Source organism: Psychrobacter sp. NPDC064578 (assembly GCF_044901245.1).
GTDB classification, from domain to species: Bacteria; Pseudomonadota; Gammaproteobacteria; order Pseudomonadales; family Moraxellaceae; genus Psychrobacter; species Psychrobacter cibarius_C.
The window spans coordinates 1-115,343 of the sequence record NZ_JBJDPI010000006.1 but is presented as its reverse complement, the minus strand read 5'-3'; the positions used below and the strand labels follow the sequence as shown (position 1 = coordinate 115,343).

The following is a 115,343-nucleotide window of genomic DNA, read 5'->3' as shown; positions in this document are numbered from 1 at the left end:
ATTGCCATTCATCGTATCGGTGCATTAGAGATTGGTGATGTCGCTATTTGGGTTGGCGTGGTTTCCGCCCATCGCTATCCTGCCTTTGATGCTTGTCGCTGGATATTGGATACGATTAAAGCCGACATTCCAGTTTGGAAGCAAGAATATTACCAAGATGATTCATCTAAATGGCTTAGTAATAATGGGTAATAATGGCTACTCAAAGCGATAGCTAACCTTTAGTAATAATAGTGAGCGACACTGGCGAGCAATAATAAGAAGGTTTTATAATAATGATTAAATTAATAACCATATCATCAGCTTGCTTAGTGTTAACGCTAACCGCTTGTAGCAAAGAGCAAACCACTCAGCCAGTCCAATCAGATGTCGATAACACCACTGAGCAGAGTCAAACACTGCGCATCGCAGCGGCTGCCAACTTATCAGATGTATTGCCTGAGATTATTGCGGGCTATCAAATGGATAAAAACTTGCCTGCGCAAGAAATTGAGGTCAGCTATGCTTCTTCAGGTAAACTATATGCACAGATTGCCTCTGGCGCACCTTATGATTTATTTTTGTCCGCCAATCAAGAATTTCCTGCCAAGCTGGTCAAAGATAAATTAGATGACGCCAACTCTGCTGACAAAACAACCCACGAGCCGTTTACTTATACTCAAGGTCAACTGGCACTATATAGTGTTAATAAATCCCTTAAAGAACTCAATCCTACTACCTTAAACGTATTATTGATGTCTGAGTCTGATAGCAAAATCACCATTGCCAATCCAGAACTCGCCCCTTATGGCAAGTCGGCACAAGCCTATCTACAAACACAAAATATCTTTGACACTCTCACTGAGCAAAATCGCATTATTCAAGCTGAAAATATCGGGCAAGCGTTTCAATATGCGCACACTGGTAATGTCGATTATGGCTTTGTCGCTCAATCACAACTGACAGCGATTAAAGCCACGCCTGAGCAGTTCTATACGTTAGCGCCAGACGCTTATCCTCCTATTTTGCAAGACGGGTTGGTGATTAGTGACACTACTGCCGCGACCGATTTTTCAAAATATCTGAGCTCGCCTGCTGGACAACAGTATTTTTCTGACGCAGGATATCTCGCTATAGATTAAGATAACTTTGATAAAAAATGCGCTCTAGCGGTTCTCATCGGAGCGTTTGATACTGTCTGGACTGGCATCATAAATAGCCTCTAATTCTTCTGTTGTCAGATAGCGCTCAACGATAGGAAACAATTCTCGTTCTTCAAAACGAATATGATCGTATAGCAAGGTGGCGAGTTCTTTGACTTGTCCAACGGTGACGTGATTGCTTTGAGAGTGCGGCAAATCTTGAACCTCTGCCATGAGTGCATGCAGGGACTTGTGCTGCGCATCAAGTGTATTCAGTACCGATGACACCTCAGGTTTGGAGCTGCTATGAGGCTGTAAGGCATGAGCCATTAGATTGTCTTCAATCTGAAAATGCTGTTGCATCTCGTTAATATAAGACGTGATATTTAGCCAATGCTCGGCAATTGCGTTAGGTTCATCAGCACATTCTTTAGCATGGCGAGATAGATTCAGACCTAGATGATGTTGACGAGATAATGGTTGTAATTGTGCGGCGCGTTTCATGATTAAGTACCTCAGTTAATCGACATAAAGCCCTATGTCAGTGGCATTTAAGGATTGTTATCTATGCTTAACTATATACTCATACTACACTTGTTAGGCGCTACTGTCTGGACAGGTGGTCATCTGATTTTGACCTTGGTGGTCTTACCAAAAGCGCTATCATCCCGAAATATTGATGGTCTGATGCAATTTGAGCAGCTGTTTGAAAGGGTTGGGATGCCGGCTTTGGTGCTGCAAATAATCACTGGCCTTTGGATGGCCTACCAGCTATTACCCAACATTGCTGCATGGTTTAAACTTGATAATGATTTTAGTATTCTTATTAGTCTCAAATTACTATTATTGCTAATGACTGTTCTGGTTGCCTTGCACGCTCGTTTTTATCGAATACCCAGATTGTCTATTCACACCCTGAAAGGATTTTCAATCAATATCATATTGGTCACTTTATTTTCTGTCGCCTTTGTTGTCGTTGGCACGCTCTTTCGCACAGGTTTAAATTAGGATGTGTCATCGTTTAGGTTATTAGGGTCTGTTGAACATTCGACCACGGCACTGACAGTGACTATTTTTTAGTCGATTTTAGATTAAAAATATCTAGTTTAGTCGTTCTAAGCGGATGTTTTTAATGACGAAGCGGCAAAAAAGAGTCCTGTCTCTTTGAGCTGATGTTAAAATCGCTTCATACTGTGTTGCAAGTCTAGCTAAGGCACGAGCATTATCTTCAATTTGCGCCTTGTCTGAAACGATTTGATCAATCAGCAGTGCCTATTTGTGAATGTTCAACAGACCCTGATATGTCCTAATATCTCATTGAATTCAACTACCTTAACATCTTCTTAACAGCGTACTTGTTACTGTAAGGCATTACACTCCTTACCATCCTGTTGAGAAGTACTTGTATGTCAATATCTCAAGCCGCCAAAATCGATGCGCCCAAAGCCAATAAAAAAAGCCGCTCACTGAGCAAGCTATATGATCGTGAGATCAATCTCAATCATCTGATCATAGTCGTTGCTCTGTACTTAGTAGCGACGGCGAATATTGGCTTTTTTGAGCAGGTACTCAGTGTTTATCCATTGAGCACAAACACGGGCTTTATTTTTTCCATCATAGGCTTATTATTTGGGCTGATGTGGTTGGTGTTGTCACTGCTGTGTTATCGCTCAACGGCAAAAGTAGTGCTTATCATAATGGTGCTGATTGCAGCTATCTGTGGTTACTTTACCGACGCCTACGGGACGATATTTAATCGTGATATGCTCATTAACGGCTTACAAACTGATCAAGCAGAAGCCATGGGATTAATGGCGCCCAGTCTATTTATTCGCCTGTTTTTATTAGGTATAGTGCCTGCTTTCATGATTGGTAACATTCGTCTAAAGCGATTGTCTTGGCAACAAGCAACCCTTCAAAAATCAGTCACCCTATTATTATCTATCGTATTGATAGCGGTGTGTCTGATGCCATTTGGTGATCAATACGCCAGCTTTTTTCGCCAGCACAAAATAGTCCGTAGTTATGTCAATCCTATTACCCCTGTTTACTCTGTTATCAAACTGGGTACTGATTATATCGCTGAGCGCCGTCGTCCCGATACGCTAATTCCTCATGGCACAGATGCAAAACGCAGCATTTCTTTTAACACTAGCAACAGCGCTGTAAAACCTAAGTTGATGGTATTTGTAGTAGGAGAAACCGTTCGCGCTGACCATATTGGCTTAAACGGTTATGCGCGCAACACCACGCCTTTGCTTTCAAAACAATCAGACATCTACAGCTTTAAAGACGCCTCGTCATGCGGCACATCCACCGCCTATTCAGTACCCTGCATGTTTAGCTACGCCAATAGAAAAACTTATGACCCTGATAGCGCTAGCTATAATGAAAACGTGCTCGATACGCTACACAAGCAAGGCGTCAATGTCGTTTGGCGAGACAATAATTCTAGCGCCAAAGGGGTGGCTGACCGCGTAACTTTTGAGGATTATAAAACAGCCGCGCTCAATCCAGATTGTGATATTGAGTGTCGAGACATAGGCATGCTTGATGGTTTTGATAAACTGGTTAAGTCGGGCAGCTCACAGAAAGAGACACCTAAAAACACACTTATTTTGCTGCATCAAATGGGCAATCATGGACCCGCCTATTTTAAGCGTTACCCTAAAGATTTTGCAGAATATCAGCCCGTCTGTATGACCAATGAGCTATCGAAATGCGACAGCCAATCGGTTATCAATGGTTATGACAATGCCATTCGTTATACAGATTATTTTTTAAATAGCGTGATCGACACTTTAAAACCCTATGAGCAAGATTATGAGGTGGTGATGGTATATATTAGTGATCATGGAGAAAGTTTGGGCGAAAACAATATTTACTTGCATGGTCTGCCATACGCTATTGCGCCAAATGCACAAAAGCATGTGCCAGTGATTATTTGGTCACCGACTGGCAATGGCATTGATAGCAGCACTATTGCTAAAAGTAGCTTAGCTAACATGATTGATCAGCCTGTATCACATGATTTTATTACGCCAACCTTGCTTCAGTTTTTTGGTATCACCACTGACGAAACCAAAGCAGCACCCACCTTTTTTAAAGTGGATAATTGAATTCTTTATCATCGCTCCGCCTTTTTAGGTAATAATACTCATGTACAAGATACTCATCATTGAAGACAATCCCGATATCGTCGCCAATATTTATGCTTTTTTTGAGCCGAAAGGCTTTGAGCTAGACAATGCCCATAATGGCATTAGTGGCTTAACGCTCGCATCGAATAATCGATATGACGTCATCTTGTTAGATGTCATGCTGCCGGGTATGGATGGCACTAAACTGTGCAAAAAGCTCAGGGAAGAGCTGCATGACAAAACGCCAGTATTGATGCTGACCGCTCGCGATACGATTTTAGATAAAGTGGCAGGATTCGATAGTGGCGCTGACGATTATCTGGTTAAGCCTTTCTCATTGGTGGAATTAGAATCTCGTATTAAGGCTCTCATACGCCGACATAAAGATGATCATTTTGAGCATGGTTTAACTGTTGGCACATTGTCTTTAAATCATAGTGAGCATACGATTACACGTGAAGGTAAGTCGCTAAAACTCACACCCACAGGCTTCAAAATACTACATACCTTAATGAGCGCCGCGCCGCGCGTGGTTAGCAAAACCGAGCTGGAAGAAAAGGTATGGGGCGAAGACATACCAAGCAGTGATGCACTGCGCACTCACATGCATGGGGTCCGTGCGCAGGTAGATAAGCCGTTCGATAAAATCATGATAGTCACGTTGCCCGGTGTCGGCTACCAGATTATTGATCCAGATAAAGCCTAAAAAACCATCGTCTGATGTCCTTATTTGACTCTCAACGTCTTTCATATCGTCTTTCACAACGAAGTAAATACCATGTTTAATATCGACTCCATCGCCAATAAGTTTCGACTCTCCTACTTGTTATTTGCCCTATTGCTGTGTGCCACTTTCGTCAGTATTTTCATGTATGCCGAAGTCAGAATGGAGCAACAGCTGGTCAAAGCTCGCTTATTGCAACAGTTAGAGCTTAGCCAAGAAAAAGAAGGCGATCAGCCTATTTATAGCGCTGAACCGGGTATTAAAATTTATCGCTTCGATAACGCACCGAGCAATCTGCAAAAACTGGCAACCCAAACCGTACAAGAGATGCCCGTCACTATCACCACTAAAAATGGTCAATCAATGACAGAGTTACATTTTTTTAACTATAAAAAAGACAAAGAAAACTACATTTTAACCTACTTAGAAAATACTGAAATGGTGATGGGGAATTACCCTGTTTTAGCCATATTTGAGCATTTAGAAGACATATTTGCCAACGCCCTAAAAGTAGCAGTCATTTTGAGCTTATTGATTGCAGCGATATTTTCATCGCTGTCCTCCAAGCAAATTATCAAGCCTTTATTAGACTTAAAGCAAGCCGTAGAAACAGATCATCGCAACTTGACGGAATTGACGCATCTGCCCTCCGAGGTTGGCGTGTTAGCACGCGCAATCGATGAAAAAAACCACAAACTTGAGCAGTACCTCAAACGCGAGCAGCTATTTACTGGTGATGTCAGTCACGAGCTGCGCACGCCTTTGACGATTATCATGGGGGCATCAGAAGTATTGTCCTCACAACTAGAAAACGACCCTCACTTGAGCGCATTTGCCACTCGTATCAGTACGACCGCCAAAGAAACCTCGGAGATTATCAGCGCCTTATTATTGCTGTCTCGTGCTCCTGAAAAACTGGATGCACCGCCAACGTCTATCAATGACATCGCGTTAAATGAAGTACATCGCTTAAATTACTTGCTTCGCCATAAGTCAGTCACTTGTAAAATAGTCGCAGAACAGCTGTATGTCGCACACGTACGACCTGAACTGCTAAAAATGGCACTGGGTAATTTGATAAAAAATGCGTTTCAGTACACCGATGAGGGTGAGGTCATCATCACTATCGATGCTGAAAAAATCACCGTCACTGATACTGGTCTAGGTATTCCTGAGGTGATGATGCCGCTGCTATATGAGAGATTTGAGCGTCTAGAGCAGCATTATAAAGACATCTCATTGGATACAGAATCGTCATCGGCAGCTGACGCCCATTATCCAGCAGAAGGCACAGGCTTGGGACTCAGTATCGTACAGCGCATCATGACACATATGGGCTGGCAGCTTACCCATCAAGTCAATCCGTTAGGTGGAAGTACCTTTATCATCAATTATCATTAGAGCAGATCTCTATTTTAAAAAAGCTTAACGTTTTCTTAATGCCTACCCGCTTATACTTAGGGCATATTGAACATTCGACCATGGTTAAATGATTAATATTTATCGCATACCTTGATATTAATAGACTGTGAAGCATTTGATATGAATAAAGCAAATCCTATTAATCTTGAAAACCAGTCGACGAGTCGTGGGGGTTTAAGCCCAATAGCAGGCAAAAAACAACTGCTACCTCATAGCTATGCCAGTGAGGCCAAGGGTAAAACAGGATTTTACCGTATTATAAAAGCCGCTGGTTACTCTCTGGACGGCTTTAAAGCAGCTTACAAATTTGAGGCGGCTTTTCGACAAGTATTTTGGCTCAATCTCATATTATTCACGGCTATTATATTGTGCCCTTTCACTATCAGCGTCAAAATGCTGCTGGTCATCGCTTCTTTCTTATCATTAATCGTCGAACTCATTAACACTGGAATCGAAGCCAGTGTCGATCACACATCGACCGCCAAGCATCCACTGGCAAAGATCGCCAAAGATGTTGGCTCTGCGGCGCAATTTTTGGCATTAATGCTGCTATTTATCTTGTGGATGATGGCATTATTGAGTGTTGTATTTTGAAAACATATTCAGCCAATGGAGTCTGGCTTAAACTCCTATGCTTGACCATCATAGCCACACTGTTGTTTGAGCACAGCCAATTAGACATTCATATTAGTGAGCTTTTTTACACTAATGGACACTGGCTACTAGAAAAAGGCACACAACCTTTTGCCTTTATTTTTTATGACTTACCTAAATTGCTACTCATCTTGCTTGGCATTTATCTCATAGCCGTTCTAATTCTGAGACATAAACAGGATTCAGATATCAATCTGGCAATAGAAAATGCTAAGTACGATAAACTGCTCACGCCTTTATCCACGCGTGAAATAAGTTATCTACTGCTTGTTTTAATTGCCGTTCCCAGTATGATTGCGCTACTCAAAGGTGTGACTCATGTCAGTTGCCCCAATCATTTAATACTGTTTGGTGGCGACTTGCCTTATCTAAATATTTGGCAAAATATAGCCGCTAACACGCCTGCCAAGTGCTTCCCAGCGGCTCATGCCAGTGCCGGATTTTCTCTATATGGCTTGGCATTTTTACCCACTCTACATCAGTATCGCTATAGAATATTTGAAATAGTCACGGTCGTAGGATGGACGATGGGACTGTATAAAATGCTGTTTGGTGATCATTTTTTTAGTCATACATTAGTATCGATGCTTCTGTCATTGACCATAACCTGCGCACTTGCAACTCTATTTTTTAAATACCCAGTAGCGAATAAAGCCAACAGTATCAATGCTAATGGCAAAAAATCTGATACGGCAAGCTTTCAAAAATCGTCGAAAACCCAATCTTAGCTGTTAAATAATAGCCAAATTAATAATGATATTCTTATAAAAATAAAGTTACTAAGTATTTGATAAGTAATGTATAAATAGTTATTTCTGACTGACTTAACATTGAGTAACAGCATGGATTGCGCTCGTCGACGACGTTCTTTATTTATCAATAGCCCGCAAAGGAATGTAGCTATGAGCATCCTATCTTTTATTCTAAAAAAATCACATCTCTACCCTTTACTGACACTGACACTGACATTGACATTGACACTGCCATTATTATTAATAAGCGCTGCACATAGCAGCCATGCCGCCAGTTATACCATCAATCCTGCTGGCACCCATGTGCGCTTTGCCATTGAACGCTTCCAATCCCCTGCCACTGCGGGCGGCTTTTATAATGTCCAAGGTCAACTGCAATATGACTCAAGTTTAAAAACTGGCAATATCTCCTTGGTCATTCCGATCAGCTCTCTAAATACGGGAAATAAAGCATTTAACCAGACTTTGACAGGCCCTATATTCTTTGATATGCAACGCTTTCCGTTGGCACGCTTTGATTCTAACAAATGGTATTTTAGCCAAGACAAATCACGCCCAATGGTCACAAAAGTAGACGGTCATCTAACGCTGCATGGCGAAACCCATCCTATTAGCTTAACAGCGACTAAGTTTGACTGTTATCTACACCCTACGCTCAAAAAAGATATTTGTGGTGGGGATTTTACGGCGATGATTGATCGCACCAAATGGAATATCGATAAATATGCGTGGTTTGGCGTCACTAAAAACCTTCACTTAAACATTCAGGTCGAGGCAACCAAACAGTAGCAGTCCTTATCAGCATTAATTTTATGACATTAATTTTTATAGCACTGCTTTTTTAGAGCCTATCCTCATTTTAAAAATGGGCTAAAAATAGCTAAACGTGCTGAGGCGGTACGGAATACGTGCCAACTACGTGAGCCACCATGTCGCGAGAGCCTTCAGAATAAAGCGCAACCTCGCCAACGATTAGTGTGCGCCCAACTTTCATCAACGTACACTCAGCGATAATACGTGCTTCTGCTGAGGGTTTGCGCAGGAAGTTAATGGTCAAACTCGTCGTCACCGTTAATGGCACAATACCTATTTTACCAAGTATCGCCACATAGAGAGCCACATCAGCGATGCTCATCAATACTGGTCCAGAGACCGTACCACCGGGACGCAATTCATTGATACCAATATCGTGTGATAAGGTCGAGCGATTGTCACCGACTGCCTCGATGACACATTTGGTTTGTGGAAATTCCAACGCCATAAAGGCGACAATTTCTTCTTTGGTTGCAGACATATCCCTTCCTTGGATTTTATTATCCTTAATCAATGCACCACTGGCGTACCTTCTGTACTAAATGCAAAGCCTTTATTGCTAAAATTACCGATCATCACCGCCTCAATGACAGGCTTGACCGTCTCATCTATCCCTTCGACTTCGATGATAAAGTTGGCGCCCGATCCGCCTTTATCCTCTTCTTTTTCGACGATATAATTGAGCGTGGCCATTGCTGGAAGCTCAATCGGTTTGGTTAAATAGGATTTTATAAAGGTTCCATCAGTGCCATAGTAGTCAATTTTATTGATATACAGTGATTTTTTTAGCGTGGTATTGCGTACACTCAAAGTCGCTGATAGCAATACTTTACGATTGTCTCTATCGGTGTAGATGTCAGAATAAATGGGCACATAAAAGGTTTGTTTATAGGCAAACTGGCTACGATCAACCGCTGTTGTCATCTCCAGCTCTTGAATAGGGTCTTGATGTTTTTCTGAATACAACACGTTCGGGTCTTGTGGCGTCTGATCACAGCCTGACAACAATGCCATCGTCGCAAGCAACAAGACGGATATAGTGCACTTACTCATAAGTTTCCCCTTTGCCTTTTCATGTCACGGCTGTTGCAAATGTTTATTTGATTTTTACACCGACACTACGCAGAAACTCGTTGATATGCTTGTTAGCACCGTAGATGACCAATACGTCTTTATCTTGCAATACTTGCTCAGGCGCCGCCAAACCTTTAATACTAGGCTTACTTTGCGTACGACCAAAGCTGTCTTCATAATACTCATAGCGCAGGGTACTAAGCAATCGAATATTGAACTTTTGCTCCAATTGCAAGTCATCAACAGTCTGACCAATCAACGACTTGGGAATGCTAATCTCTACCATACTGAAATGATCACTCAGCTCAAACGAGTCGACGAAATAACGTAGCGACAGCCGTTTGGCCCAGCGATTGGCCGCCTCTTTTTCAGGGTGGATAAGGTCGTCCACACCGATAGCTTGCAACACTTTTTCGTGCAGCGGATTGATACTACGACTGATCAAACGTTTTGCTTTTAGGGTTTTAAATAATGCCGTCGCCATGACGTTTGCGCCTTGGTCTTCACCTATTGCGACAATAACGATATCGGTGTCGACAATCGGTAAGCCATTGACGGTATATTCATCCGTGGCATCCATACAGATGGTATGAGAGATGACTTCCTTATACGCCTCAACCTTTTGCATGCTACTGTCAATAGCAATCACTTCGTGCCCCTGACGGGTCAACGCCATGCCTAGCGATGAGCCAAAGTTCCCTAGCCCTACGATGATATATTTCATAACCTTATTAACCTTTTTCAGTATTTTTTAATGATGAAATGGCTTATTTACGACCATTTAATTGATCGTGATTTCTTCAGTTGGATAGCGATAATTGCGCTGGCGTCTATTTTTAAGTAGGGCAATAAAGATGGTCAACATGCTGACGCGCCCAACAAACATAATGACAGATACCACCATTTTGCTAAAATCTGATAACTCTGTCGTCAAATTCAGACTTAATCCCACCGTGCTGTAAGCTGAAAAACACTCAAAAACCACCTTGATTAAATCAAGCTCTGGTTGATCATAGCTGATGAGCGTCACCCCCATACCGATGACCAATAAAGACAGCCACATAATAGAAAATGCACGGCGAATTGAGATGTCAGCAATCTGCCGCTTAAAGACCTCAACATTGGTCTGACCACGTGCCAAACTCAAAGTATTTAACAGTGCAATCGCAAACGTACTGGTTTTGATACCACCGCCCGTCGAGTTTGGCGAGGCACCAATCCACATCAAAAATATCGTCAACATAATCGTGGGAAACGCGAGTTCACCCATGTCGATGGTATTAAATCCTGCGGTTCGCGGCGTGGCAGCAGTAAACAGCCCTGTGACAAGCTTACCGAAAAAACTGCGATGGTCTGCCAGCACATTATTATATTCAAATATCATCACACCGATGAGACCTACCAGCAATAAAGCGCCCGTCGTAATCAAGGTTATGCGGCTATTAATATTGAGCAACCATGGTCGATAAATATAACGCTGATCATGGCGATATATCAGGCGCTCGGCACGATCACGCAAATAACGCAGCACATTGACCACAATGACAAAACCCATGCCACCAAAGATAAAGGTCGTAGCGATAATCAGTTGTAATGGATAATTAAAACGTAGCGCGTCATCATACATGCCAGCGCTAAATGTAGAAAATCCAGCATTACAGAACGCAGAAATCGCATGGAAAACAGAGAAGAATAACTGCTCAGACCAATCCATATCTGGTATGTCATAAATACTGATATAAATGAGTGCCGCAGCCACTGCCTCAACGGCAAATGTCACATATAGGATGGATTTGAGGGTCGATACCACATCACCCATGCCGCGCATGTAAGACATCTCACTGATGCTCGCTTGCGTCTCATAACTGACACCGCCCTTAAAGAAATAACTAAAATACGTCACAAAAGTCAAAATACCCAAGCCGCCGATCTGTATCAGCCCCATGATAATGACTTGCCCAAAAGTTGTGAAATAAGTCGCCGTATCTACCACGATGAGACCAGTCACACAGACAGCACTGGTCGCGGTAAAGAGCGCATCCATGAAAGACAGCGGCTGCGTCGTTGCATTGGGCATCATCAGTAGCAATGCCCCGACCAATACTAATGACAGGAAGCTTAAGATAAAAAACTGTGCAGGGTTTAGAAAGGTACGATTGAGATTAAAATCGTGGTCAGATATTTCACGAATAAAGGTCACAAAGACGGCAATTTTGATGGCAACAAAGCCATCAACAGCGACCGACATCCCAGAGCGCACCAAATCAGTGAAATGCGCTACCAGTAAAATGACAATCGCGATACTGGTCAGTAAGTCAAAGACCGCGACTTTATTTAGAGTCAGCGGCTTTTTGCTATAGAGGTAACGCCCTGCCGTCACAACAAAGCCTAAAAAGATAATCGCCAGATAAAAAATATGGAAAACCTGTTGTAACCACATCGGCAGCGTGAAACCACTGTCTAATAAAGCAATGGCTACGCCGATAATACTAATAACAATCGTGACATTATTTAACAATCGATAACGCTTGGCTGCATGCATCGCCCTAATCCATGATAGGAATAACCACGATATTTATACTCCTTTTTTGTGTTACTCACAAAAACTGATTTGAGATAATCGTAACCAATTATGATGCCCTATTGAACACTCATACCTAGCCATGCTGATTGCTAAAATGGCTGTAGATAAATTATAGATTGGCAGTAACGGTAATATTTACGTTTTAACGAGGTTTTGTGAGGTTGGATTAGATAAAAAATGATCACTGTGAGGGTCGCATAGTGGCATTTCTATATAGTGACATTTTTCCATGGCTACATTTTTGGATAGTTGCAGTGCAAACATATGCCCTAGTAAGTTCATTAGTTTATAGGTTGGCGTATTTATGAGCGCTATATCCTAATAATCATCTTTACGTAGTTTCTGTCGATGTGGTCGCCATTTTCACCCCGCCCCATGTCACCAAACCAACGCCCAGTGCGATCAATGAAGCACCCAAAAACAGCCCTTCTGGCGGCATCTCACCCTGCAAAAAAATAGCCACTGGCACACCGACAACTGCGCCGACCGAGCCTAATAAACTTAATAAAACAGGACCGCCGGTTTTTTGTAATAAAAACAACAATAAGAATTGACCCGCAAATACGGCGGCTTGTATGCCAATCAAACCTAGCGGCAACCAGTCTAGCGGCATTTTGACTGAAAAATTAGGCAACACACTAAATGACAGCAGCAACAGCGACGCCGCGATTAGCATACCTGGCGCGAGTGCACTAGGCGACGCTTTATCAGGCCAGCGTAAGGTGCGATATATATTACCAATAGCCAATAATACTGGCCCGCAAAGCGCGATCAAAATCCAAAAAGTACTGGCGTCTGGCGTCGAAAACTTACGCGCTGCCAATACTCCTGCGCCAAGAAGCGCCGCGGCCACACCCAAAGCGCGGACGATATTAAATCGCTCCATCCTCAGTGCCAATGCGCCAAGATAAGTCAGCAATGGTGGAAGCGAGATAATGAGCGCGACGAAACCTGCCCCCACATGTGGAATAGCCGAAAACAGTAGTAAATTAGAACCTGCAACACTGATGAGCGCCGCCACAAAATAGTATTCAAAGCTACGCGCATTTAAGGGAGGTAATTCATGGCGTATTAATGCAACGATCAATAAAATAGCAGCAGCGCCCGTGATGGACCAAAAGAGAAATGCCAGTGGTGTAACACCTATCTCACCAGCATATTTTGCCAAATTGGTAGAAAGACCAATCAGACCTCCTCCGCCTAACAAGCAAGCAAAAGGGATGAGCCATGTGCTGGTGTTGCGAGAAGCTTGCTGTTCTAAAGACTCACTCATCAACTATCCCATTGGATGGTGACGCTGATGACGATAGCTCATCAGACAAACCTAAATCTAAACCCTGTACCGCCTTATGTGCTGCGTCGATAGCACCAGCAATATAACCAGGAAACGCCTCTGACCATTCGCTTGCGCTACCCGTTAGGCAGTTTTGCCATGCACCTGTATTCGGCTTAGCAGTAGGTGCGCCAGCATGTTGACCTGCGCCACTGGCATCAGCAAGCGTTGCGGTCAATGAATCTTGCGCCCAGTCTTTCAGATACTCAGCCGTTGGCGTCTCTGCCTGTGCACCAAATAAACGTACCAACTGCGCTCGGCAATGGGCTTTTAGCTCCATTTCTGAGACGCTTTGACGGACGTGAGCAGGAACCCCAAAGAAGCCAAACAATGCACCTTCGCCCTCTACCAAGGACGCATCATGAATCTCAGTAAGTGGCCCTATTGCACTTCGCGCTGAACCCGATAGTCCTTGATTCCGCCAAAAGGGCGACTCATAAACCGCCACATATTTGGCATGTGGCGCCATCCATGTCGCGGTCTCTTGCCATTCTGTTATCAACGCCTGTGGTAAAGCAGGTTCAAACTTGATGTTACTCGCCGCCAAACGAGGCGGTAGCGCAAGGAGCACATGCTGCGCGTGATAAGTAGTTATTTGACCAGCTGTCATCTGTTCAGAGCTGCATTCGCTTTCTATGCTGATACAGCGCTCAGTCTTGATTACACGCTTTACGATTTGCCCCGTGATAATGCGCGTAGGATTTAAGCGCGCATACAGAGCATCAGTCAAGGATGCCATACCACCGACGAGACGCATAGACGGTGGCGAGCTTTGATAGCCTTGGGTGCGGATAGGTAACTTATCGGCGGCACGTTCCACCATCATGTCACCGTCCTCGAACTGCGCAAAACGTGGTAAATCTAATGCCTCGATAAGACTGCTCAACTGCGGCTGATACTCTGGCCAAAACCACGATGGCCCTAAATCAAAGCCATCGTTTGATTTTTCATGATCGACACTTTGACTACTAGCATTCTGATCTACTGATGATTTCGCAACAGCGATGCGCCCACCCAATCTATCACGCGCCTCAAGCAATATATAATCGATGCCTCGTTGCTCTAACAAAAACGCTGCATATAAGCCACTCAAACCACCACCGATAATTGCAATAGGTAGGTTTTGCATAACAAATCATTCCTGCTTAGTTGAAGATTTTTCAGTACTCAGTATCGAAGTTATTCAGCCAACAACTTGGTAAGCAGCTCGTCTATCTCAACCTTAAACTCTTTATCTTCAATCTTATTAGCCGTAATTTTGGCATTCTGTAGATTTAGGATAGCCGCATCCTTTTCACCCATTTCGATCTGTAGAACCGCCATAGAAAAAGCAATCGATGACATGTGGTCTTTTGAATTGATCGCAGTCGCTTTGGCTAAGGCCTTGTCATAAATAACTAAGGCTTCGTCTAAATCTTCGGTAAAGTCAGCCAATGTTTCCCACTGTTCTGGATGGTCTTTATCGGTATTTTCATTATCATTACAAATGGCTTCTAATTCGGCATAAAACCCATCAAATGCTGCTTGATTGCCTATACGATCAGCTTCCAATAACTCTTCAGCTAAGGTATAAATTGCTTTATAAATTTTGGTATTAATCATTGCTCATAACCTTTTATGAATTAGGATCTATGGTACTTGTTTTTCAGCCAAGAGTACTTGGCGAATATTACTTGGTAAACAGTGCTTAGCTGGGATTATAACGCAATTCCACTAGCCAAAATGACTGACACAAAAAAAGGATGCGATAGTCGATATCGCACCCTTTTTATTCATCAAACTACTAATCATTTTTTATCTGCTTAAAAGCTCATTATCTTGGTGGTTTGATCGACCATTAGCGCCCCGATATCAGCAGGATCAGCAGCACTCACGCCTTCAATCAGAGCCGATTGGTCAATACCCTTACCCGGTAGATAAAGTGCACAAACCTCAACCTTGGTGTTGGTATTTTTCATAACCATTTGCATCAAACCCTGTGGGCTCATATTTTTAGGTGGTTGTGCTGTGGTCACACTTTTGGGTGCGTCACGGAGTGCCATATCACCGGCTGGACCGCAGAGCAATACTCGAGTATTGGCACCTTGCTGCGCGGATTGCATAGTTAGCACCATCGACATGAGCTGCACTTGAGCATACTCTGATGTCACATTTATCAACACCGATGCCGTCGGTTTTTTATTCTCTGGAATGACGTCACTCTTTTGTGACATAGCGTTGGTCGCTGTACAGCCAACCATCAGTGAGGCGGCGCTTATAGCAAGTGCAGTAGCAACTATCCGTTTCATCATCTTCTCCATTTATCAACAATCATTAAAATCATCATTATTAAATTATACACTAAAATATATTAATAAAAGGTATAATATTATTTATGATAAGAAAGTTATGATAAGAAATACAATCTGTGGCGTGTCCTCATTTTGAGAAGAAAACAATAAAGCACTGAGATCAACTCAGTTCGCGCCAGTGCAACCACAACCGCGTATCAAGCTCAAACTGATGATACTCAGGCTCCATATGACAGCATAATTGATAAAACGCCTTGTTATGCTCATGCTCTTTAAAATGCGCCAACTCATGCACGACAATCATGCGCAAAAACTCAGGCGGCGCTTCTTGAAACAAGCTCGCCACGGTGATGCTGTTATGAGATTTTAGCTTACTACCCTGTATGCGAGACTGGGTGGTATGAATACCTAACGCATGTTTGAGGACCGTTAATTTACTGCTATAGCTGACATTCGATAACTGTCCCACTTTGCGCATATATTGGTTTTTTATCTCATTGATATACTGATAAAGCGCCTTATCACTTTTTATTTGGTGCTGAGTGGGATACTTTTTTTCTAGATATGCGCCCAATTTACCATCGCTAATCAGCAATGCCGCTTGGGTCTGAACTTGCTCAGAATAATGAGCGATGTACTTTAATGTGGTCACAAACTTATCCTTTGCTAATATTTCGAAACTGATAATCCGAAACGTATCTTTATATATTTTACCCTATATCTACTTATTTTATTTTTCATAAAACAACCCCATAAGCTGCATTCAACTTATGGGGTTGTTTGTTACGATATTTTTACTTAAGTGTTTTTACTTAAATATTCAGGACGTGTTGATAAATCAATTAACGCTCTAGATGTAGATACTGCAAATGGCGCTCGTACTGATTTAAGATATCGACCAACACTTGCTCTTTGGAGTAACCAACCAAGTCATACTCTTGTGAGCCTTCACTTAAGAACACTTCCGCACGATAATAGTACTCTGCATTCTTAGTTGAGGTGCTCAATGTAAAGTTAGGACGCTCAGCTTTAATCAAATTCACTTCATAAATAAAGTCGTCTTCATCGCCATGTCCAACTCGCAATTTTAGACCATCTATTTGACCGCTACTCTCATCCATGCCTTCATCTATATCTTGTCCGATATGTTCAGGGTTACGGATGTCCAAAGAGGTTTTTAGACCGCCTGCCGCAAATTCTTTTTCAACTTCCGTCATGGCAGGTCTAACCACATTTTGTAAAAAGCGTTCAACTTGTGCATGTCTAGGGAAACTGACAATGCGTTGCAAGCGTGCTTTCCAGCTCTTACCACTATCCAGCACATTAGCCGTACCAATCGTACTGGCCTTACGTTTATTACCTTCCTCTTTTAGCGACTTCCACATTGACATCATATAAAGTACAAGGATAAGCGAGAATGGCAAACCAGCAATCACAGACACTGACTGCAATGACGCAAAGCCACCTGCAAATAATAATCCTAAAGTGATAAGACCCGTTGCTGCTGCCCAAAATAGACGCAACCAAACAGGAGCATCAGTGTCATTGGTCATGCCGCGCGAGCTCAAATTCGCTAATACTAACGCACCTGAGTCAGCTGAAGTCACAAAGAATACTAAACCAATGACCACACCAGCGAATGATAAAACGTCACTGTAAGGAAAATACTCAAACAAGGCAAACATACCCATGGCAGCATCATTGACAGCGATTTCACCAAGTTCGGTCGCCCCATTGGCAACCAAGTCTATAGCCGAATTACCAAAGATAGAGAACCATGCAAAAATGAAACCAAGCGGAATAAACATCACGCCAAAGACAAACTCACGCAAGGTACGACCACGGCTAATACGTGCGATAAATAGACCAACAAACGGTGCCCAAGCGACCCACCATGCCCAGAAAAAGATTGTCCAGCCTGATTTCCAGTCGGCACCAGCAGTACCGTCATAGGCATATACATCAAAAGTTTTAAAGAGAATGGTTTGGAAATATTGACCGATATTTTGGGTAAAGGTATTCAGCAAATACACCGTATTACCCATCACCAATATGGCGATTAATAGTAATATCGACGATAGCATATTAAATTCAGATAAGCGGCGGACGCCCTTTTCCACACCTGTCATCGCCGAAATAGCTGCAGCAGCAACGACACCTACAATAATAAGCGTCTGGACTGTTTTGCTAGATTCAATACCAAAAACATGGGTCAATCCAGCATTGGCCTGCAATACCCCAATGCCTAAACTGGTCGCAATACCCATTAAGGTGCAAACAACACCAAAGGTATCAATGCCATCGCCAAGCCAGCCCTTGATTAAACGCTCGCCAAAGATAGGCGTCAGTGGTGAACGCAGCGCCAATGGCATATTTTTACGATACGCAAAGTACGCCAATGCCATACCGATTAAGGCATAAATACCCCAACCGTGTAGACCCCAATGTAAAAAGGTTTGCGCAAGTGCTTCACGCATGGCTTCTGCACTGGCAGGCTCCAGCCCCGTATGCGGCGTTAAATAATGCATCAATGGCTCAGAGGCACCAAAAAACAGTAAATCAATACCGATACCCGCAGAGAACAGCATCGCGGCCCATGCTAGGAAAGGAAACTGGGCTTTTTCGTGGTCTTGCCCAAGCTTGATGTCGCCGTATTTAGAAAAACCAACAAATAGTGCAAATATACTATAAGCGGCAACCACCAGCATGTAATACCAGCCAAAACTCTCTGATACCCATGCCATGCTTGAGCTTAACAATGTCTCACTATAATCTGGAAACGCAATCGTCCAGATAATTAATAAAATAGAAATAATAGCTGAACCTAAAAAAACCGTCTTGTTTAGAGTCAGGGGTTTCGTCGCATCTTTTGATGGCGAGCTGTACATAAAAGACCTCAATAGGTAAATTAAACAGGGTCTGATATTGATTTGTCCGTCATAACTTGAGGACTGTATGACGCACAAAGCAGTACCAATAAATGAAAACTGCAATGTAAATAAAAAATTAAATGACAATCAAAGGCAGCCACAACAGTATTAAAAATACTTAATACATTAGTGCTGATGAAAAAGACCTTTGCGTGGAAAGGTCTTCTTATTGAAATTGCTTATATATTTCATTGCCTAATAGCTCATATAGCTCTTTATACAGTAGAGCGGTAAGCGCGCATCGGCTCAGTTCTAAGCGGTGCACCATTGGCAACGTAATAATCTACGGTCGAGCGTGGTAGCTGCTTGCCGCGCATCTTATCGACGATTTTTTCTGCCAACATAATGGTGGTCGCGTTTAGATTACCACTGATGATATTTGGCATAATCGACGCATCAACGACGCGCAAGCCATCGATGCCATGTACGAGTCCTTCGCCATTGACGACCGAATCATTACCTTCACCCATCGCACAAGTACAAGACGGATGATAAGCCGTTTCACTATGATTACGAACATATTCGTCTAGCTGCGCATCGGTCACCAAGTCATCGGTTGGCGCAATCGAGCGACCACGATAAGGGTCGAGCGCTGGCTGATGCATAATTTCACGGGTGATGCGCATTGCCGCACGGAACTCGTGCCAGTCTTGGTCGTGAGACATATAGTTAAACAAGATGCTCGGATGCGCGCTTGGGTCTTTTGAGGTCAGCTTGACGCGACCCCGACTTGGCGAGCGCAATGAGCCCACATGCGCTTGGAAACTGTGTGACTTCACTGCACTACGACCATCGTAGCGCACTGCTAATGGCAAGAAGTGGTACTGGATATTAGGATGGGTAAACTTCTCATCGGTACGAATAAAACCGCCACCTTCGAACTGATTTGACGCGCCAAGTCCTGTGCCATTGAACAACCACTCGGCACCGATGGCAGGCTTATTCCACCATTTATTGGCAGGCGCAATCGAGACCGGCAACTTACATTCGTACTGCATATACAGCTCTAAATGATCTTGTAGATTATTACCAACACCCGGTAAATCTAAAATCTCATTGACACCCAAATCTTTGAGCCATTGACCAGGACCAATACCAGAGCGCTGCAATAATTGCGGCGAGGCAATCGCACCTGATGAAACAATCACTTCACGAGACGCATGGAAGTTCTTGGTCTGACCTTGATGCTCTACTTTGACACCGACAGCACGTTTGCCATCAAATAAGATCACGTCAGTCAATGCACCCGTTAAAATGGTGATATTGCTACGCGGTTTGGCGCGGTCAAGATAGCCACGAGCCGTTGAGGCACGGCGACCATTGGGCGTCACAAAGCGATCCATCGGCCCAAAGCCTTCTTGTTGATAGCCGTTTAAATCATCCGTGCTTGGATAGCCTGCTTGCACGCCTGCTTCGATCATCGCTTGGAACAGCGGATTGACTCCTGGCTTTGAAGTGGTCATCTCGACGGGACCACCGACGCCATGATAGTCATTTTCACCAGCATCGCGATTTTCTAATTTTTTGAAATACGGCAGGCAGTCCAAATACGTCCAGTCTTCTAAGCCTTTGATTTTCGCCCAATCGTCAAAATCCAAGGCATTACCACGGATATAACACATCCCATTAATCAGAGACGAGCCACCTAACCCTTTACCGCGACCACAATCCATGACGCGGTTATTCATATAGGGCTCAGGATCGGTTTTATAACCCCAGTTATAAGTAGTACCTTGCAACGGCATAGCGAGCGCTGCTGGCATCTGCGTGCGAAAGTCTAAGCGATGGTCTGGACGACCCGCCTCTAACAGCAACACCTTAATGTTGGCATCTTCGGTCAAACGGGTGGCCAGCACATTGCCTGCTGAGCCTGCACCGACGATGATGTAGTCATATTCAGGTGTGGTTGATGTCATAAAACGCTCCATAATATTAAAAAATCCATCATTTCATATCAGTAAGGCGGTGCCAAAAGGACAAATTAGTCCTAATAATTCAGCCTTACCGTTTTAAAAATTTCACAGCACAAGTGATTAAAATACCGATTCAAACTTACCAAGCTCTACTTGGATAGATTTGGTCTGCGTATAATGCTCAAGGGCTTCAATGCCGTTTTCGCGGCCGATACCTGAGTGCTTATAACCGCCCACTGGCATTTGTGCAGCCGACTCGCCCCACGTATTTAACCAGCAGATACCCGCTTCAATTTGAGCGATGACTCGATGCGCTCGGGTCAAGTCAGCAGTCACGACCCCAGCTGCCAATCCATACTCGGTATCATTGGCACGGCGAATCACTTCTTCTTCAGTCTCATAAGTCAATATCGACATCACTGGACCAAAGATTTCTTCGCGTACGATAGTCATATCGTCGCTACAATCGGTAAATACAGTTGGTGCGACAAAGGCGCCATTTGCAAGCCCTTCAGTCGTAACACGGTCGCCGCCTGTTAGCAGACGAGCACCACTCGCTTTTCCTTGCTCGATATAGCCAAGTACTCTTTCCATATGTGGGAAGCTGACCAATGGACCCATATTAATATTTTCGTCCATCGGATCGCCCAATTTAATACGCTCGACACGCAATAATATGGCTTCTTCAAACTTAGCTTGCAGTGCTTTAGGGATAAACACGCGCGTGCCATTGGTACAGACTTGACCACTGCTATAGAAGTTCGCCATCATCGCAATATCAGCGGCGGTATCGATATCCGCATCATCAAATATAATCAAGGGCGACTTACCGCCAAGCTCTAATGTCACATCTTTAAGCGACGAAGATGCGGCACTTTCCATCACTTTTTTACCCGTTGGTACGCCGCCCGTAAACGAGACTTTGGCGATATCAGGATGCTGTGTTAACGCTTCGCCGACTTTATAATCGCCTTGCACAACGTTAAAGACGCCATCTGGCAGACCCGCTTCTGTCAATATTTCTGCCAGTTTTAGCGCCGTTAAAGGCGTGACTTCAGATGGCTTGAAAATCATCGCATTCCCAGCAGCTAGTGCTGGTGCTGCTTTCCACATCGCGATTTGAATCGGATAGTTCCACGCGCCGATACCTGCGACGACGCCAAGTGGCTCGCGGCGAGTATAAACAAAGCTAGTATCACGCAATGGAATCTGACGACCTTCAATCATCGACGCAAGCCCTGCATAATACTCAACCACATCAGCACCAGTCACGATATCGACATATTTGGTTTCAGAGAGTGCTTTGCCCGTGTCTTTGGTTTCAAGCAATGCAAGTACATCGTTGCGCTCACGTAATATCGCAACCGCCTTTAGCAAAATACGACTGCGCTCAACCGCCGTCATTGCCGCCCAAACCTTTTGACCTTTTTGTGCCGCTTTTACGGCTTCATTAATCTGTTCACTGGTCGTTTGCTGAACGGTAGTTAACACTTCACCCGTGGCTGGATTGATGTCTTCAAAAGTAGCAAGCGATTCGTCGATTGCTAAGTAACGACCATTAATATAAGCAGTTTGTATTTGTTTTAAATCAATGATGTCTGTTAAGTTGTTTAGGTCTGTTTTTGAATCTGTCATGCGGTGCTCCTATTAACGACTGGCAAAAGCCTTATAAACAAGCTAATGCTAAATGATGTCTTCATGGGTTAAATGTTTAAAATAAATTTATATAGCCTATTGCTACAAGCCTGTCTTTCAATGCTTTTTTAATAAAAAAGCTTATTTGATCAATCATTTAAGAACAATATTTTATTCATTATCAGGTTGCGTCATTTTTATCAAACGCTTATGAATAGAGGTTTTATCTGAGATACTAATCCCCGAAAAATCAGAGAGCCAAATACCATCAGCCACCAGACGCACCATACATAAGGTTTCGGTATTGTCGGTTGCTTGATGTTTCTTTAATTGCGCATTTGCCCACTTGGCCCACAACTCACGTAACTCGCTATCGCCTAGCATCAATACATATAAGGTTGCTTGACTATCGAGCTCTTCCTGCCCCTTTTCGCCTAAGCTAATCGTGGCATTGATATAAGCACGAGTAAAAGAGCCGTAACGCACAGGGTCTTCTGCCATGGCTTGATTAACTTCTGCCTCAAACCTAGCCATCGCATCATGAAACACTTCAAGAATGAGTGCATTTTTAGTGGTGAAATGATGCATCACCCCGCCTTTGGTCACCCCGACCGCATCAGCAACCGCCTGAAAGGTCACTTTTGATAAGCCCTGCTCTAACGTGATTCGCGCTGCCTGATCTAGTAGCGCACGACGGACAACTTCGGGCTGTTTTTTACGTTTGTAAGCGTTTTCCATTTCCATATCAGTGCACCACAGAATTAGAGAATAAGTTCATCACCACGACACCACCCACAATCATAGCGATACCAACCACAGCTGCTGTATCAAGACTTTGCTTAAAAAACATCAAGCCAACGAGCGATGTCAGCACAATTCCCAACCCGCCCCATAGTGCATAAGCAATACCAAGCGGTATGGTTTTGATGGTTTGTGTCAATAAGTAAAATGAGATGGCATAAAGCACACCCATAATCAGGGTCGGCACCAAACGCGTAAACTGCTCTGACTTGACTAAAAAGGTTGTGCCAACCACTTCGCAAATGATGGCGATGGCTAGATAACCGTAGGCAATAGTGGTGGGACTCATAATTAGGTTACCTGTTTCAGGTTGATCACATATTAATAATGTATATACATTAAAGAAACCATACGGTCGGTATTCTATAGAAATATTCTAGCAATGTGAAGGGCTGTTTATGAATTTTTTGTTTCGAGGGAGGTACAGATTGCTTTACTATTCAAAAAGATAGTCGACTTGTCTAATCAAATTAGCGCTAGATTTTATATCCAACTTACATAAATAAGGGTTTTGACCACTTTTAGCCATTTTTAGCCCATTTAGAGATTTATCGATTGAATTGAAGACACGCCCTAGTCAAAAAATAATATTTTAGCGGTCAAAATTTGCCAAAACAGCCCGCTTTATAAGGGATTACTGGTTATTTTTCACAGTTAACAACAATATTTATAATTAATGGCATAATAAGGTTGACAGCCTATAACAACTTGGCTAAAATGTGCCCCACATAACGCAAACAAGACAAGCAATAGCGCTTATCTAACTTATCGTTATACCAACTTATTCTCCAATAGCTCAGTTGGTAGAGCAACGGACTGTTAATCCGTGTGTCCCTGGTTCGAGCCCAGGTTGGAGAGCCATATACTAAAAACCTTCATCATTATTTGATGAAGGTTTTTTTATGGTTGCCGTTTTCAATTAAGAAGATAGTCGCAATCTTAGGGCGTGTCCTCATTTTAAAAATGGTGAAAAAAATGAGATAAATTGCCGTCAAACAAGGACAGTAACGCAAATAATATCGAGAGATTAATAAACTATTTGACGATGTTTGGCAAAATTTAGCCATTTTTAGCCCATTTAGAGGTTAATCGATTGAATTGAGGACACGCCCTAGTACGATTGGCATGGCTACGGTGTTCTTTTAGGCGTTTTTGTTGTATGGTAAGGATAGTTTTGATTGGGTTAGTTTTTGTCTGAGTGCTTTACTCCTACTCACTAAAAATAATGGTTTATTATGATACCTGTACGTGTGAAAAATAAGTTTTCTGATCATCCGCAAAAAATCATGCGCCCGATCAGTATTCGTTTGTCTGAAGAGATGATTTCGCTATTAGAAGCCACTTCAAAAGAGTTGGGGTTTAAACGCATCCAAGGGCTTATTCGTTTATATATTCGTCAAGGGCTTGACCGCGATCATCAAGACTACACCCTAGCCCATGACGAGGTGTTCATCGAAAGCCTGCGTAAACGCGGGGTCAGCCAGCGTATTATTGATGAGGCCATTGTTGTGACCCACAATAATAATATTACTCACTCATTATCTGAGCTGCAAGAAAATGACCAAGCTCATGACTAACTATTCAAACAGTCGTTAGCTGTTACAGCTGTTAATAAAAAAGACTGAGTTTGCTTAACGGCACTCAGTCTTTTTTTGTGGGCGTAATAAAAATATCTATTGTGAATAAAAATACCGATCATGATTGCTTGTCAAAACTTATTATAAATAGTACGTCTCCTGCCCCTTTTTTCTGTCATATAACAAAAATATGCCTATTTTGCTTGCGATACAGCATTTAGCGATAATTAAACACAACCTTTCATCAAACGAGGTATATTAAGAAAACGCTCATTATTTTGTTGTCATTCTTTATTATCCATAAAGATTTTTAAGGAGGTGTACGATGGCGAGTTTACATCAACGCTTAAATAAAGCTTTGTTATTGACGATTGCCTTAGCGATACTACCAATCGTTTCTGGTTGCTCACAGCCAACCGCTGATCCAACCAAAAAAACCATACCGACCAACTCTGACCAGTGGCAGAAAAAACTCGGCACGACTTTTGAGCAGTTACCTCAATCTGAGCAGCAGTTACTCAGCCGCTACATGTTGCGAATGAAACTCAGCGGTGCCTATGAGTCGGGGGCGATGCCGCGTACTACTATCAAGCAAGCCCTTGTGCAGCAGCGTGAATACGAACGACTACATCCAAACAATCCAACAGGTAAAAAAAGCCCCATCGTCAGCAGCCAGCCAGCTTATAGTGCCAATGCGCAGAACTACCCTGTCGCTCTACTACCAGTCAAAACCAGCGATAGTGACAGCTTAAATCAAGTAAAACTGCAATTTATGCTCTCTAATCACGGCAAGGTCGCCATTCAAAGCTTTAAGGGCACACTGACCATGCAAGATGCTAACTTGGCGCAGGGCAAAAGCTTTAACGTACCACTAACACAGTTTGACCCGCCTATTAAACCAGAGCAGTCTGGCAAGATCATCATCGAGAGCAGTATTGAAGACATCAACGTTATGCGTGCCATTAAAAACACCAAAGACTTGACCATCATGATCAGTAAAGGCACATTGATATTGGAGAATGGGCAGGAAATTAAGTTTGATGAGTCGCTAATGAAATAAAAAAGTGCTGCAGAGTATTTATAAAATTATAGGATAAATATCCAGCATAAAAAAAGCCCCAATCATCACTGATTGGGGCTTTTTTCGAATTTGGAGGAGACGGAGAGATTCGAACTCTCGAAGGGCTACAAACCCTTGTCGGTTTTCAAGACCGGTGCATTCAACCACTCTGCCACGTCTCCATTTGTGCGTTATTATAGCGATATAACATAAGAATGCAAGCAATTAATTGAACGAATTTAAATTATTTTGATGCTATCGTTGATTCAGTTTAAAAGAGAGTCAAGGCAACTGCATGCAGAGGTATATGTAATACTTCAAGCAAGGTTAACACGGTCACTCTTTTATAGAGGATTGACGATAGGTTTTTTATGAGAAGCCAGATGTAGACACATATCTAGTAGTCTATTGGCATAACCCCATTCGTTGTCATACCATGCAAAAACCTTGTATTGGCTACCCACTTGCATGAGTTGCTGACCATCAATGATCAAAGACTCAGTCTGATGGATAAAATCACTAGATACCAACGGCTCATCCGTATAAGCCATGATGTCACGCAAATGTGCCTGACTGGCAGATTTGAGTGCCTCGCGGACTGCCTCGACAGACACATCGGGCGTATCAAAAACAAAAGTTACATCAATAGCGGCTACATCAATGGTAGGCACTCGTATCGAATGGCCATTTATCTTGCCTACCATAGCAGGTAGGACACGCTCTGTCGCCGCGATACTGCTAGACGTCGTCGGGATAATGTTATAGCCAGACGCGCGCGCGCGTCTTGGGTCACGGTGCGCTTGATCAAGCACTGTCTGATCAGCAGTAACCGCATGAATCTCCGTCATCATCGCTGACTTTACCCCAAATGCGGTATCAAGCGTCGCAATCAAGGGAACCAAGGCCTGCGTGGTACAAGAAACGCTCGATATAATCGGCAGCTCACGTGTTAGCTCATCAGTATTAACGCCCATAACGATACAAGCATCGACATCATCGAATGGTGCCGCACCGATAATCACCTGCTGCGCGCCAGCCACTATGTGCAGTTGTGCTTGCTCATAAGAGCGAAAATGTCCGGTACACTCTAGTACCACATCGACACCCAGCGCCTGCCAAGGCAACTGCGCAGGGTTAGGTTCTGAGAATAAATTGATACAGTAGGTATAATTGTTTTTTGTCAGACAAAGCTGTGTGGCGCTGTCATTGTTACCGTCATCGCTCGCTTCATCGTTGCTACTCGCCACAATATCAGCACTGACCCCAAGGCGACTTAGGCGACCATGCGTGCTGTCAAACTTTAATAAATGCAACAAAATATCCGCTGGTGCTAAATCATTGATTGCCACCACATGGATCGCACGGCCTAATACCTCAAAGCGCTCTAACAATGCCCGCAACACATTGCGCCCTATACGTCCAAAACCATTGATAGCAACCCTCAGTGGCTGTGTGTGCTCACTAGATGCATGAAACGCCGCTGCTGCTACTGGGTCAGATGTTAATTGATAAGTGGCGCTCGAAAAATCAGGCATAAAAGGATATCGCTATAAAAGGATAAAAAATTGAGCGCTATAAAGTCAGCGCTACAATGAAATAAAACCAACAAGTTGTCAATCGGCTCTAAGGATTGTTATATAACAGCTAAATGGCTTTGGTGAATGCTTGAACCCTGAATTGTCATACTTAGTATCAAGACGCCATTCAGTATTAGGGCGTTATAAAAATCAGTGCCAAACGAATGGCATTGTAATCAATACTTTGCTTAAGATGATCGAATATTGGACGCAATTTAATACTGCCATCATCATTGAAATCATTTGGATTATTGGCGACTTTAATCGCGACGTAGGCATTACCAACCGCCGTCATCACCTCATCCTCTGGCCGCAAATGATCACAAGCGAGGCTTGGATCTTGAGATTTTAGGTCAGCAATATGACGCATAATCGTTGATTGTGATAGCTGACGCGCTTGTGAGATTTCTGCAATCGACAAGCTTTCCTCTAATAATAATCGCGTCGCAAGCAAGGTACTGTCTGATTTGTCAGAAACTTGATTGCCCAGCTTCTGTTTTTTGTCTATTTGCGCTTGTTGTTGCTCACGGCGCTTTTTTTGCAAAGTGGCATAAGCATCAATCACTGATTTACTCAGCGTACCGCCCGATTTTAAAATAAATTTCTCATGCGCCTGCGTCATGCTCTCTTCATCAAGCATCGCATAATTGGCATCAGCTTCTTCTGACAGTACCAAAAACCGTTTGTCCGCGCCGCGTGCTAGCGGATCAAGCTGCAAACTCATGTCATTCATACCGAGCAACTGCAAACCTGCCAGCGACTTTAACCGTGACAATGCCACATAGCCCTGCCCAAGCTCAAAGGTGCGTGATAAATCAATCTCAGCAGCATCAAGCGTCATGCCTTGTGACTTATGAATGGTAATCGCCCATGCTAGACAAAGTGGTACTTGCTCATAGCTTGCCAGCACATCTCCTGTCTCATCTTCGATGATCCATTCTTCAGGCTCAGCGACAACTTCACGCCCTGAATTAAGCCGAACCACGGGCATTTTTTGAGTCGTTGGCTTTTTGGCTTTGGGTTTCTCTTTTATGGCTTTTTTACCTTTGCCTTTTACAGTCTTATTCGTCTCACTTTCAGTATTTTCATCATCATCTTCGATTAAATCATCACTGCTGTCTTTGCTATCATCGATTTTAACAGCGGCAAAACCAATCAATTCACCCATCGTACCGTTGGACACGCCAAGTTCAGTATTGTTTTTGATAAACATTACCTTGGCACCGACTTTTAACACCAAATCATCTTGGGTACGTACCGTTTTTTTAAGCGTCTCAACCAATTTACTGTCGCCCGTAGACGTGGCGGTAAAGCGCATCATCTCGCTATCTAATGCGGCAAGCTCTTTATCATTGATGCTATTAACGTTGAGATTGTGGGTATAAAGACGGGTACGTTTGATATCGACATTCTGATCAAAAGTCGCCTCCAGCGCGGCAATCGATTCAAAAGTGACTTCCTGACGACGAATTTGGTTGAGAATATCGTCCAAATCAAGTCCGCCATTAGCCGCCTCACTTACTTGACGATGTTGCTCGGATAAATAGCAAATGTGAAACTTGGCATCAAGCCACGCTTCAGACATAAAGGCAAATTTTTCACGATTGGTTTCACCCTTACTACCAATCGGTGGCAGCTGAAAAAAGTCTCCTGCGACCACTACCTGAATACCACCAAAGGCTTTGTCATTTTTGCGGATATGCTTGAGTACTTGGCTGACCAAATTGAGCTGCTTAGCATGCAACATCGATATCTCATCAATGACCAATACCGCGGTATCTTTTAGTCGGTCTGCCAAAAACTGCTTGCGTGATAAAGTGGTCAAGTCGCGGTCGCTTAACTCATCTTTGATACCGATGCCGGACCAGCTATGAATCGTTGTGCCATTCATGTGTGTGGCAGCAATACCGGTACTCGCAGTGACGGCGACAGGCACACGGCGCGCACGCAGATAGTCGATATATTGATTGAGAGTATAAGTCTTACCTGAACCTGCTGAGCCAGTCAAAAAGACATTTTGACCCGTTTTTAAGATATCAAGAGCAGAAGATTGACGCATATATCTAAACCAATTAAGTTAATAGTAATAAGAAAAACAGCTTAAGAGCAAATAATAAGAGAAAAAGCTGCCAACAATTATAGCAGCTACATCCGTTTCGCGGACGACTTTCACCCTGATAAACCACATAACTTAAAGTTATACGATACGAAATATATCATTATAAAAAGTCATTATCGCTCATCGCTAAAGCTCAGTACGATAGGGTCATAGCTTGGTCAGGATGGCCAAATATTTATGCTTAAGTCGTTTGTTCTTAAATAGCCATAATACACAACAAGGAGTCGTTAATGTTATACGCCTATCCCAATACTGAAAATAGTCCTGTTCAATTCCGCAAAAAATATGACAACTTCATCAATGGTGAGTGGGTCGCGCCACTCGATGGTGAATACTTTGACAACTCAAGTCCAATCGATGGTAAAACCTTCTGTCAAATTGCGCGCTCTAAAGCTGCCGATGTCGAAGCGGCGCTAGATGCAGCTCATGCAGCAAAAGACGCATGGGGCAAAACCAGTGTCACTGATCGCTCTAATATGTTGCTCAAACTTGCTGACGGTATCGAAGCCAATTTAGAGGCAATCGCTATCGCTGAAAGCTATGAAAACGGTAAACCAGTTCGCGAAACCCTTGCCGCTGATATCCCAATCGCCATCGACCATTTGCGTTATTTTGCGGGCGTTATCCGCGCGCAAGAAGGCGGCATTAGCCAAATTGATGAAGATACAGTTGCCTATCATTTTCATGAGCCTCTAGGCGTCGTTGGTCAAATCATTCCTTGGAACTTCCCTATTCTAATGGCGATTTGGAAAATTGCCCCAGCCCTTGCTGCGGGTAACTGTATCGTCCTCAAGCCTGCAGAGCAAACCCCTGCGTCTGTTTTGTATATGCTTGACGTCATAGGCGCGGCGGATATTTTACCTAAAGGCGTACTAAACGTCATTAACGGCTTTGGTGTAGAAGCCGGTAAGCCAATCGCTTCCAACCCGCGTATCGATAAAGTGTCCTTTACTGGTGAGACCACCACTGGTCGCTTAATTATGCAATACGCCAGTGAAAATATCATTCCAGTCACGCTAGAGCTGGGCGGTAAAAGCCCAAATATCTTCTTTGCTGACATTATGGATGAAGACGATGACTTCTTAGATAAAGCGGTTGAAGGCTTGGTCATGTTTGCGCTAAACCAAGGTGAAGTTTGTACTTGCCCATCACGCGCCCTCGTACACGAAAGCATCTATGATGAATTCATGAAACGCTGTATCGCTCGCGTGAAAGCGATAAAAATGGGCAACCCGCTCGATACTGATACTATGATTGGCGCGCAAGCCAGCTCAGATCAGTTAGAAAAAATCCTATCTTATCTTGATATTGGTAAAAAAGAAGGTGCAAAAGTCTTGGTCGGTGGTGAACTTGCCAAGCATGATGGCGATATGGCAAACGGTTATTATGTGCAGCCGACTATCTTTGAAGGCACGAATGATATGCGCGTGTTCCAAGAAGAAATCTTTGGCCCTGTACTCGCTGTCACCACTTTTAAAGACGATGAAGAAGCGATGGCGCTAGCCAATGACACTTTATATGGTCTTGGTGCTGGTGTCTGGACGCGTAATGGTACTCGTGCTTATCGTTTCGGTCGTGGCATCAAAGCTGGTCGAGTATGGACGAATTGCTATCACCTCTACCCTGCACACTCAGCATTTGGTGGCTACAAGCAATCAGGCATCGGCCGCGAAAACCATTTAATGATGCTAGACCATTATCAACAAACTAAGAACATGCTGGTCTCTTATAGTCCTAAAGCGATGGGCTTCTTTTAATTCTGTTTTTCAAAGCACTTTATGGCAAAAGCGTAAAGTGCGACCTCGATGCTCGCCGAGCATCTTAATGTAAAGAACGATGACAAGGAGTTACAACGTGAGTAATAAAATGAAAGCGGCCGTGCTGCATGAATTCGGACAACCTTTAGAAATTGAAGAAGTAGATATTCCAACCGCAGGTGCTGGTCAAATCGTCGTAAAAATGCAGGCATCAGGTGTCTGTCATACCGATTTGCATGCCATTGAGGGCGATTGGCCAGTCAAACCTAGCCCACCATTTATCCCAGGCCACGAAGGCGTAGGTCTTATCACCGCCGTTGGTGACAATGTGCATCATGTCAAAGAAGGCGACCGAGTCGGTATCCCTTGGCTCTACTCTGCTTGTGGCCACTGTACCCATTGCTTAGGCGGTTGGGAAACCTTATGCGAAAGCCAACAAAACTCTGGTTACTCTGTAAACGGCAGCTTTGCAGAATATGTGCTAGCAGATGCCAACTATGTCGGTATCATTCCTGAAAGCGTTGACTCTATTGAAATTGCACCAGTGTTATGTGCAGGTGTCACGGTTTACAAAGGCCTTAAAATGACCGATACTAAGCCAGGCGATTGGGTTGTCATTTCAGGTATCGGCGGTTTGGGGCATATGGCCGTTCAGTATGCCAGTGCGATGGGATTGAACGTTGCTGCTGTGGATATTGATGACGAAAAACTGGCATTCGCTAAAAAACTGGGCGCCAAAGTCACTGTCAATGCGAAAAATACTGACCCTGCTGAATATCTACAAAAGGAAATCGGCGGTGCTCACGGTGCGCTCGTGACAGCAGTATCTTCAAAAGCCTTTGATCAAGCACTAGGCATGTTACGACGCGGTGGTACTTTGGTCTGTAATGGTCTACCAACGGGCGAATTCCCAGTATCCATTTTTGATACTGTTTTAAACGGTATTACCATTCGTGGCTCAATCGTTGGTACGCGTCTCGACTTGCAAGAGTCGCTAGACATGGCAGCAGCAGGCAAAGTAAAAGCCACCGTTGCCGCTGAGCCACTAGAAAATATCAATGATATCTTTGATCGTATGCGTGATGGCAAAATCGAAGGTCGCATTGTCATTGACTATAGTCTGTAGCAACCATTATGTAGCCACATGCTTTATGATATTTTGAGATTCATAACATCGTCTCAATGACTGGCTAGAGTAATCATCAGTAAAGGGTCGTATCGTTTTCAACCACATATGATAAATCATGTGAGTGAATATGATGCGACCCTTTATTTTCTATTCAGTATGATTATGAAAGATATTCGTTCGGGTCTAACGATAAGGAAATTATTATGAACGTCACAGCGACAGAGTCTTGCAAAGCATTAATCGACTTACTAAAATCTAAGCACGGCGAGCTGATGTTTCATCAATCAGGCGGCTGCTGCGATGGCAGTTCACCCATGTGTTATCCATTAGGCGAATTTAAAGTAGGTGGACAAGACGTACTCATCGGCGAGCTGGTTGGCTGTCCATTTTATATGGGTAAAGCTCAGTATAAGCTCTGGCAACATACCGATCTAACGATAGATGTGGTCGATGGACGCGGAGCCAGTTTTTCGCTTGAAATACCAGAAGGTAAGCGCTTTATCGTACGTTCAGAGATATGTGCTATATAAGTTTAAATAGCATACACCAGCGGTTTAATGTCCTAGTATTGTTTTGCCATGCCATATGTTGATCGACAAACACCCCTTAGTCATTTTTATTTTATTATTCCAGCAAAATAATAGATACTGTAATGCGTACCCTATTTCAATAAACGCGTTTTAACGAGCACGTTTTACTCAGCATGGATGCTAGAAGGAATGTAAAATGGAATTTGATAAAAAATTTGATTACGTCATCGTTGGTGGTGGTTCAGCTGGCTGCGTACTTGCTAGCCGATTAACAGAAAACCCAGACATTAGTGTCTGCTTATTAGAATATGGCGGTGAAGGCAAAGACCTTGCTGTCCGTGTCCCTGCCGGACTGATTTTGATGGTGCCAGGCAAGCCGCTGAAACTGAATAATTGGTGCTTTCACACCACGCCGCAGATACACTTGAATGACCGCCGCGGCTTCCAACCACGCGGGCAATGCTTAGGCGGTTCATCCGCTATCAATGCCATGATTTATACGCGTGGTAGTGCGCTCGATTATGAACGTTGGGTTGAGCAAGGCTGCGAAGGCTGGGGATTTGATGATGTACTGCCCTACTTTATCAAAGCAGAAAATAATATTCATGGTAGCGGCGAGCTGCATGGTGATAGCGGACCGCTGCATGTCAGCGACTTACTGAGTCCGCGTGATATCTCCAAAGCATTCGTAGAAGCCGCCATCATCAATGGTTTAGATCATAATCAAGATTTTAATGGCGAAAAGCAAGACGGTACAGGGCTATATCAAGTCACCCATTTTCATGGCGAAAAACAAGGTCAACGCTGCTCTGCGGCGGCCGCTTATCTACATCCAGTACAAAACCGATCAAATCTGACCGTCATCACCCACGCCCAAGCCAACCGCGTCATCTTTGAAGACAAACAAGCCGTTGGTGTCGCTTATGAAAAAGATGGCGTCGAGCATGCGGTGATGGCGCGTCATGAAGTGATATTATCTGGGGGCACTTTTGGCTCACCCAAAGTCCTGATGTTGTCAGGCATTGGACCTGCTGAGCATCTACAATCGCATGGCATCGACGTCGTGGTAGATGCGCCCGATGTTGGTGGTAATCTACAAGATCATTTGGACGTCGTTTTTGATTACGAGGTCAATACCACTGACGTCATCGGTATTGGTATGGCGACGATTTCGACATTGACCAAAAGTATTCGGCAGTGGAGAAAGGATGGTACAGGCCTCTTGTCTACCAACTATGCTGAAGCGGGCGCGTTCTTTAGTGTCGGTGATGATCCAAAAGAGTGGCCAAATACCCAACTGCACTTTGTCATATCCCGCGTGATTGAGCACGGTCGTGATCTTAGACGTGGCTTTGCGGTCTCTTGTCACAGTTGCTACCTACGCCCTGAAAGCCGCGGTACGGTCAGACTGGACTCCGCCGACCCCTCAGACGCGGTATTGATTGATCCAAACTACCTCTCGCACCCAAAAGATGTGAAATATATGATTGCAGGCGCGGAGCGTACGCGCGCCATCATGCAAGAATCACCCATCGCCAAATATATTACTGAAGACTACCCTGCCCCCTATATCGAAAAAGACGGTATGCTCGGCTATATTCGCAACAAGTCAGATACCATTTATCATCCTGTCGGCACTTGCCGTATGGGTTCAGATGACCAGTCCGTGGTTGATTTGCAATTAAAAGTACGCGGTGTAAATGGATTAAGGGTCATCGATGCCTCAATCATGCCGACTTTAATCAGCGGTAATACCAATGCGCCAACGATTATGATTGCTGAAAAACTCGCAGACCTTATCAAAGCAAATCACAGTCATATTTAACGAATCACGCCATAAAACATGAGAAGATATGCCTCTTATAATTAATATTTTTATTTAAGAAGCTTATTTACTAAAACTTTATATTCAATAAAATGAAAATAAGCGAATTATATAAAATTTTAACCCTAGTTTTTTCGTGGTTATTTTTATCAGCATTTCTAAAATAAGGAGAAACTCTAACAAATTCAGCAATAAAGATATTAAAACAGAACGTTTTCTATCAAATTAGCTTACGGATGTCTTGCATTACCACTATTGAACAGAGTATATTTAAACCACTTATTTATATCGGTATTTTTTGCAAATCTGAATAATGGTTAATACAACCTGAAATATTTTTTATTTTGCATATCAAAAACACCATATAAACAATTGCTTTAAAGGGAATTAAAAGCACGCTCATTATATTTATAGGTCAAAAACGATCTTATAAATATATTGGCGACTATTTATCATTACATAGGATGTAATAATGCAAAAATCACTCTTCAAACTGACGATGTTGGCGACAGTTATTCTAGGCATCAGTGCCTGTAGCGGCGACAACAAAACCACCGATGAATCTGCTGCCAGCTCAGATGCTAAAGCAGCCAAAACCTTACTTTATTGCTCAGAAGGTAGTCCGGCTGGATTCGATCCAGCACAGTACACTGCAGGTACCGATTTTGATGCGAGCGCCTTTCCCATCTACAACGGCTTAGTAGAGTTCAAAAGAGATGGTACTGAGATTCAGCCAGCCTTAGCCGAAAGCTGGGATATTAGTGAAGACGGCAAGACTTATACCTTTAACCTACGTAAAGGGGTTAAATATGGTAAGACTGATTACTTTACCCCAACCCGTGATTTCAACGCAGATGACATTGTCTTTACCCTAGAGCGTATCACCAATCCAGAGTTTGAATTTAATAAAGCCTATCCTGCTGAGTTCCCTTATTCGGTCGGTATGGGGCTACCTGATATTATCTCCAATATCGAAAAAGTTGATGACTCTACCGTCAAAATCACGCTCAGCGAGACCAACGCGCCGTTTTTACAGAACCTAGCGATGCCGTTTGCTTACATCGATTCTGCTGAGTATGCAGAAAAGTTAATGGCTTCTGGTAATGCTGCTGATATCAACACCAAACCCGTTGGTACAGGACCTTTCGTCTTTACTTCTTATCAAAAAGACGCACAAATTCGTTATACCAAAAATCCAGACTACTGGAACAAAGATGATATTCATATCGATAATCTCGTGTTTGTCATCACCAAAGATTCGGCGGTTCGTGCGCAAAAAGTGCAAGCAGGCGAATGTCATGTGTCCGCTTATCCAAAACCTGCCGAAATTGACTCTGTCAAAAAATCTGGTAAGGCCACCGTTCTCGATCAACCCGGCTTTAACGTCGGTTATGTCGGCTATAACGTTGAAAAACCGAAGCTTAGCGACCTTAAAGTTCGCCAAGCATTAGACATGGCCATCAATAAAGACGCTATTATTAACGCCGTTTATCAAAGCGAAGGATTAAAAGCCACCAATCCAATGCCGCCCACACAATGGGGCTACGACAAATCTATCAAAGATGCGCCTTATGATGTGGAAAAGGCCAAGTCCCTTATCAAAGAAGCAGGCGCGGACAAACTTGCCATTAATCTATGGTATATGCCCGTGCAACGCCCATACAATCCTAATGCCAAACTCATGGCTGAAATGCTACAAGCAGATTGGGCGAAAATTGGTGTCGATACCAAGCTTGTGACGTATGAATGGGGCGAGTATCTAAACCGCGCTGCTAAAGGTGAGCCTGATGTCATTCTAGCGGGCTGGACTGGTGATAATGGGGATCCTGATAACTGGCTTGGTACGTTACTATCTTGCGATGCTGTCGGTGGCAATAACTACTCACGCTGGTGTAATAAAGATTTTGACACTTTGGTGACTAACGCCCGTCAGATTACCAATCAAGATGAGCGCGTCAACAACTATGTACAAGCTCAGCAGATATTCAAAGAGCAGCTGCCTTGGACGACAATGGCGCATTCGGTGGTCACGGTATTCACCGCACCAAACGTCGTCGATTATAAAATTAGTCCGCTTGGCTCAATACGCTTCGATGGTGTAAAGGTTGAATAACCTGAGCTGATGACGTCCGGTAAGACATGCATGATTGTTTAATTTATATTCGGCTGGGTCAGACACTCTGCTCCAGCCTTATTTATATGAGTTAAGCGCCTTATTACGCACTTTTTAAGCATTTTGTCACCGACTCTCTCATCTCTGCCAACATTCTACTCATCGATCTAAAATGATTGAACCACAACTATTGAATTGAGCAGCCCATGCTACTTTATATTTTGCGTCGCATTGCCATTCTAATTCCTGTCTATCTTGGCTTAACGCTATCGACATTCACCCTAATTCGGCTCGTCCCTGGAGATGCCGTTGAGATTATGATGGGTGAGCGTATGGTCGATCCGGAGCTACATGCTCGAGCGTTAGAAAGACTTGGCTTAGACAAACCCCTCATTGTCCAATACTGGGATTACTTAACCGGAATATTGACCGGTGATTTTGGTCAATCCTTTCGTACTCGTACTCCGGTATTACAAGATTTCTTTGCTCATTTTGTACCAACCTTAGAGCTGGCTTTGTGTGCCATTGTCATTGCCAGTGTTGTCGGTGTGAGCTTAGGTATCTTTGCCGCGCTACGACGTGGTACATGGATTGACTACACTCTAATGTCAGGGGCGCTGGCTGGCTACTCTATGCCCATCTATTTATTGGGGCCTATCCTCACGGGTATATTCGCCCATTATCTCGGCCTGTTGCCCGTCGCTGGTGTCATATCTGTCGCGCAGTTTTTAGACGTCAAACCTTTATATGGATCATGGCTACTTGGCTCTTTAACATCAGGAGAACCTGGCGCATTTTGGGATGTGGTCAAACACTTTATCCTACCGTCTATTGCCTTATCGACCATACCACTCGCAATGATTGCACGCATGACACGCTCGGCGATGCTAGAGGTGTTAGATGAGGACTACGTGCGTACAGCGCGCGCCAAAGGCCTATCGCCGCGCCGTGTGATATTGGTACACGTCATGCGTAATGCCTTAATCACTGTGGTGACGGTGATTGGTTTACAGATGGCGACCTTGCTCGCGGGGGCTATTATCACTGAGACTATCTTTAGTTGGCCAGGTGTTGGTAATTGGCTGCTCGATGGGTTTTTCACTCGTGATTATCCTATCGTGCAAAACGGTATTTTATTGGTCGCCACCGCCCTGATTTTGGTTAGTTTATTTATTGATATTTTGTATGGTCTTATCAATCCGCGTATTCGACATACTTCTTAATTTAACATTGATAAATACTCATATTATAAATAGTGGTTATTGGTGTTTGTATGGTCTTGAGTGAGTTTTAGCACATTTTAAATGCTTGCTAGAAATGGAACTCTACATACTTGTAACGCGCTAGCCACTATAGGAACTGCTCATGAAGCCTTCTGTTCTTCCCTCTGATGTCAATCTTATGGCCGCCACACCGCCGTCATCTTGGCAGCTATTTTTATCGACGTTTTGCCGAAATAAAGGCGCGGTGCTTGGTTTTATTGTGCTGGCATTGATGGTCATTATTGCCATCCTTGCGCCTGCCATTGCGCCCCATGACCCTTACGAGTTATTTACTGGTCAAGAGCAGTTGCCGCCTGCCTTTCTGGATGGCGGCAATACCATGTTTTGGCTGGGCACGGATGATGCTGGACGAGACACCTTGTCTCGGGTGATGTATGGCGCGCGTTATTCTCTATTTATCGGTCTGAGCGCGACGACTCTTGCCATGTTAGTCGGTGTTTCATTAGGACTTAGTGCTGCATTTTGGCCCAAGGTTTGGGGCAAAGCGGTCATGCTGGTCAATGATATTTTGATGTCTTATCCGAGCTTACTATTGGCGATCATTATCGCCGCTATCTTGGGGCCTTCTATGACCAATACGATCATTACCATCGCACTGGTCTGTACGCCACCTTTTATTCGGCTGACTCGTGCTACCGCGATGGTAGAGCTACAACGTGAGTATTTTATCGCTTCGCAAGTGATGGGTGCTGGCGTGCTTAGATTGTTATTTATCACCATTTTGCCCAACTGCATGGCACCACTTATCGTACAAGCAACGATGATTTTCTCTTCTGCTATTTTAGAAGCAGGTGCAATTGGTTTCTTAGGCTTTGGTGTACAGCCACCCGATGCTGAATGGGGTGCAATGCTTGGTACGGCGCGTCAATATATTCAAAGTAATGTTTGGCTAGCGATTTGGCCCGGTGTCGCTATTTTCTTAGCCGCATTGTCGATTAACTTGACTGGTGATGGCCTACGCGATGCGCTAGATCCTAAACTGAAGCAGGTGACCTAAGATGACTGAACCATTAATTAAAACGCCTACCACTCACACTTCTATGAATGACGCATCAAAAAAAGAATCACCATTATTGTTAGATATTGAAAATCTTTCGGTTACTTTCGGGCAAGGGGTGCGCGCTTTTCGTGCAGTCGATGATGTGTCATTAAAGATTACACAAGGCGAAGTCATCGCAGTCGTGGGTGAATCTGGCTCGGGTAAGTCGGTCACTATGATGGCACTGATGGGGCTACTGCCACCCTCTGCGACCGTGCGTTCCAAGCGCGTTATGTTCGATGATAAAGACATGCTCAGTATGTCAGCAAAAGAAAAACGCGGCATCATTGGCAAAGACATCTCAATGATCTTTCAAAATGCCATGTCTTGCTTAAATCCAAGCTTCACGGTTGAGATGCAACTGGGTGAAGTCTTACGCAAGCATCTTGGTCTGCGTGGTTCAGCCGTACAGACACGTATCTTAGAGCTGTTAGAGCTGGTCGAAATGCCCGATGCCAAAAATCGGCTCAAGGTTTATCCACATCAACTCTCAGGCGGTATGAGTCAGCGGGTCATGATTGCGATGGCAATTGCTTGTGAGCCAAAGCTTCTGATCGCAGATGAGCCAACCACTGCACTGGATGTCACGGTACAAGCGCAAATCATGGACTTGCTAAGCCGATTGCAACGCGAAAAACAAATGGCGATGATACTGATTACCCACGACTTGGGTTTGGTCGCGCAAAACTCGCGTGATGTCGCGGTCATGTATGCCGGACAAGTGGTCGAAACCAGTACCGTGCCGGAGATTTTTCAAAAGCCTGCTCACCCTTATACTGAGGCGTTGCTACAAGCCATTCCAGAGCTGGCTATCGGTCAAGACCGTCTGAACAGCTTACCCGGTGTCGTACCCAGCCAATACGATCGCCCGAGTGGTTGCTTATTGTCTCCTCGCTGCCCGTACAAAGAGCCTGCCTGTGAAGTGCCGCCGCCCATATTAGATACGCCCAATGGCAAAGTGCGCTGTATTCATCCAGAACTACCCAGCTTGCCTTCTCACCTATCTACCTCTCACGCTGCTACCTTGGAGTCACAAGTATGAGTAATAAAGTGGTCCTAAAAGCAGACAATCTACACAAGCATTACCCTGTATCTCAAGGTTTGGGTAAAGCAAAAGCATATGTTAAGGCTTTAAATGGTGTGTCGTTCGAGCTACAAGCTGGCAAGACGCTGGCCGTCGTGGGTGAGTCAGGCTGTGGTAAATCCACCCTTGCCCGCCAGCTAACGCTCATCGAAGAGCCTACTCATGGTGAGCTATTTATTAACGATGAAGGCACCACTGGCTATAGTAGAAAAGCGCTAAAAGAGCTGCGTACTGAAATCCAAATGGTGTTTCAAAACCCCTATGGCAGCCTCAATCCGCGTCATACTATCGGCTATCAATTGACTGAACCATTGGATATTCATACCAAACTGTCCAAAGATGACAAGCGTGACAAAATAAATGAGATGATGCGAAATGTTGGTCTGCGTCCCGAGCATGCTGGCCGCTATCCACATATGTTTTCTGGAGGTCAGCGCCAACGTATTGCCCTCGCCCGTGCCATGATGCTCAATCCTAAAATTGTCGTCGCTGATGAGCCAACTTCCGCGCTCGATGTATCGATTCAAGCGCAAGTCTTAAATTTATTTATGGATTTGCAGGATGAGTATCGTACCGCTTACGTCTTTATCTCGCACAATCTATCCGTCGTGCGTCATGTCGCTGATGATGTGATGGTCATGTATTTAGGTCAGGCCGTCGAGCACGGCCCTAAAGAAGCGATTTATAATGCGCCAAAACATCCCTATACCATCGCCCTATTGGCGGCGGCACCGACTGTAAATGGTCATAAGAACGATTTAACGCTACAAGGTGAGCTACCAAGCCCGCTCAATCCACCAAGTGGCTGCGCTCTACATAAACGCTGCCCATATGCCAAGCAGCAATGCAGCGAGATAGAGCCGCAACTGCGCGAATGGGACGGTCGATTGGTGGCTTGTTTACGATTGGAAGAAATATATGGATAAGCGCCATCTGATGTTTAGCGGTAAATTAGCTTACACTGTGCTGCTAGCAATGACTGCTGCCCAAGCAAACGACTCTACTGGCTACATAGGTACAGGCGGTGTTGAATATCTTAAAAATAAAAATATCAGCATGCACAGTGAAGACTTATATATCTCCAAAGATAAAATCCGCGTCAATTATGAGTTTAAAAACTTAAGCAATAAGGATATTACCGAAACCGTTTTATTTCCTATGCCAGCTGTCCCCAGCTCTACAGACTCAGATTTTGCTGATATTAATGCCACTTATGACAACTTTGAAGTTTGGATAAATGGTAAGCCTATCATTCCTAATCAGCATGTCCGTATTTTTATGCGGCCAATTGTCGTCAAAGATGGCGATAGAACCTATGCAGACACCTCTATTGATACGACTGAAATATTTAAATCCTGTGGTCTTAACGAGGCTGATATGATGGGACCTTGGACGTATCAAGTTGACACTGAATATGTCAATCAACAGCTTTTAGATTGTAATAATAAGGCACTAGATAGATTCATCTATGATAGAGAAAGTCTTTATATACCTTGGGATTCGCAGGTTATCTATAGTTGGGAGCAAAAATTCAAAGCCAATGCGACGACCAAAATCAAGCATTCATATACACCGCTTGTGGGTGGCTCAGTTCATCTAGGTGAAGAACAATTCCCAGATTTTTGCGTAGACAGTTCAACTCAGAGAGGATTTCACAAGGGTGGTGGTCGTCCTTATCATGCCTTAAGCTATATATTGACTACGGGGGCTAACTGGGCAAAACCGATTAGCAATTTCAAACTTACCGTAGAACGCGATCCTAATGAATTGGTGTCGTTTTGCTGGAAAGGAAAGGGTAAAGTCAAAAAGGTAAGCGCAACGACGTTTGAGATTAAAGAGACTAACTTTGTGCCAACGCACGATTTTGATGTGGCTTTTATTATGAAGTAAAGTTTAGTTTGTAGAGTGTACCCAGCGCATCGATAAAACTTGTTTCGACGGTCATCTTGTCGCTGGGTTTTCGTGAAAAAAACCAAGCAAAAAAACAAAAATATTAGCCTCAGCATCTGATGCTTTAAAAGTGGGGAAATATGCGAAGCATGGGTCGGTGTTCTTTAAAGGCTAAGCAATATTTACTACACCTCGGCACTTTGGAAGCTGCGCGCAGCCATAAAAGAATTGTCCTTGGCGTTCGCCTTTTTTTGCAGTGCGTTTAACCATCTCTCCATTACATTTCGGGCAAGTTGGCGCTTGAACGAGATTAGCAGTAGGGTTTGTCGCCTAAAATATTGCAGGTGCTTCCACCTGTGGCTCAGGCTCTACAATCTCAAACGGTGTAAGGAACGCTTTATTGTCCATATCATATGGTGTATTTGTCTGCTGAATATTCAGACTCTCAGTTAGTAACTCGCTAGATTCAATCTCAGTCTGACCCGACCATCGCAGCACTTCTCGGCTTTTCAGCGTGGCTCCTTTAGCGGTTTCTTTTATTACCGGATCGAGTGTAGGCTTACTGGCAGTTTTAGCAATTGTTTTATCAGTGGAGTTACTGCTAGGCTGTTTGTTTGAGAGGCTATGCTTGTCTTTCAGATAGGCTTTATGCTCTCTATTGGTGCGCCAAGATTTGCTAAATCTGTTGCTATTAATCTGCTCAACGATAGACTTGACCTCGTTTTCAGTCAGTATCTCATCTTGTTTCTTCTTCACATAAGAGACCATCCCACCTGTCAATACGTGTTCGGGCAACTCATCACGGGTTTTCAGCTCACATTCACCGATGAAAGCAATCATCGAATGAAAGTAGCTCAGCTCCAATCCTAATAAATCTGCGAGCGTCTTAATGTGCAGATAATTTTGGCGTAATGGGTTTTGGAATTTATACTTACTTCCATTTGGGAAAGCTTGCGTCCACTGCCTTTGCTTTTCGCTACCATATATCCAACCTTTATAGTTTTTGGTTTCGATGACAAAAATGCCGTATACAGAGACGATGACATGATCGATTTGGGTACTACCACCGTTGGCTCTTGGCAAGGTAATACCGTTTAATCGGTGATAGACATCTTTTTCAAGTTTTAGCCACATGGCGACATTGATAACGGTCTCGCCTAGAAAGCCTTTGAAAGTGGATTTGAGGGACATGGTTTTTTTCTTGAAAGTGGTTATGAAAAAATGAATAACGTTCAATATCAATATACTAATTACTTTTGGTTAAAATTACCGATCTACAATTGCTGTTCTGACGATAGTTAAACCAATGACGCCAAGCAATGCCCCTGTAACTTTATCGATGTAATAAGCAACTTGGGTAAATTTAGCGCGTACTTTGCGAGTCGACAATAGAAATATGACAGCAGTGTCCCACGCGAATACCACAACAGTCATCCAAATACCTAAGCCCAATTTGAACACAAAACTTATTTCTGGTGTCAATACTACAGTGAATAAACTGAGATAAAAGAGTAGATTTTTAGGATTAAATATTCCAGACAAAAATCCTGCAGTAAATTCTTTTAAAAAAGTTGTCTTAGGTATATTTGAATGGGCTGATTGGGCTACCTGAAATTGGTCATACGCATCTTTTCGTGCGCGTAACGCCTGTATCCCAAGGTACATTAAAAACAACCCACCAATGATTTTTAGCGTAATCATAATAGGTGCAGAGGCGGCTAAAATTGAGCCCACACCAATTAGACATAGACCAATGTACACTGCATTAGCAAAGGTGATACCGAGCGCAACCCCTATTGCGTCTTTACTGTCGTTCTTAATCGCACTCTTTACGATTAATACAAAATCTGGTCCAGGACTCAATAATGCAAGAAAATGCGCCAAGCCGACCGTGATAAAAATACTCAACAAATCCCAGTTTATAATTATTCCGTACTCTGTTTTTTTTAATTATGGACTAAATACCACTATGAATACACTGATTATTTAGCCAATAAAAAAGCCACCAGATTTCTCTAGCAGCTTTTTTATTTATAACTTTTTTAACGGATTACACCAAACTATTTACTGCTTCAATCACCGCGTCAGTTGTAATACCAAACTCTTTGTATAACTGATCTGCAGGAGCAGATTCGCCATAAGTGGTCATGCCGATGACTTTGCCATCTAGACCAACGAACTTATACCAGTAATCTACATGCGCCGCTTCTACTGCTACGCGGGCACGGATATTGGCAGGCAATACGGCTTCACGATAGCTGGCATCTTGCTCTACAAAGATTTCTGCACATGGCATAGATACCACACGGACGTCAACACCATTTGCGCTCAACGCTTCGTACGCTTCCATTGCTATGCCAACTTCTGAACCAGTTGCGATGATGATGGCTTGTAACTCGCCTTGCTCTTTCGCCAATACATAACCACCTTTGGTAATGTTGGCTACTTGCTCGCTATCACGTGCTTGATGTGGCAAGCTTTGACGACTAAAAATCAATGCTGATGGATTATGTTCAGACTTAATGGCCTCAACCCAAGCACTGGCAGATTCGGTCGCATCACAAGGACGCCATGTGCGTAGATTTGGCGTAGTGCGTAGGCTAGTCAATTGCTCAACTGGCTGATGCGTTGGGCCATCTTCACCTAGACCGATAGAGTCATGCGTATAGACATGGATGACGCGCTGCTTCATCAATGCGCCCATGCGTACTGCGTTACGTGCGTATTCCATAAACATTAGGAAGGTTGCTACGTAAGGGATAAAGCCGCCATGCAATGCGATGCCATTAGCAATCGCAGTCATACCGAACTCACGTACGCCATAATAGATATAGTTGCCTTCAGCATCTTTTTCGATGCCTTTAGCGCCTTTGAATAGCGTTAGGTTTGAGCCAGCTAGATCTGCTGAACCACCTAGCAATTCTGGTAATAATGGCTGCAAAGTATTGATGGCATTTTGACTGGCTTTACGACTGGCAACATTACCGCCCGCTTCTTGCGTTTTCTGAATATAGGCTTGTGCTTGGCTATCAAAGTCAGCAGGCAAATCACCATTTAAACGACGTAGTAATTCAGCTGCCAATTCTGGATAAGCCTTTTTATACGCTTCAAAGTCGGCATCCCAGTTCTTTTGTTGTACATCGCCTTTGGCTTTAGCATCCCACGCTTCATAGATTTCATCAGCTAATTCGAATGGGGCATGCTTCCAAGACAATGCATCACGAGTCAAGGCGATTTCGTCATCACCTAACGGTGCGCCATGACTGGCTGCTAGACCCTGCTTGTTCGGGCTACCAGCACCGATCGTAGTTTTGCAAATCAGCAGACTTGGTTTGGTAGTCTCTTTAAGCGCTTGTTCAGTTGCTTGAGTGATCGCATCCGCATCATGACCATCGACTTTGATAACTTGCCAGCCATAAGACTCAAAACGCGCTTGCGTATCATCAGTAAACCAGCCTTCGACATTACCATCGATAGAGATACCATTGTCATCATAAAAGAAGACCAGCTTGCCAAGACCTAGCGTGCCAGCCAATGAGCACACTTCATGACTGATACCTTCCATCAGACAACCATCGCCTAAGAATGCATAGGTGTTATGGTCGACAATGTTGTGGCCGTCACGATTGAACTGTGCCGCTAGGGTTTTTTCAGCGATAGCAAAACCAACGGCATTGGCAATACCCTGTCCTAATGGACCGGTAGTCGTTTCAACACCTGGTGTGTAGCCAAGCTCAGGATGACCTGGGGTTTTTGAATGCAACTGACGGAAGCCTTTCAGGTCATCAACGCTGACGTCATAACCAGATAAATGTAGCAATGAGTAAATAAGCATTGAGCCATGACCGTTCGATAAGACAAAGCGATCACGGTTGTGCCATTGTGGATCGGTTGGGTTGTGCTTCAGAAACTTGCGCCACAAAACTTCGGCAATATCAGCCATACCCATTGGCGCGCCTGGATGTCCAGAGTTGGCTTTTTGAACCGCATCAAACGACAGTACACGGATGGCATTGGCTAATTTACGTTCGCTAATTGGAGCTGGCATAGAGTGTCCTAGTATTGGGCTAAGAGGAGAGTTTACTCAAAGGAGTATAAGCATAAGGACGCCAAATGCGCCCCCAAGTTATAGACTATAAAATCAAAGTGCAATATTAACATATTTGCTATAGGGCTAGCTAAGAAATGGTATGACAGAATCGTTTGTGTTTAATAATTATTCATATCAGTTTTATCAAACTACCCTATATTAAAAAGCTGTGAGTCATCTTAGTAACTCACAGCTAGTACAAGCAATATAGATATTAAACTGAAATAGTCTCAGCACCGCCCATAAACGGACGCAATACTTCTGGAATGGTGATACTACCATCAGCATTTTGATGATTTTCCATCACTGCCAATAGTGTACGACCAACTGCCAAGCCTGAACCATTCAAAGTATGAGCCAAGCTGGTTTGCTTGCCATCTTTGACACGCGTACCCATACGGCGCGCTTGGAAATCACCACAGTTAGAGCAGCTTGAGATTTCACGATAGGTATCTTGGCTCGGTAACCATACTTCGATATCATAAGTCTTTTGCGCCGCAAAGCCCATATCACCTGTACATAGCTGCACAGTGCGGTATGGTAGGTTCAACTGCTGCAAGATATATTCGGCCTGCCCAGTCATTGCTTCTAATAAATCATCAGACTGTTCAGCCGTGGCAATATTGACCATCTCAACTTTTTCAAACTGATGCTGACGGATTAGACCACGAGTATCACGACCATGAGAGCCCGCTTCACTACGGAAACAAGGCGTATGCGCGGTAAACTTAAGCGGTAATTCACTGATGTCCAAACGCTCGCCACGTACCAAATTGGTCATTGGCACTTCAGCAGTAGGAATGAGATAAAAGTCCATGTCTTCATTGTTTGTGTGATTTTTCAGCTTAAACAAATCATCTTCGAACTTAGGCAACTGCCCCGTACCTTTTAGGCTGTCTGAATTCACAATATAAGGCACGTACGTTTCAAGATAGCCGTACTTCATGGTATGGGTATTGAGCATAAACTGAATCAACGCGCGATGCATTTGCGCCAACTGTCCTTTTAGTACATTAAAGCGGCTGCCAGTCAGCTTGGTCGCTGCTTCAAAGTCGAGCATACCAAGGGTCTCGCCAATATAAGTGTGATCTTGAATTTCAAAATCAAACGTACGAGGCGTGCCCCACTTGCGCACTTCTACGTTATCATCTTCTGACGTACCCACTGGCACATCGGCTGCTGGAATATTTGGAATTTGCATAGCAGCTTTGTTGATACGTTCTTGTAGAGTGCGCAGCTCGTCTTCGGCTGTTTTAATCTCACCGCTGACATTCTGCATCTCAGCCAATAGCTCACTGGCATCTTCGCCTGACTTTTTCAAAGCACCCACTTGCTTAGCACCCGCATTACGGCTCGACTGCAACTCTTCGGTTTTGATCTGCAAAGATTTACGTTCTGACTCAACCGTTTGCCAAAAATCTATGTCAAGTGCATAACCACGAGTGGCCAGTTGCTGTTGTAAATCGCTTAAATCGCCGCGTAAGAGTTTTGGATCAATCATAATAGTTGCCTGTAACGCTAGAAGTGAGGAAGAGGTTCGAAAATGTTATTTTTAAAGATACTGTTTTTAAAGGTGCTGATTTTATCAAAATAAGTGATAGCCGCTATAATACCAAGACACAGCAGATTTGACCATGTTTTGACCTCTGCTGATTGAATTTTCATTTATTACTTTCATTATCCGTAGCCAGTTATATTTGCTTTAAATACATCTCTCAAAGTTCAGCTTGCCTCAATAAGCCTCGCCCATCTTTATTAAAACCATTAATATCACTTCTATCAACGAACAGAGCGGCTTATATGTTTCATTTAGGGGTACTTTTCGGTAAGATAAGCGCATACCTTTTATTCGACTTCTAGCCAAGTACGACGTAGCTGCTACGTTTTGTCGATTTAAACCCAACACTTTCAATACAAGTATTTGAGAAACCTTTATGGCCTTGTACCCCTATACGCTACAACCTGTCGCCTTAAACCTAACTGAGGCAGAATTTCACCAAGCACAATACGAGCTATTTGCCAGTGCTAGCCCTTCTTTCGGTCTAAAAAGTATCAAAATGAAAGAATGGATCATTATGGCGGTAACCGTGGTACTAGCGATCGCAGGGTTGGTTTTTGTGACCGGCTACTCAACCATTATCTTTTGGCTGATGTTAGTTTCAGTCGTCATTTATTTACTGGTTCGTACCCTTGGCTTTAAATGGTATGTGAAAAGAGAGTTTGACAAGCAGGTGGCTGACCAAGAAATGCCAGACGAGATGCGTCAGATGAAATTGGGCGTACAAAAGCATGGCCTCGTCATGGCGATGCCAGTGAACCAGCCTGACACATTTAATAACAACCAAATGCGCGGCATGCAAATGCGAGCAGGCACGACCCAGCAAGCCGTCATTCCATGGTCAGCTGTCAAAAGCTGGGATGAGACGGACGACTATATCTTTATGATGTTTGAGATGAAAGGTCAACAAGGCAGCCAAATTGTGCCAAAGCGCTTAGAAGCACAGAAGTTTCCGATCGATACGGTACGTCAGCATTTGCAAGAAGTTATCCCCGTTAAAGGTTTAAACCCTGAAAACTTACAACCGCCAGCATAAAATAGTAGAAGACTTCTTTATCGCTTACTATATGAGCGATAAAGAAATGATCAACAAAAGACACTTTTTATAAAATCAATCATAATTATAAATTTATTGAAATTAACTTATCGATGGTGCTCTGCTATTATAATAGCTATCAGAAGAAAGGTGATAATTGCTCTAAATTACATGAATGTATAGTTATGATTTTAGCTTAAGCTGACGCCATTCTATATGGCAGTTTTATCATACTATTTTCTAAGATTGTTACTTTTTAAGGCTGAAAAGCGTTAATATATTAAAGAGCATAGTAATGCAGCACACGAGTTGCTACACTTCTCATCTTCTTCATTTAATGTTTTATATCAACACTCAAACTATAAGGATAATATTATGAGTAACGCTACTAATCAAATCGGTCTAGAAAAAGCTGACATGAGCGAAGTCATTGCACAACTAAACAATTTATTGTCAACTTATCACGTATTTTATTTAAACGTCCGTGGCTATCACTGGAATGTAAAAGGTGAGCATTTTTTCACCTTGCATCCAAAGTTTGAAGAACTGTATACCGCGCTACAGTTACAAATTGATGAAATCGCTGAGCGTATCTTAACTTTGGGCGGCACACCGCTGCATGCTTATAGCGATTTTACTCAGCATACTAGCATTCAAGAAGATAAAAACGTCAAAGATGGCAATGCTTGTGTGAAAGGTGTGGTAACTGGTTTACAAGCTTTGATTACAGAGCAGCGTAAAGTATCTGCTCTAGCAGCAGACAGCGAAGATCAAGGAACAGCTGACCTCGTAGATGCCTATGTACAAGAGCAAGAAAAGCTCATCTGGATGTATAACGCCTTTTTGGGTTAATCATTGCTAAAAAAACAGTACATAACTAAAATCTAAATCATAAAAAAGCACCTACTTTAGGTGCTTTTTTTGTGCTTGCTGTTGCTAATGAAACCTTATTTTTGCATCCATTGACGCATTTTTTCGCGCTCAGCAGGCGTGGCTTGTAACCAAATTTGCATAAATTGATCTAAGGTATTAGCAGATGAATTAACGCTAGTGATTTGCTTAGTGGTCGCTACCGTACCCGTATTCACATTCGGTTGATCTAATGCGGCAATCGCACGCTGATTCTGTAGCTCTGCATCATCTGCTCCGCCAAACACACCGCCGAACGCCTTGCCTAAACCTGACAACAATCCACCTTGATTACCAGCGATACCTTGCTGACTTGCAACCACAGTATTGTTTTTCTCTACTGCCAGTATCGGACGTTTGGCATATTCTTTAGCTGCTGCATACTCTTCTGGCTGATTCGGCATGGTCAGACGATAGGTTTGATTGTCCGCCAATTCTGCCGTCACGCTCACATTACCCGAACGTAAATAGTCATGCTCATCACGGCGCAAGTCATATAAGCGGTCATACTTCGCAGTAATCGCATGTTGACCCGGCTGAAGCGTAAACTTTTTAGTCAATGGTTGAAAAGCGCTCTGCTGCACTTCTTGCCCATTAATAGCCGTGACTTTGATATGGTCATCAACCAGTAGCGTTACTTCAGCATGCGACAGCATAGAGACAGAGCCTGCACCAATAAGCAACGTGCTGATGGTCAGTTTTTTTAGCAAAGAAGCATTGGATTTCATAAGTGATTCCATTAATAGTGAAAACGTTTTGGCAATAGTAAAAGCGTTTTGGATAAAAGACTTTAGTTGTTAATGCTAAAAATCGAGTGGCATCGTATGTTGATCTTGTTCCGCTGAATCGTTATCTACTTGTGTCTCTTGCGCAATATCAGCAAGCTCTGCTGCTAGTGTCTGCTCATCAATGGTACGCAATGCGTCAGTGATGACTGCTTTGGATATATTGCTACGCCCAAGGTTCGAAAACATCGGCTGAATATAATTGAGTACTTCCATCATCGCACCGATGCGATGTGGTCCCTCAGTAAGCAAATAATCAATAATTCGATCATCAAACTGCCAACCACGTCGACGCAAGATAGATTGTAATAACGCCTGACGGTCGGCTAAGTCATGACCATTGGGTACTTTAAACGTAGGTGCTTGTGCCAAACGAGTCAGCAAATCCCTCAATTGAAAGGGCAAATCACCAGCAGGCTTATTGGCTGCAAACAACAATTGACGCTGACCTTCACGACTGCGGTTAATCAAATGAAATAAGGCTTCTTGCCATTGACTGCTTTGCTCCAGCACCTCTAAATCATCGATCGCGATTAGATCGAAGTTTTCTAGAGAGGAGAGGACGTGCACATCGGTATGAATCAACTCATTGAGTGACAAACAAATCGCTGACTTGTCCATCTCAATAAATGACTCACAGATAGCAGATAATAAGTGCGACTTGCCCGTAGCAGGACTGCCAAATAGGTACAGCTGACCGATCAGGCCGACATGTAGTTGCCGCACTGCATCAATAATCGACATCCAACCAGGACCGGCGAAGTCACTTAGACTTGCATCATGCTTAATGTCCAGATTGAGACTTAGCTGTGCTTCTGCCATGAATCATCAACTCGTTTTGCGTAATGCAATAAATAAAAGGATAAATTATTAATAACTGTCTTTGAGGTACTCTTATACTACCTGATATAAACTTGCTGCGTTAGCATCTCGTTGTTTTAATCGAGAGTATATCTGAGAATTACCTAATCAAAAGTCATCTTGTTAACGACCAACTGGATAACGGCTGATACTGTCAATACTGCGCCTATATATAACATATTTGCAAAATGACTGACAAGTCTTTTACCTATTAAGCCTTATCCATCACTATTTACTTCTCACACCATTTACTATTAATTCCCCATGACTCTATCAATTTAACGATAAAATACTTATCTCTTCTCGAATAAAGCCAATTGCTTACGACCTTTATAAAAATCTGTCGAACGATAGTAGATGTATAAATGGCGAAACAGTACATTAAGCACGGCAGAGACAGGCAAAGCAATTAGCATACCAACGAAACCCAATAAGCTTGCGCCTGCCAATACGGCAAAAATCACCCACAGCGGCGATAGACCTATCTTATCACCCAATAGTAACGGCTGTAGGATATAACCTTCGGCGGCTTGCCCAACTAAAAACGCTCCGACGATCAGCGACAAATACGTCCAATTTAGCCCAAACTGGAACAGGCATGCGATAATGGCAGCGATAAAACCAATGCCAAAACCCAAATAAGGAACAAAGCTGGCAATACCGGCAACCATACCAATAATAAGCCCAAGCTCAAGCCCAATAAGCTGTAATTGCACCGCATAAATAGCGCCCAATAAGACCATCACCAATAGCTGACCTTTGATAAATGCCATCAATGCAAGGTCACACTCTCGAGCAATCTGAATGACTTTTTCGCTATACGCAGCGGGAATCGCCAGCTTCCATGTCTGCAGACGCTGATCCCAATTGAACAAAAAATAAAAGGTTAAAATCGGTACTAGCACAATGAGTCCAGCATTATTGATGAAGTTCATGCTCGACACCAATATTTGGTTCATCATGGTACTGGCATCTTCAAACTTATAATTGGTCTGCATGTATTCAACCAATGTCTCAGAAAACCCTTTAGACTCCAACTCTGGCAGATTGATACGACTGTTGTTAACGAACCATTCACGTACGACTTCATTATACCAAGTTAAGACCTTAGGCAGATACTCCCACGCCGCTTGCAACTGATGCCACAAAGTCGGTATTAACCACCAAAGCAGTAGCACCATTCCTAAAGTGATGGTGGAATAGACAATGATAATCGCCACCCAGCGTTTGATATACTTCGATAAGCGTTTGACCAGCGGATTGAACAAATAAGCCAGTACGAAAGCAAAGACAAACGGTATAATGACTGGCATCATCAAATACAGTAACAATATACCCACCACCATCGCAACGACAATAAATAAGCGCCGAAAAAAAGGATCTATTGGTTGGTTCATCATGACAAGGAATCCTATGATAGGCTGATTTAAGATGGAAGTATAATTGAAAGAAATGATACGTCTTATCGTACAACAACGGTGTAATAGCGAACTGTTATCGACAATAAATTTAGCGTTCCATTATCGCAGAGTACAGCAAAAAATCCGTCATTTTTTGTTTCTTAACTTTTTATTTACCACTTAAAGTCAGTCTTCGTGAAATATCCGCCAAATATCCGCAAGTTGCTTTGCGAGTAAGGGTTATTTTTGGGTATAATGCGCGCACTATATTCAGAATTAACACGACCAACTCGATTTTCTACTGACAGACCTTCATTCCCTATAAAATTTGTGAGATGACCATGAGTAACAAGCCTTCTTTAAGCTACAAAGATGCTGGTGTTGATATTGATGCTGGCGATGCGTTGGTACAACGTATTAAATCAGTGGCAAAAGCCACCTCTCGTCCTGAGGTTGTGGGCGGACTTGGCGGCTTTGGAGCGCTTTGTCGTATACCAACTGGTTACACCTCTCCTCTACTCGTGTCGGGCACTGACGGCGTCGGTACTAAGCTCAAGTTGGCATTACAGCTGAATCGTCATGACACTATCGGCATTGATTTAGTCGCCATGTGCGTCAACGATTTATTGGTTTGCGGTGCTGAGCCATTATTTTTCTTAGACTATTATGCAACTGGTAAGCTTGATATTGATGTAGCAGCGACTGTGGTCACAGGTATTGGTGAAGGCTGTAAGCTATCAAACTGTGCTCTGATCGGCGGCGAAACCGCTGAGATGCCAGGTATGTATCAAGACGACGATTATGACTTGGCTGGATTTTGTGTCGGTGTGGTCGAAGAAGCGGAAGTCATCACTGGCGAAAACGTCGCAGAAGGCGATGTATTGATCGCTCTTGCCTCAAGTGGCGCACACTCAAACGGTTATTCATTGGTGCGTAAAGTCATCGAAGTCAGCGGCATTGATGTGACTACTAGCGATGAGCAACTAGATGGTCAACCTATCCAAGACGCGTTAATGGCTCCTACTCGCATCTATGTTAAAGCGATTAAAGCGCTACAAGATACTCTTGGTAGCTCAGCGCTGCATGCAATGTCACATATCACTGGTGGCGGCTTAACCGATAATTTACCGCGTGTATTACCAGAGAATTTAGCTGCTAGCATTGATACGACTAGCTGGCAGTTCTCAGAGCTATTCACTTGGTTACAAACTCAAGGAAATATTGAACAAAGCGAGATGTACCGCACTTTCAACTGCGGCGTTGGTTTCGTCATTGTTGTACCTAAAGATAAAGCAGATGCGGCTATTCAAACTTTGAACGATGCTGGTGGAAAAGCTTGGCAATTAGGCGAAATGGTGAAGCGTGAAGCGGACGCCGTGGTGTACCGTTAATGTTAGATAGTCAAAAAAAAATTGATAATAACCCTTTACGGATTGCTGTACTGGTATCTGGTAGTGGTAGCAACTTGCAAGTACTGATAGATGCGATGCAAGCTGGCGCACTGCCAATTGAGATTGTTGGCGTCATTAGTAACCGTGAGGATGCTTATGCCGTCACCCGTGCAAAAGACGCTGACATTCCTGTGGCAGTATTGTCACATGTTGCTAGCGGCAAACGCATGGGAATCAAGACTTTTGAGACTCATGCCAGCAGCCAACTAGCATCATGGCAACCAGATCTCATTGTGTTAGCTGGTTTTATGCGTGTCTTGAGTGCAGATTTTATCGATACTGCACCAGCGCCGATGATTAATCTGCACCCCTCTTTGCTACCTGTCTATAAAGGCCTTGACACCCATCAGCGTGCGATACAAGCAGGTGAGCGACATCATGGCTGTAGTATTCATGTCGTCACTGCCGAGCTCGACGCGGGTACTGTTTTGACCCAAGCGCTGTTAGAGATACATCAAAAAGACACTGCCAATAGTTTGCAAGCACGCGTGCAAAAGCTTGAGCATCAATTGCTCCCTTGGACGATTTTATTATTGGCCAAAGGCGCACTCTCGCTAGACCGTGCTCAAGCAGCCAATCAACAAAGTATGTCTTTACCAACGTTACCGTTAAAACTATATTTGAACGACTGAGTAAATAGCGACAATCACAAATTATCAGGTACCAACTATCAAACTTAAACTCTTCGCATAAAAAAGCCCAGTCACTCAATGAATGACTGGGCTTTCTAATAGCTACCTTTAAAATCTTCTAAAGCATATTAATCCCGAAGACGTCAGCTATTATTGACTTTTATGAACATGTAGCCCTTTAATATTTACAAATTCTTTGATACCAAAACCGCCATGCTCGCGACCATGACCTGAGTTTTTCACTCCACCAAATGGCAACGCTGGATTTGCAAGACCGTAACCATTGATGTAGACCATGCCCGTATCAAACTCTTCACGCGCTAGGCGAATGGCTTTGTCTTCGTCTTTAGAGAAGATAGCACCGCCCAAACCGTAGCGACTGTCATTGGCAATGCGTAATGCATCATCTTGGTCTTTGGCTCGTATTAATGAGGCGACAGGACCAAATAACTCGTCATCATAGGCAGGTTGGCCTTTTTCGACATTCTCCAAGATAGTGGCTGGATAAAAACTGCCTTTACCTTCTGGCAATTGACCACCAACAGCAATCGTTGCGCCTTTTGCCACACTGTCTTCTACTTGCTCATGCAACTTTTCTTGTAAATCTTTGCGGGCTAATGGACCAAGATCAGAGGCATCATCCATCGGATCGCCAGATTTAGCATCTGCAAATTTTTCGACAATGCGTTTACGGAAATCATCGTATAAGCTATCAACGACGATAAAGCGCTTAGCGGCGACACAAGTTTCACCGTTATTAATGAGACGCGCTTGGGTACAGGTTTCTACTGCTAGTTCTAAATCCGCATCTTCTAAAACAATAAATGCATCGTTAGAACCTAATTCCAATACTACTTTTTTGATAGCTTTCGCTGCTTGCTGACCAACGATACTACCAGCGCCATCACTACCTGTGAGTGTAACACCGCGCACTTTGTCATGACCGATTAACGCTTCTGATTGGTCGTGATCGATTAAGATCGTACGGAACAAATCGTTTGGTAACTCTGACTCATGAAATATTTTTTCAATCAATAACCCTGAGCCAGTCACGTTTGATGCGTGCTTGAGTAAGATACTATTACCCGCCATCAGATTCGCAATGGTATAACGGAACACTTGATAAGCAGGAAAATTCCATGGCTGCATGCCATAGATGACACCGATAGGCTGGTAAGTCACAATACCTTTTTTCAAGCCTTCGATATCACGCTCATCATCAGCAAGTGCAGCCACCCCTTTTTCTACGGTATAGTCACAAATTGCCTTACACAAATCTATTTCTTGTAAACTCTGGCTATAGAGCTTACCACGCTCCTCAGTCATGAGTTTAGACAACTCTTCTTTGTACTTGAGCAATGTCTCACCGATGGAATTGATGACTTTTGCGCGCGCTTTATGGCTGGTTTTACGCCACTCAGTAAATGCTTGGTGCGAGGATTCAACAATCTTGTTCACCTCATCATTACTCATGTAATCGTATTCTTTAATCGCTTCACCCGTTGCTGGGTTTATAGTAGTAATATCTGCCATGATTATTATCCTTATTTATTAAACTATTTTATTGGTTTGAAAATTGATCGCTTTATCATCTGAAAACTTAGAAACACATAAACCAAGAATGGTCATTTTATGAACACATATGATTAAATTGGACAACTTCTTCAACGATTTTATGAAATCCGATACTGTTGTATAACTTAACAATAGGCTATGTATTTATCTTTTTTCTTAAGTGGAATTTATCATAGCAAAATGTACAACGAGTAGTTTTACAAGTTATAAAGAAGTGTTCGTAAGATGTTAAGAATGTGACTGACAGATTTATTAGATCAAAATCTTGGACGAGATTTTTCAGCAAAATTACGACAATAAAAAACCAGCGCTTGGGCTGGTTTAATAAATAAGCAACTGATAACCAAAAATAAATGGCTTAAAACAAATGGCTTAAAACAAATGATTCATCACAGGAATTTCTTGTGGTGGATTCTCTTCTTCGTCAACAATTTGACGAGCCACATGCATGATAAGCTGACGCAACCAACGATGGGCGGGATGATGCTGCAACAAAGGCGACCACGCCATCGTTAGCTCAAATTCAGGGATAAAAAATGGTGGCTCGACCATCATGATACTGTCGTTATTAGCTTGCATTTTTGCCACACGCGTAGGCAAAGTTGCAACCAAATCTTTATTGGCTGCAAGCATGGCTGGCATTTGATAGTGGCGGGTAAAAACACTGATTTGACGTTTTTGACCTAAACGTTGCAGTGCTTGATCAATTGAACCTAGGCCACCAGATTTTTCTGGATTGACACCAAATCCTACACCCATACCAGTTTTAGAGACCCAAACGTGCTGCGCCTTAAGATAATTTTTCAGATTAAAGCGATGAGCATAAGGACTGTCAGAGGACAATAGGCAGCTAAAGGTATCGCGCCAGACCAAAACTTGGTGGAAACTTTGCGGAATTTCATTAAAGCGGTTGATCGCCAAATCCACTCGCCCCTGCTCCATATCACGATATGAGACGTCCGATGGCGTCAAGAAATCCAAGATGACATTTGGTGCCTCTGAGCGCAATGCTTTGACCAATTTTGGTACCAATGTCGCTTCAGCATAGTCTGAGGTCATGATACGAAAAACGCGCGAGGTACTATAAGGGCGAAACTCAGTACGTGGCTCTAATACTTGTGTCAAATCTGCCAGTATTTCACGGATACGAGGCTGTAACTCCAAAGCGCGTTCAGTCGGCGTCATGCCTTCGGATGAGCGTACCAGCAACGGATCATTAAATAGCTTACGCAGCCGGCGCAAAATATTACTCATCGCAGGTTGGGTAATGCCAAGCTGCTCAGCTGCACGAGTGACGTTTTTTTCTCGTAACAACACATCTAGATGTACCAATAAATTTAAATCTACCCGCTGCAAATTCATATATGTCTCTTTACCTTAAAATAAATACCACTACAAACGCGGCGTTTTTTGCCCTGTTATTTAGTATAAATCATCTATAACAGCATGAAATAAGGACAATTTTATATTAATTATTTTGATATACGCTTATTATAACTGAAATTATTCATTATAAGTCATTGTTTTATATATACTATCATAAAATTAAATACCCAAGATAATAATCATAAACTAGATAAATCAAGGCAACCTAGCTATAGTGGCTAGCAAGCACTTAATTAGTCCTTGTTTAATGTTAGGCTGTCGCCGTGCGTTTTGATGGATTGACTACCACAGGTATTTTATCGCATTTTCATGCGGAAATACGGACATAACATTTATTACGCAAACTTAATTTTTTGCTCTCATTTGTTTTTAAGCTTGAATGAGTAGTTGGCACTTTTTAGGGCAATAAGCACTTTAAGAGTTAAAAAGACTTATAAAAAAGCGCATTCAACCTAAAACGAAAGACCTAATAATAAAAGCTGACCAATTCGACAGGTTTTATTTGCTTTTATCATAATTTTCTTATAGTTTAGTAGAGATTGCTAACGCACAAGGTTTATATTTTAGATTTTTACTTCTGCCAGCATCTTTCTACATATATCAAAATTACCTCAATACTTGTAATTTTCTAAGTTACTAATTTTCACCACCCCAAGGAGACATAGATGTCAACTGCATATAAATCAGCGATCGACTTAGTACGTGAATTAAAGCAAAAGCACGGTAACTGGCAGAATATCAGCGAAACCGATGCGGCACGTATGATGTCACAAAACCGTTTTAAAACGGGCTTAGATATCGCCAAATATACTGCAAAAATCATGCGTCAAGACATGGAAGACTATGACAATGATACGTCTCAGTACACGCAGTCTTTAGGTGCATGGCATGGTTTTGTGGCTCAACAAACCATGTACGCTAAGAAAAAATATTTCGGTACTACGTCTAAAACTTACATCTACCTATCAGGTTGGATGGTTGCAGCCCTTCGCTCTGAGTTTGGTCCTCTTCCTGACCAATCTATGCACGAAAAAACCTCTGTACCTAAGCTAATTGAAGAAATCTATACCTTCTTGCGTCAAGCTGATGCTAAAGTATTGAACGACTACTTCCGTGAGCTAAATGCTGCAGAAGAAGCGGGTCAAGATACCTCAGCCATCCTAGAAAAAATCGAAAACTTTGACTCACATGTTGTGCCAATCATTGCTGACATCGATGCAGGTTTCGGTAATGAAGAAGCCACTTACTTGCTAACTAAGCAAATGATCGAAGCTGGTGCTTGTGCTATTCAGGTTGAAAACCAAGTATCTGACGCGAAGCAATGTGGTCACCAAGCAGGTAAAGTCACTGTACCGCATGAAGACTATATCGCAAAAATCAACGCTATTCGTTATGCATTCTTAGAGCTTGGTGTTGAAGACGGCGTTATCGTTGCTCGTACTGACTCTGAAGGCGCGTCACTAACGCAAAAAATCCCAGTATCAAATGAGCCAGGCGACCTTGCTTCTCAGTACATCGATTTTATCGAGATGGAAGAAGTCACGCTAGAAAACGCCAAAGAGAACGACAGCTTGCTTAAGCATAACGGCAAACTAGTACGTCCAGTTCGTCTTCAAAATGGTCTATATCAATTCCGTGAAGAAACGAACATCGACCGTGTCGTACTTGACTGTGTAACGGCTCTAGAAAATGGCGCGGATCTACTATGGATCGAAACACCGACTCCAGACGTCGCACACATCAAAATGATGGTTGATCGTATTAAAGAGCAACAGCCAAAAGCTAAGCTTGTATACAATAACAGCCCATCGTTCAACTGGACACTGAACTTCCGTAAGCAAATCATCGCTCAGTGGGAAGAAGAAGGCAAAGACCTATCTGCCTACAATAAAGATGACTTGATGAGTGCGGATTACGATGGTACTGAACTTGATACAGCAGCTGACGAAGCGGCTAGAAACTTCCAACGTGATGCATCACGTGAAGCAGGTGTATTCCATCACTTAATCACGCTACCTACTTATCACACCACTGCGCTTAGCGTGCATGAGCTTGCTAAAGGCTACTTCGGTGAAGATGGTATGCTTGCTTATGCTGCTGGCGTACAACGTAAAGAAATCCGTGAAGGCATCGCTTGTGTTAAGCATCAAGCAATGGCGGGCTCTGACCTTGGCGATGATCACAAAGAGATCTTCTCTGGTGAAAATGCCCTTAAAGCTGGCGGCGGCAAGAACACGATGAACCAGTTCTAATCACCGACCACTTATAAGTACATCTCGTAAGTACCAGTTATAGAGAAAGCCGTCCTATCTTGTAGGGCGGCTTTTTTATGTCTGCTTATTTTCACTCTATTATTGTAAGATTTTGAGCATTGTGAGCTTGTTAATTCTTAATTTGAGTGATTATTATCCTTACTATCAGCCTCTTTTATATTATTGCTATTATCCTCTTTCTGACTACTCTGTATACCGACTGAATTATGACTTTTTGAATTTTCACCCATCAGCTCACGCTTCATATTTTTTATACGGGGATCATGTTTAAAAAATTTACGATAGATTGCTTTTATCATTCTATAAATTAGATAAAAAATACCGCCAAGTACAAGCAGCCACCACAGTTGTATCAATCCAAGCGCTACTGATCTAAGTATCTCCCAGCCATCTTTAAATGCTTGACCCACTTGACTACTAAAACTTGGTTGCTCAGCATCTAATAGCACATCCAGATTTTGTGTGGTTTCTTTATAACTGATATCTGGCTGCATAAAGGTCAGGTTAATGGTGCTATATTGAACTTTATCAGCGATAGCCAGTTGCTCAAGCTTGGCAAGCTCTTGCTGACGACGTGCCACATAAGTCGCGGTAATAGCATCAACATTGCTACCTTGGTCTTTATCATTTTTACTACTCAGGCGTTCTTGGCTAAGCTCGCTTGCCATATCACTATTTAGCTGGCTCGCTAGCTGTTCACGATAAATATCTAATGTCACATCTTGAGCACTAAACTGCTGCCCATTTAAAAATGCGACTTGCTGTTGTAATTGCGCTAGGAACTTACTGACATTGGCGCGAGGAATACGAACCGTCATGTCAGCTTGACGAGTGTAGGTTGTAATCGTGATATCTTTATTGCCTTGTACAAAGGTTCGACTATCACGTGGATGATTGCTAATATTGCTAAGTGCCACATAACCAGCCTGTTGCCGTGTCAAACTCTCAATAGCATCACTAGTTTTGACGACATCTTCAACTTTAAAATCAGCACTGGCAGTTATCAATAGCGCTTTGCCCGCAATTTTAATGTCTGCTACCTGACTACCAAGGGTCTGTTCACTAGTGCTCGATAGGTTTTCAACCTCTAAATCATTAGCGTTAGAGGCATTATTAGCTGCCACATCGGGCATGATGCCAGCCATCTCACTATCAGCAACCTCCTCCGTTGCAGACTGAACTGACTCCATATCAGCACTACTCTCTGCATATTCAGAAGAGCTATCGCAGCCGCCTATCAATAACACAGACCCAAGCATTATCGGTAGACATAAAACTGATGGAAACGAGGCTTTAGGCAGTAATATCGAATGAGACTGCTGAGTGTCATACTTCTTTTGATTGCATTGCGTCATTATTTTATAATCCGGCATTTTATGAGATATGGTAAACATATTGGATAAAAATATTTTAGCTTCTCTTATAAATCCAATCACCCTTATCCTACTTTTGTTTAATAATTAACGTTAATTATAATGATTACCTACTAAAAGTATATCTCTAATATCGAATCAGATTATTTATAGAAAAAATTTTGCTTGTTATTCGCCGATAGCTTTCATACGATGGTAGTCATTCAAATTTATTAAAATAATCGGGAGCCATCATGCAAGAGATAGAGCTAAAGTTTTTGGTACCAGAGTCGCGACTGAAAGGTTTGATGCGCCAAGCACGAGTCAAATCTTCTGAGGTGACGCAACTGGCTGCCCATTATTATGATACCCCCGACCAACAGCTTGCAGAGGCAGGCATTGGCTTGCGTATCCGTAAAGAAGGCGATGCTTGGGTACAGACCATCAAAGCGGGCGGCGATGGCATTGCAGCACGCCTAGAGCATAATGCGGTACTGGATAATGAACAAGTACAAGCGATGCTCGATAATAATACGCTCATGCCTGATTTAACCATTTATAAAAACACCTCTGTCGCCCCTGCCCTGGCTGAATTTAAGCTAAAAAAACTGGCTAAAAATCTCACACGGTTATATGTGACCGATGTAGAGCGCACCACACGATTGCTAGTGGATGATAGTGGCAGTGATGGTGATGCAAATAACCATGTCGAGATGGCGTACGATTATGGAGAAATTATTCACGGTAATGATGATACTCAGCGTGATGCTATTCAAGAGATTGAGTTTGAGCTGATATCAGGAGATATCGATTTTTTATTTGCAACCGCCAAAACTTGGTGTAAGCGCTACAAGCTTTGTTTGTCTACGGTGACAAAAGCTGAGCGCGGTGGTTTACTCATCACAGAACAGCAGCATAGTCCAGCTGTCCACGCTGTCCTTGACCAGCTAAATATCGATAAAAAAATCAGCATGCCTGCTTTTGTGCGCGCAGCGGTACATAACTGTCTTTTGCAAATACTGCCCAATAGCAGCGCTATCGTCGCTGGCAGCGAAGAGGACGACCATGCATTACAACTATACATTGGTATTACCCGCTTGCAAGCTGCCCTACAAGCATTTGCCAGCTATTCTGACGAAATCAATCCAGACTGGCTGCCAATACTAAAACAAACAGCCACGTTATTGAATGAATATCGAGAGCTTGCCCATCTTGCCTCACATATAGAGCCTAACTTACAGCAGCATGGTGCACCTACTGTCGATTGGGCAACAGATATGGATGCGCTGAAGATTACTCCGAAAGAGGCTGTCAGTGCCAACGATTTTCAGCTGACCTTACTTGAGCTGATCGCCTTTACCATGAGCGACCCAAGCCTTGAACCACAGGCTGATCAACTCGCCATCGATAAACTGGCAAAAACCTTATCCAAACAGCAGGCAAAGCTTGGCAAAGCAGTACAAGAGCTACAGAGTAAAAAAGACGTTGGCTCAGATAACATTAATATAGAAAGCAATGATTTAAAAGATAATGATTTACAAAGTGTTGACTTAGACGATAGTGACTTAGAAAACGTAGATTCAAAAAGTGACGATATAAAAAATATTGATCTAGACAGTAATAATGCAGAGCACGAGCTGCATGAGCAGTTAACCACCTTACTTTATATCAGTGAGTTTGCTACGCTATTATTAGATAAGAAAAAGTCAAAAAAGAAAAAAGCCAAGAAGGAAAGTAAACGCTGGCTAAAATACTTAGCAAAAGCGCAAAAGACTTTGAATAAATATCATAATCATAAAATGTACCAACAGCGCTATCAATTAAAGTCGAAGACAGATAGCAGTGCGTTGTATGGCGCTGGCTGGTTTGCAGCCATGCTAGTGAGAGACCTTAAGCGCACAGAAAAACGCTTGGCTAAAGTGACAGACAGCTCAGTATTTCGGTAAAAATGCTCTTATAGTCATTCCACTATAAAAGCATTACAGCGTTAACCTCGCTTGAAGTATTTAATATACATCTACACTCGGTTGCCTTGTACTACTTTTAAATTGAATCGACTATAGCAGCATGAACCAAGCTTAAAATAAACTAAGCTTAAAATAAAAAAGACAACTCACTTTATATGGGCTGTCTTTTTTTAAGCGTTTTCTTTGAGGTGCTTTTTTTGATCGGATGCTTAAATTCAGCCATTTGAAAAACGTAATACTTCAACTGAGTTAAGCATATTTCAAAAATTACTATCCGCTTTCTACATCTAGCGTGTTTGTAAGCTTAAGTATTTTATAAGCTCAAGTGTTTTATAAACCTAGCACTTTCATACGCTCACTAACTGGCTGATACGTTTTTTCGCCAGCAGGCTCAACAATGTTGCCAAATGGCATTTGTGCCACCAATTCCCAACTATCTGGGATAGCAAAAGCCTTAGCTGCGTCTTCATCCACAAGCGGATTGTAGTGCTGTAGGTTGGCACCAACATTTAGAGTACGTAGCTCTGTCCACATCGCATACTGATGCATGGCTGAGGTTTGCTGAGCCCAAACTGGGAATCTATCTGCATATAACGCAAACTGTTCTTGCAGTGACTCAGTCACGTTTTTATCTTCATAAAACAGCACCGTACCCGCCGCCGCACGGAAGCCATCTAGCTTTTGCTTAGTCCCAGAAAAGTCACCATCGCCGACGGCTGCACGCAGTTTTTCTTCAGCGATGTCCCATAATTTCTGGTGTTCGGCACCAAACAGTACGACCAATCGCGAAGATTGTGAATTAAAAGCAGAAGGCGTATGCAATAAAACACGCTCTGCCATATTGACAATCGCTTGTGGCTCTACTGGTAGCTCGTTGCCCAATGCATATATTGAACGGCGTTCATCAAAAGCTTGTTGTAAAGTAACTAGGCTTTCTTTAGACATCGATATTATCCTTATAGTTATCATAAAATATAGGTCAAACGAGCCAGACTAAGCATGGCAAGTTGATCATTCATAAGCAAGCTATTATAGCAATATGCTAAATAATATCTAGACTCTATAAAGTTTTATTTATCAATTACTCTATAAAGTTATTCTGTTTTACTTAGGACATGTCCTAAGCCTGAACGAAAGTACCTAAATGGACTAAGAATGGTTAATGAGCAACAATTGTCACCGATATGCCCTCTGCAATTTGGTCGAACAATTCAATAATATCCTCATTACGCATACGTATACAGCCGTGCGAGAGTGGCACACCCATCGGCTCACTGTCAGGCGTACCATGAATGTAAATATAACGCTGATAAGTATCACAGCCACCTTGACTGTTACTGCCTTTATTAAAGCCCTCTGCCACACCACTTAGCCAAAGAATACGGCTTAATATCCAATCGCGTTCAGGATGTCGTTTACCAAGCTCAGCACTATATATCTCGCCCGTAGGGAGGCGTCCGATAAACACGGCATTCATGGGTTCATTTGCGCCAATCTTTTTGGCGATAAAGTGTTTGCCAAGAGGTGTGCAGCCGCTATCTTGTTGACTGCCAATGCCATTTTTAGCAGTAGACACCGTATATTGAGCCAATTCTCTATTATGCTGGTAGAGCGTTAATGTTTGCTTAGCAATATTAACCACTAACTGCACATCAGAACTTTCGTTATTTTTCTCGTTATAGCTTTCGTTATTTTTCATAGAATATTTCCAACGGTCATTTACTCAATAGATATCATTATTGACCGCGTGATAAGTAAGTGGATTGATTTTTTCTATTATTAAGGGATTGTATCAAGGCTTTTGGCACCGTAATATAGGGGCACACTTTTTGATGCTAGCAGATTATGACGACTATTTCACCGACACGTGTGTCGATGTATGATTTTCTCTATCAAGATACTAAGCCGATGGTATCTTTATTGGCAGATGCCGCCAAGCTTTCATTACCACAAGCTCGATTGGCAATGGATGCCAGTTTGCAGGCCATTATCAGTGCCTTGCTTGCTTACCAGCAGCATAACGACGGACAAGCTGTGAGCAAAAAGCTATTTAGTCGCGGCGCTGTCAAAGAGCTACGCCAATATAATTCGATGAATTTTTCGACTATCAATGCGACGTTATATCATCGCCATGAAGCGGCGGATGCGATATTTTATGATAATGCTCGCGTGATTAAAGCGAGTGACTATATTGCTCAGCAGATTGACGCAACAACGCAGCAAGTACAGATACTCCTCACGTCCTTATGCGTGATTGTCTTACGTGAACTAGCTATTTTAGCTGACTATAGCCAACTTGATAACGACGAGATGGATAAGTGGTTCGCTTTACAGCCACAGTTTTTATCAGCTGCTCGCTTTGCCATCAATGAGCCAGCGTCTGTCTCTGTTAAATTGAATGAGGTAAATGAAGATAACAGTCTAGTCGCAGCATCAGAGATCAATTTAGACTCGACATTAAAAACAAAATCAGCAGCCGAATCCGAAAAACATCCTAATACAGAACGTGCCTTATTAAGTACAGAGCAGCTCGCTGACACCCCACCAGCGTTCAATCCTTACTGGAATGAATTGACGACATTCAAGCCTGAAAATCAACAGCCTGTGCAAGATATGCAATTGGCAACTGGTAATTATTTAAAAGCCATTGGGCGCTCACCTGATAACTTGCAGCAAGGTCGCCATAACGACATGCTAGTCTTTACAGAAATGCAAGCCATTGCCTTGCCACACCAACGCTGGCTATTACAGCTCGCCAAAATCTCAGATATCTATCTCAGTCGTAATCGCCTACGTATTACCTCCGAACCTGCCAGCGCACCCAAACCGCCTTTGGTAAGCTTGGGTCTAATTGGTGGTAATAACGATAATACACCGACTACCACCAGCGAAAAGCCCATTGAATACGAGGCATCAATACCCCTCTGGAAAAATCCGGTTATCCTGATTATTATTGCTGTGATCGGGGTGCTTGGCGGGCTTGCAGCGCTCAAGTATCAAAGCCAAAAATCTGACGGTGTGTTACTGGCGTCAGAAGAGGTCATAGAACAAGATATTATCGAAGAACGTCAACAGCAGGATGTGGCTATTGTCATGGTTGACGATGATGAGCCTGATGACAAAGAAACAAAAGCGGCTCAATGATAAATAAAAGCTCTGAATACAGGACTTCTTAATTAGCAAAAAATTATCGAACAAACCTTCAAAAAATCCACAAAAAAAGGCGCTATTCATATAGCGCCTTTTCTATTCATATTTTTTATTCATGCTTTATCTAGCACAATCTATTAAGACTGGCTTACTTCGATAAATCACGACCACGGCTGGCTTCAATCGCCAAACGTAGACCATTTAGACGGATGAAACCTTCTGCGTCTTTTTGATCGTAAGCGCCCGCATCATCTTCAAAAGTCGCGATTTTTTCGTCAAACAACGAATCATCTGACTTACGACCAACAACGCTCACAGCACCTTTGTATAACTTCACACGTACGGTGCCATTGACATATTCTTGTGACTTGTCAATCAATGCTTGTAGCATCATACGCTCAGGACTGAACCAATAACCGTTGTAGATAGTTTTAGCGTAGCGTGGCATCAGCTCATCTTTTAAATGCGCCGCTTCACGATCGAGTGTCAATGACTCAATACCGCGATGCGCTTTTAGCATAATGGTACCCGCTGGCGTCTCATAGCATCCGCGTGATTTCATGCCAACATAACGGTTTTCTACGATATCTAGGCGTCCGATACCATGCTGACCGCCAATCTTATTTAACTTAATCATGACTTCGTACGGCTTAAGTGCTTCACCATCGATGGCAACGATGTCACCTTTTTCGTACTCTAATTCTAAGTATTGAGCTTCGTCAGGTGCTTCTTCTGGGCTCACTGACCAGCGCCACATATCATCTTCTGCTTCGGCGTAAGGGTCTTCTAAAATGCCGCCTTCATAAGAGATGTGTAGTAAGTTGGCGTCCATTGAGTACGGAGATTTTTTCTTATTGCCCGCATAATCAATCGCAATGTTATGCTCTTTGGCATATTCCATCAAGCTCTCACGGCTAGACAAGTCCCACTCACGCCATGGGGCAATGGTGACCACGTCAGGCGATAAAGCAACGGCGCCAAGCTCAAAACGGACTTGGTCATTCCCTTTACCAGTCGCGCCATGACTGATCGCATCGGCGTTGTGTTCTTTAGCAATCTCAACTAAGCGCTTGGCAATTAACGGACGCGCGATAGAAGTCCCTAGCAGATACTCGCCTTCATAGATAGCGTTAGCGCGGAACATCGGGAATACATAATCACGGGCGAACTCTTCACGTAAGTCTTCAATATGGATATGTTTGATGCCCATGGCTTCGGCTTTGGCGCGTGCTGGCTCAACTTCTTCACCTTGACCGATATCAGCAGTAAAGGTAATCACTTCTGCATCATAGGTTTCTTGCAGCCATTTAGCGATGATGGAGGTATCAAGACCACCTGAATAGGCCAAGACGATTTTATTAATATTTTTTGGATCAAGTTGAGCCATGAAGAACTCCTATTGTGAGCATTTAGTGTTAGGAAAAGCGCTAATATTCAATCAAAAGATAAATTACTTGCTCAGTGTACATCATATTTACTATAGGCAAAAGTGCAACTGCCCCATGGCATAAGCTTTTGATTTAAATTTTGGGTCGATAGATTTCAATTATTCACATGTAGTTGACAGTTGACTGCCGCAAATTAAAAAACAACCCATGTATTATGTACAGATATTTAGCCGCATATTTAGTCAAGTAGGCAAATCTGTTATAATAGCAGTACAGTATCCCTTCCTTTTATTTCCGTATATGACGATATAGAGCGCGACGACATTATGACTGATTCGATTAGAGAATTGACCATCCTTCAGCCAGACGATTGGCATATCCATTTACGTGATGGCAAAGCATTGAGCACTACTGTATCGCACGCAGCAAACAGCTTTAACCGTGTCATATGTATGCCAAACTTAGTGCCTCCTGTTAAGAACACTGACGATGCGCGTGCCTATCGCGACCGTATCATGGCGCACTTAGTAGCCAGTGAGCTGAGTGCTGAGCGCAAAACTGCATTTGATCCACGTATGACTTTATATCTCACTGACAAAACCACTGCCCAAGATATCGAGATGGCAGCACAATCAGGTATCGTCCAAGCGGTCAAGCTTTATCCTGCTGGCGCGACTACCAATTCGGCTGATGGTGTCACCAATATTAACGCCTGTGTCGATGTTTTTGAAGCATTAGAAAAGTACAACCTACCACTATTGATACATGGCGAAGTGACGCAAGATCATGTGGATATCTTTGACCGTGAAAAGCGCTTTTTAGACGAAGTGTTGGCGCAAATCATTGTCAAATTCCCTACATTAAAGATTGTCGTCGAGCATATTACTACCAGTGATGCCGCTGATTTTGTCTTAGCACAAGGCAATCACATTGCCGCCACTATTACCCCGCAGCATTTAATGTTTAACCGCAATCATCTATTGGTTGGCGGTATCAAGCCACATTTTTATTGCTTGCCTATTTTGAAGCGTGAAAGCCATCAAAGAGTATTATTAGATGTGGCAACCAGTGGCAATCCTAAGTTTTTCTTAGGCACGGATTCAGCCCCGCATGCGACGGATAAAAAAGAAGCCGCTTGTGGCTGTGCTGGCTGCTATAGCGCCGCAACTGCCTTGCCATTGTATGCCACCGCTTTCGATAGCGTGGGAAAAATAGACAAGTTAGAAGGCTTTGCCAGTCGTTTTGGGGCTCAGTTCTATGGATTACCAGTCAATGAAAGCACGATTACGCTTGTCAATACGCCTATGCACGTGCCAGCAGCCTATCCTTATTTTGATGGCTCATCATTGACCCCGCTTATGGCAGGCGAGACACTGCCTTGGTCTATCAAAGCATAAAACTCACTAAGCAAAACCATCTGTATTCTATTTTAACTTGAGAAGTTTAGCCCTATGATAAGAATGACATCTGCTAACCAGCAGTGTGATTTGTATCATAGGTTATTTATTGTTCATTTAATGTCTTAATTCAATATAACAGTACGACTGATAAAAGCGATTTAACCAGATATGACCACTCCAAACGATGCCGCCTTACCTGACGAAAACCCATCAAACCCTGTAGATAATAGCATTAAGAGCCCAGCAAATAGTCACACAGAAGATGCCGCAGCAGACGAGCTAGCACCAATGCGTCTAAAAGACCGATTTCGTAAGTTTCTGCCTGTCGTCGTTGATGTGGAAACTGCCGGCTTTAATGCGCAAACCGATGCTTTACTAGAAATTGCCTGCATTCCTGTACTACTGAATGAGCAAGGTGTGTTTTATCCTGGGGAAGCATTCAATGCTCATATCGAACCCTTTGAAGGCGCGAATCTTGAGCCAAGTGCCCTTGCCTTCACTGGCATTGATCCCAACAATCCAATGCGTAAAGCCATTGCCGAAGATGAGAAAACAGCACTACGCCGTATCTTCAAAGGGTTAAAAGAAGTACGCCGTACTGAAGACTGCCGCCAGTGTGTCTTAATCGGGCACAACGCTCATTTTGACTTAGCATTTTTGAATGCGGCGGTGCTGCGTACCAATAACAAAAGTCACAACCCGTTTCATAACTTTTCAGTTTTTGACACAGTGACTTTATCTGCGCTGGCATTTGGTCAGACAGTACTAGCACGGGCTTGCAAAGCAGCAGGGCTTGATTTCGATGGTAATGATGCACATTCTGCCCTATACGATACACAAAAGACCGCTGAGCTGTTTTGTCATATCCTAAACCATTATCCTATGCTGGCTAATGCGATGCATACTGAAGAAAATAAAGAGGATTCGACTGAGAGTAGTCACAAATAATCCATTTATCACATATCCTATATTGCCAACTACCCATAATAGTGCTATTTGTAATACTTGATGACTTTAACATCTTGGTTTTACAATCAATAGGGATATGATTGATATCACAATAAATCAGCCACTTGTCTAACCGTTGAATATCATATTGTGTAAAACAATTCAAAAACCAGACAAGTTGTTGTAATTACTCACATTAGAACGTCTCGTTATATCCTATAGATGGTTTCAGTTGCCCACATTGTCGCGATAGCCAGTACGATTCATGCTATCGAGGCGTAATAGGAGGGACTCTATTATGGATCCACAGCTTAAGTTATGGGGAACCATCCTCGGTTATATGCTGCTCGCATTGACTATTAGTGCTTGCACTTCACTATGGATTCGCTATCATTTAAAGCGTAATGACTTACATCCTCGCCGTGCAATCAAAAAAAGATACTTAATTTTAAAAAGAAGAAGAAAAAGGCTTGACAGCAAGCGCAGACGCTATTAGAATACGCACCACTTCAGCATAAAGGTGAAAGCAGCTGAGGTGTTGTGTTACTAGTCCCCATCGTCTAGAGGCCTAGGACACCGCCCTTTCACGGCGGTAACGGGGGTTCGAATCCCCCTGGGGACGCCACTATTTGGCGTCACTTATTAGCAAGTTTGCTGCAAAGCATCTGATAAGACTAATAAGCGTACCACCAAAAAGTCCAATCACAATACCATTGTGATTGGGCTTTTTTTATGCCTGTTTTTTATATCATGAGGTTCTTGATATCTTAGCACTCAGTTCGTCATCGCCGATTTACTTGATAAATGAAGCATAATTAATTTTATACATAAGATTCGGTATTAAGTTCGCTCAAGATATTAAGGTATATTTACTAAGCGTCGCTATCTATGGTTTCTATACCTAACTTGATGTTTTGTTTATTTATTGAACTCTTCACCATAAATTTAAGCAAAAAAATCCAGCATTGAATACTGGATTTTTAAATCAAACAATCTATTTTTACAAAAACTACCAAATCTTATCTGATAGCATTAGCCACAACAATGTCATCACAATCATGATACCGAGTACTGTTTGAATCAAGAAGAATGCTTGATGCTGACCAACAACCTTACTTAACGTCACCCCTAACGTGCTGTACTTGATAGGTGGCGTGTCAATATTGCCAGTTCTTGCTTGTTCCTCATAATACCCTTGTAAGATATCTAAAAATTCGCGCCATGCGTTAGAGCCCCAATCATAGGGTTTAAATGGCATGAGTTTTTTCAGCTCAGGCTCTTTGGTCATCCAACGTTCAAGTGTAATGGAGCGTAGAGACCAGTTCGAAAAACGGCGTTCAGTAATTTCTGAAAAATCTAAGATTTTTAATTCTTTATGTCGATCGTCTAATAATAAGCGATTCTTTAGATTGGTTAAATCTTGTTCTGACCCTTCTGCACATTGAAAAAAGTAGCCATTGCCATAGCAAAGAATACCCGTAACATTATCGGCTTGGTTACGCTCAATCGCGACCTCTGAGATGTCGTTAAGCGTGCTGGGGCTTGAAAGACCAGTCGAAGTAATTTGGCTTATATATATAAGCTGGCAGAGATCTGTCGTCACTGGATTTGTCGAATCATTGATTGTTGACAATCAGCTTCTCCCTATTTTTAGGTAAATGTAGCTAAGACAACCATACTAAATTTAGAAAAAACATAGAAACAAGATCTTTGAAAATATCAAATAGGCTTGGTATATTATTGATTTTATAAATGTTTATATTAATTGTATTAAGTTGGTTACATCATAGGCTAGTTTAGTCATCAAAGCAATATATGTTTATCTTATATCATTAATTGAAAAAACCCAACAATAATTCGCAATTATTTATACTGAAAACTTGCAGTATATTTTTTGAGCAGTGATAGGATAAATAGGTAATATGGGAGGGGGAAGTGATGATAAAAATCGTCAACAATGAGCGATAAGACCACCGGCTCATTAATGAGATTGATACAGACTGGTGGCTATTACGAGTGTTTAATTATTTTTAATCTGCTCAGAACTGGGCATTAATAATCGCTGCGAGCAAGATAGCATCATCAGGATAGGTAAGCTTTATGTTCTGGCGACTGCCAGTCACGAGGCGAATGGGTAGGTCTAGACATTCAAATGCACTGGCTTCATCAGTAATGGTGAGCTCGTATTCAGCGACATAAGTTAATACTTTTTGCAGCTGACCTAAGCGAAACACTTGCGGCGTTTGTGCTTGCCACATATGACGGCGATCGATAGTACATTTAGCGTAAGAATGTGGGCTGCTACTCACTGTCAGGTTAACTACAGGCGTCTCACCTACAAGCTCAGATTGAGCGGTAGACTGGGGATAAGATTCCTTTAAAGTATCAGCCACCGGTGTCGCTAAGATAGCACCATAAGGCTCTAGCATCGCCGCTTCGATGACTTGTTCAATATCATGACTGGAAACCGCAGGACGCGCCGCATCATGAATAACAACCAAATCTGAATCGTCAGCTCCCGCCTCAATAATCGCCTTTACCCCTGCCTGTACCGACTGCCAGCGCTCAGCGCCGCCCATGGCATAATGTATAGGTAGCGCAAAATCCAATGTCTGTGCCGTACTGTCATCTGCTGCGACGACTAATAAACATGTCTCAATATAAGCACTACTAGCAAGCCGTGCTACACTATGCTGTAGCAAGGTCTGCCCTTGCAGCATCGTATATTGCTTGGCGATAGAGGCACCAAAACGACTACCGCGACCCGCAGCGACGATCATGGCATGTACATTAGGTGTGATATTCATAAGGCAATGTTCATAAAGTAGTATTCATGGTTAGAACCCATGACAGTATTGCTAGGGAGAAATGAAGAATAAGAGAAGTAACGAATTTCAGGTGAATAAGATTTCTATTATAGACAATAGAAGATCATAATTTTAGACAGTTAAGAGCAATTAATAACGGCTATGCGTCGTGGGCGCCGTAGATACTTGTACAAAGGTCTCGTTCGGCTTAATCAAACCCAAGTCTAAACGAGCGTGCTCTTCCACTGCCTCAAGACCAGTTTTTAAGTCATGTACATCAGTACGCAATAAGTTATTTGCTGCCACTTGGTTTTCGTTTAAGCGTTGTTGTTCTTCGATTTGAGTCAGCAATTTATTATGCTCAAAGCGACCATTTTCGCCCAGCCAATACTGATATTGCAATCCCAAAAGGACGGCAACGGCTAGAGCAAGTAGCATAAATTGGCTAAAGTATTTCATAAGATAATAACGCCGAACAACATAGAGACAATAATAAAAATAAAAAACCAGCTAAGCTTGCTAAGCGATATATCACCATATTAATGATGACATATCGCCTAGCTGTAGCAAGAAATCTGGCTTGTTAACCACGTAGACCGATGAACTCTTCACGACCACGATAGCTTGCACGTACTTGTTGCTCGATACGTAACAGCTGATTGTATTTCGCCACACGGTCTGAACGACATAGTGAGCCAGTTTTAATCTGACCAGCAGCAGTACCAACTGCTAAATCTGCAATGGTGCTGTCTTCAGTTTCACCTGAACGATGTGAGATAATAGTTGCATAGCCATTTTTCTTCGCTAGATAGATCGCATCTAGCGTTTCTGATAAAGTACCGATTTGGTTAAATTTAATCAAAATTGCATTGGCAATATGCTTATCAATACCCTCTTGCAAGATAGCAGGATTGGTCACAAATAAATCATCACCAACCAACTGAACTTTATCACCAATCTGCTCAGTCAAATATTTCCAACCATCCCAATCAGACTCGTCAAGCCCGTCTTCGATAGAGATAATAGGATATTGACGCGCCAAGCCGACTAGATAGTCTGAGAATCCTTGGCTATCAAAGGCTTTGTTGCCTTCGCCTGCCAAGATATATTGACCATTTTTATAAAACTCACTAGCCGCACAATCTAGCGCCAAATGAATGTCTTCGCCCGCTTTATAGCCGACTTGCTCAATCGCTTGCATAATAACGGTGATGGCTTCTTCATTGCTACGCAGGTTTGGCGCAAAACCACCTTCATCACCAACCGCAGTATTTAAACCTTGTGATTTCAACACAGATTTCAAGCTGTGGAAAATTTCTGTACCAGCACGCAATGCTTCTGAGAAGCTGGTGAAACCAACAGGCTCAATCATGAACTCTTGGATATCAACGGTGTTATCCGCATGCTCACCACCGTTCAAGATGTTCATCATCGGTACAGGCATCGTCAGCGACGTCTGATTGCGCAAGTTTGCAATATATTGATGTAATGGCAGATTTTGTGACTTGGCAGCGGCTTTTGCAGTGGCAAGAGACACCGCTAGCATGGCATTAGCACCAAGGCTGTCTTTGTTTTCTGTGCCATCTAGCGCAATCATTGCATCATCAATGCCTTGCTGTTCGGTGACGTCTTTATCCATCAACGCGCTGCGAATTTGGCTATTGACGTTAGCAACGGCTTTCTTAACGCCTTTACCCATATAGCGACTTTGGTCACCATCACGTAGCTCTAATGCTTCACGTGAGCCAGTAGAGGCACCACTTGGCGCAGCAGCACGGCCGATAGTGCCATCAGCTAAGATTACATCAGCTTCGATGGTTGGGTTACCACGCGAGTCTAAAATCTCACGGGCGCGAATGTCTTTAATTGCGGTGACGTTGGTGGTTTCTTCAGCGTACATAATGTCTGTTAATTCCTTTGGTCATGCCAAGTTTGTGGGATAAATAACGGCAACTAGAATACAAAAAAGATAAAGCAAAATATCGTATAGTGCTATGCTCAAACCAGCTTTGCTTATCTATATAGTCAGCAAGTTTTGAGCAGGATTAAAGGTGGTTTTAATACTTTAATCGTCAGCTATAGTGCTTGGCATCATAGCATAAATTTTGCCAAACTTCCCTTATCTTGCACCGACTGGCGCTGATAAAATCACACTTAGATAAACAAATTACCAATTATGGATTTGTCTCAGCACCTATAATATTAAAAGCCATATGACTCTTATACTTTTGTTAGACGTTCTGTTTTAGCGTGGGAGCCAGATACTGTGTTATCCAGCTCAACCTTTGTTTTAAATTGGGTCAAACGTAAGGCATTCATTAATACAGAAATAGAGCTAAGCGCCATCGCAGCGGCGGCAATCATAGGGTTTAAGAAACCAAAAGCAGCCAGCGGAATACCAAGGCAATTATAAATAAAAGCAAAAAACAGATTTTGCTTGATGTTGCGCACTGTTGCATTAGCTATTTTTTGCGCGGCATCAATATGCATCAGTGACTCACCCATCAAGCGTGCAGACGCACTATGCTGGGCGACATCTGTGCCTTCAAACATGGCAAAGCTTGCATCGGCAGTTGCCATCGCTGGTGCATCGTTGACACCATCACCTGCCATTGCAACTTTATGACCAGCCGTTTGCAACAAGGCAATTTGACTGGCCTTATCGCGTGGGCTCATTTTACCATAAGCCTGCTCAATACCCAGCTGCCCTGCCACATGATCGACCACAGACTGCTTATCACCACTCATCAAAATGACATTAATACCTGCGTCTTGCAGCGCAGTAATAGCCTTCGGAGTATCTACTTTTAAGTCGTCAGCTAATGCAAAAGCACCCAAAGCTTCCTCATTAATACTAACGGCAACGGTACTGGCAATTTGCCATACCTTTGGCATCAGCTTAGGCAGTGTTAAATTAGCAAATTCTGCGGTACCGACTTTCACTATACCTAAACCTTCAATATTTGCCTGTATGCCAGCGCCTTTAATGACACTAATATCAGTCACATTCATCAACGGCAAATTTCGCTCAGTAGCCGCGTTAACCAATGCTGTTGCTAGCGGATGACTGGCATGTGCTTCAACGCTTGCGGCAATTTGTAACACATCATCGACTGCGATCGATTTATCCACCATCACATGGTCTACGATAGTCGGCTTACCAATGGTCAAAGTACCTGTTTTATCGAGCACTACTGTATCGATGTTGCCTGCCGCTTCAAGGCTTTGTGCGTCTTTGAACCAGACACCATGACGAGCAGCAACGCCCATACCAGCCATGATAGCGGCTGGCGTTGCCAAACCTAAAGCACAAGGACAAGCAATGACCAACACCGAGACGGCATGCATCAAGGCAGTATCAATCATCCCAGTCAGCCACCACGTCACTCCAAAGGTGATAAGCGCAATGGCAACGACGACTGGTACGAATACTGCCGTCACTCTATCGGCAAGACGGGCTAAATTGGCTTTTGAGCCTTGGGCATCGCTGAGGGCTTGTACCATATCACCAAGCTTTGTATCACTACCTTTAGCACTGACGCGGTATAACAAGCTGCCATTTTCAACCAACGCCCCTGCTAATAATTTATCTCCCACTTCTTTTTTGAGCGGTACCGACTCACCCGTTAAGTGACTCTCGACACACCAGCCAGCACCATCGATAACCACCCCATCGGTTGCAACTCGGCTGCCTTGCTTGGCACGCAAAATATCACCAACTTGCACGTCTTTAAGAGCAACATTATGAAAATCACCATTAGGCTGCTGCTGTTCGACTTCATCGGGCGTTAAAGACAATAATAAATCGATACTATTGAGGCTGTGTTTTTTGGTGCGCTCTTCTAGATACTTACCCGTACGTACAAAAGCAATGACCATGACGCCTGCTTCAAAATACACCGCAGGAATGCCATCCGCACCGTGACCACCAGCATGACCACTTTGCAGCAAACCGTTTAAAGTGCCATCGCCATGGGTCAGCCACAGATAAGTGGAATACGCCCAAATAGTCACGGTACCAATGACGACTAGCACGTCCATATTGGCAAGACCACCTTTGATAGACGCCCAAGCGCTTTTGTAAAATGGCAAGGCAAATCCAAACTGTACAATGGTCGCTAATATAAACTGAATCCAAATCGGCGGCATCCACGCCATACCCTGACCAACGAGCATGCCTGCCATACCAACTAAAAATGGCACCAAACAAACCCATAACCCAATCAAGCGCCATGGGTACTGAGTCGCGGTATCTTCGTCTGTTTTTGCAAACAAACTATCGGCCGCCTGCAAATTGGCAACGAAGCCTGTTTTATTTACCCATTCTGTCACTTGTTCAGGCGTTGTCTGAGTCGGATCATAATCAACATTAGCGGTCTCGCCAGCGAAGTTTACACTCACCTCGTATACCGACGGCTTTTTGTTGAGCACCTTCTCAATTCGTGAGGCGCAGGCTTGACACGTCATCCCCTCAATTGCTAGCTGCAAATGTGCACGCTGCGGCGCGAGCGGCGTATTGGATTGAATATCAGTTTTTACATCGTAGGCGTCATGATTGTCGGTTTGGGTAGTATCATTCATAAATAAAACTCGGTATGGCGTTTATGCGTTATGGCGTTATAAAGTCGTCTGAGCTAGGATAGCAACTCAATGGATGGAATATCTAAGTCAAATAAATAGCACACTTTTAAATTTAATATTGGTATGGTCACACTGAATAATGAGTACGCTACTATCAATAATTTTTAACCATTAAAAAACCAGCCTTGATAGCCGGTTTTTTAATACAAATGAAGCAGGTTAAGCATTAGCAACAGTGGCATCAAAGCCTGCATCGTCGATAGCAGCAGCAATTGTTTCTACACTGGTTTTGCTATCATCAAAAGTAACCGTCGCTTGATTATCTGCCAGCTCAATACTGATATCGTCTAAGCCATCGATATCGGCAGTGGCGTTATGAACACTGGCCACACAGCCACCGCAAGTCATGCCATCAATTTTGATAATACGTGTTTGGTTTGCCATGAGAGGCTCCTTATTTTTGTAACTGAGTTTTTATAGGTAAATACTTTTATTAAAGAACTGCTTTTATAATTGTCTTTTTAAGACGGCTATCTTTTAAGACCTTATAAAAATAGCACTTAACCAGCTTAAGCCCTATCACGGTTAACAACAAGACTCTTTGGTTATCACTTTATTAATAGAAACGTAAATAATGGAACTGTAAATAATGGAACCGTGAATTTATGCCTAAGTGACAGACAATAGCGCTTATTTTAGAATAACGTCTAATCATCATGACGTGGGTTTTGCGGTGCATCAAGAGGAAACGGCTGGGTCACATAATCGACCGTACTGATTGCCGCCGTAAACGCATGGATACTGGTGTCTGTATCTTCATAACGTATGGTGGCAACATTATTATCAGGATTAAGCTCGATGGCCGTCACCCCTGTGATATTTTTCAGCGCTGTCATCACACTCTTTAATCCTTCATCATCATCGATATTTTCGATACTGACTGTTGCTGTTTGCATCGCCATGATCTCAGCCTCTTATTGTCTGTGAATACATTAATGGGTATCTAACACCTCAAAGCCTTTGACCAAGTCATCAATTTGCTTCAGCTGACGCAAAAACGGCTCTAACTGACTCATACGTAGCGCACACGGACCATCGCATTTTGCAGTCTCTGGATTTGGATGCGCTTCTAAAAATAACCCTGCAAGTCCTGTCGCCATCCCTGCTCGTGCCAATGTTGTGATTTGTTCACGGCGTCCGCCCGCACTATCGCTACGGCCGCCTGGCTGCTGTAAGCTATGCGTCACATCAAAAAATACGGGGATATCCATCTGCTTCATGGTATCAAAACCAAGCATATCAACGACCAAATTATTGTAACCAAAGGCACTGCCGCGCTCACAAAGGATCAACTTATCGTTACCCCCTTCAAGGCATTTGTTAACGATATGACGCATCTCATGCGGCGCTAAAAACTGTGCTTTTTTGATGTTGATAATCGCATCTGTCTTCGCCATCGCATGTACCAAATCTGTCTGACGTGATAAGAATGCAGGTAATTGAATGATATCTGCCACTTCAGCAACGGGTGCCGCTTGATAAGGTTCGTGGACATCCGTGATAATAGGCACTTGGAATTTTTCTTTGATTTGCCCCAGCCAATCAATACCCTGCTCTAATCCAGGACCTCGATATGAGTGCAGGCTTGAACGGTTGGCTTTATCAAAACTGGCTTTGAAGACATAGCCAATCCCCAAACGCTGACATATTTCGACATATTGCTCTGCAATCTCGAAGGCCAATTCCTTTGATTCCAAAACATTCATACCACCAAATAACACAAATGGTTGGTCGTTACCGATATTAAGAGTATTGCCATTTGGCGTAGTAAGTTTGATATGTGATTGCGCCGTTGATAAATGTTCCATGAAGTCGTTACCCTCTTTATTGTTATTAATATTTCTATCCCGTATTGTAACCGATAGACTCAGTAAAAAAAGGGGTTAAGCGTAATTGCTGACCAACCATTAGAAAAATTGTCATGTTTATTGCTTAAAAACAATCTCATTCATAACCACAGTCATAAAATGAAACGCAAAAAAAAGACCAATCCGAAGATCAGTCTTTTTTATACATGTAAGTTTTTATACATTAACGATTATTTGTTTTCGTTATAGTTCTTAGCCGCTTTTACAAAGCTGTTGAACAGTGGATGACCACCGCGTGGCGAGCTGGTAAATTCAGGATGGAACTGTACGGCGACAAACCAAGGATGATCAGCAATCTCGACCGATTCTACTAGATGCTGCTTGGCAGAATAACCAGATATGGTCATGCCTGCTTGCTCTAATGGTTCGATATAGCGATTGTTCATCTCATAACGATGGCGATGACGTTCAGTGATATTTTTGGCGCCATAGATTTGGCTAAGCTTGCTACCAGCAACCAATTCGGCTTGCTGCGCGCCTAGACGCATGGTGCCGCCAAGGTCAGAGTCATCGCTACGAATCTGCAATTCGCCGCGCTCATCTAACCACTCAGTGATGAGACCAATGATAGGCTCTGCCGTTTTGCGATCAAACTCAGAAGAATTGGCATCGATTTTGAGTACATTACGCGCGTACTCAATCACTGCTAGCTGCATACCAAGGCAAATACCTAAATATGGCACGTTGTTTTCACGAGCATAAGTGATGGCTTTTATCTTACCATTGGTACCACGTTCACCAAAACCACCCGGTACTAGGATAGCATCAGCGTTGTGTAGCTGCGCCAATAAGCTGTCATCGTCTTCTAGACGCTCAGCATCAACATAGTCAATTTTGACATCGGCTTTATGAGTGATACCAGCATGCAGCAGTGCTTCGTTGATCGACTTATAAGCATCAGGTAACTCAACGTATTTACCAACCATCGCTACCGTAAGGCTCATTTCAGGATTAAGCTGCGCTTCAACCACTTTGTCCCAATCACTCAAATCTGCTTCTGGTACATCTAAACCAAAACGCTCACAGATCAAATCATCAAGATCCTGCTCATGAAGCGTGCGTGGAATCTGATAAATACTTTGCGCATCTTCACACATAATAACCGCACGCTCTTCCACATTGGTGAACAACGCTATTTTGCGACGGTTGTCTTGCGAGATGTGGTGATCAGAGCGGCAAATCAATATGTCAGGCTGCAAACCGATAGAACGCAGCTCTTTTACTGAATGCTGTGTTGGTTTGGTTTTGGTTTCGCCTGCACTAGCAATGTAAGGAACTAGCGTCAAATGCATCAGCATGGCTCTATTGCGACCAAGCTCTACTTGCATTTGGCGGACGGCTTCCATAAATGGTAGCGATTCGATGTCACCAACGGTACCACCAATCTCAATAATAGCGATATCATAACCTTCACCACTGGCTAAAATTTTACTCTTAATTTCATCAGTGATATGCGGAATAACTTGTACTGTACCACCAAGATATTCACCACGGCGCTCTTTATTTAGCACGTTTTGATAGATACGACCACTAGTAAAGTTATTGCTCTTACTCATTTTTGAATGGCGTAAGAAGCGCTCATAGTAACCCAAATCTAAATCAGTCTCTGCACCATCTTCGGTGACGAATACTTCGCCATGCTGGAATGGGCTCATCGTACCTGGATCGACATTGATGTACGGATCCATCTTGGTCATCGTGACGGTCACGCCACGGGCTTCTAAGACCGCTGCAAGAGAGGCTGCGGTGATACCTTTTCCTAGTGAGGACACTACCCCACCGGTCACAAATATAAACTTGGTCATAGTACTCTGTCGGTAATTGGTAAAGAAGGATTTTACTAAAAATACATCAAAAAATATAGGGCAAAAGCATAAACTCTTTGAAACATTCAAGTTTTAGTACTTAGCTATTATAACGCACTACCCACTCAAAAAGGATATAACAAAAAAACTCACCCCGAAGGATGAGTTTTTATAATCAGATTCTAATGCTTAGATTAGAATTTGTATTCTAGACCAGTACCAACTACGAATACTTCAGCATCGCCTTTTACCTTGGCAAGTATGTCTTTATTAGTAATAGGATCTTTAACACCAGTGTTATACATAGTATTAACGTTATCAGCATTGTTCATACCAGCATAGGCATGCATGATGATATTGTCTTTAAAGAAGTACTTACCGCCAACAACGATCTGATCTGATTCAGCGTTATCAATACCAGCTAGATTGTCAGTCTTGTTGTACTGAGTGTAAATAGAAGCTGGACGTGCAAAGTTAGCTAGCGCCATTTGAGCACTCACAACTAGACCTTTTTCTTTTTCAGAACCAGTAAAGTCATAATCTGCAACCTGATACAAAGCACCGAGTGTTATAGGGGCTGCGATGTATTTTCCTAAGTCTACAGTGGCCGTACCACGGATGATATCACCATTGATGTTTTGGTCTTTGTCATAAGCCACACCAGCAGTGAAGCCTGTACCTTGGTCAAACATCATTGCAACACCGAAGCCCGCATCATTGTTGAAATTATCATCATCAGAGCTATACATAGCATACAATTCTAATGGTAGGTTATTGTATTTTGGTGCAGCCCAGATCACTGAGCTATTAATACGACCACTATCAGCCATATTCAACGCTTCAACAACGTCGTCTTCCATTTCATTCGTACCCATGTTATCCCAATAGCCTTCGTTAACAACAACGTTGTTAATTTTGTCTAGGCTAGATTGGTTTTTACCAACACGGAACTCACCGAATTGCTTGTTATTAATACCTAGGTATGTATCACGGTTAGAGAAAGTATCATTATCACCATCGATGCTTGTGCCATACTCTAATTGATAAATAACATCAGTATTAGCAGTCATGGCTTCAGAGCCTTTGAAACCTAAACGTGAAGAATGAGAGTTGATTTCTATTGTATCTTCATCAAAGTCATTTACATTACCAACTGAATTATATTCAGCATTAACGTAGTCGGCAGCTAAGAATGCTTTACCATAAACAGTTGGTGCTGCATTGGCTGCAGATACAGATAGGGCAGCAACTGCTGTAGCTAAAAGTAGTTTTTTCATGGGGTATCTCCACTTTACAATTTTAGTAATAAGCTAGCTATTATTAGCTGGTGCTCATAATGGTATCGTCACAAATCCTCAAAGATATAATGTGTAACTGGCTACCGAGATTAGTCAGAAACAAGTGTGGCGAAGTTCTATTACAGTAAGATGAAAAAAACAATGACTTACATAACTGGGATTAAAAAGTAACTGCCATGTAATCTTAGGTCTTTATCGCTCCGTTGCGTAACATCCGTTACCAAACTCATACTTCGAATACAAGCATAACAACTTTGACATAATTTGCAACATTTTTTTTAGATTTTTAAACCCAGTATTTGTTGAATGCCATATCTACTATAGAATGTAGGTCATTGTAAAAAAATCCCTATCTGCTCAAATAGATAAAGATACTATTGATTAATATAATTACCAAGAACTTGAAACTAGCGTAATGAATACTCTTTCATTAACAAAAATAAAGCCGTACTTGTTCATTAACAAGTACGGCTAATAAAAAATAATAAATGTGGTTTATGACATACTGACAGTCACAATTGAGATCGGAAAATTACTACAAGAACAGTAAAAAAGGTATTTTCACTGCTCTTGTTTCCAGACTATAACCTTAGTCAATGGCTATCACAGACTTCTTATTAAGTATAAAAGCCAATAACAAGCCTCATTTAGTCATGACAGTATCATAATAGAATGTCAAGTATGCCATATTCTAATATTAACCTGCGCAATATTAGCAGCCTGCTTTTAGATCAAGACGTGCCTGATGCAATAATGGCTCAGTATAACCACTCGGCTGCTCACGACCTTTAAACACTAAGTCACAGGCCGCTTTAAAGGCATAAGAGTGGTCAAAGCTATCTGCCATCGTCTGATAGTCGCTATCGCCTGCATTTTGCTCATCCACCACTTTTGCCATACGCTTCATCGTATCCATCACTTGCTGCTCGCTCACGACATCGTGATGCAACCAGTTGGCAATATGTTGACTTGAAATACGTAAAGTCGCACGGTCTTCCATCAGACCCACATCATTGATATCCGGCACTTTAGAACAACCAACGCCTTGATTTACCCAACGCACAACATATCCTAAGATGCCCTGAGCATTATTGTCTAGCTCTTGCTGTTTCTCTTCATCAGTCCAATTGGTATTTTTTGCTAAAGGAATGGTCAAAATGTCGTCTAAGCTGGCACGCTCACGTGATTTTAGGCTGTCTTGAACATCAGAAACACTCACTTGATGATAGTGCATGCTGTGCAAGGTTGCCCCTGTTGGTGACGGTACCCATGCGGTACTGGCTCCAGACTTAGGATGTGCAGCTTTGGTGTCCATCATCTCTTTCATCTCGTCAGGCTTCGCCCACATGCCTTTACCAATTTGAGCAACACCTTGTAAACCAGTCTCTAAACCGATATCAACGTTCCACTGCTCGTAGGCTGGCTGCCATGCTTGTGACTTCATCTCACCCTTAGGTACAAATGGGCCTGCATTCATGCTGGTATGCATCTCATCACCAGTACGATCTAAGAAACCTGTGTTAATAAAAATGACACGCTCTTTCGCTTGGCGAATGGCTTCTTTCAAGTTGACCGTCATACGGCGCTCTTCATCCATGATACCGATTTTGATGGTATTACGCTCTAAGCCTAATAAGTCTTCTACTGCATTGAATAAATCGTTGGCCATTTTGACTTCTTCAGGACCATGCATTTTTGGTTTAACGATATACATTGAACCTTTACGTGAATTTGATAGCGCATTTTTACCTTTAAGGTCATTGAGCGTTAATAGTGGTGTAATCAAGCCATCCATCAAGCCTTCAAATATTTGTTCTTGACCATCACCCAAGTCGACCAATATTGCAGGGTTTTGCATGAGGTGACCGACGTTACGAATCAGCAATAACGAACGACCTGGCAGGATCAGCTTGCCACCATCTGGGGTGGTGTATTCACGATCTGGATTTTGCTGACGTGTGCGGGTTTTGCCACCTTTTTCAAAGGTTTCTTGCAAGTCACCATTCATGAGACCAAGCCAATTGCGATACACTTCCACTTTTTCTTCTGCATCGACGGCAGCGATTGAGTCTTCACAATCTTGAATTGCCGTAATAGCTGACTCTAGCAGCACATCTTTGATATGTGCAGGGTCGTCTTTACCGACTGGATGGTTGGCATCTATTTGAATTTCTGCATGCAAACCGTTGTTTTTTAATAAAATACCCGTTGGGCTTTCTGCATCACCGACGAAACCAACGAATTTTTCGGCATCTTTTAGCTCAGTACTGCTATCACCTTGGACAATTTCAAGCTTACCATCGACCACTTTAAAGCCGGTCGCATCGTTATATGAACCTGACGCCAATGCAAAGTTTTCATCTAGGAATTGTTTGGCATAAGCAACGACAGCAGCACCGCGAGTTGGGTTGTAACCACCTTTTGCTTCTTGACCATTTTCGTCACTGATAACATCAGTACCGTATAAAGCATCATACAAGCTGCCCCAACGAGCGTTGGTTGCGTTCAATGCGTAGCGCGCATTACGTACTGGTACGACCAACTGCGGGCCTGCAATATGAGCAATCTCGTCATCGACATTTTCTGTGCTAACTTTAAAATCATCGCCTTCTGGCAACAGATAGCCAATCTCTTGTAAGAATGCTTTGTAAGCAGGATAATCAATGTTGCCGTCTTTGGCAGGATGTTGCAGGTGCCACTGGTCAATCTGCGCTTGAATCTTGTCACGAGTTGCAAGCAATGCTTTATTGCGCGGCGTAAACTCTTTAATGACCTTTTCAAAACCTGACCAATAACTGTCTGAATCAACACCGACTTTCGGTAGCACTTCGTTTTCAATAAAGTCATACAATTGCTGGTCGATGGCAAGAATGCCTTTTTGAATACGATTGGCGTTAGAAGACTGGCTCATGTTGTTATCCTTATCTGTTCGTGAGGGGTGTGAATACGAAGTTGCTACCGCAATGATTACACATTGTCGGTCTTAGGCATCTATTCCAAATTTAGATGAAATACTAAGCAAACCTACTGATATATCATACAAGCTTGTGGTGATTAGCGAATTAACTATTTATGCTATGCTATTAACCTATATTTTGCCGCTTTAGCCATTAGCATGGTCAAAGCATGTATAACGGATGATGGTATCAACCTTGCTTAATGTGCTCAGTGTACGATTTGAGCTCGGTTGCCTTGCACCTACTGTAAACGGTTTCAACTGCATAACATTGGCAAGCATCACCACTGCGACAACACAATATGGCGACACATCAATAGTAAGACAAAATAGCGCTTAAGCAAAATATCATCCTACTATCAAATAAAGAAATAAACAAGAAAACATCATTCACTAGATAAATACTGGGGTTGTATTATAATGATAATCTATATGAGACAGGCGCTAAGAGGTTTTATTAGTGCTTATCCATCAATACTTGATATCGCATAGACAAACTGTCAGTAATCATTACCTCACGGATTTATGCTTAACTGTTATCTATTTAATATTAGAAAAAGACCTTTTAAACGTTCGATTATGGCAAACACTATGAATAAAGAAGATATAAGAACCAAGAACAGTAACGACAAATTTATGAACGACAGCAATATAGAAGAACCTAGTATAGTAAAAGACGAGATAGATGAGGACGATGTTGATATCACAAAGCTACGCACCCCGATAAAGGTTGACCTATCTGCTGTTTATAATTTTTTGGGTGCGCGCACAACACAAGCTTGGGTTGATGCGGCGATTGCGAATGTACCGCTGATCATTCAAGATCATGCCAATTGCGAAAAAAAGGCCGCTGGCACTGCCATGAATCTCATATTCCGCTATGAGTTTTCTTATGATTTGCAGCGTAAATTGGCACAATTGATACGTGAAGAAATGCTTCATTATGAGCAGGTTTTAGCTATTATGAATGACCGTGGTCAGGCGTGGAAATATCTGAGTGCTGGACGTTATGCCAAAGGCATGCTAAAACACAAACGTACTTATGAGCCAGCAGCGATGGTGGATGTGTTGATAATTGGCGCATTTATCGAAGCACGCTCTTGTGAACGTTTTGCCGCCCTTGCTGAGGTCATCGACGACGAACGCTTGGCAAAGTATTATCGCTACTTACTTAAGTCAGAGAGTCGTCACTTTGAGGATTATTTAGCCTTGGCTCAATCACTATCTGAGGATAATATTGATGAGCGTGTCGCATTTTTCAAAGAAGTAGAAGCAGAGCTGATTTCTAGCCCAGATCACGAGCTACGCTTTCATAGCGGTACACCTGCTTAAATACATAAGATTAGGTATCACTTTAGATTAGATACCCTCTTATACAGTAAAAATTATACAGACAATAAGTGAAGTAACTAGCCAAGTTTAATGCTCTGGTCTGTTACCTCACTTATTAACATTTTATTTGAACTTCGTTATAGCAAAATGAATGGTTATTTATTATCTTTCATTAATGAGCTGTCGTATTGTTTGCTATCCTTCGCAACATGATGAGGATCGTGATCATCGGTTGCCCTTTCTGCTGCTGCTGGATTGACTTTTTGTAGCGCATCGTCAGGTACGATACCATGGTTATCGTTCGCATCTCTTAACTGACGGTCTTCTTGGTTGACAGCCTTGTCATCTGGCGTATTCATCATTACTCCTTATTATTATCATCATAATCATTCTATAAAGATAAAAAATCTGTATTTAATCAATTTTTTATAAAAAGCTATTAATCTTTTTCATCAGGATTTAACACTCGCGTTTGGGCATTATCGATATTTGCATAACGATTCATGTTGTTAATACCTTCGCTTTTGGATGTCTCGCTAACCATCGTATGCTCATTCACGCCATCATCAAAGGCGTTACCTTCTTGGTCTCGGCGATCAGGCTGACGTGCAGGGTTGTCATTATCATTGACATGCTCTGAGTTGACGACGCCTTCTTTAAAAGTATCCGTTCCTTTATTTTCAGTGATTTTCTTTTCAATACCACTATCACTATGCTCATTAGAAGTAGGACTACTAGGTAAGCTATTAGCAGAATCATGGCTATTGATTGAGTCATCATTTTCACTGATGCGTGTCTTGGTGAGTGCTGGATCATTGGTTTGCATGGCTATATCCTTATTATTGTTATTCGTGTTTTGGCAATTGCTTAATGTGCTTAGAGTTTTGATGGCGGTTTAGCAAATGGTGAGCCTGATTTAATACCCAACTCAACCTAGCTAGCAATTCATACTATTCATTGCCTTCTTGGCTTAGGTCATAGGCATTCAAATCTGCGACATTCTTGCCGCCAGCGGGTAAATTCTCTTCTTTACGAGGGTCAACATATATCTCGTCGGTTTCTTGCGACTCTTGTTGTGGACCATCGATATTAGGTTCATGCTTACGACCTTCATAACTGTCTTGTGCATTGTCTGGGTGTAAAGCGGCTGGATCACGAACTGGTACCGCTTCTTCGTGATTTGGATGAGTATTATTTGGCATTGCAGATCCCTCGCATCAATATGTCATTAATAGATAAAATAAGTTAATCCGAATGTTGATATCACAGCTTATTTATCATTTATCCGTACGCAAATCATCTTCAATAAAAGAGGTTTGCTCGTCTTTACTTAATGCTTCAGGCGCATCGACCTCTTTATTGTCTTTGAGATTTCGCGCAATTTTTTGACTGTCTGCTTGCTCAGCAGCTTTTTTGATATCTGATTTGTCGTTATCGGTATTGCTCATAAGGTGTTTCCTATTTTTATAATTCGTTGATTTAGGCAGTCCCTACTCTTTTTCGTAATACGATCAATGATAGTAATACGAGCAATTTTGCACGAATTACTAGAGTGCTAATGGTTTATTAAACCATCAAATCCGTTTAATAATAGCGTGAGGTCTGACCTTGATTATAAGGATGAGATAACGGACTGCACCAGTGTGCTGCCGTATCAATATGTGAATAAATGTGAGGTTACAAGACAGTTTGTAACTTAGACAAATCGTTTATCCAAAAAAAACCAAGCATAGAAAGTACTCTACACTCGGTTTTTTGCTTGATATTTAGTGATCGTAAAGACGTCTTTACCGCTTTGAAGATGTCGTTGAAATATTAAGCTAGCTCGATGCATCAACGCCATTAATCACTTTTAATAAATACTCTTGAGCAGTATGCGGCGTTTCATCTGCGGCTGGTTGCAGCTGCTGCCAAACACCATCACCGCTAAGTATCCACGCTTGGGTATTGTCTTTCAGATAGTTAAGTAAACCGTCTTGATATACTTGTTTAAACAGTTTTTTGTCTTCGATTGGAAATGCCACTTCGACGCGATGGAATAAATTACGATCCATCCAGTCTGCACTACCACAATATAAGCGCTCGTCGCCATTATTATAGAAATAATAAACACGCGTATGCTCTAAAAAACGCCCAATAACAGAGCGTACAGTAATGTTTTCTGACAGACCTTTTACTTGCGGACGCAAACAACACATGGAGCGTAAAATGAGCTCGATTTTGACGCCTGCTTGCGAGGCATCATATAACTTGCTAATCAATCGACGTTCGGTTAAAGCGTTAACCTTAACGATAATATGAGCGCGCTTGCCGGCTTTCGCATGAGCAATTTCATCATCGATAAAACTTATCAACTTATCATGCAAGGTAAAAGGCGCATGCAGCAGCTTTTTGAGATTGGCAGGCTTACCCATTCCCGTCAGCTCTTGAAATATATTATGTACATCCTCTGAGATATCAGGATCTGCGCTAAATAAACCATAATCGGTATAAACTTTGGCATTGGCGGCATGATAGTTGCCCGTCCCTAAATGCACATAGCGGCGGATTCGATCATCCTCACGGCGCACAATAAGCATCAGCTTGGCGTGGGTTTTATAGCCGACAATCCCGTACACGACGACCGCACCCGCTTCTTGCAAATAATTGGCGACGGCGATATTAGAGGCTTCATCGAAACGCGCACGCAGCTCGATGACGGCAGTGACTTCTTTGCCATTGCGAGCAGCAGCAGCCAATGCTTTAACAATTTCTGAATTGGTGCCTGAGCGGTACAATGTCTGCTTAATCGCTAACACTTTAGGATCGCTCGCCGCTTGCCAAAGCAGATTGATAATCGGTGAAAATGCATGAAAAGGATGATGCACCAGCACATCGCTTTTACGCATGGCGGCAAACATACTGGTTGCTTTGTCCAGCTTATCCATCTCACGGCGGAACTCTTTTGGCACTACATGGGTAAAGGGCTGATAGCGCAGCGCTGGAATATTGAAATCAAACAATAAGCGCGTTAAGTTGACAGGACCATTGACGCGGTACAGCTGATTGTCATGCAGCTCAAACTCATTAAGCAAATAATCACTGATAGGCGTTGGACAATCGGTGGTGACTTCTAGCCGCACTTTATCACCGAAGCGGCGGTTTTCTAGCTCGCCCTCCAGAGCCTTAGCAATATCCTCAACATCATCAGCCAAATCTAAATCGGCATTGCGCGTCAGTCTAAACTGATGGCAGCCCGTCACACTCATCCCAGGGAACAGCTCACCGATATGCTCATGAATAATAGCTGAGAGCATGACGTGGTGTTCTTTGCCACCTGTCAGCTCATCAGGCAGGCGAATCACGCGCGGCAAACTGCGCGGTGCTGGCACAATCGCTAGATTGATATCACGACCAAAGGCATCTTTACCTTCTAAAGTAGCGATGAAGTTTAAACTCTTATTGACCAAACGCGGAAACGGATGCGCCGGATCGATGCTAATCGGTGTCAACACTGGCGATACTTGCTCAGTGAAGTAGCGCTTCATCCATGCCGACTGCTCAGCATTTAGCTCATCGCGTTTTAGATAACGAATATCCTCAAGCGCCAGTGCTGGTAAGATATCTTCATTGAGAATACGATACTGCTCAGCGATGGCATCGTGCATTACGGTAGATATCTCATTCAGCACTTCACTGGGACGCATGCCATGAACACTGGTTGAGACATCACCAATATTGAGCTTTTGCATAATGCCTGCGACACGAATCTCAAAAAATTCATCGATATTGGATGAGAAAATAATCAAGAAAAACAAGCGCTCAAGTAGCGGATGACGTGGACTTGCCGCCTGCGCTAAGACACGTAAATGAAACTGTAATAAAGACAAGTCGCGATTGATATAACTGCTGGGTGAATAGCTGCCGTCTTCTGAACGCTGCCATGCAACCTCAGTTAAATTGTCATTGCGACTCTCTGTATGGCTTTTATTATCAACTGCTATCACTGTATTATTGCTATCAGTGTCCTGCTTATTATTCACATCCATCACGTCACTACTCCTTTGCGTTATCGATACGCCATCATCTTCAATACCAATTGTCTTTTATAATCGCTTTTCCACTAAGAAATTTATCAGGGTTCTTTCTTCATCCATTACTACTCGAAACTATCACTTAAAACTGCCATTCAAAACTATCACTTAAAACCGTCACTTAAAACTATCATTCAAAAACACGGCGCTATTTATTAAATGGTCATAGGTACAATCCATTAAGCTGATTGTGGCAACACCGCATTGCTCATGCGCTTTTTGATAATACGTTGTTTATTGCGTAAACGTCTATCACCCTGATTGTCTTCGTAGTATTTTGGATTGGTCAACATAGCGATAAGTAAGGCTGATTCATCACGGTTCAGCTTGGCAGCAGATTTATCAAAGTAATGCTGAGCTGCTGCTTCGATACCATAAATACCATTGCCAAACTCTGCCACATTGAGATAAGCAGTCAAGATACGCTGCTTGTCCCATAATGTCTCAATCATGACAGTGATAATCGCTTCCTCAATTTTACGAACATACGAGCGATGCGAGGTCAAAAATAAGTTTTTTGCTAGCTGCTGGGTAATCGTCGAGCCACCAGCAGACATCTTACCCGTCTCTTCATTTTTCTTACGTGCCGCCTCAATGCCTTTGAAATCAAAACCATTGTGCTGACTAAATGTCGAATCCTCACTCACTATCGCGGCTTGTTTGGCAGATTTTGCGATGGCATCGTATTCAGCCCAAGTTTGGGTGACAGTACCGCCCGTCAAACGATGAGTCAGCATAAACATGCTGTTATTAATCGGCTGCGTTTTCCAAATTAATAGTAGCCCAGCGACTAATACATGGAATGCGACGACCAATAGCATGATTGCCATCAATAATCGTTTGAAAAATTTGCCAAAACTTGCCATGCGCGATATCCAAGTGATTGAAAAGGTAATAAGATAAGATGAGCTGAAGAGCCAGTAATTAAAAACAGCAGGTCATCTTACCTAATCTCACAATCGCTGTCATTATTTACCCCACTTCTTTATCATGCCATAGAGTCTACGTAAACAAGATCAGGCAGTATTTATGCTGGCAATCGAAGTCCTAACAACCGAAACTTTGTGACAAGTATTAAGACAAGAGAATAAATATGTACGATGATAATAATATAAAAGCCTTACGGGAACGTATGGTTGCTGCAAACCCCGATCTTGGTTATGCTGAAAATAATGATAAATGGTGGCTACTTGGAACGTCTGGCTGTCATTTGTGCGACATCGCGAAGCAAGTGCTGACTCAATTTCAAGCCGTACAGCCGATTGCCTATCAACAGGTCGATATCGCTCATTTCGATGAACCATTGATGATGGAATTTGCCACCACTATTCCGGTGATTTTGACACCATCAACACGATTAAACTATCCATTTTCAGTCATGGATTTACAGCAACTTTTCATACAATCATAGCAAGCCAACAATAAAAAAAACGATGTAGTGAGAACATAATGAAAGATTTAAAAAAGGTAACAGAAATTGAAGACCTGCGCCGCGTTGCCGAACGTAAAGTACCGCGTATGTTTTATGATTATGTCGATTCAGGCTCATGGACTGAGACGACTTATCGTAGCAATGAAACCGACTTTGACCGTATCAAGTTACGCCAACGGGTATTGGTAGATATGGACAATCGCAGTCTAGCAACCCAGATGATTGGTGAAGAAGTAAAAATGCCCGTCGCCATCGCGCCCACTGGCTTTACCGGTATGATGTGGGCGGATGGCGAGATTCATGCAGCGCGGGCAGCAGAAAAATTCGGCGTGCCGTTTTCGCTATCGACCATGAGTATCTGCTCTATCGAAGATATCGCCACCCATACTAGCAAGCCGTTTTGGTTTCAGCTATATGTGATGCGTGACCACGAATACGTTGCCAATCTCATTCAACGGGCAAAAGACGCCAATTGTTCGGCGTTGATTCTTACCGCGGATTTACAAGTGCTGGGACAGCGCCATAAGGACATCAAAAATGGCTTGTCTGCACCGCCTAGACCTACACTTGCCAATATCGTCAACTTGATGACCAAGCCGCAGTGGTGTATGAATATGCTGGGCACCAAACGTCATAGCTTTGGCAACATCGTCGGTCATGCAAAAGGCGTCGACGACTTATCTTCTCTCACCGCTTGGACGGAAGAGCAATTTGATCCGCGCTTGAGCTGGGATGATGTGGCACGCATCAAAGATATGTGGGGCGGCAAATTAATTATTAAAGGTATCATGGAACCTGAAGATGCCATTATGGCTGCTCGTAGCGGTGCCGATGCACTGGTCGTCTCAAACCACGGTGGTCGTCAATTAGATGGCGCCCTCTCCTCCATTTCTGCCCTATCCGATATCGTACAAGCGGTGCATGCTGAAAATAGCGATATCGAGGTGTGGTTAGACAGCGGCATTCGCTCGGGTCAGGATGTACTAAAAGCCATTGCGCTTGGCGCGAAAGGCACGATGATTGGTCGCGCTTTTCTTTACGGTTTGGGCGCTTATGGTGAAGATGGCGTGCGCCGTGCACTGGAAATCATCCATAAAGAATGCGATCTATCGATGGCGTTCTGTGGTCACACTGATATCAATAATGTCACCACTGATATATTGGTAAAGGGCACTTATGAGAACCTCAAAGTTGCTAATCGTTAAATTTGTCATTAAATTTGTCATTAAATTTGTCATTAAATTTGTCATTAAATTTGTCATTAAATTTGTCATTAAATTTGTCATTAAATTTGTCATTAAAACGGTCGTTAAAACGATCCACTATTAAGGGCACTAATCTTTTAAGAGTACTACTCATCAAATCATAATGTCATGCAGATGTATGACATTATTTGACCATACCCTTTATACTTTATTTATAACATTCTAATGATATCTCACCTTTATGACCATTCAACAATTATTAAAAACAGCCCCTGTCACCACCCTATTACTAGCCAGCTTTATCGGGTTATTCATCATGCAGGTACTGACAGGCGTCGACGCCAATAATCCATCGACTGAGGCGCTCTTGAAATGGGGTGCCAATGCATTGCCATTTACCATGGGCGATGAGCCGTGGCGCTTGGTCAGCAGTGCCTTTTTACACATCGGCTTGATGCATTTATTGTTTAATGGATTTGCTATGTATTTCTTTGGGCAGATTGCCGAGCCGATGTTTGGCTCAGCCAAGTTTTTGGCATTGTTTTTACTGGCGGCGATCGGGGGCAACTTACTGAATAATTATGTCACGTGGCACAGTATTGTAGAAGGAACTGGTCAACCGGGTCTATCGGCTGGGGCGTCAGGTGGCATCATGGGTATCGGCGCAGCACTATTAATAGCCGCACTGTTTAAAATATCGGTCAATGGCATGGTGCTCAATCTTAAGAGCTTGATATTTATCATGGGCATCAACCTTGTTTATGGTTTTGCCGTACCGGGTATCGACAATGCGGGGCATATCGGCGGCGCGGTGACTGGCTTAATAATTGCACTGGCATTCGCAATCGCCTACCGTCAGCGTATGACAATAGCGTTACAGAATATGCCTAACCCAGCTACTTATGAAGACCGTTATCGAACGACTTATATCAATTTTCCAGTAAGCAGCGATAGTGATTCTCTTGCTAATAATGAGCACTTTAATACTGTCGGTTTTGACAATAAAAGCAGTTTCCACCCCGACTCTGCTGTAAACTCACACTTAAATACTCATGCTAATCGCAGCCACCTTAGTGAACAAGAAACACCGACCAAATCTATCCTTATTTGGCAATTACTACCATGGCTAATGATGCTACTGATTAGCATTGGCTTTATTTGGTGGTGGCAAGATATTCATGATCAAATACTACAAGTATTAAAAACCATTGAGTAAACCTTCATAGTTATTTATCATTGCTAAATAATTCATGATAACAGCTTACTGGTTAGGTTTTCCTTACTCGCTTCTTGCTATAAGTCAGAGCACTTTTAAACCGCTACGGTGTTACCTGCCCTAGATGTACTCAGTGTACTATCTGCGGTCGGTCGCCTTGTAGCGATTCTAAAATTCCTTGACTATACACGATTGCCCCCAATTATTTCATCCATTCACGAGACTCTATTATGTTTAAACCTGTAGCGCTACCTCATATTTCTACGCGCGTCATGCTTAGCGCATTAACGGCTACCGCGTTATTTAGTGTCGCCAGTATATCCAATGCTGCACTTTTTAAGAACAACTTACCTACTGACCAAGACGCTGTATTAAGCGTGGGTGTCAACGTCATAGCCGTCAACTCAGCCTACGATATGGAAGACAGCCTTGATGTACGTGTATTGCCGGGCGCGTTTTATGACAACAATAGATTCTATGTGCGCGGCGCTCAAGCGGGTGCTTATATCATTAATGATGGCAAAAATCAGCTGTCGGCTTATGCTCAGCTCGCTGGCAACGATTTCGATCCTGATGATGCTAGAGGCGCATTGCAAGGTCTCGATGAGCGTGAAGCATCAGTCGCTGCTGGTCTAACTTATTTGCGCCGCACGCCCGTCGGTGGTTTCCGTGCTCAAATCGCGACTGATGTTTTAGACCGTAGTGGTGGCAATACTGCCCGCTTGACCTATCTTGCTAGAATTACGAAAGATAAGCTAACGGTCTATCCAAGCATTGGCTTTGAATACAACGATGCTGACTATAATGAATACTATTATGGCGTCAGTGAAAAAGAGTCAGCGGAAACAGGCGTCGCCGCTTATAAGTCTAATTCGAGCTTGAACCCTTACGTTAACATTAGTGCCAACTATGATTTCAATGAACGCTGGGCATTGTTTGCCAATCAAAGCTTAAGCTATTTGCCGAATGAACAATACGATAGTCCTATGGTTGACTCGCGTACTGAGTCAACCTCGACGCTTGGTTTGCTTTATAAGTTTTAGTTAAGTTTAGATTTTTGATGTGGAAAGGCTGGGGAAATGCACAGCCTTTTCCTTGTTCATGAAATTACTAATTTATATTGTCTATTACAAAGTGCATTTAAACCGCTAACAGAATTCTATACTAATAAAAACATCTAACTATATAGCGATAGAACGAGCCCTAACAATCTCAAGAGCATCCATAAACTCTTGAAAATTTAAGATATTTTTACGCAAAACCTCTAAGTCATTAAATATACCTTCTAGTATGAAACTTGCTAATTTCGTTGGAACCACCATCCACATTGGATTTCCAAAAGTTGATGGATAGCCAAGATCGCTTTCACCAACCATCCACCTCATTCCAATAGAATATTTTTCTGAGTCTTTGTACTTACCTTTAATTAATGCGATTTCGCCATCAAAGTAAAACACTTCATTATAAAGATAGTTTTTAGGTCTGGGAAACTCAGTCATAATTTATTTCCATATTAATATTGATCGAAAAAGACGTAGTATTTTGAGTAAAGCTAAAAATTAAAGAAAACTTCTAAAGTAAGAAAAACTATAAATACTAAAGTGTAGTCCAAAATATCTCTTCATGTTTATTGCCACTTTCGTCTTCCCAAAGTATTCTAGATTGATATTTGCTAGGACTATTCATATGCAAAGATGCTAAGAGCTTAATTCTTGAACTCGGTTTCATTTCTTGATAAGGGAATATGTCTACTAGCTCGGAAGCAAATAAAGGACTGTCTTCGCAGTCAATCAACTCAAAATTAACATTGTATGCACTACCTTGTCCTGTGTTAGAAATATAAAAATTATACGTCTTCCCTAGTTTAGTCAGGCTCACATTAAATTTAGGCTTAGTCTTATCTGTTTTTTGCTCAGTGATACTTTCTATTTGAAGCCGAGATAACTCCGCTGTTACTTTTTCAAGCTCTAATTGTTCCTTAGCTAGCTCTCTTGTACGAACTAAGGAAATAGTTGAAATTATTGCTGCTATAATAGAAATTGTTAGACTTAAAACTTCAAATTTGCTCATTTGAAGCCCTTAAATAAATTTTTAAATATTTTCTCAGCTTCTGCTTTCGCTTCAGGTATGGCTACATCTTTCGCCTGCTCAAAACCTACTTCTTTTAAATCAGCTAACATGATTTCAAAGTGACAATTATTACACTTAACAAAATCATTATCTTGTAAGTTCTCTGGATGCTCAAACTCATTATGCCCACATTGAGGACATTGTATTTCTATACGATCAGTTTTAGTCATCTTAATTCCTTATTGGTATAATAATTAGTCTTTCTAGGATACTAGCATTTATATCATATATTTATAAACATTAATGGGGTTGTAGAATATAACTATCGTCTCATATAGATTAATAGATAAAAGTGCAAAGCTAGAACTAGCTACTGAAATGTGAACAAAAAAAGACCTTGCCACATTAAATGACAAGGTCTTTTTAATTACTCTAAGAAAGCATTGAATAGCTTACTTAGGATGTACCATATCAGTAGGAATGACCCACTCATCAAACTGCGCTTCAGTTAGCAGCTCTAGCTCAACCGCAACTTGCTTCAAAGTCTTGTTTTCTTTATAAGCAGTCTTAGCGATTTTAGCTGCATTTTCATAACCAACATGACGGTTAAGCGCAGTGACCAGCATCAATGAATTGTGCAAGAAATCATCAATTTTATCTTTTACTGGCTCAATACCAACGGCACAGTTTTCGTTGAAGCTGTTGCAAGCATCGCCAAGCAACTTGATAGATTGCAACAAGTTAAATGCAATTACTGGCTTATAAACGTTAAGCTCAAAGTTACCTGACGCGCCTGCCATGCTGATAGTGACATCGTTACCCATCACTTGCGCAACAACCATCGTCATCGCTTCTGACTGAGTTGGGTTTACTTTACCCGGCATGATAGATGAGCCTGGCTCATTTTCAGGAATCGTCAACTCGCCTAGACCACAACGAGGACCTGATGCCAACCAACGTACGTCGTTAGCGATTTTGTTTAAGCTAGCGGCTAGCGTTTTTAGTGCACCTGACGCAAATACTTCGGCATCACGAGCGGCTAGTGCTTCGAATTTGTTTGGTGACGTGACAAATGGCAGTCCAGACAATGTCGCCAATTGCTCAGCTGATTTTACCGCATAATCAGGGTGGGCGTTTAGACCCGTACCAACCGCAGTACCGCCTAGTGGCAATTCGTATAAGCCTTGTAGCGCGTTGTCGATACGGGTCAACGAATGGTCAAGTTGGCTAACATAGCCGCTAAACTCTTGACCTAATGTCAAAGGCGTTGCGTCTTGCAAATGCGTACGACCAATTTTTACGATGCTATCAAATTCTTTGGCTTTAGCCGCTAATGTGTCGCGTAGTGCTTTTACCGCTGGGATCAATAAGCTATTGATTTGACGAGCAGCAGCTACACGAATCGCTGTTGGGAAGCTGTCGTTGGTAGACTGTGCATGGTTTACATGGTCATTTGGGTGAATGGGCGTGTAGCTACCGCGCTCAGAACCAGCGATTTCGTTGGCACGATTAGCCAATACTTCGTTCATGTTCATGTTTGACTGCGTACCAGAACCTGTCTGCCATACAACCAATGGGAACTGATCCGTTAGACCACCATTGATGATTTCGTCAGCCGCTTGCACGATTAAATCACGCTTGTCATCTTCGATTCGCTCAAGGCTAGCGTTGGTGATTGCAGCAGCTTTTTTGACTAATGCCATCGCTTCAATCATCGGACGTGGCAAAGTCTCGCCACCGATTTTGAAGTTTTCGCGGCTACGCTGAGTTTGCGCACCCCAATAAGCGTCAGCTGGGACTTCCACGTTGCCCATGGTGTCTTTTTCGGTACGAGTTGCCTGATTCTGTGTCGACATAACTACCCTCTTTGATGGTTTGTTGTTGTATGGCTGAGCCGTAAAAAGTGCAACACCTGCTGCACATAAAGGAGAATACGATGTAAAGTGGCGTTATGATAGCATGACTAGGACGTGTTGAATATTCACAAATAGCCTTGAGCAATGTCTAAAAGCACCAGTCACCATCAACTTAATAAATTATCGGATAGTATAACTATGCATCCTGAACCAAAAAGCTCAGCGTCAGAGGAATCGGCAGTTAGCAATCCGCCCAGACGGCACTTTACTCGCCAGCGTCGACACTTAAGTGATGGCGCGCGTAGGAATATGGGACAAGCAGCGAGTGTGCATTTAACCAAGTTACAGCAACGATTGCCAACGAATGCGCGCATTGGCTTATATTACGATGGCTTTGGCGAGCTACCTACCCAGCCACTACTTGATTGGTGTCAACGCTTAGGCTATTTACCTTACTTACCAGTTGTTGGTTCTCTTGGTCGTACTAGCAATGGTAATGACGATAAACGATTGCGCTTTGTGCCTGTTTATCATTCGAGACTACTTAATATACCGACACGTATCCATCGGTTAGGTATGAAGCAAAACCATCATCGCCGTCTACTTTGGGCGCGCGAATTGGATGTTGTTATCTGTCCGCTAGTGGCGGTCGATCTAAATGGTAATCGTATGGGCATGGGTGGTGGATTCTATGATACGACGCTTGGCACAAGCTATCGCTCTGGCGCTAAAAAGCCGTTAAAGATAGGCTGGTGCTATGATTTTCAAGTGGTTGAACGATTACAACGGCAACCGTGGGATGTGCCATTAGACGGCTTAATCACGCCAAGCGGCATAAGGTGGTTTTAATGAAAGACGAAAAGCAAGCAATGGACACTAATTCTAGCGCTGATAATGTGGATGAGTATTTGCAGACATTGGGCAATGAGGACGCTAGAGAGCTGCGTTACTACAGTCAAGAGCAGCCTTTTAGCTCTGATGAGATGACACGGCTAGTCAATGAAGAACGCTTGAATGAGTTGCTCGCGCAAAGTGATGCGTTTTTGCGTGGTTTGAATGATGGGATAAAAGATTTTGAAAATGACAATAAAGACCCATAGAGGATTTGCAAAGACAACAATGAGCTACTTTCGCTCAAAACCACTAAGGGTAGTTTTTGCTATCTTGTGGATCATTTTCGTCGGTCTTATTATCACTTTAGGTTTTAGCACAGATCCCTATTTACTTCACGTTCAGAATATTCCTCTTCCGCATCCCTATCCTATAGAATTAGTCGTTATATTAATAATAGGAATGCTGTTTCATTTAAGCTTACTGGTGACTATGGATGTATATATGGATAGTCGCTGGAAGTTTTTCACTATGCTGGGGACTAGCATTTTATTTTTATTTGGTTTCGGTATGATGGCGATGCATGCACCGCCGTCATTAAGTGGGATGATTTTTTGGACGTTTTTGTCCTCTTTACTATTTTTATTGCTTTGCTTTTGGCAGGTCTATTTATTTGTTTTAAGGCGATTTTTTCGTAGAGAATCAGTTTAATAACAAGGTAATTGACATTTTAAAGCTGGGTTAAAAACCCAGCCTACACCAAACTCTACTTAACTTTGATAGCCTACAACACCATCGCTGCAATCCAACCAAATATCAATAATGGAATGTTGTAATGCAAGAATGTCGGCACCACACTGTCCTTGATATGGTCATGCTGACCGTCGATGTTTAGACCAGAAGTAGGTCCAAGAGTCGAATCTGATGCTGGAGAACCTGCATCACCGAGCGCACCAGCCGTACCAATAATCGCCACGGTTGCCAATGGCGAGAACCCTAACGAGATACATAGTGGTACATAAATCGCAGCCAAAATAGGAATGGTTGAGAATGACGAACCAATACCCATGGTCACAACTAAACCAATTAACAGCATAATAAATGCAGCTATCGCTTTATTACCTGCGAATAATGACGCGGCACCATCAACTAATGGCTGGATCTGCTCAGTCGCTTTCATCACTTCTGCAAAGCCTTGCGCGGTAATCATAATAAAGCCAATCATTGCCATCAATTTGATACCGTCATTAAAGACTGTATCGGCTTCACTCCATTTAACGACGCCCGTCGCCATAAAGACGCCAAAGCCAAACATTGAGCCAAGCAAAAGTGAGTCGGTATACATCTGCACCACAAATGCCGTCACAATCGCGGCAAGCGCCACCAACGTTTTCATCTTGCTTTGTGTTTGCGCACTAGCTGCGGTTTTGCTTAACGCGTCACCCTCTAATACCTCATCATGCGCAGCTTTATCAATTGCTAGCTGCTGATACTGGCGCGGTTTACGGTAGCTGATAAATACGGCGACGAGCAAGCCTACGAACATACCCAAAGCTGGAATTGCCATGGCTTTGGTGACTGAGATGTTACTGATATCGACACCTGCTTCACCGACGTTTTTAAGCATGATTTGATTGAGATAAATATCGCCAAAGCCATACGGAATAAACATGTAAGTGGTCACAAGACCAAAAGTCAGTAGACAAGCAATTAAACGTCTATCGATGTGCATACGATTAAAGGCGAGCAATAATGGCGGTACCAGCAATGGAATAAAGGCAATATGAATAGGAATTAAGTTTTGGCTAAAGCAGCTCATGGTGATTAAACCTGCAAACAGCATGTATTTAATCATGCCACTGGTGCCGCCCGCATCAATGCGTTTGATCACTGCCCCTGCCAGTGACTGTGGCAATCCTGAATGCGCAATCGCTACTGCAAAAGCCCCAAGCAGCGCATATGACAGCGCAATTTGTGCGCCATTACGGATACCTTCTTGAAAGGCATTCAAAGTATCGGTCATACCCAAACCAGCGATGAGTCCGCCTGCCAGCGCACCGATTAATAAGCTGAGTACCACGTGTACACGCGCCAAAGACAGCCCTAGCATGATGATGACTGCCAGCAGTACCGCATTGATGGTCATATATTGCCTCTTATTCTGTCTGCTATAGCCTGATTAAGACCTATTAATATCTCATGGACGATAGATATCACCCTTGCCTCTAAACCGATTGACGCTAAAACCACCGTTTAAGACGCGCGTCAGTTTACCTTATTTTGCACACAAATCCTACGCACAGAACCCAATAGGTGTTAGCTACGCACTTCTTACCCATGCTCTGTATACATTGAATGTCACCTAATATTTAAAATTATGAATAACAATATGACTCGCAGTCTTTAGATAGATATAACTATTTTGCGCAGATAAGCGTGTGACTTTGCCCACAAGCCTTGCAATTTTATCGGTGAGCACCATTTATCTAAACATGAACCACGAACTTGACTTTACAAGTCTGGTGAACGAGGAAGAATATATGAGTGAACATAAAATTGCCCAAGACAATATCGACATCGATGTCGACGTTTCATCTACTGTTGCTGATGATCAAGAGCGAGACAGCGCGCCTGACGATACGACAGGTGATACAGCTGCAACAGCTGATCGCTTTGAAGATGGTGATAGCAAAAATAGTGATGATAAAGATAATGATGACAAGGACAACACTGTTGAAGACGATGACGCAAAAGACGATAGTATAAAAGGTGACGGTACAGAAAACTATTTACCACTACTGGCATTGCGCGATGTTGTCGTTTATCCGCACATGCAGATTGCCTTGTTCGTCGGTCGTGAGCCATCGGTAAAGGCCGTTGAATTGGCACAGGCTGAGTATGGCAATAAAGTTTTGGTCGTGGCACAAAAAGACTCGCTGACTGAAGACATTGATCAAGATAACTTGTATCAATACGGTACGGTTTGCCGCATCGTCAGTACCATGCCGCATGACAGTGATGAGAACTGCATCAAAGTATTGATCGAAGGTCAATATCGTGCGCGCGTTGATACTATAGAAAATCACGATACATTATTAATGGCAAGCTTTGAGCGTGCTGACCTTGATGTCAGTATGGATGAGAGCCAGCAGAAAAACACGATTCAAGCATTGACCACACTGTTTGAAAGCTACGCAGATGCGCGTCTGCGTAATGCTCGCGAGCTAACTCGTGTGGCAAAACGTATCGATGACTTGCTTGAGCTGGTTTATTTCATCTCAACCCGTGTGTCGATGGATTTAGATATTAAGCAATCATTCTTAGAAAATGATGATCTTAAAACCCATATCAATACCTTAACCGAATATTTGGTTAAGCAGAGTGCTGAGCAAAATATCGAGCAAGATATCCAAGAAGCTGTCCGTCAGCAAATGGAAGACAATCAGCGCGAATACTTCTTAAACGAGAAGATGAAAGCCATTAAAAATGAGCTGTCAGATATGAATGACGGTGCGTTCGATGGCGAAGATGACGTGGCTGAGCTAGAGCAGCGTCTAGAAGATGCTGACTTGCCAGAAGATGTGCGTAAAAAAGCGGATCAAGAGCTGAAAAAGCTCAAAATGATGCCACCTGCCTCGAGTGAGTCGTCAGTGGTGCGTAACTATATTGAATGGATTTTGGATACGCCGTGGAATGCGACGACCAAGGTTTCCATCAATTTAGACAAAGCAAAAACAGTATTGGACGAAGATCATTACGGCTTGCAAGATGTGAAAGATCGCATTTTAGAATACCTCGCCGTACAATCACGCGTGAAAAAACTGCGTGGCCCGATTCTATGTCTCGTTGGTCCTCCAGGTGTTGGTAAAACCTCGTTGGGTGAGTCGATTGCCCGTGCGACTGGTCGTAAGTTTGTGCGTATGGCACTTGGTGGCGTGCGTGATGAAGCAGAGATTCGTGGTCACCGCCGTACCTATATCGGCGCGATGCCGGGTAAAATTGTCCAGTCACTGGCCAAAGTAGAAGTTAAAAACCCGCTATTTTTATTGGATGAAATCGATAAAATGGCGCAAGACTTCCGCGGTGATCCAGCATCAGCATTGCTTGAAGTGTTAGATCCCTCACAGAACGATACGTTTAACGACCATTATTTAGATATGGATTTAGATTTATCGCAAGTGATGTTTATCTGTACTGCCAACAGCATGGATATTCCAGCGGCACTGCTTGATCGAATGGAAGTCATTCGTCTGCCGGGTTATACCGAAGAAGAAAAGGTCAATATCGCCCAGAAGTATCTTGTGCCAAAAGCCATTAAAAATAATGGTCTCAAGGAAGGTGAAATTGAGATTGTTGAAGCGGCATTGCACAGCATCGTCCGTAGCTATACGCGTGAAGCCGGTGTGCGTAACCTTGAGCGTGAAGTGAATAAAATCTGCCGCAAAGTGGTTCGCGGTTCGGTTGAAACGCATGGCGCACGCGCTCCGAAGAAAGCAGAACGTCAGCTAATTGTGGTCGATGACAAAAACATCGATGATTATCTCGGCGTCCATCAATATGACTATGGTCTGGCTGAAGAAGAGCCTGAGATTGGTCGTATTACTGGTTTGGCGTGGACGCAAGTTGGTGGTGAGCTACTTACTATCGAAGCGGTGGCGATGAAAGGTAAAGGCGAGCTGAGCTTTACCGGTTCACTCGGCGATGTAATGAAAGAGTCAATTCGCGCTGCGATGAGTGTGGTGCGTGCTCGCGGAGACAGTTTGGGTATCGACTACGAAACCTTTAAGACGACTGATGTCCACGTCCATATGCCAGAAGGTGCCACGCCGAAAGATGGCCCATCGGCTGGTGGTGCACTAACGACGGCGCTAGTCTCTGCTTTAACTGGTATTGCTATTCGTCCAGATATCGCCATGACAGGCGAGATTACTCTGCGCGGTAAAATCCTACGCATCGGTGGTCTCAAAGAGAAGCTACTTGCTGCGCATCGCGGTGGTATCAAGCATGTGTTGATTCCAGCGACCAATGAGCGTGATTTGGCCGATATTCCTGATAACGTTAAAGCCGGTCTGACTATTCAGCCAGTGGCAACGATTGATGAGATATTGAAAGTTGCTTTGGTCAGTATGCCAGTTCCGCTTAAGCCTGCGAAAGTAACAGTCGATAAAACTGCAGGGAAAGCGCTGCATAACTAATCTGATTAGTTACTAATCCAGTTGTACAAATTAAAGAGCCGCTCATCGTCATGATGGGCGGCTTTTTTTGGCAAAAATAAAGAACACTCTTAATAATACCTTATGCTATATTTTAGACAAATGTTTATTAATTAGGAAAGTGCAATGTTAAATCATTTAAGGGTACCTCTAGTTGTAATAAGCACATTACTACCCCTCGCTTTGTCAGGCTGCCAAACCAACAACCTTAATCATTCAGCACAAACCAGAACCGTTATTGACGATAAAAACTGGTCAGCGACCACGCTCGAATCCAGACTGTTTCAAACCACCACAAAATATGAGTGGCAATTAACCTATGTCAGCGATGATAAGGGTCGAATCAAGGCTTTTAACCAAAAGCTGCCTTTGATAATGGAGGTACATCCAAGCCTTTTAACATTTACAGAAGGCTGTCAACGTCACCAAGTTTCTTTTGATATGTGGTTACCATTACCTTACCTTTACGGGCAAATCAATGTCAGCGAACCATCTGATAACTGCACCACAGTAAACCATTCAATTATCGAAAACTTGAGTAATAAAAACACAATCAAAAACAAAACAGGAAATGTCGTAAATAGTGTTTTTATACCCTATTCAGATACAGCTTTCAGATTTGATCCAGTACTAGCAAACTCTGCACAGAGTTCTAACAAGACATTAAAACAGCTGGCTCTAAAAACCAATAAAGGAAAACACTGATTTTTTCGGGTACGCCCAAGCCTGAATATCGTGTGGCGGGCATACCGCTTACCAATGAATTATTAGAGCGATACCAATGGCGTCTTATTAGTGCAACTGACGATACCAATAAAACTATTAATAAATTTAATCGTCCAGATGTACCTATTACTGCAAACTACAGACTTGGTTCACATGATTATAGCAATCCTCAGCAAAGTAGTTTTAGCCAAGGTGTTGGGTTTTCTGTCGGATGCAATGGGGCTGGTGGGTCTTATGCTTTATCTACTAATCAAACGTTGCTAATTGATGGCAACCCTTCAACGATGGTAGGGTGTGGTGATGACATTGATGATATTGAATCAAGCCTTAGCCACCTAATGCTTTATAGCTCTAGTCAGTTAACACTGATCAATCTTGATAAGCAGAGAATATCTAATCCTTTTGATAATTCTGAATCCAGCTATCTCCTTACTCAAAAGTTAGAATCAGGCGAAACACTGATTTGGAAAAACGAAGTAAAGAAAATACCGTAAACAACTTTCAAACCCATACGATACTTACATTTATTAACCGATTGTTGCGCATTTGATGAATAACTATATCTAACGCTTGGATATACTGATTGCGGTATCAGGCAATATTTGAATACTTTAACTAAAATTATAGAAACTCATCATAAAGATTAAATATAAATGGAGATAATAATGAATAAGACGATGCTTGCAAGTGCCCTATTATGTGGTTCAGCGTTAGTAATGACGGGTTGCCAAACGGTCGAAGGTCAAATGCAAACTGGCAATCCACTTAGCCAACCTGCCTTAAAATCTACTATCAATGCAGTCGCTGGTAATAAAAATGAAGTGGGTCAAGTATTTTTACGTCCAGTTGATGGCGGCGTACAAGTCTACGGTAAGCTGATGAATTTGCAGCCAGGCAAAACGGTATCACTACATATCCACGAAACAGGCAGCTGTGCTGATATTGGTAAAGCGGCAGGTGGTCACTTTAATCCAGACAATAAGCCTCACTCTAATCCTGATAATATGAATGGTCATGCTGGCGACTTGCCTAACCTGACTGCCAATGCAGATGGCGTGGCTACTATTAACTATGTGAATAAGAAAATCTCTGTCGCTGATGCTGGTAAATATAGCGTTAATCGTCTAGCCTTTATTGTACATAGCGGTGCTGACGACTATACTAGCCAACCAGCTGGTAATGCAGGCGACCGCGTTGCTTGCGGTATCATCGAAAAGAACTAATAGCATCTGAACTTAGCTGTGATTGATAGCACAACTATGAATAGCACAAAAAAACCTCTTAGATTATCTAAGAGGTTTTTTTATTTAAAGCGATTGATGGTAAAAGTAAGACAGACTTACTCTTCTACCCATTTGCCATTACGCCAATACACACCCCAACGTGTGGCCTTGCCATTTTTCTCAGAGCCGATATATTGCTCTTTCTTCTTACGTGACCAGCGTAAAATGGTTGGATTACCATCTGGATCTTCATCTGGACCTTCAAAAAGATACTGGAATTTATCTTCCATTTTATCTTTGATTTCGCGTAGCTCAGCCAGCTTTGGTGCGCGTGTCTCGCGTACTTTCGGGAATTTAGACGCCGCCAAGAACATCCCAGCTGCCCCTTCACGCAAGATAAAGTAATCATCGTGCTTGGTTGATTTCAGCTCTGGCAGATGAATAGGATCCATGCGCGGCGGTGCGGCTTCGCCTGTTTTTAGCACTTTACGCGTATTATCACATTGCTGACAAGCGAAGTAAGGACCAAAACGTCCCGTCTTTAGCTCCATTTGTCCATCGCACTTATTACAGTCAATGGTTGGAGAATCTGAGCCAGGCACTTCAAACTTGCCTTCTTCTAAGACATAACCATCACAATCAGGATTGTTACCACACACATGCAGTTTCAAACCGCCATCGACGATATAGCCATTCATTGCCGTGCTACATTTCGGGCAACGCTTTTTCTCCATCAAATCTCGAACTTCTGCCGCTTCATCATCGCCTTCTGCCTCATCAAGATTGGCAAAAGCTTCGACGGGCATTAAATTCTTAGTGCCTTTACAGCGCTCTTTTGGCGGTAAATTATAGCCAGTACACCCTAAGAATACACCCGTTGAGCCAGTACGTAATTGCATTGGACGATCGCAAAGATCGCAATGCACGTCTGGTACGTCAGTTGGATCATTTGGGCGCATGCCGTCTTTTTCTTTGGCGCGATCAAGCGTTGTTTTGAAGTCGCCATAGAAATTATCGAGGACATCTTTCCAATCTGTATCACCTTCTGCGACATGGTCAAGCTTGTCCTCTAGCGCGGCCGTAAAAGTATAATCCATCAAATCTGGAAAGCTTGCAGTCAGTCTGTCGGTGACGATATCACCCATTTTTTCAGCAAACAAGCGCTTGTTCTCAAGCTTCACATAGCCGCGATCTTGAATGGTCGAGATGATAGATGCATAAGTTGATGGACGACCAATGCCCTTTTTCTCAAGCTCTTTCACCAAACTTGCCTCGGTATAGCGCGGTGGCGGCTTGGTGAAATGCTGACTCGGATCGAGCTTATCTAGTATTAATTTATCGCCTTTTTTCACATCTGGTAATAAGGTATCGTCAGTTTTTGCCGGTGGCATAACCTTGGTGTAACCATCAAATACTAGCGTACGACCACGTGCTTTTAACTCGACATCATTGGCAGCGACGAATAGATTCACTGACAAGTATTTTGCTGGCAGCATCTGACAAGCGACAAACTGCCGCCAAATCAGCTCGTACAGGCGGATGGCATCACGCTCAACCCCTTTAAGCTGCGTTGACTTCATATTGACGTTAGAGGGACGAATCGCCTCATGCGCCTCTTGTGCACCTTGTTTGTTGCCGTAGAAATTTGGCTTTTCGGGTACGTATTTTGCGCCATAGCTGTCTTCGATATAGCCACGTACCGCAGCAAGTGCATCACCAGATAAGAAAGTCGAGTCGGTACGCATATAAGTAATATGACCCGCTTCGTATAAGCGCTGCGCCAAAATCATGGTCTTTTTAACTGAAAAGCCCAATCGTGTGCTGGCTGCTTGCTGCAATGTCGAGGTGATAAACGGCGCACTCGGACGCGATTGCGTTGGCTTCTCTTCACGCTCTTTGACGATAAAGTCGCTTGAGTTAAGCACTGCTAAGACTTTATCAGTCTGCTCTTTATTGACAAGCTTAAGCGTTTTGCCGCCTTGCTTGGTCGCCTCTAAGCGAATCGCAATTTGCTCAGCGTCCTTTTTGCTACTGGCAACGTGAGTATCGGCATGAATTTGCCAATACTCTTCTGGTATAAAGGCGCGAATTTCATGTTCTCTTTCTACGACCAGACGCATAGCAACGGACTGAACGCGACCTGCAGAGAGACCGCGAGCAACCTTTTGCCACAGCAGCGGCGATATCATAAAGCCAACGACACGGTCTAAAAAGCGACGCGCTTGTTGGGCATTGACACGATCGATATCAAGTTTGGAGGGCTGCTTAAAGGCATTTTGAATGGCTGATTTGGTAATCTCGTTAAAAACCACACGCTCATACTTACTATCAGCGCCGCCGATGACTTCTTTAAGATGCCAAGCAATCGCTTCCCCTTCTCTATCCATATCCGTTGCCAGATAGATTTTGTCAGCGTCTTTAGCTAAAGCTTTCAGCTCTTTGATAACCTTAGTTTTATTTGGTAATACTTCATAAACTGCTGCCCAGTCATGTTCTGGATCGACGCCCATGCGCCGTACCAAGGCTTGCTGGGTTTTTTCTTCTTTGCTTAGACTGTCATCTTTTTTGGTCGTTGTTGGTTTTTTTGCACTTTTGCTTGCGCCAACTGGTAGATCACGGACATGACCAATACTGGAGCGCACGATAAAGTCATCGCCAAGGTATTTATTGATTGTTTTTGCCTTGGCAGGTGATTCTACAATCACCAAAGACTTGCCCTTTGGACTGCCTTTGGGATTACCAGCAGCGGGCGCTGGACTTTTTTTGGTTGCGGTTTTTGCCATATGTGACGACACCATTATTATATGAGTAAATTAAAAGTAAGAATAAATACAGCAGCATGGCAATTTATAATTGTGAGTTATAGTAGCGCGGTGAATCATTATAGTAATAGCTGCTTAAAAAAACGTTTATAAAACAAACAATAACCATAATATAAAGAGTCAGTTATAAAGACGTTACACTGCTAAGCATTACACTGTCAACTGTAAATGACTGAGAGTTTGCCAAAAGTGCTTGCATATTGCTTATAAATGGAGATTAAAAAATGATTTTCTACCTTGTAGCCGTTTTATAGGCGCTTTTGCATCTCTGACGCCCATTGTTCAAGCTGTTTTTTGAGCACCAACAAATCTGCTTCAATCAATTTTTGCTGATAAGCGGGATTGGATGAAGGACGCACATAAGCGATATCTTCCCAATAAATCACGATACTATTTGCCTTAGTCAGTAAACCTTTAACAAACGGCTCAATACTGACTGGCAAGTCTAGCGGTGCTTTATCCAAGCTAAAATTGGTTTTCTTGATAATCGTATTATTAGTGCTGTTATTAGCACGAATCGCACTTGGAATCGTGAGTTTAACATCATCTTTGGTTGTATCGACAAAACTACTATCTGGTCGCCATTGCCCATCAATCACTTGATAGCGCGTGTGCGGCAGCTGCACATCATCTAACACTAAACAGTATTGACCTAACATTCCACGCCCATATTCGTTGTCTTTACCTTTGATCCAATCAGGACAGCTCACCAGCTTTGGATTCAACTGCAAACGACGCGCGGTCATGCGCAGCTTATCCAAACGCTGATCGATACCGTTAGGTTTGAGCGCCATCATACTCCCTAATACAAATAGTACAATGATAACGCCAATGAATGTTCCCATGATGGTCCGGCCTTTTGGATAAATGAAAATGTACTAAAAAATAAAACCGCTACTATCTATACAACAGGCTACAACAAAGACAGTGATTGCCCAGCTAACTATAAAAAAGCAATCATTGATTGTTTGAGCAGTAACTTTTTAACCAGTGACTTTTTAACCAGTAGCATCCTGACAAGCGACTGTTTAATAAATGATTGTCTAAACACTGTCTACTATATAGAAGCTTATAATGAGCACGAACCGTTAAAAATCAAGCATAATGAGTTGATAATCACCAACCACTCACGTTTTCGAATCTCGATGGCTTGGCTATATGTGCTAACAGATCAAACACTTAACTCGAATAAAAAACAGCATAATAACGAGATACAAAAAGTTGTCAGCATCAAAAAGTGCTATGATAAACCATAATTTTAAACGCGCGCAGGTTTATTATGAATTATCTTCTTAAGCGAAACTCATCGACCGCTTCACTAGCGAGCAAATGTGTCCATAAACTCATGAGTAAAACTGGGCTTACCCTCTCGCTAGTAGGCGCTGCCTTATTTACCCTGTCAGGCTGTGCAACGACGCAAAATCTTACCCCGCAGCAATGTCAGGAAAGCAACTGGCAAGAAGTCGGCTATGCTGATGGCTTGCAAGGGCGTTCAGGTGCTTATTTCGGTCATTACGCTGATAGCTGCGCAAAGGTAGGTGGTCCTATGCCCAACCGCATACAATGGGAGCAAGGGCGACAGCAAGGTCTCAAAAGCTACTGCACCGAGCTTAATGCTTATAAACTTGGTCGCGAAGGCTACGACTGGCAGCCCGTTTGTCCGCTCGAAGGCATCGAAAAGCTAGAAGAAGCTTACGCGCAAGGACGTTACTACTATATTCGTCAACGTGATCTCGATTACCTACGTTCGCCTTATCCGTTTGGCTACGGGCCTGGGCGCTTCGGTTACGGCTATCATCCCTTTGGCTATGGCTGGTAAAAAGAAAACCCCAATGAGTACTTAATTTGAGGTTTAAGTACTCATTGAGGCTGGAGAAAAGTTTATTATTTTTGTTTTATTATTATATTAGCTACCTTTTTGATGGTTGGCTATCTAGCAAACATCATATGATAATCACGTTTTTTATAGACTCGCCTTATTCATTGACAAATGCTATCTTCGTAAGTCCTGCTTGACTGGCAGCGGCTAGCACTTGAGCGACCGTGTCATACTTACTGTCTTTGTCAGCACGCAATTGTACAGAAGGGTCTTTACCTCCAGCACTTTGCTGTTGTAACCGTGCCTCTAACTCCTCCATGCTAATCGCATCGCTGTCCCAAAATATCCCTGCGTCTTTATCGATGCTAATTTGAATAGCCTCTGGTGGCGCCTCATTTAACGCAGCACTGGTCTTCGGCAACTCTAGTGGCACTGTCGGATTCAGTACGGTCGCCGTCAATAGAAATATAATCATCAATACCAGCATGATGTCGATAAGCGGAATGAGGTTCATCTCACTCATACTTTGACTGTCATCATCACCCAATTGAAATGCCATAATTACTCTCAATACATTTGGTTATTCGCAATATAGCTCGCTTGACTATCGCCTAACGGACTGTCCCATCAATGGATAATCGTTAAGGCTGCGACGTGGCTGAATTATGATAATGAGTCACTTGCTGAGCATCTGCTGTGTTTGAGTGCATACCCTTTGCTAACGAATCTTGGGTAACAGTCGATTTGCTGTCCGTTAACGGCTGCTGGGTAACAACCATTTCGGCAGAACGTGCTAATAAGTCATGCGCTCTATCGTTGGCGTGATACATCACACGGCGATTGATACGCACTGCAAGGTTATAAAACACCACGGCTGGAATCGCCACGGCGATCCCCAAACCTGTCATGATAAGTGCCTCACCGACTGGCCCTGCCACTTGTCCCAAACCCGCTTGCCCACTCATGCCAATGTTATGTAGCGCATGAAAAATTCCCCATACCGTCCCAAACAAACCGATAAATGGCGCAATTGCGGCCGTCGTCCCAAGAATAGGTAAGCCGCGCTCACTGGCAAAACGGTAACGACCAATATGCTTGAGCAAGATCTGCTCAGTAACCAAACGCCGAGTAGTGGCATCTGCTGCTATCATCTCAGCCTGTTTTACTTGAATCTGCTGACTCAAATCATCTGCAACATTGGCGGCCAATTTGCGGCTTTGTAGCACACGAATAATGCCAGTCACCCAAGAAAGAATAGATAAAGCAAGCAACAAAAAGAACAAGGTTTTTGTCACCATGTCGCTGATTTGCCAGTATTGCATAAAGTCCATGTCAGACTCCTTAGTGTTTAATGCCATTACATGATAATGCTGTGCAGAGCGCCGCCAGCCTCATCATGACAGTTATGAATGAGTATTTTTTGAACAAATTATTTGAATACTAGTATTAGTCTACGACATGGCTTACTGGTAGAGTCACAACACCTACCACGGGCACGCCATTTTTAATAAAAGGTCTGAACCTAGCAGAGTGCATCTTCTTTACCGCCTCTTTGTCTACTATACTATTGCCTGATTTTCCAACTAAAAGCACATCACTAACCCGGCCCTGTTTATCCACCGTCACTTTCAATAGTACATTAAAAGTATCACCCGTCTTGGCCCTTCTTAGAACAGAATCAGGAACACTAAATCGTGGTGTCTTTATCATCTCCGCATCACCAGCAGTAAAGCTCACAGGTTCATTACTTGCAGCGGCTGCTGCTTTTTGCGCGGCATCTTTAGCCGCTTTGTCTTCTGCTGCTTTTCTGGCATTCGCTTCGGCTTGAGCCTCTCGGGCAGCCTTGGCATCGGCTATTCTCTTAGCGTCTTGCACTGCTCTATCATGGGCTTCTTGAGCGGCCTTTTGTGATTCTGCTGCTAGCATTTTACGTCGTTCTTCAGCTTCACGTTGACTATCAGCCATTGAGGTATCGACTTTTGATTCTACTATTGGCTTTTTCGACACCTCTTTTTTAATAATATCAGGCTTCTTTTTTTCTACTTTTACGACAGGTGCTATATCAGCCTTTTTGGCTTTTACCACCGGTTTTTCTGGTGTATTTTGCTTAGCCTTCACTACTGGAGCTACTTTAGGTTTTGACGGTGCTTGTTTTTTAGGTTCAGGTTTTGACTCTGTTTTAGGCGCTGCTTTTTTGGGCGTTACTTCCTGAACTTTTTCTACTTCAGGGATGACCGTTTTGACAGGTAATGTCACCATCTCTATCTCGATAGGTGGTGTGTCTTTTTTTGGTTCAACTTTTATCTCAGGCGTCTTGATCGCCACCAATGCAACTGCCGTCAGCACGTGCAAGCCCACCACTATAATAATGGCTGCGAGTATCAATTTAAGTGGTGGCGCGTCTAAATCCGTTGAACTCATAACACCCTAATATTCATTAACCGAGGTAGAATGGCGTAGATAATAATGCAAACGATAATTATTATCAATAATAAATTTATAATAATTTTGCTTAGCAGGCAAATGATCGGCTAATCATTTAGCGTTATTAATAAGCAAAATTTGCTTAGTCATTCGACCACCCTTTCTCAAATATCGCTATGCATGCTTATTGTGCCAAGGCAGTCAAACCCCATGTAATAAAGTGACGTAATAAAAACCATTATCATTTGTATTGATAATGAGTCTCAATTAATTTATCATAGCCCCTAATCGACTGCGAATCTTTAAGATTACAAAATCTCAAGATATTAAGGCATGTTGAACATCTCAATAGCTAAGCGTAAAAACAACCAATGAAAAATCATAACGTCAAAAGTAATACCGTCAAGCATTGTATGGTGTGAAGCATCACATCGATGAAGTTCTTTTTACTTTTATATGACCGATTATTTGATACATCCTTTGTCCAACCAGCTGATATACCGAGTTATTTATGTCTATTATTTTATTGCCTAACCGCTCTACTCCTTTTTTCAAACGCCCTTTACTGACTGCTATGGTGACCGCTCTAGTTGCTACGATCAGTGTGACAGGTTGTAGCTCACCTGAATCTAACGACTCCGAGCCCGCTGACGCTAAAACTGAAAATCAAACAGCAGATCATGCCTCGAATGTCGCTAATAACGATGCGGTCTCTGTTGAAAAAATCACGGTCGACACGGTAAAAGGTAATGTCGACTTGGCAATGAATCCATCACCGTTGGTGGTCTATGATATGACGTTGATGCAGGATTTGGCTGCGCTTGATGTTGCTGTCGATGGTATGCCAAGCGGTCTAAAATTAGACAATTTACAGTCTAAGACACAGCCTGAACCAAAAACTGTCGGCACCGTATTTGAGCCAGATCTTGAGGCGTTGAACGCGATGCAGCCGCAAGCTATCTTGGTCGGCTCACGCATGGCAGAAAAATATGATGCGCTGTCTAGTATTGCGCCAACGCTCGACATGACGATTGATACGGCAAATATCTATGCATCGAGCAAGCAGCGTTTGCATGATTTGGGTGCATTATTCGGTAAAAGTGCTCAAGCAGCGAAACTGCAAGGCAATATCGACGGGCTCATTGATGAGACCAAAGCATTAACCAAAGATAAAGGTAAAGGCTTAGTGGTCATGGTCAATGGCAATAAGCTGTCTGCCTATGGCGACAAATCACGCTACGGTTTTATCCATACCGTGCTGGATATTCCAATGGCAGATGACCAAATCGCCGATGCGCGCCACGGTCAGCCAATCTCGTTTGAATACATCCAAAAAACCAATCCAGACTGGTTATTCGTCGTCGATCGCAGTGCCGCCATTGGTGAAGATGGTGC

General features: G+C 42.9%; 102 protein-coding genes, 3 tRNA genes and 1 pseudogene (1 of these 106 running past the window's edge). 47 read left to right on the top strand and 59 right to left on the bottom strand.

From position 1 onward, the window contains the following. Together ACI2JM_RS08705 and modA are read left to right on the top strand one after the other, a co-directional pair. Positions 1–192, top strand: the final stretch of a protein-coding gene (locus ACI2JM_RS08705) for a molybdenum cofactor biosynthesis protein MoaE (protein ID WP_201554488.1). Its footprint begins 300 nt before the window's first position; the window shows 192 of its 492 coding nt (coding positions 301–492); its start codon lies beyond the left edge, outside the window; its stop codon occupies positions 190–192. Between the two features lie 83 nt (positions 193–275). Continuing rightward, the gene (gene modA / locus ACI2JM_RS08700; protein ID WP_404643581.1) at positions 276–1,121 is read left to right on the top strand and encodes a molybdate ABC transporter substrate-binding protein; all 846 of its coding nucleotides are present in this window, start codon (positions 276–278) and stop codon (positions 1,119–1,121) included. Positions 1,122–1,145: 24 nt separating this feature from the next. Here modA and ACI2JM_RS08695 read toward each other — a convergent pair whose 3' ends face one another. Next, the gene (locus ACI2JM_RS08695; protein WP_404643579.1) at positions 1,146–1,625 is read right to left on the bottom strand and encodes a hemerythrin domain-containing protein; all 480 of its coding nucleotides are present in this window, start codon (positions 1,623–1,625) and stop codon (positions 1,146–1,148) included. A 63-nt stretch (positions 1,626–1,688) separates the two neighbouring features. Here ACI2JM_RS08695 and ACI2JM_RS08690 point away from each other — a divergent pair, with 63 nt between their 5' ends. The 7 genes from ACI2JM_RS08690 to ACI2JM_RS08660 all read left to right on the top strand — a co-directional run bounded on the left by ACI2JM_RS08690 (position 1,689) and on the right by ACI2JM_RS08660 (position 8,602). Further along, positions 1,689–2,129: a CopD family protein gene (locus tag ACI2JM_RS08690; protein ID WP_045447163.1), complete on the top strand. Its 441-nt coding sequence runs from the start codon at positions 1,689–1,691 to the stop codon at positions 2,127–2,129. A 398-nt stretch (positions 2,130–2,527) separates the two neighbouring features. Next, positions 2,528–4,240, top strand: a complete 1,713-nt coding sequence (locus ACI2JM_RS08685; RefSeq protein ID WP_404643577.1) for a phosphoethanolamine transferase — start codon at positions 2,528–2,530, stop codon at positions 4,238–4,240. Positions 4,241–4,280: 40 nt separating this feature from the next. Then, complete coding sequence (locus ACI2JM_RS08680; protein WP_045447165.1) at positions 4,281–4,967, top strand: response regulator transcription factor; 687 nt, start codon at positions 4,281–4,283, stop codon at positions 4,965–4,967. A 72-nt stretch (positions 4,968–5,039) separates the two neighbouring features. Next, positions 5,040–6,386 carry a sensor histidine kinase gene (locus tag ACI2JM_RS08675; RefSeq protein ID WP_404643575.1) on the top strand — a complete coding sequence of 449 codons (1,347 nt, stop codon included), beginning with the start codon at positions 5,040–5,042 and terminating at the stop codon, positions 6,384–6,386. Between the two features lie 141 nt (positions 6,387–6,527). After that, a complete protein-coding gene (locus ACI2JM_RS08670; RefSeq protein WP_404643573.1) occupies positions 6,528–7,001 on the top strand; it encodes a diacylglycerol kinase in 474 nt (157 codons plus the stop codon). Positions 7,002–7,042: 41 nt separating this feature from the next. Next, on the top strand, positions 7,043–7,789 hold the full coding sequence (locus ACI2JM_RS08665; RefSeq protein ID WP_404643571.1) for a PAP2 family lipid A phosphatase: 747 nt from the start codon (positions 7,043–7,045) through the stop codon (positions 7,787–7,789). A gap of 174 nt (positions 7,790–7,963) precedes the next feature. Continuing rightward, entirely contained in the window at positions 7,964–8,602 is a 639-nt protein-coding gene (locus ACI2JM_RS08660; RefSeq protein WP_404643569.1) for a YceI family protein, read from the top strand. A 91-nt stretch (positions 8,603–8,693) separates the two neighbouring features. On the opposite strand, the gene ACI2JM_RS08655 is transcribed toward ACI2JM_RS08660, so the two are convergent. The 14 genes from ACI2JM_RS08655 to ACI2JM_RS08590 form a co-directional block, all read right to left on the bottom strand. Next, the gene (locus tag ACI2JM_RS08655) at positions 8,694–9,107 is read right to left on the bottom strand and encodes a PaaI family thioesterase (RefSeq protein WP_045447171.1); all 414 of its coding nucleotides are present in this window, start codon (positions 9,105–9,107) and stop codon (positions 8,694–8,696) included. A gap of 29 nt (positions 9,108–9,136) precedes the next feature. Next, positions 9,137–9,679, bottom strand: a complete 543-nt coding sequence (locus ACI2JM_RS08650; RefSeq protein WP_193008713.1) for a DUF3124 domain-containing protein — start codon at positions 9,677–9,679, stop codon at positions 9,137–9,139. Between the two features lie 43 nt (positions 9,680–9,722). Then, positions 9,723–10,424, bottom strand: a complete 702-nt coding sequence (locus ACI2JM_RS08645) for a TrkA family potassium uptake protein (RefSeq protein WP_045447178.1) — start codon at positions 10,422–10,424, stop codon at positions 9,723–9,725. Positions 10,425–10,481: 57 nt separating this feature from the next. Further along, the gene (locus ACI2JM_RS08640; protein ID WP_060491613.1) at positions 10,482–12,242 is read right to left on the bottom strand and encodes a TrkH family potassium uptake protein; all 1,761 of its coding nucleotides are present in this window, start codon (positions 12,240–12,242) and stop codon (positions 10,482–10,484) included. 373 nt (positions 12,243–12,615) lie between these two features. Next, positions 12,616–13,557 carry a DMT family transporter gene (locus ACI2JM_RS08635; RefSeq protein ID WP_404643566.1) on the bottom strand — a complete coding sequence of 314 codons (942 nt, stop codon included), beginning with the start codon at positions 13,555–13,557 and terminating at the stop codon, positions 12,616–12,618. Then, positions 13,550–14,746, bottom strand: a complete 1,197-nt coding sequence (locus ACI2JM_RS08630; protein WP_404643564.1) for a flavin monoamine oxidase family protein — start codon at positions 14,744–14,746, stop codon at positions 13,550–13,552. Before ACI2JM_RS08630 ends, ACI2JM_RS08635 begins: the two co-directional genes overlap by 8 nt. A gap of 50 nt (positions 14,747–14,796) precedes the next feature. Continuing rightward, positions 14,797–15,219, bottom strand: coding sequence for a tetratricopeptide repeat protein (locus tag ACI2JM_RS08625; protein WP_201560321.1), 423 nt, complete (start codon positions 15,217–15,219; stop codon positions 14,797–14,799). A 200-nt stretch (positions 15,220–15,419) separates the two neighbouring features. Further along, on the bottom strand, positions 15,420–15,905 hold the full coding sequence (locus tag ACI2JM_RS08620; protein WP_404643562.1) for a hypothetical protein: 486 nt from the start codon (positions 15,903–15,905) through the stop codon (positions 15,420–15,422). 163 nt (positions 15,906–16,068) lie between these two features. Then, complete coding sequence (locus ACI2JM_RS08615) at positions 16,069–16,560, bottom strand: M48 family metallopeptidase (protein ID WP_045447188.1); 492 nt, start codon at positions 16,558–16,560, stop codon at positions 16,069–16,071. 190 nt (positions 16,561–16,750) lie between these two features. Continuing rightward, positions 16,751–18,796 (bottom strand): choline BCCT transporter BetT, encoded by a 2,046-nt coding sequence (gene betT, locus ACI2JM_RS08610; RefSeq protein WP_060491617.1) that lies wholly within the window; start codon positions 18,794–18,796, stop codon positions 16,751–16,753. Positions 18,797–19,053: 257 nt separating this feature from the next. Next, a complete protein-coding gene (gene betA, locus ACI2JM_RS08605; RefSeq protein ID WP_404643560.1) occupies positions 19,054–20,754 on the bottom strand; it encodes a choline dehydrogenase in 1,701 nt (566 codons plus the stop codon). Between the two features lie 117 nt (positions 20,755–20,871). Further along, the gene (gene betB, locus ACI2JM_RS08600; RefSeq protein WP_404643558.1) at positions 20,872–22,386 is read right to left on the bottom strand and encodes a betaine-aldehyde dehydrogenase; all 1,515 of its coding nucleotides are present in this window, start codon (positions 22,384–22,386) and stop codon (positions 20,872–20,874) included. Positions 22,387–22,557: 171 nt separating this feature from the next. Continuing rightward, a complete protein-coding gene (locus ACI2JM_RS08595; RefSeq protein WP_404643556.1) occupies positions 22,558–23,130 on the bottom strand; it encodes a TetR/AcrR family transcriptional regulator in 573 nt (190 codons plus the stop codon). A gap of 1 nt (position 23,131) precedes the next feature. Continuing rightward, positions 23,132–23,476, bottom strand: coding sequence for a multidrug efflux SMR transporter (locus ACI2JM_RS08590; RefSeq protein ID WP_055125113.1), 345 nt, complete (start codon positions 23,474–23,476; stop codon positions 23,132–23,134). A 496-nt stretch (positions 23,477–23,972) separates the two neighbouring features. Between ACI2JM_RS08590 and ACI2JM_RS08585 the strand changes: the two genes are divergently transcribed. The 3 genes from ACI2JM_RS08585 (at position 23,973) to ACI2JM_RS08575 (ending at position 25,824) form a co-directional block, all read left to right on the top strand. Further along, positions 23,973–24,048, top strand: a tRNA-Asn gene (locus tag ACI2JM_RS08585). Positions 24,049–24,422: 374 nt separating this feature from the next. Beyond that, the gene (locus ACI2JM_RS08580) at positions 24,423–24,764 is read left to right on the top strand and encodes a hypothetical protein (protein ID WP_055125114.1); all 342 of its coding nucleotides are present in this window, start codon (positions 24,423–24,425) and stop codon (positions 24,762–24,764) included. Between the two features lie 325 nt (positions 24,765–25,089). Continuing rightward, positions 25,090–25,824 (top strand): hypothetical protein, encoded by a 735-nt coding sequence (locus ACI2JM_RS08575; RefSeq protein WP_060491620.1) that lies wholly within the window; start codon positions 25,090–25,092, stop codon positions 25,822–25,824. 91 nt (positions 25,825–25,915) lie between these two features. On the opposite strand, the gene ACI2JM_RS08570 is transcribed toward ACI2JM_RS08575, so the two are convergent. The 3 genes from ACI2JM_RS08570 to ACI2JM_RS08560 all read right to left on the bottom strand — a co-directional run bounded on the left by ACI2JM_RS08570 (position 25,916) and on the right by ACI2JM_RS08560 (position 29,460). Continuing rightward, positions 25,916–26,006 (bottom strand) — tRNA-Ser (locus ACI2JM_RS08570). Positions 26,007–26,168: 162 nt separating this feature from the next. Then, positions 26,169–27,359 carry a type I glyceraldehyde-3-phosphate dehydrogenase gene (locus tag ACI2JM_RS08565; RefSeq protein ID WP_404643553.1) on the bottom strand — a complete coding sequence of 397 codons (1,191 nt, stop codon included), beginning with the start codon at positions 27,357–27,359 and terminating at the stop codon, positions 26,169–26,171. Positions 27,360–27,534: 175 nt separating this feature from the next. Next, positions 27,535–29,460: an AAA family ATPase gene (locus tag ACI2JM_RS08560; RefSeq protein WP_404643551.1), complete on the bottom strand. Its 1,926-nt coding sequence runs from the start codon at positions 29,458–29,460 to the stop codon at positions 27,535–27,537. 290 nt (positions 29,461–29,750) lie between these two features. Between ACI2JM_RS08560 and ACI2JM_RS08555 the strand changes: the two genes are divergently transcribed. The 10 genes from ACI2JM_RS08555 (at position 29,751) to ACI2JM_RS08510 (ending at position 42,170) form a co-directional block, all read left to right on the top strand. Next, the gene (locus tag ACI2JM_RS08555; protein ID WP_404643549.1) at positions 29,751–31,277 is read left to right on the top strand and encodes an aldehyde dehydrogenase family protein; all 1,527 of its coding nucleotides are present in this window, start codon (positions 29,751–29,753) and stop codon (positions 31,275–31,277) included. A gap of 97 nt (positions 31,278–31,374) precedes the next feature. Beyond that, on the top strand, positions 31,375–32,403 hold the full coding sequence (gene adhP / locus ACI2JM_RS08550; protein WP_404643547.1) for an alcohol dehydrogenase AdhP: 1,029 nt from the start codon (positions 31,375–31,377) through the stop codon (positions 32,401–32,403). A 206-nt stretch (positions 32,404–32,609) separates the two neighbouring features. Further along, positions 32,610–32,936, top strand: coding sequence for a DUF779 domain-containing protein (locus tag ACI2JM_RS08545; RefSeq protein ID WP_045444568.1), 327 nt, complete (start codon positions 32,610–32,612; stop codon positions 32,934–32,936). 196 nt (positions 32,937–33,132) lie between these two features. Continuing rightward, entirely contained in the window at positions 33,133–34,761 is a 1,629-nt protein-coding gene (locus ACI2JM_RS08540; RefSeq protein ID WP_404643545.1) for a GMC family oxidoreductase, read from the top strand. Between the two features lie 472 nt (positions 34,762–35,233). Next, positions 35,234–36,874 carry an ABC transporter substrate-binding protein gene (locus ACI2JM_RS08535; RefSeq protein ID WP_404643543.1) on the top strand — a complete coding sequence of 547 codons (1,641 nt, stop codon included), beginning with the start codon at positions 35,234–35,236 and terminating at the stop codon, positions 36,872–36,874. Positions 36,875–37,080: 206 nt separating this feature from the next. Continuing rightward, entirely contained in the window at positions 37,081–38,097 is a 1,017-nt protein-coding gene (locus ACI2JM_RS08530; protein WP_045453107.1) for an ABC transporter permease, read from the top strand. Between the two features lie 142 nt (positions 38,098–38,239). Further along, the gene (locus ACI2JM_RS08525) at positions 38,240–39,154 is read left to right on the top strand and encodes an ABC transporter permease (protein ID WP_087814459.1); all 915 of its coding nucleotides are present in this window, start codon (positions 38,240–38,242) and stop codon (positions 39,152–39,154) included. Between the two features lies 1 nt (position 39,155). Further along, positions 39,156–40,238, top strand: a complete 1,083-nt coding sequence (locus ACI2JM_RS08520) for an ABC transporter ATP-binding protein (RefSeq protein ID WP_404643541.1) — start codon at positions 39,156–39,158, stop codon at positions 40,236–40,238. Next, complete coding sequence (locus ACI2JM_RS08515) at positions 40,235–41,206, top strand: peptide ABC transporter ATP-binding protein (protein ID WP_404643539.1); 972 nt, start codon at positions 40,235–40,237, stop codon at positions 41,204–41,206. The genes ACI2JM_RS08520 and ACI2JM_RS08515 overlap by 4 nt, the downstream gene beginning before the upstream one ends. After that, entirely contained in the window at positions 41,199–42,170 is a 972-nt protein-coding gene (locus ACI2JM_RS08510) for a DUF4424 family protein (protein ID WP_404643537.1), read from the top strand. The genes ACI2JM_RS08515 and ACI2JM_RS08510 overlap by 8 nt, the downstream gene beginning before the upstream one ends. A gap of 171 nt (positions 42,171–42,341) precedes the next feature. On the opposite strand, the pseudogene ACI2JM_RS08505 reads toward ACI2JM_RS08510, so the two are convergent. From ACI2JM_RS08505 to serS, 5 genes and pseudogenes are all read right to left on the bottom strand, one after another. Continuing rightward, positions 42,342–42,452, bottom strand: a pseudogene (locus ACI2JM_RS08505) (DNA topoisomerase I); the annotation flags it as partial. A 48-nt stretch (positions 42,453–42,500) separates the two neighbouring features. After that, positions 42,501–43,361 carry a nuclease-related domain-containing protein gene (locus ACI2JM_RS08500; protein WP_404643535.1) on the bottom strand — a complete coding sequence of 287 codons (861 nt, stop codon included), beginning with the start codon at positions 43,359–43,361 and terminating at the stop codon, positions 42,501–42,503. A gap of 75 nt (positions 43,362–43,436) precedes the next feature. Next, a complete protein-coding gene (locus ACI2JM_RS08495) occupies positions 43,437–44,078 on the bottom strand; it encodes a LysE family translocator (protein WP_404643533.1) in 642 nt (213 codons plus the stop codon). A gap of 142 nt (positions 44,079–44,220) precedes the next feature. Beyond that, positions 44,221–46,218, bottom strand: a complete 1,998-nt coding sequence (gene tkt / locus ACI2JM_RS08490; protein ID WP_404643531.1) for a transketolase — start codon at positions 46,216–46,218, stop codon at positions 44,221–44,223. A gap of 256 nt (positions 46,219–46,474) precedes the next feature. Further along, positions 46,475–47,761: a serine--tRNA ligase gene (gene serS, locus ACI2JM_RS08485; RefSeq protein WP_201502673.1), complete on the bottom strand. Its 1,287-nt coding sequence runs from the start codon at positions 47,759–47,761 to the stop codon at positions 46,475–46,477. A 433-nt stretch (positions 47,762–48,194) separates the two neighbouring features. On the opposite strand from serS, the gene ACI2JM_RS08480 reads away from it, so the two are divergent. Both ACI2JM_RS08480 and ACI2JM_RS08475 read left to right on the top strand, forming a co-directional pair. Next, positions 48,195–48,854, top strand: a complete 660-nt coding sequence (locus ACI2JM_RS08480; RefSeq protein ID WP_055125130.1) for a YcxB family protein — start codon at positions 48,195–48,197, stop codon at positions 48,852–48,854. A 375-nt stretch (positions 48,855–49,229) separates the two neighbouring features. Then, positions 49,230–49,706, top strand: a complete 477-nt coding sequence (locus ACI2JM_RS08475; RefSeq protein WP_045453127.1) for a Dps family protein — start codon at positions 49,230–49,232, stop codon at positions 49,704–49,706. A gap of 95 nt (positions 49,707–49,801) precedes the next feature. On the opposite strand, the gene ACI2JM_RS08470 is transcribed toward ACI2JM_RS08475, so the two are convergent. The 3 genes from ACI2JM_RS08470 to ACI2JM_RS08460 form a co-directional block, all read right to left on the bottom strand. Next, a complete protein-coding gene (locus ACI2JM_RS08470) occupies positions 49,802–50,491 on the bottom strand; it encodes a DUF2057 family protein (RefSeq protein WP_060491633.1) in 690 nt (229 codons plus the stop codon). Positions 50,492–50,566: 75 nt separating this feature from the next. After that, positions 50,567–51,370, bottom strand: a complete 804-nt coding sequence (hda, locus tag ACI2JM_RS08465; protein WP_060491634.1) for a DnaA regulatory inactivator Hda — start codon at positions 51,368–51,370, stop codon at positions 50,567–50,569. A gap of 332 nt (positions 51,371–51,702) precedes the next feature. After that, the gene (locus ACI2JM_RS08460) at positions 51,703–52,809 is read right to left on the bottom strand and encodes an AI-2E family transporter (protein WP_060491635.1); all 1,107 of its coding nucleotides are present in this window, start codon (positions 52,807–52,809) and stop codon (positions 51,703–51,705) included. A gap of 341 nt (positions 52,810–53,150) precedes the next feature. Here ACI2JM_RS08460 and purM point away from each other — a divergent pair, with 341 nt between their 5' ends. Next, positions 53,151–54,200, top strand: a complete 1,050-nt coding sequence (gene purM / locus ACI2JM_RS08455; RefSeq protein WP_404643527.1) for a phosphoribosylformylglycinamidine cyclo-ligase — start codon at positions 53,151–53,153, stop codon at positions 54,198–54,200. Beyond that, positions 54,200–54,892 (top strand): phosphoribosylglycinamide formyltransferase, encoded by a 693-nt coding sequence (gene purN / locus ACI2JM_RS08450; protein WP_060491637.1) that lies wholly within the window; start codon positions 54,200–54,202, stop codon positions 54,890–54,892. Before purM ends, purN begins: the two co-directional genes overlap by 1 nt. A gap of 150 nt (positions 54,893–55,042) precedes the next feature. On the opposite strand, the gene ACI2JM_RS08445 is transcribed toward purN, so the two are convergent. Both ACI2JM_RS08445 and ACI2JM_RS08440 read right to left on the bottom strand, forming a co-directional pair. Next, entirely contained in the window at positions 55,043–56,425 is a 1,383-nt protein-coding gene (locus ACI2JM_RS08445; RefSeq protein ID WP_060491638.1) for an NAD-dependent succinate-semialdehyde dehydrogenase, read from the bottom strand. Positions 56,426–56,839: 414 nt separating this feature from the next. Further along, on the bottom strand, positions 56,840–57,829 hold the full coding sequence (locus ACI2JM_RS08440) for a LysR family transcriptional regulator (protein WP_045444529.1): 990 nt from the start codon (positions 57,827–57,829) through the stop codon (positions 56,840–56,842). Positions 57,830–58,518: 689 nt separating this feature from the next. Between ACI2JM_RS08440 and ACI2JM_RS08435 the strand changes: the two genes are divergently transcribed. Continuing rightward, complete coding sequence (locus ACI2JM_RS08435) at positions 58,519–60,105, top strand: isocitrate lyase (protein WP_045444527.1); 1,587 nt, start codon at positions 58,519–58,521, stop codon at positions 60,103–60,105. Positions 60,106–60,242: 137 nt separating this feature from the next. Here ACI2JM_RS08435 and ACI2JM_RS08430 read toward each other — a convergent pair whose 3' ends face one another. Then, positions 60,243–61,481 carry a DUF4349 domain-containing protein gene (locus tag ACI2JM_RS08430; RefSeq protein WP_404643524.1) on the bottom strand — a complete coding sequence of 413 codons (1,239 nt, stop codon included), beginning with the start codon at positions 61,479–61,481 and terminating at the stop codon, positions 60,243–60,245. 251 nt (positions 61,482–61,732) lie between these two features. Here ACI2JM_RS08430 and ACI2JM_RS08425 point away from each other — a divergent pair, with 251 nt between their 5' ends. After that, a complete protein-coding gene (locus tag ACI2JM_RS08425; RefSeq protein ID WP_404643522.1) occupies positions 61,733–63,424 on the top strand; it encodes a CYTH domain-containing protein in 1,692 nt (563 codons plus the stop codon). A 351-nt stretch (positions 63,425–63,775) separates the two neighbouring features. On the opposite strand, the gene ACI2JM_RS08420 is transcribed toward ACI2JM_RS08425, so the two are convergent. Further along, positions 63,776–64,390, bottom strand: a complete 615-nt coding sequence (locus ACI2JM_RS08420; RefSeq protein WP_404643520.1) for a nitroreductase family protein — start codon at positions 64,388–64,390, stop codon at positions 63,776–63,778. 214 nt (positions 64,391–64,604) lie between these two features. After that, the gene (locus ACI2JM_RS08415; protein WP_404643518.1) at positions 64,605–65,144 is read right to left on the bottom strand and encodes a L,D-transpeptidase family protein; all 540 of its coding nucleotides are present in this window, start codon (positions 65,142–65,144) and stop codon (positions 64,605–64,607) included. A gap of 146 nt (positions 65,145–65,290) precedes the next feature. Here ACI2JM_RS08415 and ACI2JM_RS08410 point away from each other — a divergent pair, with 146 nt between their 5' ends. Beyond that, on the top strand, positions 65,291–66,589 hold the full coding sequence (locus ACI2JM_RS08410) for a hypothetical protein (protein ID WP_404643516.1): 1,299 nt from the start codon (positions 65,291–65,293) through the stop codon (positions 66,587–66,589). Positions 66,590–66,743: 154 nt separating this feature from the next. Here ACI2JM_RS08410 and ACI2JM_RS08405 read toward each other — a convergent pair whose 3' ends face one another. Continuing rightward, positions 66,744–67,982 carry an argininosuccinate synthase gene (locus ACI2JM_RS08405; protein ID WP_193008743.1) on the bottom strand — a complete coding sequence of 413 codons (1,239 nt, stop codon included), beginning with the start codon at positions 67,980–67,982 and terminating at the stop codon, positions 66,744–66,746. Between the two features lie 327 nt (positions 67,983–68,309). Here ACI2JM_RS08405 and pyrC point away from each other — a divergent pair, with 327 nt between their 5' ends. The 4 genes from pyrC to ACI2JM_RS08385 all read left to right on the top strand — a co-directional run bounded on the left by pyrC (position 68,310) and on the right by ACI2JM_RS08385 (position 70,956). Continuing rightward, on the top strand, positions 68,310–69,380 hold the full coding sequence (gene pyrC / locus ACI2JM_RS08400; protein ID WP_238035140.1) for a dihydroorotase: 1,071 nt from the start codon (positions 68,310–68,312) through the stop codon (positions 69,378–69,380). Between the two features lie 291 nt (positions 69,381–69,671). Continuing rightward, a complete protein-coding gene (rnt, locus tag ACI2JM_RS08395; RefSeq protein WP_201600334.1) occupies positions 69,672–70,331 on the top strand; it encodes a ribonuclease T in 660 nt (219 codons plus the stop codon). Positions 70,332–70,629: 298 nt separating this feature from the next. Further along, entirely contained in the window at positions 70,630–70,827 is a 198-nt protein-coding gene (locus ACI2JM_RS08390) for a hypothetical protein (RefSeq protein WP_140412980.1), read from the top strand. 53 nt (positions 70,828–70,880) lie between these two features. After that, positions 70,881–70,956 (top strand) — tRNA-Glu (locus ACI2JM_RS08385). A 384-nt stretch (positions 70,957–71,340) separates the two neighbouring features. On the opposite strand, the gene ACI2JM_RS08380 is transcribed toward ACI2JM_RS08385, so the two are convergent. The 11 genes from ACI2JM_RS08380 to ACI2JM_RS08330 form a co-directional block, all read right to left on the bottom strand. Next, positions 71,341–71,964 carry a BLUF domain-containing protein gene (locus ACI2JM_RS08380; RefSeq protein ID WP_045444510.1) on the bottom strand — a complete coding sequence of 208 codons (624 nt, stop codon included), beginning with the start codon at positions 71,962–71,964 and terminating at the stop codon, positions 71,341–71,343. A gap of 406 nt (positions 71,965–72,370) precedes the next feature. Further along, positions 72,371–73,138: a 2-C-methyl-D-erythritol 4-phosphate cytidylyltransferase gene (locus ACI2JM_RS08375; RefSeq protein ID WP_314884301.1), complete on the bottom strand. Its 768-nt coding sequence runs from the start codon at positions 73,136–73,138 to the stop codon at positions 72,371–72,373. A 150-nt stretch (positions 73,139–73,288) separates the two neighbouring features. Further along, a complete protein-coding gene (locus ACI2JM_RS08370; RefSeq protein WP_055125147.1) occupies positions 73,289–73,597 on the bottom strand; it encodes a septum formation initiator family protein in 309 nt (102 codons plus the stop codon). A gap of 124 nt (positions 73,598–73,721) precedes the next feature. Next, positions 73,722–75,038, bottom strand: coding sequence for a phosphopyruvate hydratase (gene eno, locus ACI2JM_RS08365; RefSeq protein ID WP_404643512.1), 1,317 nt, complete (start codon positions 75,036–75,038; stop codon positions 73,722–73,724). A 320-nt stretch (positions 75,039–75,358) separates the two neighbouring features. Continuing rightward, positions 75,359–77,719, bottom strand: a complete 2,361-nt coding sequence (locus tag ACI2JM_RS08360) for a heavy metal translocating P-type ATPase (protein WP_404643510.1) — start codon at positions 77,717–77,719, stop codon at positions 75,359–75,361. A 219-nt stretch (positions 77,720–77,938) separates the two neighbouring features. After that, positions 77,939–78,163 (bottom strand): heavy-metal-associated domain-containing protein, encoded by a 225-nt coding sequence (locus ACI2JM_RS08355; RefSeq protein ID WP_011280902.1) that lies wholly within the window; start codon positions 78,161–78,163, stop codon positions 77,939–77,941. 263 nt (positions 78,164–78,426) lie between these two features. After that, positions 78,427–78,681: a heavy-metal-associated domain-containing protein gene (locus tag ACI2JM_RS08350; RefSeq protein ID WP_404643508.1), complete on the bottom strand. Its 255-nt coding sequence runs from the start codon at positions 78,679–78,681 to the stop codon at positions 78,427–78,429. A 30-nt stretch (positions 78,682–78,711) separates the two neighbouring features. Beyond that, positions 78,712–79,587 (bottom strand): 3-deoxy-8-phosphooctulonate synthase, encoded by an 876-nt coding sequence (kdsA, locus tag ACI2JM_RS08345; RefSeq protein ID WP_198329357.1) that lies wholly within the window; start codon positions 79,585–79,587, stop codon positions 78,712–78,714. A 230-nt stretch (positions 79,588–79,817) separates the two neighbouring features. Further along, the gene (locus ACI2JM_RS08340) at positions 79,818–81,452 is read right to left on the bottom strand and encodes a CTP synthase (RefSeq protein ID WP_060491652.1); all 1,635 of its coding nucleotides are present in this window, start codon (positions 81,450–81,452) and stop codon (positions 79,818–79,820) included. 194 nt (positions 81,453–81,646) lie between these two features. Beyond that, complete coding sequence (locus ACI2JM_RS08335; RefSeq protein ID WP_060491653.1) at positions 81,647–82,729, bottom strand: porin; 1,083 nt, start codon at positions 82,727–82,729, stop codon at positions 81,647–81,649. 733 nt (positions 82,730–83,462) lie between these two features. Then, entirely contained in the window at positions 83,463–85,661 is a 2,199-nt protein-coding gene (locus tag ACI2JM_RS08330) for a malate synthase G (RefSeq protein ID WP_404643505.1), read from the bottom strand. Between the two features lie 681 nt (positions 85,662–86,342). Here ACI2JM_RS08330 and ACI2JM_RS08325 point away from each other — a divergent pair. Next, positions 86,343–87,038: a tRNA-(ms[2]io[6]A)-hydroxylase gene (locus ACI2JM_RS08325; protein WP_404643738.1), complete on the top strand. Its 696-nt coding sequence runs from the start codon at positions 86,343–86,345 to the stop codon at positions 87,036–87,038. Between the two features lie 155 nt (positions 87,039–87,193). Here ACI2JM_RS08325 and ACI2JM_RS08320 read toward each other — a convergent pair whose 3' ends face one another. From ACI2JM_RS08320 to mtgA, 6 genes are all read right to left on the bottom strand, one after another. Then, a complete protein-coding gene (locus ACI2JM_RS08320) occupies positions 87,194–87,397 on the bottom strand; it encodes a hypothetical protein (protein ID WP_404643503.1) in 204 nt (67 codons plus the stop codon). Positions 87,398–87,477: 80 nt separating this feature from the next. Next, positions 87,478–87,864, bottom strand: coding sequence for a hypothetical protein (locus ACI2JM_RS08315; RefSeq protein ID WP_404643501.1), 387 nt, complete (start codon positions 87,862–87,864; stop codon positions 87,478–87,480). Between the two features lie 124 nt (positions 87,865–87,988). Then, positions 87,989–88,240, bottom strand: coding sequence for a hypothetical protein (locus tag ACI2JM_RS08310; protein WP_055125157.1), 252 nt, complete (start codon positions 88,238–88,240; stop codon positions 87,989–87,991). A 75-nt stretch (positions 88,241–88,315) separates the two neighbouring features. Beyond that, positions 88,316–88,486 carry a hypothetical protein gene (locus ACI2JM_RS08305; RefSeq protein WP_404643499.1) on the bottom strand — a complete coding sequence of 57 codons (171 nt, stop codon included), beginning with the start codon at positions 88,484–88,486 and terminating at the stop codon, positions 88,316–88,318. Positions 88,487–88,858: 372 nt separating this feature from the next. Beyond that, entirely contained in the window at positions 88,859–91,066 is a 2,208-nt protein-coding gene (ppk1, locus tag ACI2JM_RS08300) for a polyphosphate kinase 1 (RefSeq protein WP_404643736.1), read from the bottom strand. A 224-nt stretch (positions 91,067–91,290) separates the two neighbouring features. After that, positions 91,291–91,977, bottom strand: coding sequence for a monofunctional biosynthetic peptidoglycan transglycosylase (gene mtgA, locus ACI2JM_RS08295; RefSeq protein ID WP_045453173.1), 687 nt, complete (start codon positions 91,975–91,977; stop codon positions 91,291–91,293). 227 nt (positions 91,978–92,204) lie between these two features. Here mtgA and ACI2JM_RS08290 point away from each other — a divergent pair, with 227 nt between their 5' ends. The 4 genes from ACI2JM_RS08290 (at position 92,205) to ACI2JM_RS08275 (ending at position 96,007) form a co-directional block, all read left to right on the top strand. Next, positions 92,205–92,522 (top strand): glutaredoxin family protein, encoded by a 318-nt coding sequence (locus ACI2JM_RS08290; protein ID WP_404643496.1) that lies wholly within the window; start codon positions 92,205–92,207, stop codon positions 92,520–92,522. 38 nt (positions 92,523–92,560) lie between these two features. Next, on the top strand, positions 92,561–93,748 hold the full coding sequence (locus ACI2JM_RS08285) for an L-lactate dehydrogenase (protein WP_404643494.1): 1,188 nt from the start codon (positions 92,561–92,563) through the stop codon (positions 93,746–93,748). Positions 93,749–93,989: 241 nt separating this feature from the next. Beyond that, on the top strand, positions 93,990–94,964 hold the full coding sequence (locus tag ACI2JM_RS08280) for a rhomboid family intramembrane serine protease (RefSeq protein ID WP_404643492.1): 975 nt from the start codon (positions 93,990–93,992) through the stop codon (positions 94,962–94,964). Between the two features lie 230 nt (positions 94,965–95,194). Further along, entirely contained in the window at positions 95,195–96,007 is an 813-nt protein-coding gene (locus ACI2JM_RS08275) for a MipA/OmpV family protein (RefSeq protein ID WP_404643490.1), read from the top strand. 138 nt (positions 96,008–96,145) lie between these two features. Here the strand turns inward: ACI2JM_RS08275 and ACI2JM_RS08270 are convergent, their stop codons facing one another. The 4 genes from ACI2JM_RS08270 to fumC form a co-directional block, all read right to left on the bottom strand. Continuing rightward, positions 96,146–96,463 carry a hypothetical protein gene (locus ACI2JM_RS08270; protein WP_404643488.1) on the bottom strand — a complete coding sequence of 106 codons (318 nt, stop codon included), beginning with the start codon at positions 96,461–96,463 and terminating at the stop codon, positions 96,146–96,148. Between the two features lie 97 nt (positions 96,464–96,560). Then, on the bottom strand, positions 96,561–97,034 hold the full coding sequence (locus tag ACI2JM_RS08265; RefSeq protein ID WP_314884273.1) for a hypothetical protein: 474 nt from the start codon (positions 97,032–97,034) through the stop codon (positions 96,561–96,563). Then, positions 97,031–97,264 (bottom strand): hypothetical protein, encoded by a 234-nt coding sequence (locus ACI2JM_RS08260; RefSeq protein WP_314884271.1) that lies wholly within the window; start codon positions 97,262–97,264, stop codon positions 97,031–97,033. Before ACI2JM_RS08260 ends, ACI2JM_RS08265 begins: the two co-directional genes overlap by 4 nt. Before the next feature lie 222 nt (positions 97,265–97,486). Then, positions 97,487–98,890 (bottom strand): class II fumarate hydratase, encoded by a 1,404-nt coding sequence (gene fumC / locus ACI2JM_RS08255; protein ID WP_404643486.1) that lies wholly within the window; start codon positions 98,888–98,890, stop codon positions 97,487–97,489. 198 nt (positions 98,891–99,088) lie between these two features. Here fumC and ACI2JM_RS08250 point away from each other — a divergent pair, with 198 nt between their 5' ends. The 3 genes from ACI2JM_RS08250 to ACI2JM_RS08240 are packed head-to-tail and all read left to right on the top strand — an operon-like array spanning position 99,089 to position 100,432. Continuing rightward, positions 99,089–99,739 (top strand): 5-formyltetrahydrofolate cyclo-ligase, encoded by a 651-nt coding sequence (locus ACI2JM_RS08250; protein ID WP_404643484.1) that lies wholly within the window; start codon positions 99,089–99,091, stop codon positions 99,737–99,739. Then, a complete protein-coding gene (locus ACI2JM_RS08245; RefSeq protein WP_404643482.1) occupies positions 99,739–99,990 on the top strand; it encodes a hypothetical protein in 252 nt (83 codons plus the stop codon). The genes ACI2JM_RS08250 and ACI2JM_RS08245 overlap by 1 nt, the downstream gene beginning before the upstream one ends. Further along, entirely contained in the window at positions 99,971–100,432 is a 462-nt protein-coding gene (locus ACI2JM_RS08240) for a hypothetical protein (protein WP_060491666.1), read from the top strand. The genes ACI2JM_RS08245 and ACI2JM_RS08240 overlap by 20 nt, the downstream gene beginning before the upstream one ends. Positions 100,433–100,505: 73 nt before the next feature. Here ACI2JM_RS08240 and ACI2JM_RS08235 read toward each other — a convergent pair whose 3' ends face one another. Further along, the gene (locus ACI2JM_RS08235; protein ID WP_404643480.1) at positions 100,506–101,867 is read right to left on the bottom strand and encodes a Na+/H+ antiporter family protein; all 1,362 of its coding nucleotides are present in this window, start codon (positions 101,865–101,867) and stop codon (positions 100,506–100,508) included. A gap of 616 nt (positions 101,868–102,483) precedes the next feature. Here ACI2JM_RS08235 and lon point away from each other — a divergent pair. From lon to ACI2JM_RS08215, 4 genes are all read left to right on the top strand, one after another. Further along, a complete protein-coding gene (gene lon, locus ACI2JM_RS08230) occupies positions 102,484–104,916 on the top strand; it encodes an endopeptidase La (RefSeq protein WP_404643734.1) in 2,433 nt (810 codons plus the stop codon). 144 nt (positions 104,917–105,060) lie between these two features. Further along, complete coding sequence (locus ACI2JM_RS08225; RefSeq protein WP_404643478.1) at positions 105,061–105,639, top strand: hypothetical protein; 579 nt, start codon at positions 105,061–105,063, stop codon at positions 105,637–105,639. Positions 105,640–105,671: 32 nt separating this feature from the next. Further along, a complete protein-coding gene (locus ACI2JM_RS08220; protein ID WP_404643477.1) occupies positions 105,672–106,154 on the top strand; it encodes a hypothetical protein in 483 nt (160 codons plus the stop codon). A gap of 171 nt (positions 106,155–106,325) precedes the next feature. Beyond that, on the top strand, positions 106,326–106,883 hold the full coding sequence (locus tag ACI2JM_RS08215; protein WP_404643475.1) for a superoxide dismutase family protein: 558 nt from the start codon (positions 106,326–106,328) through the stop codon (positions 106,881–106,883). Positions 106,884–106,999: 116 nt separating this feature from the next. Here the strand turns inward: ACI2JM_RS08215 and topA are convergent, their stop codons facing one another. Next, entirely contained in the window at positions 107,000–109,666 is a 2,667-nt protein-coding gene (topA, locus tag ACI2JM_RS08210; RefSeq protein ID WP_404643473.1) for a type I DNA topoisomerase, read from the bottom strand. A gap of 287 nt (positions 109,667–109,953) precedes the next feature. After that, positions 109,954–110,550, bottom strand: a complete 597-nt coding sequence (locus tag ACI2JM_RS08205) for a hypothetical protein (protein ID WP_087814414.1) — start codon at positions 110,548–110,550, stop codon at positions 109,954–109,956. 500 nt (positions 110,551–111,050) lie between these two features. Here ACI2JM_RS08205 and ACI2JM_RS08200 point away from each other — a divergent pair, with 500 nt between their 5' ends. Then, positions 111,051–111,524: a DUF2799 domain-containing protein gene (locus ACI2JM_RS08200; RefSeq protein ID WP_109589456.1), complete on the top strand. Its 474-nt coding sequence runs from the start codon at positions 111,051–111,053 to the stop codon at positions 111,522–111,524. 157 nt (positions 111,525–111,681) lie between these two features. On the opposite strand, the gene ACI2JM_RS08195 is transcribed toward ACI2JM_RS08200, so the two are convergent. The 3 genes from ACI2JM_RS08195 to ACI2JM_RS08185 all read right to left on the bottom strand — a co-directional run bounded on the left by ACI2JM_RS08195 (position 111,682) and on the right by ACI2JM_RS08185 (position 113,945). Further along, entirely contained in the window at positions 111,682–112,083 is a 402-nt protein-coding gene (locus tag ACI2JM_RS08195) for a biopolymer transporter ExbD (protein WP_045444454.1), read from the bottom strand. Between the two features lie 82 nt (positions 112,084–112,165). Beyond that, complete coding sequence (locus ACI2JM_RS08190; protein WP_201560368.1) at positions 112,166–112,855, bottom strand: MotA/TolQ/ExbB proton channel family protein; 690 nt, start codon at positions 112,853–112,855, stop codon at positions 112,166–112,168. A 115-nt stretch (positions 112,856–112,970) separates the two neighbouring features. Further along, complete coding sequence (locus ACI2JM_RS08185) at positions 112,971–113,945, bottom strand: TonB family protein (RefSeq protein ID WP_404643470.1); 975 nt, start codon at positions 113,943–113,945, stop codon at positions 112,971–112,973. Between the two features lie 514 nt (positions 113,946–114,459). On the opposite strand from ACI2JM_RS08185, the gene ACI2JM_RS08180 reads away from it, so the two are divergent. Then, positions 114,460–115,343: siderophore ABC transporter substrate-binding protein (locus ACI2JM_RS08180; protein ID WP_404643468.1), on the top strand; the 884-nt coding region annotated here is incomplete at its 3' end.

Coding starts and splice junctions, on each gene's coding strand:
- ACI2JM_RS08205 (WP_087814414.1), bottom strand. CDS start 110,550: ATGGGAACATTCATTGGCGTTATCATTGTACTATTTGTATTAGGGAGT.
- ACI2JM_RS08350 (WP_404643508.1), bottom strand. CDS start 78,681: ATGGCGATGCAAACAGCAACAGTCAGTATCGAAAATATCGATGATGAT.
- ACI2JM_RS08460 (WP_060491635.1), bottom strand. CDS start 52,809: ATGATGAACCAACCAATAGATCCTTTTTTTCGGCGCTTATTTATTGTC.
- ACI2JM_RS08670 (WP_404643573.1), top strand. CDS start 6,528: ATGAATAAAGCAAATCCTATTAATCTTGAAAACCAGTCGACGAGTCGT.
- ACI2JM_RS08515 (WP_404643539.1), top strand. CDS start 40,235: ATGAGTAATAAAGTGGTCCTAAAAGCAGACAATCTACACAAGCATTAC.
- ACI2JM_RS08470 (WP_060491633.1), bottom strand. CDS start 50,491: ATGAAATCCAATGCTTCTTTGCTAAAAAAACTGACCATCAGCACGTTG.
- betA (WP_404643560.1), bottom strand. CDS start 20,754: ATGACATCAACCACACCTGAATATGACTACATCATCGTCGGTGCAGGC.
- ACI2JM_RS08270 (WP_404643488.1), bottom strand. CDS start 96,463: ATGACTGAGTTTCCCAGACCTAAAAACTATCTTTATAATGAAGTGTTT.
- hda (WP_060491634.1), bottom strand. CDS start 51,370: ATGGCAGAAGCACAGCTAAGTCTCAATCTGGACATTAAGCATGATGCA.
- ACI2JM_RS08520 (WP_404643541.1), top strand. CDS start 39,156: ATGACTGAACCATTAATTAAAACGCCTACCACTCACACTTCTATGAAT.
- ACI2JM_RS08655 (WP_045447171.1), bottom strand. CDS start 9,107: ATGTCTGCAACCAAAGAAGAAATTGTCGCCTTTATGGCGTTGGAATTT.
- ACI2JM_RS08540 (WP_404643545.1), top strand. CDS start 33,133: ATGGAATTTGATAAAAAATTTGATTACGTCATCGTTGGTGGTGGTTCA.
- ACI2JM_RS08675 (WP_404643575.1), top strand. CDS start 5,040: ATGTTTAATATCGACTCCATCGCCAATAAGTTTCGACTCTCCTACTTG.
- ACI2JM_RS08390 (WP_140412980.1), top strand. CDS start 70,630: ATGGATCCACAGCTTAAGTTATGGGGAACCATCCTCGGTTATATGCTG.
- ACI2JM_RS08660 (WP_404643569.1), top strand. CDS start 7,964: ATGAGCATCCTATCTTTTATTCTAAAAAAATCACATCTCTACCCTTTA.
- ACI2JM_RS08555 (WP_404643549.1), top strand. CDS start 29,751: ATGTTATACGCCTATCCCAATACTGAAAATAGTCCTGTTCAATTCCGC.
- ACI2JM_RS08535 (WP_404643543.1), top strand. CDS start 35,234: ATGCAAAAATCACTCTTCAAACTGACGATGTTGGCGACAGTTATTCTA.
- ACI2JM_RS08290 (WP_404643496.1), top strand. CDS start 92,205: ATGTACGATGATAATAATATAAAAGCCTTACGGGAACGTATGGTTGCT.
- ACI2JM_RS08645 (WP_045447178.1), bottom strand. CDS start 10,424: ATGAAATATATCATCGTAGGGCTAGGGAACTTTGGCTCATCGCTAGGC.
- fumC (WP_404643486.1), bottom strand. CDS start 98,890: ATGTCGACACAGAATCAGGCAACTCGTACCGAAAAAGACACCATGGGC.
- topA (WP_404643473.1), bottom strand. CDS start 109,666: ATGGCAAAAACCGCAACCAAAAAAAGTCCAGCGCCCGCTGCTGGTAAT.
- betT (WP_060491617.1), bottom strand. CDS start 18,796: ATGTACAGCTCGCCATCAAAAGATGCGACGAAACCCCTGACTCTAAAC.
- eno (WP_404643512.1), bottom strand. CDS start 75,038: ATGTACGCTGAAGAAACCACCAACGTCACCGCAATTAAAGACATTCGC.
- ACI2JM_RS08565 (WP_404643553.1), bottom strand. CDS start 27,359: ATGCCTGATTTTTCGAGCGCCACTTATCAATTAACATCTGACCCAGTA.
- ACI2JM_RS08360 (WP_404643510.1), bottom strand. CDS start 77,719: ATGAATGATACTACCCAAACCGACAATCATGACGCCTACGATGTAAAA.
- ACI2JM_RS08330 (WP_404643505.1), bottom strand. CDS start 85,661: ATGAGCCAGTCTTCTAACGCCAATCGTATTCAAAAAGGCATTCTTGCC.
- ACI2JM_RS08235 (WP_404643480.1), bottom strand. CDS start 101,867: ATGACCATCAATGCGGTACTGCTGGCAGTCATCATCATGCTAGGGCTG.
- ACI2JM_RS08420 (WP_404643520.1), bottom strand. CDS start 64,390: ATGTCTAAAGAAAGCCTAGTTACTTTACAACAAGCTTTTGATGAACGC.
- tkt (WP_404643531.1), bottom strand. CDS start 46,218: ATGCCAGCTCCAATTAGCGAACGTAAATTAGCCAATGCCATCCGTGTA.
- ACI2JM_RS08280 (WP_404643492.1), top strand. CDS start 93,990: ATGACCATTCAACAATTATTAAAAACAGCCCCTGTCACCACCCTATTA.
- ACI2JM_RS08335 (WP_060491653.1), bottom strand. CDS start 82,729: ATGAAAAAACTACTTTTAGCTACAGCAGTTGCTGCCCTATCTGTATCT.
- ACI2JM_RS08690 (WP_045447163.1), top strand. CDS start 1,689: ATGCTTAACTATATACTCATACTACACTTGTTAGGCGCTACTGTCTGG.
- ACI2JM_RS08190 (WP_201560368.1), bottom strand. CDS start 112,855: ATGGACTTTATGCAATACTGGCAAATCAGCGACATGGTGACAAAAACC.
- ACI2JM_RS08415 (WP_404643518.1), bottom strand. CDS start 65,144: ATGAAAAATAACGAAAGCTATAACGAGAAAAATAACGAAAGTTCTGAT.
- ACI2JM_RS08510 (WP_404643537.1), top strand. CDS start 41,199: ATGGATAAGCGCCATCTGATGTTTAGCGGTAAATTAGCTTACACTGTG.
- ACI2JM_RS08440 (WP_045444529.1), bottom strand. CDS start 57,829: ATGAATTTGCAGCGGGTAGATTTAAATTTATTGGTACATCTAGATGTG.
- ACI2JM_RS08430 (WP_404643524.1), bottom strand. CDS start 61,481: ATGACGCAATGCAATCAAAAGAAGTATGACACTCAGCAGTCTCATTCG.
- ACI2JM_RS08325 (WP_404643738.1), top strand. CDS start 86,343: ATGAACGACAGCAATATAGAAGAACCTAGTATAGTAAAAGACGAGATA.
- betB (WP_404643558.1), bottom strand. CDS start 22,386: ATGACAGATTCAAAAACAGACCTAAACAACTTAACAGACATCATTGAT.
- ACI2JM_RS08560 (WP_404643551.1), bottom strand. CDS start 29,460: ATGCGTCAATCTTCTGCTCTTGATATCTTAAAAACGGGTCAAAATGTC.
- ACI2JM_RS08640 (WP_060491613.1), bottom strand. CDS start 12,242: ATGCATGCAGCCAAGCGTTATCGATTGTTAAATAATGTCACGATTGTT.
- ACI2JM_RS08685 (WP_404643577.1), top strand. CDS start 2,528: ATGTCAATATCTCAAGCCGCCAAAATCGATGCGCCCAAAGCCAATAAA.
- ACI2JM_RS08275 (WP_404643490.1), top strand. CDS start 95,195: ATGTTTAAACCTGTAGCGCTACCTCATATTTCTACGCGCGTCATGCTT.
- ACI2JM_RS08200 (WP_109589456.1), top strand. CDS start 111,051: ATGAGTAAAACTGGGCTTACCCTCTCGCTAGTAGGCGCTGCCTTATTT.
- ACI2JM_RS08580 (WP_055125114.1), top strand. CDS start 24,423: ATGATACCTGTACGTGTGAAAAATAAGTTTTCTGATCATCCGCAAAAA.
- kdsA (WP_198329357.1), bottom strand. CDS start 79,587: ATGGAACATTTATCAACGGCGCAATCACATATCAAACTTACTACGCCA.
- ACI2JM_RS08545 (WP_045444568.1), top strand. CDS start 32,610: ATGAACGTCACAGCGACAGAGTCTTGCAAAGCATTAATCGACTTACTA.
- ACI2JM_RS08425 (WP_404643522.1), top strand. CDS start 61,733: ATGCAAGAGATAGAGCTAAAGTTTTTGGTACCAGAGTCGCGACTGAAA.
- ACI2JM_RS08250 (WP_404643484.1), top strand. CDS start 99,089: ATGCATCCTGAACCAAAAAGCTCAGCGTCAGAGGAATCGGCAGTTAGC.
- ACI2JM_RS08650 (WP_193008713.1), bottom strand. CDS start 9,679: ATGAGTAAGTGCACTATATCCGTCTTGTTGCTTGCGACGATGGCATTG.
- modA (WP_404643581.1), top strand. CDS start 276: ATGATTAAATTAATAACCATATCATCAGCTTGCTTAGTGTTAACGCTA.
- ACI2JM_RS08370 (WP_055125147.1), bottom strand. CDS start 73,597: ATGAAATACTTTAGCCAATTTATGCTACTTGCTCTAGCCGTTGCCGTC.
- ACI2JM_RS08310 (WP_055125157.1), bottom strand. CDS start 88,240: ATGCCAAATAATACTCATCCAAATCACGAAGAAGCGGTACCAGTTCGT.
- ACI2JM_RS08480 (WP_055125130.1), top strand. CDS start 48,195: ATGGCCTTGTACCCCTATACGCTACAACCTGTCGCCTTAAACCTAACT.
- ACI2JM_RS08355 (WP_011280902.1), bottom strand. CDS start 78,163: ATGGCAAACCAAACACGTATTATCAAAATTGATGGCATGACTTGCGGT.
- ACI2JM_RS08340 (WP_060491652.1), bottom strand. CDS start 81,452: ATGACCAAGTTTATATTTGTGACCGGTGGGGTAGTGTCCTCACTAGGA.
- ACI2JM_RS08575 (WP_060491620.1), top strand. CDS start 25,090: ATGGCGAGTTTACATCAACGCTTAAATAAAGCTTTGTTATTGACGATT.
- purM (WP_404643527.1), top strand. CDS start 53,151: ATGAGTAACAAGCCTTCTTTAAGCTACAAAGATGCTGGTGTTGATATT.
- pyrC (WP_238035140.1), top strand. CDS start 68,310: ATGACTGATTCGATTAGAGAATTGACCATCCTTCAGCCAGACGATTGG.
- ACI2JM_RS08595 (WP_404643556.1), bottom strand. CDS start 23,130: ATGGAAATGGAAAACGCTTACAAACGTAAAAAACAGCCCGAAGTTGTC.
- ACI2JM_RS08445 (WP_060491638.1), bottom strand. CDS start 56,425: ATGGCAGATATTACTACTATAAACCCAGCAACGGGTGAAGCGATTAAA.
- serS (WP_201502673.1), bottom strand. CDS start 47,761: ATGATTGATCCAAAACTCTTACGCGGCGATTTAAGCGATTTACAACAG.
- ACI2JM_RS08245 (WP_404643482.1), top strand. CDS start 99,739: ATGAAAGACGAAAAGCAAGCAATGGACACTAATTCTAGCGCTGATAAT.
- ACI2JM_RS08500 (WP_404643535.1), bottom strand. CDS start 43,361: ATGTCCCTCAAATCCACTTTCAAAGGCTTTCTAGGCGAGACCGTTATC.
- ACI2JM_RS08315 (WP_404643501.1), bottom strand. CDS start 87,864: ATGCAAACCAATGATCCAGCACTCACCAAGACACGCATCAGTGAAAAT.
- ACI2JM_RS08185 (WP_404643470.1), bottom strand. CDS start 113,945: ATGAGTTCAACGGATTTAGACGCGCCACCACTTAAATTGATACTCGCA.
- ACI2JM_RS08475 (WP_045453127.1), top strand. CDS start 49,230: ATGAGTAACGCTACTAATCAAATCGGTCTAGAAAAAGCTGACATGAGC.
- ppk1 (WP_404643736.1), bottom strand. CDS start 91,066: ATGGATGTGAATAATAAGCAGGACACTGATAGCAATAATACAGTGATA.
- rnt (WP_201600334.1), top strand. CDS start 69,672: ATGCGTCTAAAAGACCGATTTCGTAAGTTTCTGCCTGTCGTCGTTGAT.
- ACI2JM_RS08265 (WP_314884273.1), bottom strand. CDS start 97,034: ATGAGCAAATTTGAAGTTTTAAGTCTAACAATTTCTATTATAGCAGCA.
- ACI2JM_RS08625 (WP_201560321.1), bottom strand. CDS start 15,219: ATGATTAATACCAAAATTTATAAAGCAATTTATACCTTAGCTGAAGAG.
- ACI2JM_RS08695 (WP_404643579.1), bottom strand. CDS start 1,625: ATGAAACGCGCCGCACAATTACAACCATTATCTCGTCAACATCATCTA.
- ACI2JM_RS08305 (WP_404643499.1), bottom strand. CDS start 88,486: ATGAGCAATACCGATAACGACAAATCAGATATCAAAAAAGCTGCTGAG.
- ACI2JM_RS08635 (WP_404643566.1), bottom strand. CDS start 13,557: ATGAGTGAGTCTTTAGAACAGCAAGCTTCTCGCAACACCAGCACATGG.
- ACI2JM_RS08630 (WP_404643564.1), bottom strand. CDS start 14,746: ATGCAAAACCTACCTATTGCAATTATCGGTGGTGGTTTGAGTGGCTTA.
- ACI2JM_RS08620 (WP_404643562.1), bottom strand. CDS start 15,905: ATGAAACGGATAGTTGCTACTGCACTTGCTATAAGCGCCGCCTCACTG.
- ACI2JM_RS08525 (WP_087814459.1), top strand. CDS start 38,240: ATGAAGCCTTCTGTTCTTCCCTCTGATGTCAATCTTATGGCCGCCACA.
- ACI2JM_RS08285 (WP_404643494.1), top strand. CDS start 92,561: ATGAAAGATTTAAAAAAGGTAACAGAAATTGAAGACCTGCGCCGCGTT.
- ACI2JM_RS08530 (WP_045453107.1), top strand. CDS start 37,081: ATGCTACTTTATATTTTGCGTCGCATTGCCATTCTAATTCCTGTCTAT.
- purN (WP_060491637.1), top strand. CDS start 54,200: ATGTTAGATAGTCAAAAAAAAATTGATAATAACCCTTTACGGATTGCT.
- ACI2JM_RS08680 (WP_045447165.1), top strand. CDS start 4,281: ATGTACAAGATACTCATCATTGAAGACAATCCCGATATCGTCGCCAAT.
- ACI2JM_RS08215 (WP_404643475.1), top strand. CDS start 106,326: ATGAATAAGACGATGCTTGCAAGTGCCCTATTATGTGGTTCAGCGTTA.
- ACI2JM_RS08435 (WP_045444527.1), top strand. CDS start 58,519: ATGTCAACTGCATATAAATCAGCGATCGACTTAGTACGTGAATTAAAG.
- ACI2JM_RS08410 (WP_404643516.1), top strand. CDS start 65,291: ATGACGACTATTTCACCGACACGTGTGTCGATGTATGATTTTCTCTAT.
- ACI2JM_RS08375 (WP_314884301.1), bottom strand. CDS start 73,138: ATGAATATCACACCTAATGTACATGCCATGATCGTCGCTGCGGGTCGC.
- ACI2JM_RS08225 (WP_404643478.1), top strand. CDS start 105,061: ATGTTAAATCATTTAAGGGTACCTCTAGTTGTAATAAGCACATTACTA.
- ACI2JM_RS08260 (WP_314884271.1), bottom strand. CDS start 97,264: ATGACTAAAACTGATCGTATAGAAATACAATGTCCTCAATGTGGGCAT.
- ACI2JM_RS08240 (WP_060491666.1), top strand. CDS start 99,971: ATGACAATAAAGACCCATAGAGGATTTGCAAAGACAACAATGAGCTAC.
- ACI2JM_RS08195 (WP_045444454.1), bottom strand. CDS start 112,083: ATGGCATTTCAATTGGGTGATGATGACAGTCAAAGTATGAGTGAGATG.
- ACI2JM_RS08590 (WP_055125113.1), bottom strand. CDS start 23,476: ATGAGTCCCACCACTATTGCCTACGGTTATCTAGCCATCGCCATCATT.
- ACI2JM_RS08405 (WP_193008743.1), bottom strand. CDS start 67,982: ATGGCTCAACTTGATCCAAAAAATATTAATAAAATCGTCTTGGCCTAT.
- mtgA (WP_045453173.1), bottom strand. CDS start 91,977: ATGGCAAGTTTTGGCAAATTTTTCAAACGATTATTGATGGCAATCATG.
- ACI2JM_RS08320 (WP_404643503.1), bottom strand. CDS start 87,397: ATGAATACGCCAGATGACAAGGCTGTCAACCAAGAAGACCGTCAGTTA.